Source organism: Streptomyces sp. NPDC059788 (assembly GCF_042732265.1).
Taxonomy (GTDB): domain Bacteria; phylum Actinomycetota; class Actinomycetes; order Streptomycetales; family Streptomycetaceae; genus Streptomyces.
Genome location: NZ_JBHWHY010000004.1, coordinates 1 through 115343 on the forward strand (window position 1 = coordinate 1; position 115343 = coordinate 115343).

94 protein-coding genes (1 of these 94 running past the window's edge) are annotated in these 115343 nt (G+C 72.6%); 46 read left to right on the plus strand and 48 right to left on the minus strand.

Annotation, left to right across the window (positions count from 1 at the left end; translation table 11 throughout):
• Nucleotides 1-30: 30 nt before the first annotated feature.
• Nucleotides 31-1560 (minus strand): helix-turn-helix domain-containing protein, encoded by a 1530-nt coding sequence (locus ACFV57_RS04610; protein ID WP_385225647.1) that lies wholly within the window; start codon nucleotides 1558-1560, stop codon nucleotides 31-33.
• Nucleotides 1561-1680: 120 nt separating this feature from the next.
• Between ACFV57_RS04610 and ACFV57_RS04615 the strand changes: the two genes are divergently transcribed.
• The gene (locus tag ACFV57_RS04615) at nucleotides 1681-2736 is read left to right on the plus strand and encodes a hypothetical protein (protein ID WP_385225649.1); all 1056 of its coding nucleotides are present in this window, start codon (nucleotides 1681-1683) and stop codon (nucleotides 2734-2736) included.
• Between the two features lies 1 nt (nucleotide 2737).
• Nucleotides 2738-3097, plus strand: coding sequence for a GntR family transcriptional regulator (locus ACFV57_RS04620; protein ID WP_385225651.1), 360 nt, complete (start codon nucleotides 2738-2740; stop codon nucleotides 3095-3097).
• A 79-nt stretch (nucleotides 3098-3176) separates the two neighbouring features.
• Here ACFV57_RS04620 and ACFV57_RS04625 read toward each other — a convergent pair whose 3' ends face one another.
• From ACFV57_RS04625 to ACFV57_RS04635, 3 genes are all read right to left on the minus strand, one after another.
• A complete protein-coding gene (locus ACFV57_RS04625) occupies nucleotides 3177-4016 on the minus strand; it encodes an alpha/beta fold hydrolase (protein WP_385225653.1) in 840 nt (279 codons plus the stop codon).
• A complete protein-coding gene (locus ACFV57_RS04630) occupies nucleotides 4013-4444 on the minus strand; it encodes a helix-turn-helix domain-containing protein (protein ID WP_385225655.1) in 432 nt (143 codons plus the stop codon). The genes ACFV57_RS04625 and ACFV57_RS04630 overlap by 4 nt, the downstream gene beginning before the upstream one ends.
• 100 nt (nucleotides 4445-4544) lie before the next feature.
• Nucleotides 4545-4976 carry an ArsR/SmtB family transcription factor gene (locus tag ACFV57_RS04635; RefSeq protein ID WP_385225657.1) on the minus strand — a complete coding sequence of 144 codons (432 nt, stop codon included), beginning with the start codon at nucleotides 4974-4976 and terminating at the stop codon, nucleotides 4545-4547.
• Nucleotides 4977-5252: 276 nt separating this feature from the next.
• On the opposite strand from ACFV57_RS04635, the gene acnA reads away from it, so the two are divergent.
• Entirely contained in the window at nucleotides 5253-7970 is a 2718-nt protein-coding gene (gene acnA / locus ACFV57_RS04640) for an aconitate hydratase AcnA (RefSeq protein ID WP_385226098.1), read from the plus strand.
• 88 nt (nucleotides 7971-8058) lie between these two features.
• Here acnA and ACFV57_RS04645 read toward each other — a convergent pair whose 3' ends face one another.
• From ACFV57_RS04645 to ACFV57_RS04655, 3 genes are all read right to left on the minus strand, one after another.
• Nucleotides 8059-9024 (minus strand): FG-GAP repeat domain-containing protein, encoded by a 966-nt coding sequence (locus tag ACFV57_RS04645; RefSeq protein ID WP_385225659.1) that lies wholly within the window; start codon nucleotides 9022-9024, stop codon nucleotides 8059-8061.
• A gap of 133 nt (nucleotides 9025-9157) precedes the next feature.
• Nucleotides 9158-10099: an FG-GAP repeat domain-containing protein gene (locus ACFV57_RS04650; RefSeq protein WP_385225661.1), complete on the minus strand. Its 942-nt coding sequence runs from the start codon at nucleotides 10097-10099 to the stop codon at nucleotides 9158-9160.
• Between the two features lie 116 nt (nucleotides 10100-10215).
• A complete protein-coding gene (locus tag ACFV57_RS04655; protein WP_385225663.1) occupies nucleotides 10216-13641 on the minus strand; it encodes a GH92 family glycosyl hydrolase in 3426 nt (1141 codons plus the stop codon).
• 420 nt (nucleotides 13642-14061) lie between these two features.
• Between ACFV57_RS04655 and ngcE the strand changes: the two genes are divergently transcribed.
• The 9 genes from ngcE (at nucleotide 14062) to ACFV57_RS04700 (ending at nucleotide 27439) form a co-directional block, all read left to right on the plus strand.
• Complete coding sequence (gene ngcE, locus ACFV57_RS04660; RefSeq protein WP_385225665.1) at nucleotides 14062-15504, plus strand: N-acetylglucosamine/diacetylchitobiose ABC transporter substrate-binding protein; 1443 nt, start codon at nucleotides 14062-14064, stop codon at nucleotides 15502-15504.
• Between the two features lie 70 nt (nucleotides 15505-15574).
• Nucleotides 15575-16498, plus strand: a complete 924-nt coding sequence (locus tag ACFV57_RS04665) for a carbohydrate ABC transporter permease (protein WP_385225667.1) — start codon at nucleotides 15575-15577, stop codon at nucleotides 16496-16498.
• A complete protein-coding gene (locus ACFV57_RS04670) occupies nucleotides 16498-17397 on the plus strand; it encodes a carbohydrate ABC transporter permease (protein ID WP_385225669.1) in 900 nt (299 codons plus the stop codon). Before ACFV57_RS04665 ends, ACFV57_RS04670 begins: the two co-directional genes overlap by 1 nt.
• A gap of 273 nt (nucleotides 17398-17670) precedes the next feature.
• On the plus strand, nucleotides 17671-18945 hold the full coding sequence (locus ACFV57_RS04675) for an ROK family protein (RefSeq protein ID WP_385225671.1): 1275 nt from the start codon (nucleotides 17671-17673) through the stop codon (nucleotides 18943-18945).
• 187 nt (nucleotides 18946-19132) lie between these two features.
• Entirely contained in the window at nucleotides 19133-20242 is a 1110-nt protein-coding gene (locus ACFV57_RS04680) for a substrate-binding domain-containing protein (protein WP_385225673.1), read from the plus strand.
• A 79-nt stretch (nucleotides 20243-20321) separates the two neighbouring features.
• Nucleotides 20322-21110, plus strand: a complete 789-nt coding sequence (locus ACFV57_RS04685) for an ATP-binding cassette domain-containing protein (protein ID WP_385225675.1) — start codon at nucleotides 20322-20324, stop codon at nucleotides 21108-21110.
• Entirely contained in the window at nucleotides 21107-22393 is a 1287-nt protein-coding gene (locus tag ACFV57_RS04690) for a sugar ABC transporter permease (RefSeq protein ID WP_385225677.1), read from the plus strand. The genes ACFV57_RS04685 and ACFV57_RS04690 overlap by 4 nt, the downstream gene beginning before the upstream one ends.
• Before the next feature lie 1136 nt (nucleotides 22394-23529).
• Nucleotides 23530-25500 carry a 1-deoxy-D-xylulose-5-phosphate synthase gene (gene dxs, locus ACFV57_RS04695; protein ID WP_385225679.1) on the plus strand — a complete coding sequence of 657 codons (1971 nt, stop codon included), beginning with the start codon at nucleotides 23530-23532 and terminating at the stop codon, nucleotides 25498-25500.
• A gap of 364 nt (nucleotides 25501-25864) precedes the next feature.
• Nucleotides 25865-27439 (plus strand): amino acid permease, encoded by a 1575-nt coding sequence (locus ACFV57_RS04700; protein WP_385225681.1) that lies wholly within the window; start codon nucleotides 25865-25867, stop codon nucleotides 27437-27439.
• 31 nt (nucleotides 27440-27470) lie between these two features.
• Here the strand turns inward: ACFV57_RS04700 and ACFV57_RS04705 are convergent, their stop codons facing one another.
• A complete protein-coding gene (locus ACFV57_RS04705; RefSeq protein WP_385225683.1) occupies nucleotides 27471-27857 on the minus strand; it encodes an NTP pyrophosphohydrolase in 387 nt (128 codons plus the stop codon).
• A 63-nt stretch (nucleotides 27858-27920) separates the two neighbouring features.
• Here ACFV57_RS04705 and ACFV57_RS04710 point away from each other — a divergent pair, with 63 nt between their 5' ends.
• Entirely contained in the window at nucleotides 27921-28451 is a 531-nt protein-coding gene (locus tag ACFV57_RS04710; protein WP_385225685.1) for an NUDIX hydrolase, read from the plus strand.
• Nucleotides 28452-28539: 88 nt separating this feature from the next.
• On the opposite strand, the gene ACFV57_RS04715 is transcribed toward ACFV57_RS04710, so the two are convergent.
• On the minus strand, nucleotides 28540-30666 hold the full coding sequence (locus ACFV57_RS04715) for a 3-hydroxyacyl-CoA dehydrogenase NAD-binding domain-containing protein (protein ID WP_385225687.1): 2127 nt from the start codon (nucleotides 30664-30666) through the stop codon (nucleotides 28540-28542).
• Nucleotides 30663-31883, minus strand: a complete 1221-nt coding sequence (locus ACFV57_RS04720) for a thiolase family protein (RefSeq protein WP_385225689.1) — start codon at nucleotides 31881-31883, stop codon at nucleotides 30663-30665. The genes ACFV57_RS04715 and ACFV57_RS04720 overlap by 4 nt, the downstream gene beginning before the upstream one ends.
• A gap of 531 nt (nucleotides 31884-32414) precedes the next feature.
• Between ACFV57_RS04720 and ACFV57_RS04725 the strand changes: the two genes are divergently transcribed.
• Complete coding sequence (locus ACFV57_RS04725; protein ID WP_385225691.1) at nucleotides 32415-32903, plus strand: PepSY domain-containing protein; 489 nt, start codon at nucleotides 32415-32417, stop codon at nucleotides 32901-32903.
• Nucleotides 32904-32946: 43 nt separating this feature from the next.
• Here ACFV57_RS04725 and ACFV57_RS04730 read toward each other — a convergent pair whose 3' ends face one another.
• The 3 genes from ACFV57_RS04730 to ACFV57_RS04740 form a co-directional block, all read right to left on the minus strand.
• A complete protein-coding gene (locus ACFV57_RS04730) occupies nucleotides 32947-34221 on the minus strand; it encodes an HRDC domain-containing protein (RefSeq protein WP_385225693.1) in 1275 nt (424 codons plus the stop codon).
• An 85-nt stretch (nucleotides 34222-34306) separates the two neighbouring features.
• A complete protein-coding gene (locus ACFV57_RS04735; RefSeq protein WP_003985651.1) occupies nucleotides 34307-34969 on the minus strand; it encodes a response regulator transcription factor in 663 nt (220 codons plus the stop codon).
• A 414-nt stretch (nucleotides 34970-35383) separates the two neighbouring features.
• The gene (locus tag ACFV57_RS04740; RefSeq protein ID WP_385225695.1) at nucleotides 35384-36040 is read right to left on the minus strand and encodes a DUF3000 domain-containing protein; all 657 of its coding nucleotides are present in this window, start codon (nucleotides 36038-36040) and stop codon (nucleotides 35384-35386) included.
• A gap of 102 nt (nucleotides 36041-36142) precedes the next feature.
• Between ACFV57_RS04740 and hemE the strand changes: the two genes are divergently transcribed.
• Nucleotides 36143-37210, plus strand: a complete 1068-nt coding sequence (hemE, locus tag ACFV57_RS04745) for a uroporphyrinogen decarboxylase (RefSeq protein WP_385225697.1) — start codon at nucleotides 36143-36145, stop codon at nucleotides 37208-37210.
• Nucleotides 37211-37255: 45 nt separating this feature from the next.
• Here hemE and ACFV57_RS04750 read toward each other — a convergent pair whose 3' ends face one another.
• Nucleotides 37256-38638: an FAD-dependent oxidoreductase gene (locus ACFV57_RS04750; protein WP_385225699.1), complete on the minus strand. Its 1383-nt coding sequence runs from the start codon at nucleotides 38636-38638 to the stop codon at nucleotides 37256-37258.
• Nucleotides 38639-38706: 68 nt separating this feature from the next.
• Nucleotides 38707-40137 (minus strand): aldehyde dehydrogenase family protein, encoded by a 1431-nt coding sequence (locus ACFV57_RS04755; protein WP_385225701.1) that lies wholly within the window; start codon nucleotides 40135-40137, stop codon nucleotides 38707-38709.
• Nucleotides 40138-40296: 159 nt separating this feature from the next.
• Between ACFV57_RS04755 and ACFV57_RS04760 the strand changes: the two genes are divergently transcribed.
• On the plus strand, nucleotides 40297-40806 hold the full coding sequence (locus tag ACFV57_RS04760; RefSeq protein ID WP_385225703.1) for a hypothetical protein: 510 nt from the start codon (nucleotides 40297-40299) through the stop codon (nucleotides 40804-40806).
• 92 nt (nucleotides 40807-40898) lie between these two features.
• On the opposite strand, the gene ACFV57_RS04765 is transcribed toward ACFV57_RS04760, so the two are convergent.
• Together ACFV57_RS04765 and ACFV57_RS04770 are read right to left on the minus strand one after the other, a co-directional pair.
• Nucleotides 40899-42125: a thiolase family protein gene (locus ACFV57_RS04765; RefSeq protein WP_385225705.1), complete on the minus strand. Its 1227-nt coding sequence runs from the start codon at nucleotides 42123-42125 to the stop codon at nucleotides 40899-40901.
• Between the two features lie 102 nt (nucleotides 42126-42227).
• Nucleotides 42228-43229: a DUF4349 domain-containing protein gene (locus ACFV57_RS04770; RefSeq protein WP_385225707.1), complete on the minus strand. Its 1002-nt coding sequence runs from the start codon at nucleotides 43227-43229 to the stop codon at nucleotides 42228-42230.
• Nucleotides 43230-43357: 128 nt separating this feature from the next.
• Here ACFV57_RS04770 and hemG point away from each other — a divergent pair, with 128 nt between their 5' ends.
• Both hemG and hemQ read left to right on the plus strand, forming a co-directional pair.
• Complete coding sequence (gene hemG / locus ACFV57_RS04775; protein WP_385225709.1) at nucleotides 43358-44824, plus strand: protoporphyrinogen oxidase; 1467 nt, start codon at nucleotides 43358-43360, stop codon at nucleotides 44822-44824.
• Nucleotides 44825-44834: 10 nt separating this feature from the next.
• Nucleotides 44835-45581, plus strand: a complete 747-nt coding sequence (gene hemQ, locus ACFV57_RS04780) for a hydrogen peroxide-dependent heme synthase (RefSeq protein ID WP_385225711.1) — start codon at nucleotides 44835-44837, stop codon at nucleotides 45579-45581.
• Between the two features lie 71 nt (nucleotides 45582-45652).
• On the opposite strand, the gene ACFV57_RS04785 is transcribed toward hemQ, so the two are convergent.
• From ACFV57_RS04785 to ACFV57_RS04810, 6 genes are all read right to left on the minus strand, one after another.
• Entirely contained in the window at nucleotides 45653-47287 is a 1635-nt protein-coding gene (locus tag ACFV57_RS04785) for an alpha/beta hydrolase (RefSeq protein WP_385225713.1), read from the minus strand.
• Nucleotides 47288-47483: 196 nt separating this feature from the next.
• Nucleotides 47484-48524: a DUF1996 domain-containing protein gene (locus ACFV57_RS04790; RefSeq protein ID WP_385225715.1), complete on the minus strand. Its 1041-nt coding sequence runs from the start codon at nucleotides 48522-48524 to the stop codon at nucleotides 47484-47486.
• Nucleotides 48525-48797: 273 nt separating this feature from the next.
• The gene (locus ACFV57_RS04795; protein WP_385225717.1) at nucleotides 48798-49616 is read right to left on the minus strand and encodes a DUF4142 domain-containing protein; all 819 of its coding nucleotides are present in this window, start codon (nucleotides 49614-49616) and stop codon (nucleotides 48798-48800) included.
• 195 nt (nucleotides 49617-49811) lie between these two features.
• Nucleotides 49812-50852, minus strand: coding sequence for a TIGR04222 domain-containing membrane protein (locus ACFV57_RS04800; protein ID WP_385225719.1), 1041 nt, complete (start codon nucleotides 50850-50852; stop codon nucleotides 49812-49814).
• A 5-nt stretch (nucleotides 50853-50857) separates the two neighbouring features.
• Entirely contained in the window at nucleotides 50858-52312 is a 1455-nt protein-coding gene (locus ACFV57_RS04805; protein WP_385225721.1) for a DUF692 domain-containing protein, read from the minus strand.
• Between the two features lie 162 nt (nucleotides 52313-52474).
• A complete protein-coding gene (locus tag ACFV57_RS04810; protein ID WP_385225723.1) occupies nucleotides 52475-53152 on the minus strand; it encodes a LysE family translocator in 678 nt (225 codons plus the stop codon).
• A 163-nt stretch (nucleotides 53153-53315) separates the two neighbouring features.
• On the opposite strand from ACFV57_RS04810, the gene ACFV57_RS04815 reads away from it, so the two are divergent.
• Nucleotides 53316-54023: a nuclease-related domain-containing protein gene (locus tag ACFV57_RS04815; protein WP_385225725.1), complete on the plus strand. Its 708-nt coding sequence runs from the start codon at nucleotides 53316-53318 to the stop codon at nucleotides 54021-54023.
• A 75-nt stretch (nucleotides 54024-54098) separates the two neighbouring features.
• Here ACFV57_RS04815 and ACFV57_RS04820 read toward each other — a convergent pair whose 3' ends face one another.
• Complete coding sequence (locus ACFV57_RS04820) at nucleotides 54099-55061, minus strand: LysR family transcriptional regulator (RefSeq protein WP_385225727.1); 963 nt, start codon at nucleotides 55059-55061, stop codon at nucleotides 54099-54101.
• Between the two features lie 239 nt (nucleotides 55062-55300).
• Here ACFV57_RS04820 and ACFV57_RS04825 point away from each other — a divergent pair, with 239 nt between their 5' ends.
• Complete coding sequence (locus tag ACFV57_RS04825; protein ID WP_385225729.1) at nucleotides 55301-55666, plus strand: darcynin family protein; 366 nt, start codon at nucleotides 55301-55303, stop codon at nucleotides 55664-55666.
• Between the two features lie 112 nt (nucleotides 55667-55778).
• Here the strand turns inward: ACFV57_RS04825 and ACFV57_RS04830 are convergent, their stop codons facing one another.
• Nucleotides 55779-56543 carry a peptidyl-tRNA hydrolase gene (locus ACFV57_RS04830; RefSeq protein ID WP_385225731.1) on the minus strand — a complete coding sequence of 255 codons (765 nt, stop codon included), beginning with the start codon at nucleotides 56541-56543 and terminating at the stop codon, nucleotides 55779-55781.
• A 286-nt stretch (nucleotides 56544-56829) separates the two neighbouring features.
• Between ACFV57_RS04830 and ACFV57_RS04835 the strand changes: the two genes are divergently transcribed.
• The 4 genes from ACFV57_RS04835 to ACFV57_RS04850 all read left to right on the plus strand — a co-directional run bounded on the left by ACFV57_RS04835 (nucleotide 56830) and on the right by ACFV57_RS04850 (nucleotide 59519).
• Entirely contained in the window at nucleotides 56830-57507 is a 678-nt protein-coding gene (locus ACFV57_RS04835) for an AIM24 family protein (protein WP_385225733.1), read from the plus strand.
• A 65-nt stretch (nucleotides 57508-57572) separates the two neighbouring features.
• Entirely contained in the window at nucleotides 57573-58622 is a 1050-nt protein-coding gene (locus ACFV57_RS04840; protein WP_385225735.1) for an ATP-binding cassette domain-containing protein, read from the plus strand.
• On the plus strand, nucleotides 58619-59287 hold the full coding sequence (locus tag ACFV57_RS04845; RefSeq protein WP_385225737.1) for an ABC transporter: 669 nt from the start codon (nucleotides 58619-58621) through the stop codon (nucleotides 59285-59287). Before ACFV57_RS04840 ends, ACFV57_RS04845 begins: the two co-directional genes overlap by 4 nt.
• Before the next feature lie 55 nt (nucleotides 59288-59342).
• On the plus strand, nucleotides 59343-59519 hold the full coding sequence (locus ACFV57_RS04850) for a hypothetical protein (protein WP_385225739.1): 177 nt from the start codon (nucleotides 59343-59345) through the stop codon (nucleotides 59517-59519).
• A 49-nt stretch (nucleotides 59520-59568) separates the two neighbouring features.
• On the opposite strand, the gene ACFV57_RS04855 is transcribed toward ACFV57_RS04850, so the two are convergent.
• Both ACFV57_RS04855 and zapE read right to left on the minus strand, forming a co-directional pair.
• Complete coding sequence (locus ACFV57_RS04855; RefSeq protein WP_385225741.1) at nucleotides 59569-60936, minus strand: alkaline phosphatase PhoX; 1368 nt, start codon at nucleotides 60934-60936, stop codon at nucleotides 59569-59571.
• A 218-nt stretch (nucleotides 60937-61154) separates the two neighbouring features.
• Nucleotides 61155-62279 (minus strand): cell division protein ZapE, encoded by a 1125-nt coding sequence (zapE, locus tag ACFV57_RS04860; RefSeq protein WP_385225742.1) that lies wholly within the window; start codon nucleotides 62277-62279, stop codon nucleotides 61155-61157.
• A 191-nt stretch (nucleotides 62280-62470) separates the two neighbouring features.
• Between zapE and ACFV57_RS04865 the strand changes: the two genes are divergently transcribed.
• Together ACFV57_RS04865 and ACFV57_RS04870 are read left to right on the plus strand one after the other, a co-directional pair.
• Complete coding sequence (locus ACFV57_RS04865; RefSeq protein WP_385225744.1) at nucleotides 62471-63355, plus strand: pyrimidine reductase family protein; 885 nt, start codon at nucleotides 62471-62473, stop codon at nucleotides 63353-63355.
• Nucleotides 63356-63517: 162 nt separating this feature from the next.
• Nucleotides 63518-64045, plus strand: coding sequence for an indole-3-glycerol phosphate synthase (locus tag ACFV57_RS04870; protein WP_385225746.1), 528 nt, complete (start codon nucleotides 63518-63520; stop codon nucleotides 64043-64045).
• Here ACFV57_RS04870 and ACFV57_RS04875 read toward each other — a convergent pair.
• Both ACFV57_RS04875 and ACFV57_RS04880 read right to left on the minus strand, forming a co-directional pair.
• On the minus strand, nucleotides 64011-64781 hold the full coding sequence (locus tag ACFV57_RS04875) for an ABC transporter ATP-binding protein (RefSeq protein ID WP_385225748.1): 771 nt from the start codon (nucleotides 64779-64781) through the stop codon (nucleotides 64011-64013). The genes ACFV57_RS04870 and ACFV57_RS04875 overlap by 35 nt on opposite strands.
• Nucleotides 64782-65121: 340 nt before the next feature.
• Complete coding sequence (locus ACFV57_RS04880; protein WP_385226100.1) at nucleotides 65122-66249, minus strand: ABC transporter permease; 1128 nt, start codon at nucleotides 66247-66249, stop codon at nucleotides 65122-65124.
• Between the two features lie 242 nt (nucleotides 66250-66491).
• Between ACFV57_RS04880 and ACFV57_RS04885 the strand changes: the two genes are divergently transcribed.
• The 4 genes from ACFV57_RS04885 (at nucleotide 66492) to msrB (ending at nucleotide 70314) form a co-directional block, all read left to right on the plus strand.
• The gene (locus tag ACFV57_RS04885) at nucleotides 66492-67718 is read left to right on the plus strand and encodes a sensor histidine kinase (protein WP_385226102.1); all 1227 of its coding nucleotides are present in this window, start codon (nucleotides 66492-66494) and stop codon (nucleotides 67716-67718) included.
• Nucleotides 67715-68386 (plus strand): response regulator, encoded by a 672-nt coding sequence (locus ACFV57_RS04890; RefSeq protein WP_385225750.1) that lies wholly within the window; start codon nucleotides 67715-67717, stop codon nucleotides 68384-68386. Before ACFV57_RS04885 ends, ACFV57_RS04890 begins: the two co-directional genes overlap by 4 nt.
• Before the next feature lie 96 nt (nucleotides 68387-68482).
• A complete protein-coding gene (murC, locus tag ACFV57_RS04895; protein WP_385225752.1) occupies nucleotides 68483-69883 on the plus strand; it encodes a UDP-N-acetylmuramate--L-alanine ligase in 1401 nt (466 codons plus the stop codon).
• Between the two features lie 23 nt (nucleotides 69884-69906).
• Complete coding sequence (msrB, locus tag ACFV57_RS04900; RefSeq protein ID WP_030024422.1) at nucleotides 69907-70314, plus strand: peptide-methionine (R)-S-oxide reductase MsrB; 408 nt, start codon at nucleotides 69907-69909, stop codon at nucleotides 70312-70314.
• Between the two features lie 70 nt (nucleotides 70315-70384).
• Here the strand turns inward: msrB and ACFV57_RS04905 are convergent, their stop codons facing one another.
• Both ACFV57_RS04905 and ACFV57_RS04910 read right to left on the minus strand, forming a co-directional pair.
• Nucleotides 70385-71290 (minus strand): metallophosphoesterase family protein, encoded by a 906-nt coding sequence (locus tag ACFV57_RS04905; RefSeq protein WP_385225754.1) that lies wholly within the window; start codon nucleotides 71288-71290, stop codon nucleotides 70385-70387.
• 82 nt (nucleotides 71291-71372) lie between these two features.
• Nucleotides 71373-72929, minus strand: coding sequence for a PucR family transcriptional regulator (locus tag ACFV57_RS04910; RefSeq protein WP_385225756.1), 1557 nt, complete (start codon nucleotides 72927-72929; stop codon nucleotides 71373-71375).
• Nucleotides 72930-73146: 217 nt separating this feature from the next.
• Here ACFV57_RS04910 and ACFV57_RS04915 point away from each other — a divergent pair, with 217 nt between their 5' ends.
• On the plus strand, nucleotides 73147-73680 hold the full coding sequence (locus tag ACFV57_RS04915; RefSeq protein WP_385225758.1) for a type 1 glutamine amidotransferase domain-containing protein: 534 nt from the start codon (nucleotides 73147-73149) through the stop codon (nucleotides 73678-73680).
• Between the two features lie 21 nt (nucleotides 73681-73701).
• On the opposite strand, the gene treZ is transcribed toward ACFV57_RS04915, so the two are convergent.
• On the minus strand, nucleotides 73702-75579 hold the full coding sequence (gene treZ / locus ACFV57_RS04920; RefSeq protein WP_385225760.1) for a malto-oligosyltrehalose trehalohydrolase: 1878 nt from the start codon (nucleotides 75577-75579) through the stop codon (nucleotides 73702-73704).
• A 49-nt stretch (nucleotides 75580-75628) separates the two neighbouring features.
• Entirely contained in the window at nucleotides 75629-76555 is a 927-nt protein-coding gene (locus tag ACFV57_RS04925) for a GNAT family N-acetyltransferase (RefSeq protein WP_385225762.1), read from the minus strand.
• 261 nt (nucleotides 76556-76816) lie between these two features.
• Here ACFV57_RS04925 and ACFV57_RS04930 point away from each other — a divergent pair, with 261 nt between their 5' ends.
• Nucleotides 76817-77362, plus strand: coding sequence for an FHA domain-containing protein (locus ACFV57_RS04930; protein ID WP_385225764.1), 546 nt, complete (start codon nucleotides 76817-76819; stop codon nucleotides 77360-77362).
• A gap of 112 nt (nucleotides 77363-77474) precedes the next feature.
• Here ACFV57_RS04930 and otr(A) read toward each other — a convergent pair whose 3' ends face one another.
• From otr(A) to glgX, 3 genes are all read right to left on the minus strand, one after another.
• Nucleotides 77475-79433 (minus strand): tetracycline resistance ribosomal protection protein Otr(A), encoded by a 1959-nt coding sequence (gene otr(A) / locus ACFV57_RS04935; protein ID WP_385225766.1) that lies wholly within the window; start codon nucleotides 79431-79433, stop codon nucleotides 77475-77477.
• 234 nt (nucleotides 79434-79667) lie between these two features.
• A complete protein-coding gene (gene treY, locus ACFV57_RS04940; protein ID WP_385225768.1) occupies nucleotides 79668-82145 on the minus strand; it encodes a malto-oligosyltrehalose synthase in 2478 nt (825 codons plus the stop codon).
• Nucleotides 82146-82502: 357 nt separating this feature from the next.
• Nucleotides 82503-84815: a glycogen debranching protein GlgX gene (gene glgX / locus ACFV57_RS04945; protein ID WP_385225770.1), complete on the minus strand. Its 2313-nt coding sequence runs from the start codon at nucleotides 84813-84815 to the stop codon at nucleotides 82503-82505.
• A 289-nt stretch (nucleotides 84816-85104) separates the two neighbouring features.
• On the opposite strand from glgX, the gene ACFV57_RS04950 reads away from it, so the two are divergent.
• From ACFV57_RS04950 to ACFV57_RS04960, 3 genes are all read left to right on the plus strand, one after another.
• On the plus strand, nucleotides 85105-85905 hold the full coding sequence (locus ACFV57_RS04950; RefSeq protein WP_385225772.1) for a Tat pathway signal sequence domain protein: 801 nt from the start codon (nucleotides 85105-85107) through the stop codon (nucleotides 85903-85905).
• A 358-nt stretch (nucleotides 85906-86263) separates the two neighbouring features.
• Nucleotides 86264-87385 carry a copper amine oxidase gene (locus ACFV57_RS04955; RefSeq protein ID WP_385226104.1) on the plus strand — a complete coding sequence of 374 codons (1122 nt, stop codon included), beginning with the start codon at nucleotides 86264-86266 and terminating at the stop codon, nucleotides 87383-87385.
• 102 nt (nucleotides 87386-87487) lie between these two features.
• Nucleotides 87488-88753: an SAV2148 family HEPN domain-containing protein gene (locus tag ACFV57_RS04960; RefSeq protein ID WP_385225774.1), complete on the plus strand. Its 1266-nt coding sequence runs from the start codon at nucleotides 87488-87490 to the stop codon at nucleotides 88751-88753.
• Between the two features lie 20 nt (nucleotides 88754-88773).
• On the opposite strand, the gene ACFV57_RS04965 is transcribed toward ACFV57_RS04960, so the two are convergent.
• The gene (locus ACFV57_RS04965; protein WP_385225776.1) at nucleotides 88774-89625 is read right to left on the minus strand and encodes a helix-turn-helix transcriptional regulator; all 852 of its coding nucleotides are present in this window, start codon (nucleotides 89623-89625) and stop codon (nucleotides 88774-88776) included.
• Nucleotides 89626-89712: 87 nt separating this feature from the next.
• Here ACFV57_RS04965 and ACFV57_RS04970 point away from each other — a divergent pair, with 87 nt between their 5' ends.
• Nucleotides 89713-90510, plus strand: coding sequence for an SDR family NAD(P)-dependent oxidoreductase (locus ACFV57_RS04970; protein WP_385225778.1), 798 nt, complete (start codon nucleotides 89713-89715; stop codon nucleotides 90508-90510).
• A 133-nt stretch (nucleotides 90511-90643) separates the two neighbouring features.
• Here ACFV57_RS04970 and ACFV57_RS04975 read toward each other — a convergent pair whose 3' ends face one another.
• The gene (locus ACFV57_RS04975; protein ID WP_385225780.1) at nucleotides 90644-91072 is read right to left on the minus strand and encodes a DUF4440 domain-containing protein; all 429 of its coding nucleotides are present in this window, start codon (nucleotides 91070-91072) and stop codon (nucleotides 90644-90646) included.
• A gap of 110 nt (nucleotides 91073-91182) precedes the next feature.
• Here ACFV57_RS04975 and ACFV57_RS04980 point away from each other — a divergent pair, with 110 nt between their 5' ends.
• Both ACFV57_RS04980 and ACFV57_RS04985 read left to right on the plus strand, forming a co-directional pair.
• A complete protein-coding gene (locus ACFV57_RS04980; protein ID WP_385225782.1) occupies nucleotides 91183-94545 on the plus strand; it encodes a BTAD domain-containing putative transcriptional regulator in 3363 nt (1120 codons plus the stop codon).
• A 145-nt stretch (nucleotides 94546-94690) separates the two neighbouring features.
• Nucleotides 94691-95473 (plus strand): exonuclease domain-containing protein, encoded by a 783-nt coding sequence (locus ACFV57_RS04985; protein WP_385225784.1) that lies wholly within the window; start codon nucleotides 94691-94693, stop codon nucleotides 95471-95473.
• 81 nt (nucleotides 95474-95554) lie between these two features.
• Here the strand turns inward: ACFV57_RS04985 and ACFV57_RS04990 are convergent, their stop codons facing one another.
• Nucleotides 95555-96445 carry an aminoglycoside phosphotransferase family protein gene (locus ACFV57_RS04990; protein WP_385225786.1) on the minus strand — a complete coding sequence of 297 codons (891 nt, stop codon included), beginning with the start codon at nucleotides 96443-96445 and terminating at the stop codon, nucleotides 95555-95557.
• Between the two features lie 378 nt (nucleotides 96446-96823).
• Between ACFV57_RS04990 and ACFV57_RS04995 the strand changes: the two genes are divergently transcribed.
• The 5 genes from ACFV57_RS04995 to ACFV57_RS05015 all read left to right on the plus strand — a co-directional run bounded on the left by ACFV57_RS04995 (nucleotide 96824) and on the right by ACFV57_RS05015 (nucleotide 103302).
• Nucleotides 96824-97885 (plus strand): carbohydrate ABC transporter permease, encoded by a 1062-nt coding sequence (locus tag ACFV57_RS04995; RefSeq protein ID WP_385225788.1) that lies wholly within the window; start codon nucleotides 96824-96826, stop codon nucleotides 97883-97885.
• Between the two features lie 170 nt (nucleotides 97886-98055).
• On the plus strand, nucleotides 98056-98853 hold the full coding sequence (locus tag ACFV57_RS05000) for a carbohydrate ABC transporter permease (RefSeq protein WP_385226106.1): 798 nt from the start codon (nucleotides 98056-98058) through the stop codon (nucleotides 98851-98853).
• Complete coding sequence (locus ACFV57_RS05005) at nucleotides 98853-100172, plus strand: ABC transporter substrate-binding protein (RefSeq protein ID WP_385225790.1); 1320 nt, start codon at nucleotides 98853-98855, stop codon at nucleotides 100170-100172. The genes ACFV57_RS05000 and ACFV57_RS05005 overlap by 1 nt, the downstream gene beginning before the upstream one ends.
• A gap of 98 nt (nucleotides 100173-100270) precedes the next feature.
• Entirely contained in the window at nucleotides 100271-101518 is a 1248-nt protein-coding gene (locus ACFV57_RS05010) for a macrolide family glycosyltransferase (protein WP_385225792.1), read from the plus strand.
• Between the two features lie 560 nt (nucleotides 101519-102078).
• Complete coding sequence (locus ACFV57_RS05015; RefSeq protein WP_385225794.1) at nucleotides 102079-103302, plus strand: S8 family peptidase; 1224 nt, start codon at nucleotides 102079-102081, stop codon at nucleotides 103300-103302.
• Between the two features lie 109 nt (nucleotides 103303-103411).
• Here the strand turns inward: ACFV57_RS05015 and ACFV57_RS05020 are convergent, their stop codons facing one another.
• Nucleotides 103412-104368 carry an NAD-dependent epimerase/dehydratase family protein gene (locus tag ACFV57_RS05020; RefSeq protein WP_385225796.1) on the minus strand — a complete coding sequence of 319 codons (957 nt, stop codon included), beginning with the start codon at nucleotides 104366-104368 and terminating at the stop codon, nucleotides 103412-103414.
• Nucleotides 104369-104547: 179 nt separating this feature from the next.
• On the opposite strand from ACFV57_RS05020, the gene ACFV57_RS05025 reads away from it, so the two are divergent.
• The 3 genes from ACFV57_RS05025 (at nucleotide 104548) to ACFV57_RS05035 (ending at nucleotide 108505) form a co-directional block, all read left to right on the plus strand.
• Complete coding sequence (locus ACFV57_RS05025; protein WP_385225798.1) at nucleotides 104548-105846, plus strand: ATP-grasp domain-containing protein; 1299 nt, start codon at nucleotides 104548-104550, stop codon at nucleotides 105844-105846.
• Between the two features lie 87 nt (nucleotides 105847-105933).
• Nucleotides 105934-107967 carry a CocE/NonD family hydrolase gene (locus ACFV57_RS05030; RefSeq protein WP_385225800.1) on the plus strand — a complete coding sequence of 678 codons (2034 nt, stop codon included), beginning with the start codon at nucleotides 105934-105936 and terminating at the stop codon, nucleotides 107965-107967.
• Between the two features lie 31 nt (nucleotides 107968-107998).
• Nucleotides 107999-108505, plus strand: coding sequence for a metallophosphoesterase family protein (locus ACFV57_RS05035; RefSeq protein ID WP_385225802.1), 507 nt, complete (start codon nucleotides 107999-108001; stop codon nucleotides 108503-108505).
• A 17-nt stretch (nucleotides 108506-108522) separates the two neighbouring features.
• Here the strand turns inward: ACFV57_RS05035 and ACFV57_RS05040 are convergent, their stop codons facing one another.
• From ACFV57_RS05040 to cysC, 8 genes are all read right to left on the minus strand, one after another.
• A complete protein-coding gene (locus tag ACFV57_RS05040; RefSeq protein ID WP_385225804.1) occupies nucleotides 108523-109281 on the minus strand; it encodes a sirohydrochlorin chelatase in 759 nt (252 codons plus the stop codon).
• A 3-nt stretch (nucleotides 109282-109284) separates the two neighbouring features.
• A complete protein-coding gene (locus ACFV57_RS05045) occupies nucleotides 109285-110283 on the minus strand; it encodes an ABC transporter permease (RefSeq protein WP_385225805.1) in 999 nt (332 codons plus the stop codon).
• On the minus strand, nucleotides 110270-111112 hold the full coding sequence (locus ACFV57_RS05050) for an ABC transporter ATP-binding protein (protein WP_385225807.1): 843 nt from the start codon (nucleotides 111110-111112) through the stop codon (nucleotides 110270-110272). The genes ACFV57_RS05045 and ACFV57_RS05050 overlap by 14 nt, the downstream gene beginning before the upstream one ends.
• A 33-nt stretch (nucleotides 111113-111145) precedes the next feature.
• Nucleotides 111146-112249, minus strand: a complete 1104-nt coding sequence (locus ACFV57_RS05055) for an ABC transporter substrate-binding protein (RefSeq protein ID WP_385225809.1) — start codon at nucleotides 112247-112249, stop codon at nucleotides 111146-111148.
• 101 nt (nucleotides 112250-112350) lie between these two features.
• On the minus strand, nucleotides 112351-112482 hold the full coding sequence (locus ACFV57_RS05060) for a hypothetical protein (protein ID WP_385225811.1): 132 nt from the start codon (nucleotides 112480-112482) through the stop codon (nucleotides 112351-112353).
• 1 nt (nucleotide 112483) lies between these two features.
• The gene (locus tag ACFV57_RS05065) at nucleotides 112484-113833 is read right to left on the minus strand and encodes a sulfate adenylyltransferase subunit 1 (RefSeq protein ID WP_385225813.1); all 1350 of its coding nucleotides are present in this window, start codon (nucleotides 113831-113833) and stop codon (nucleotides 112484-112486) included.
• Between the two features lie 2 nt (nucleotides 113834-113835).
• The gene (gene cysD, locus ACFV57_RS05070) at nucleotides 113836-114798 is read right to left on the minus strand and encodes a sulfate adenylyltransferase subunit CysD (protein WP_385225814.1); all 963 of its coding nucleotides are present in this window, start codon (nucleotides 114796-114798) and stop codon (nucleotides 113836-113838) included.
• A protein-coding gene (gene cysC / locus ACFV57_RS05075; RefSeq protein ID WP_385225815.1) for an adenylyl-sulfate kinase crosses the window boundary here: on the minus strand, nucleotides 114795-115343 show its 3' portion. The gene runs 72 nt beyond the window's last position; only the last 549 of its 621 coding nucleotides appear in the window; its start codon lies beyond the right edge, outside the window — the gene reads right to left on this strand; its stop codon occupies nucleotides 114795-114797. The genes cysD and cysC overlap by 4 nt, the downstream gene beginning before the upstream one ends.

The following is a 115343-nucleotide window of genomic DNA, read 5'->3' on the forward strand; positions in this document are numbered from 1 at the left end:
GCCGCGGCATGACCGCCGACGACGGCCTGCTCAGATGTCCCGGAAGATCTCGATCTGCGCCCCGATCGAGTTCAGCCGCTCCGCCAGGTCCTCGTACCCCCGGTTGATGACATAGACGTTGCGCAGGACGGACGTGCCCTCGGCGGCCATCATCGCGAGGAGGATGACCACGGCGGGGCGCAGGGCCGGGGGGCACATCATTTCGGCGGAGCGCCAGCGGGTGGGGCCGTCGACCAGGACGCGGTGCGGGTCGAGGAGTTTGACCTGGGCGCCGAGGCGGTTGAGGTCGGTCAGGTAGATCGCGCGGTTGTCGTAGACCCAGTCGTGGATCAGGGTCTGGCCCTGGGCGCTCGCGGCGATGGCCGCGAAGAACGGGACGTTGTCGATGTTCAGCCCGGGGAACGGCATCGGGTGGATCTTGTCCAGCGGCGCCTGGAGCTTGGACGGGAAGACCGTGAGGTCGATGAGCCGGGTGCGGCCGTTGTCGGCGGCGTACTCCGCGCTGCGCTCGTGGTTGAGGCCCATCTCCTCCAGGACCGCGAGTTCGATCTCCAGGAACTCGACCGGGACGCGGCGGATCGTCAGCTCCGACTCGGTGACCACGGCGGCGGCGAGCAGGCTCATCGCCTCGACCGGGTCCTCGGACGGCGCGTAGTCCACGTCGCGGTCGATGTGCGCGACGCCGTGCACGGTCAGAGTGGTGGTGCCGACGCCCTCGACCCGTACGCCCAGCTCCTCCAGGAAGAAGCACAGGTCCTGGACCATGTAGTTGGAGGACGCGTTGCGGATGACGGTGACGCCGTCGTGCCGGGCGGCGGCCAGCAGGGCGTTCTCGGTGACGGTGTCCCCGCGCTCGGTCAGCACGATCGCGCGCTTGGGGGCGATGGAGCGGTCCACGTCGGCGTGGTACGTGCCCTCCGTCGCGGTGATCTCCAGGCCGAAGTGGCGCAGCGCCGTCATGTGCGGCGTGATCGTGCGCGTACCGAGGTCGCAGCCGCCCGCGTACGGGATCTTGAAGTGGTCCATCCGGTGCAGCAGCGGACCCAGGAACATGATGACGCTGCGGGTGCGGCGCGCCGCCTCCGTGTCCATGGCGTCCAGGTCCAGTTCGGCCGGCGGCACGATCTCCAGGTCGTTGCCGTCGTTGATCCAGCGGGTGCGGACGCCGACGCTGCCCAGCACCTCCAGAATCCGGTAGACCTCCTCGATACGGGCCACCCTGCGCAGCGTGGTGCGGCCCGCGTTGAGGAGCGTGGCGCACAGCAGGGCCACGCACGCGTTCTTGCTCGTCTTGACGTCGATGCTGCCGGACAGCTGCCTGCCGCCGACGACGCGGAGATGCATGGGTCCCGCGTACCCGAGCGAGACGATTTCACTGTCCAGTGCCTCGCCGATCCGCGCGATCATCTCAAGGCTGATGTTTTGGTTACCGCGTTCGATGCGGTTGACCGCACTCTGGCTCGTACCGAGCGCTTCCGCGAGCTGCGTCTGGGTCCAGCCCCGATGCTGCCGCGCGTCGCGGATGAGCCTGCCGATACGTACGAGGTAGTCGTCTGCCATGAGGAAGACGGTATCTCACATATGAGATCCGCGAGTAATCGAGTGCCTCCTGTCGTGGTTACCGTGCGGTTCCGGTTCACAGCGACTTGTTCTATGGTAATGCGAACAAAGGAGGCGCTCATGAAGTCCGCGCAAGTCGGGTCCGCTGCTGTGACGTCCGGGACGCGTCCCTGGCGGGCGTTGATCGCCGTACTGCCGTTCCTCCTCGCCGTCACGGTGGTCGTCGCGGTCTTCCAGGCGGTACGGGACCGAATGCCCGAGCCGCTGGCCGTGCACTTCACCGGCGGCGGCACCGGCGACGGCTTCGCCACCACCTCCGATTTCCTCACGATGTGCGTGGGTCTACCAGTCGTCCTGGGCGCCCTCATCGGCGCACTGGTGCTGCGCAACGCGGCGGCGGGCGTGCTGCGCTGGGCGATCGGCGGCGGCTACGCGATGGCGGGCCTGTTCGGCAGCCTGAGCGTCTCGACCCTGCTCGTGAATGCGGACGCCGGCGACGCGTCCGCGGTCCGGTTGCCGCTGACGCACCTGGGTGTGGCCCTGGGCGTCGCCGCCCTCGGCGCGGCGGTGGGGTGGCTGTGCGCCGGGCGCGACCGGGTACGGGCGGACAAGGTGGCCGGGCCGTCGCAGTCGGCGCCGCCGCTGGCCCTCGCGGACGGCGAGACCGTCGGCTGGTCGCGGTCCGTCGGCTCGCCCGTACTGGTCGTCCTCGGCCCCGGGCTCCTCGCCGTCGGCGCGGTCTTCGGCTTCGCGGTGCACTGGGCCGGCGCCGTGGCCTTCGCCTTCGCGGGCCTGACCTGCCTGGTGTTCGCGAGCGTACGGGTCACCGCCGACCGCCGCGGCCTGACCGTCGCCTCACCCGTCGTCCCGCGCCCCCGTCTGCGCATCCCCCTCACCCGCATGGAGGAAGCCGGAGTCCAGTACGTCCGGCCGCTGGCGGACTTCGGCGGCTGGGGATACCGCATCGCGGCCGGGCGCAGCGGCATCGTACTGCGCGCCGGCGAGGCACTCGCGCTGCGGCTGACGGACGGCCGCGTGTTCATGGTGACCGTCGACGACGCGGCCACCGCCGCCGCACTCCTGAACGCGCTCGCCGCCCGTACCGCCGACCCCGATTCCGCCACCGGGCCCGGGTCCGGTGGCGGGGCCGCATCCGACTCGGGACAGGGGAGCTGACATGCTCTTCCGCATCGACCACAGCTCCCCGATCCCGCTCGGCGACCAGATCGCCGCCGCCGTCCGCGGCGCCCTCGCCGAAGGCTCCGTACACACCGGCGAACGGCTGCCGGCGGCCCGCGCGGTCGCCGAGTCGCTGGGCGTCAACGTCCATACGGTGCTGCGGGGATACCAGCGCCTGAAGGACGAGGGGCTGATCGAACTCCGCCGCGGCCGCGGTGCCGTGGTGACCGGCGACGCCTCCCAGGCCCGCGTACGCCTCACCGAACGCGTGGGCCAGCTGGTGGCCGAGGCCCGTACCCTCGGCCTCACCGACGATGAAGTCGTGGCCATGGTGCGCACCGGCCTGTCGACGGGGTGAGGGACGGCTTCGGCGACGACTCGCCCCCACCCCTTCGGACCGGGAGCCGACTCCGGCGAGGCCTCGGCCCCACCACCCCTCACCCGCGCAGGAACTCCAGCACGGCCTCCGTCTGCCCGAAGAGCGCGTGCCCGACCCCCGGCAGCAGCCGCACGGTCGCGTCCGGGATGCACGCGCGTGCGCGCCGGACGGTGCCCGCCGAGTCGAAGAAGGCGTCGTCGGTGCCGGCGATCACCAGCACGGGTAGGTCCAGGCCGCGCAGCGCGTCGTCCGAAAACGACGGCAGCCGCTCCGTACGCGGCTTGAACTGGGTGAACGTCAGCACCACCTGGTCGAGGACGGGCTCCGGGAGCGGCGTGCCGCGGCCCGCGAGGCTCTGCGCCGACCGGCGGATTCCCCGGCGTCCGAGCGGGCGCAGGAGCAGCACCTTGAAGAGCGGCCCCACCCGCTGCTTCCCCAGGCCGCCGGGGCACAGCAGGGCCAGGCGGGTGACCCGGTCCGGACGGCGGACGGCGTAGTCGAGCGCCAGCCAGCCGCCGAGGGAGGTGGCGACGACCGCGGCGGCCGTGACACCCAGTCCGTCCAGTACGTCGTCCAGCCACAGCGCGTACGCGTCCGAGGCGAGGGGCGGGCGGGACGGCGCGCTCAGGCCCGGTTCGCCGATGATGTCGACGGCGTACGTACGGAAGTGCCGGGACCAGGCGGCGGCATCGCCCTGCCATACGGTCGTGTTCGCGCCCGAGCCGTGCAGCAGGACCAGGGGCGGCGCGTCCGGCGGACCGGAGGCGACGACGAAGGTCTCACCCTCGCGGGTCGGCACCCGCAGCCGCTCGGCGGGGACGGGCCAGCCGTCCAGTGCCTCCTGGTAGCGCCGCTGTATCTCCTGCTCGCCGGCCGCGGACTTGTAGATCGTGCTCATGAGTCGAGCACCCCCTCCATGTAGTCGAACAGCCGGGCCGTGTCGCCCAGGCTGCCGATGATGATGACCTTCATCCGGGCCCGCCCCGGGTCGTACGCCGTCTCGATCCGCAGGGGCGGCTCGCCCTGGCTGCGGGCGGCGGCCGAGCCGGTCAGGATCGTGGCCAGCCGGTCCGCGGTGCGGGCGTCGACCGCGTCGATCTCGACGATGCTCGACACCTCGCTGTGCCGCGGCCCTTCGGCCGGCTCACCGGAGTCGGAGGACGCCGGGCGGCCCGTGAACGCCTCCAGGTCCTCGTGGGCGATCCGGTACTGCTTGCCGATGCGGACGGCGGGCAGCCGGCCGTCCCGTACGTAGTTGCGGACCGTGCGTACGTGCAGGCCCAGGCGCTCGGCGACTTGTTCCACGGAGTAGAGACGATCGTTCACGAGAAACGAAGATACCCTAACCTTCCCTATCAAGGGAACGATGGGGAAGGTTAGGGAGTCTGAGGGTGTGAGGGTGCGGTCGCCGGGACTGCTGGTTGGTTCAGCCGATCCGGCCTTCCGTTCCGGACAGCAACTGGGCTCCCAGAGGGGTGACGAGGTGTCGGACGGTGCCGCGATGGCGGTAACTGTCGATGAGGCGTGCCTCCCGCAGCGTCGCGGTGTGTTCCGAGACCGACGCCATGGACAGGCTCAGGCAGTGGGCCAGTTGCGCGGTGCGGCTGTGGGGGCGTTCGGCGACCGCGTCGAGCACTTGCGCGCGGGTACGTCCCACAAGCGACGAAAGAGCGCCCCGCGAGGCGGCTTCGCTCACGGGTACACCCGGCGGGATCTGGCGGTTGAGATCCACCGGTACGGGACAGGCCGGCACCGGTGTGTCGTCGGCATTGAGGAGCGGCCGCGGCCGCATGCCGCAGAAGAAGTGCGGCACCTCGTTCCCGAGCTCCGCGCTGCCCACTCCTACCGGTACGGCCATCCAGCACCCCCGTCGCACCAAGGCGGACGCCCAGGTTCGCTGAGGCGGACGCCCGAACGACTCGCTTCGCCGGGACAGCTCATCGGGCCGGGCGCGCATGACCGCGCGGCGCGGATGTATTAGAGTTATCTCGACATCGAGATATCTGCCGGGAGGCGTACCGCTGCCGCGCTAGTAAGGCTTGCCTAACTTAGCCTTACCTTAGCTGATCGGCAAGGATCTGTGACGGCAGGATTGCGGTGGTACGCGCGAATCATGCATGGAATGGAGACTGTCGTGTCGGCGAACAGCTTCGACGCCCGCAGCACGCTGCAGGTGGGCGACGAGTCGTACGAGATCTTCAGGCTGGACAAGGTCGAGGGCTCCGCCCGCCTTCCCTACAGCCTGAAGGTGCTGCTGGAGAACCTGCTCCGCACCGAGGACGGTGCGAACATCACCGCCGACCACATCCGTGCGCTGGGCGGCTGGGACTCCCAGGCGCAGCCGAGCCAGGAGATCCAGTTCACGCCGGCCCGCGTGATCATGCAGGACTTCACCGGTGTGCCGTGTGTGGTGGACCTCGCGACCATGCGCGAGGCCGTCAAGGAGCTCGGCGGCGACGCCGACAAGATCAACCCGCTGGCGCCGGCCGAGCTGGTCATCGACCACTCCGTCATCGCCGACAAGTTCGGCACCGCCAACGCCTTCCAGCAGAACGTGGAGCTGGAGTACGGCCGCAACAAGGAGCGCTACCAGTTCCTGCGCTGGGGCCAGACCGCCTTCGACGAGTTCAAGGTCGTCCCGCCCGGCACCGGCATCGTCCACCAGGTCAACATCGAGCACCTGGCCCGTACGGTCATGACCCGCAACGGCCAGGCGTACCCGGACACCCTCGTCGGTACCGACTCGCACACCACCATGGTCAACGGCCTGGGCGTACTGGGCTGGGGCGTCGGCGGCATCGAGGCCGAGGCCGCGATGCTGGGCCAGCCGGTCTCCATGCTCATCCCGCGCGTCGTCGGCTTCAAGCTGACCGGTGAGCTCAAGCCCGGTACGACGGCGACGGACCTCGTCCTCACCATCACCGAGATGCTGCGCAAGCACGGTGTCGTCGGCAAGTTCGTCGAGTTCTACGGCGAGGGCGTCGCCGCCACCTCGCTCGCCAACCGCGCCACCATCGGCAACATGTCGCCCGAGTTCGGCTCCACCGCCGCGATCTTCCCGATCGACGACGAGACGCTGAACTACCTGAAGCTGACCGGCCGCTCCGAGCAGCAGGTCGCCCTGGTCGAGGCGTACGCCAAGGAGCAGGGCCTGTGGCTGGACCCGGCCGCCGAGCCGGACTTCTCCGAGAAGCTGGAGCTGGACCTCTCCACGGTCGTCCCGTCGATCGCCGGCCCCAAGCGCCCCCAGGACCGCATCATCCTGGCCGAGGCCGCCCAGCAGTTCACGCAGGACGTGCGCAACTACGTCAGCGAGGCGGACCTCGACGAGGCGGGCAAGGAGTCCTTCCCGGCCTCCGACGCCCCCGCGGTCTCCAACGGCACGCCCAGCAAGCCGACCCAGGTCACGGCGGCCGACGGCTCGGTGTACGAGATCGACCACGGCGCCGTCACGGTCGCCGCGATCACCTCCTGCACCAACACCTCGAACCCCTACGTCATGGTCGCCGCCGCGCTGGTGGCCAAGAAGGCGGTCGAGAAGGGCCTGTCCCGCAAGCCGTGGGTCAAGACCACCCTCGCCCCGGGCTCGAAGGTCGTCACCGACTACTTCGACAAGGCGAACCTGACGCCCTACCTGGACAAGCTGGGCTTCAACCTCGTCGGTTACGGCTGCACCACCTGCATCGGCAACTCCGGTCCGCTGGACGAGGAGATCTCGAAGGCGATCAACGAGGCCGACCTCGCGGTCACCTCGGTGCTCTCCGGCAACCGCAACTTCGAGGGCCGGATCAACCCCGACGTCAAGATGAACTACCTGGCGTCCCCGCCGCTGGTCGTCGCGTACGCCATCGCCGGCTCCATGAAGGTGGACATCACCACCGAGGCGCTGGGCACCGACCAGGACGGCAACCCGGTCTACCTCAAGGACATCTGGCCCTCCGAGGCCGAGGTCAACGACGTCGTGGCCAACGCCATCGGCGAGGACATGTTCTCCAAGTCGTACGAGGACGTCTTCGCGGGCGACGCCCAGTGGCAGGCGCTGCCGATCCCGACCGGCAACACCTTCGAGTGGGACCCGCAGTCCACCTACGTCCGCAAGCCCCCGTACTTCGAGGGCATGACGATGGAGACCAGCCCGGTCTCCGACGTCCAGGGCGCCCGCGTCCTGGCCAAGCTGGGCGACTCGGTCACCACCGACCACATCTCCCCGGCCGGTGCGATCAAGGCCGACACCCCCGCCGGCCAGTACCTCACCGAGCACGGCGTCGAGCGTCGCGACTTCAACAGCTACGGCTCGCGCCGCGGCAACCACGAGGTCATGATCCGCGGCACGTTCGCCAACATCCGCCTGCGCAACCAGATCGCGCCGGGCACCGAGGGCGGTTTCACGCGTGACTTCACGCAGGAGGACGGCCCGGTCTCCTTCATCTACGACGCGTCGCAGAACTACCAGGCCGCCGGCGTCCCGCTGGTCATCCTGGCCGGCAAGGAGTACGGCTCCGGCTCGTCCCGCGACTGGGCGGCCAAGGGCACCGCGCTGCTCGGCGTCAAGGCCGTCATCGCCGAGTCCTACGAGCGCATCCACCGCTCGAACCTGATCGGCATGGGCGTGCTGCCGCTCCAGTTCCCGGAGGGCGCCTCGGCGCAGTCGCTGGGCCTGACCGGCGAGGAGACCTTCGACATCACCGGTGTCACCGCCCTGAACGACGGCGGCATCCCGGAGACCGTCAAGGTCAAGGCTGGCGACGTCGAGTTCGACGCCAAGGTGCGCATCGACACCCCCGGTGAGGCGGACTACTACCGCAACGGCGGCATCATGCAGTACGTGCTGCGCTCGCTGATCCGGAAGTAACCGGCGCCCCCGCTCCGCCGAGCGGGTGAAACCGAAGGGCCGCACCCCCGCGCGGGGGTGCGGCCCTTGTCGGTGCCGGGTGGCCGACTCACCACATCAGGCGGTACATGTTGTAGCCCCAGCCGATCTTGACCGGCGGGGCGAACGGGGCGGCGGGGTCGCCGGTGCCCCGGTAGTACCACAGGCCCCCGTCCGTGTGGCGGGCGAGCAGGTCGGCGCGGCCGTCCTCGTTGATGTCGCCGGTGGACAGGAGGTGGTTGTAGATGTTCCACCCGCCGCCGATCTTCGTACGGGGCTTGAACGGCGCCGTGTAGTCGCCCGTGCCCTCGTACAGCCACAGCACGCCCGCGCGGTCCTTGGCGACGATGTCGGCCCGGCCGTCACCGGTCAGGTCGCCCTGGCCCGCGATGTGGGTGTACTGGTCCCAGCCGCGGCCGATCCGGACGCGCGGGGTCACCGACAGGTCCGGGTAGGCCAGGTACGTCCACAGGACGCCGGCCTTGTCGATGGCGATGATGTCGGATTCCTTGGCGCCGCCGAGGTCGCCCGGGGCCAGGACCTTGTCGTAGATGTTCCAACCGCCGCCGACGGTGCGGTAGTCGGTGTCGGCGATACCGACGTCGCGCAGGGACGTCAGCACACCGTCGAAGTCCCAGTAGTACGTGCCGTCCGAGTAGCCGTCCCTGTTGTTGTCGACCTCGGCGGCGGCCTTCTTGTTGTCGAACAGATCGGTGATCTTGTCGGCAGGCCCGAACCCGCCCTTGCCGTCCGGCGAGTACATGTAGACCCAGCCCTGGCGGTCGATCCCGTTCAAGTGGAAGTAGAACGGCGTGTTCACCTGGCCGGGAGTGGTCACGGCCCGCGCCGCCGCTGAGGACCGCTTCTGCGCCTGTTCCTGCTTCTGTTCCTGCGCCTGCGCCACGGCACGTTCCCGCGCGGCCGGAGCGGAGCCGGGCCCGTCCGCCAGGGCCGTGCCGGCGGTGGTTCCCACCAGGACGGCGGCGAGCAGGGCGGCCGCGGCCCGGGGCATGGTGCGGCCGGTACGAATGGACACGGTGTGTCTCCTGTTGCTGTGTTGCTGTCGTGCTGTCGAAAAGCCGGTGCGGCGCGCCTCGTGGAGACGCGCCGCACCATCACCTCACCGGCACTCGGCCGACCGAAGTCCCCGGCTGCCGGTGTCCTACGGGCTAGAACATCCAGCTGTAGATGTTGTAGCCGAAGCCGATCTTCACGCGCGGCGCGAAGGGCGCCGCGGCGTTGCCGGTGCCCTTGTAGAGCCACAGCGTGCCGTCGTTGCCACGGGCGATCAGGTCCGCGCGGCCGTCGAGGTCCACGTCACCGGTGGAGACGAGGGCGTTGTACGTGTTCCAGCCCGCGCCGATCTTCACGCGCGGCGCGAAGGGCGCCTTGTAGTCGCCGGTGCCCTTGTAGAGCCACAGGACGCCGGAGGAGTCCCGGGCCACGATGTCGGCCCGGCCGTCACCGGTCAGGTCGCCCTTGCCGGCGATCTGGGTGTAGGCGTTCCAGCCGCCACCGATCTTGACGCGCGAGGAGACCTGGCCGTTGGGGTAGCCGAGGTAGGTCCACAGCACGCCCTGGGGGTCGCGGGCGATGATGTCGTACGCCTCGGCGCCGCCGATGTCGCCCGGCGACAGCACCTTGTTGTACATGTTCCAGCCGCCGCCGACCGTGCGGTGCTCGGTGTCCGAGTTGAAGTACAGGTTGCCGGCGTTGTCCCACGCCCACATGCCGTCGCTGGCACCGTCGCCGTCGTTGTCGACCGGCGACGCGGCCTTCAGCAGGTCCCAGCCGGACGTGAGGAACGTGCGCTCGTCGAGCCCGCCGCGGCCGTCCAGGACGTACTGGTACAGGAAGCCGGAGGAGCGCTCGATGCCGAAGAGGCCGAACACGGGGGTCTGCGCCTGCGCCCTGGCACGGGCGGACGCGCCGGCCTTCGGCGCCGCCTGCGCGATCTTGCCGATGTCGACGTTCTTCACCGGGGCGGGTACCGGCGCCGGGGCGCCGGCCACCGCGGCTGAGGCACTCGTGCCGACCAGGGCGGCGGCGATCGCCGCGACAGCCAGGCGCGACAGGGCGCGCCCGCGCTTACGGTCGGGAAGTTTGGCCACGTATTTCTCCATTTGCCATGTGATGAGGCGCGACGCACCTACATCAGGTGCGTCGCGTGATCCTCAGGATCTTTGCACAAGGTCTTCACATGTCAACTGGTTTACGGACGGTCTGATCAATCGGACCCGGAAAGTGGCTGTTTCGGGCCGATCAGCTCGAACTCGGCCAGCGTGGCCCGGTTTGACGGAGTCAGCCGGTAGCGGGTGAAGGTGCCGGGTGTTTTCACCGTGAATACCCGGGTTTGCCGGTCCCAGCTGAAGGACTCGCCCGTACGGCGGTCGAGGGTCCGCCACTTCCCGTGGCGGTCCAGCCCCTCCAGCGCCCAGGCGGTGGGGGCGTCGCCCTTCGCCGCCGAGGTGAGGGTGTACGAGGTCACCCGCGCCGCGGACTTGAGCGTGACCGGGACCGCGTCGAAGGACGCCGAGGTGTCCGACGTGTCGTCCAGCAGAGGGCTGTTGTCCGGCGAGGTCAGATCGCCGTCCGGTACGGGCACCCGGTCGTCGTGCGTGATGGACGACGGCGCCGCGTTCTTGCCGGTGCCCCAGGCGGACGGCCGCGGGCCCATCGCGAATTCCAGGGTGCCGCCGCGTGCGAGCAGAGCGTGCGGCAGTGCGGTGGAATTCCAGGCTTTGCCGTTCACCCGCAGGCCCTGCACGTACACATTGCGGGCGCTGTTGCGCGGGGCCTTGACGACGAGATCGCGGCCGTTCTCCAGATGGACCGTCGCCTTGGTGAACAACGGCGATCCGACCGCGTATTCGGGCGAGCCCATCACCAGCGGATAGAACCCGAGCGCGCTGAAGACGTACCACGCGGACATCTCGCCGTTGTCCTCGTCGCCCGGATAGCCCTGGCCGATCTCGCTGCCCAGATAGAGCCGGGAGAGGGCCTCGCGGACCTTCTCCTGCGTCTTCCACGGCTGCCCGGCCGCGTCATAGGCGTACGCGATGTGGTGCGACGGCTGGTTGCTGTGCCCGTACATGCCCATCCGGGTGTCCCGGGCCTCGGTCATCTCGTGGATGACGTTGTTGTACGAGCCGGCGAATTCCCTCGCGGCGGTTTCCGGGGTGGTGAAGTACGCGTCCAGTTTCTTCGCCAGCCCCGCCCGGCCGCCGTAGAGGTTGGCCAGGCCACGGGTGTCCTGGGGCGCGGTGAACGCGAAGGTCCAGGCGTTGGTCTCGGTGTAGTCGTGGCCCCAGACGCGCGGGTCGAAGCGGTCCGGGGGCAGCCGCCAGTTCCCGGCCGCGTCCTTGCCCTGGAAGAAGCCGACCTTGTCGTCGAAGTGCTCGACGTAGTTACGGGCGCGGTTGAGGAAGTACACGGCCTCTTCCTTGTAGCGCGGCCTCCTGGTCTGCTCGTACAGCTTCTGCCCCATGCGGGCGATGCCGTAGTCGTTGAGATATCCCTCCAGCGCCCAGGACATGCCTTCCTTGGTGTCCGTGCTCGTATAACCGCGGAACGGCGAGGTGGCCATGCCCTTGCGGCCGACACCGGGGCTGGGCGGGGCGACGGTGGCGTTCTTCACCGCCGCGTCATAGGCCGCCGCGGCGTCGAACTTCACGCCTTTTCCGTAGGCGTCGGCGAAGGCCACGTCCGAACTGGTGCCGGTCATCAGATCCGCGTAACCGGGGGAGGACCAGCGGGAGATCCAGCCGCCGTCCTTGTACTGCTGGACGAATCCGTCCACCATTTTCCCCGCCTGCCCGGGCGTGAACAGGGAATAGGCGGGCCAGGTCGTGCGATAGGTGTCCCAGAAGCCGTTGTTGACGTACACCTCGCCGTCGACGATCTTCGAGCCGGTGTGCGCCGGGGAGTCCGGGCCGGTCCGCGGCGAGAACGGGCTCGCGTACCGGGCGCGCGCCCCCACCTGCTCATGCCCCGAGTTCGGGTAGAGGTAGAGCCGGTAGAGGTTGGAGTAGAGCGTGACGAGGCGGTCCCGGCTCGCGCCCTCGACCTCGATACGGCCGAGGATGCCGTCCCACTGGGCGCGGGCGCGGTCCCGGACCCGCTCGAAGGAGTCGCCCGCCGGAATCTCGCGCTCCAGATTCGCGCGCGCCTGGTCGACGCCGATCAGGGAGGTCGCGATGCGCAGCGTGACCGTACGGTCGGCGCCGGGCCGCAGCTTCAGGTAGCCCGTGACGTCCGGGCCACCGCCGCCGCTCAGCCTGCCGCCCGCGGTCACCGGCGTGTCGAGCACGCCGTACACGAACAGCCGGGTGGCGCCGACCGACAGGTTGCTCCGCACGTCCGAGAAGCCGGTGACGACGCCCCGCGCGGTGTCGAGGGTGAGCCCGCCGTTGTTGTTGACGTTGTCGAAGATCAGGTTCGCGTCGTCGCCGGGGAAGGTGAAGCGCATCAGCGCCGCGTGGTCCGTCGGGGCGATGTCCGCCTTGAGGCCGTTGTCGAAGGTGACGCCGTAGTGGTGCGGCTTCGCGGTCTCGTTGGCGTGGTGGAAGGGCAGCGCCCGGGCGGTCCGGCCGGCGTCCGGGGTGCCGGCGGCGACGGACGGCATGACCTGGAAGGTCTGCCGGTCGCCCATCCAGGGGCTCGGCTCGTGACTGGCGGCGAAGGCCTGGAGGGTGGGCAGGTTGGCGGCGTTGTTCTTCCGCGCGTACTCGTACAGCCAGTCGGTGGAGCCCGCGTTGGTCACCGGCGTCCAGAAGTTGAAGCCATGCGGCACGGCGGTGGCCGGGAACGTGTTGCCGCGCGAGAAGCTGCCGCTGGAGTGCGTCCCGCGGGTGGTCGCCACGTAGTCGGCGAGGTGGGCGGGCGGCTTGTCCGCGGCCTCGGGGCCGAGGACGATGTCGTCCACCCAGCCGCGGAAGACCGCGGAGGCCTTCGGCGCGGTGGGGGAGTCGTACGCGACGAGAATGCGGTCGACGGTCTTGCCCGCCGCCACCGCGCCGATGCGCGACTGGCGATGGTTCCACTGGTTGACGTACAGCGTCTTGGCGTCGGCCTGGCCGCGCGGGGTCAGCGGGGCGCCGTTCTGGTCGGTGGCGCGCAGCCCGCTGAGGTAGGTGCCGTCGGTGAAGGCGAGGTCGAGCGCGACGTGGGTCGCGGGATAGCCGAGGTCGGTGGCGGCCATCTCGGGGAAGATCTTGTACGACAGCGAAGTGGCGTCCGTGACGGGCACGTTGACGTCGAAGACCTTGTTGTACGAGTAGCCGCGCCCGGCCGCGGTGTGGGTCCCCGCGTACCGCAGCGCCCGCAGCCCGCTGAAGCCGGCGTTCGTCTTCGCGGTGGGGGAGGAGGTCGGGCCGGAGTCGGGGTGGCTGCTCATGCCGGCGCCCGGACCGCTCTCCGGGCCCACCCCGGAGGTCTTGCCGGCGCCGTCCGGGCCGCTTTCCACGGTGTCCCGCCAGTCCGGCAGCGGGTCGCCGGTTTCGAAGGACGAGCTGAACCGCTGTTCTTCCGGGGGCTTTTGGGGCGAAGCCGCGACGGCGGGCGCGTACGCCGTCAGGACGAGCAGGGCCGCGGCCGCGAGTGCGACGGGGCGAGCCGTGCCGGGCAGGGGTCTGTGCCGGTGTCTGAGCCGCACGCGTACCTCTCAACGGAAGCGACAATTCCCTGTCGGTGACATCGTTGTCAGCTGCTTAATGCAGAGATAAGTAAGGTAGGTGGGGCCTTTGTTGTCAAGGGTGACGCCGCGAGCGGCGGCCAGAAGTTTCCGGCACAAGCGACGCATACCGGCGAGGTCTCAACTCGGGAAAGATGACTGCCCGAACTTGCTTACGATCTTGCCGACTTGACCTGAAGTGGACTATACCTGTCGGCGTCCGATCGACTGTGCGAACGACGTCGCGGACCCGGGGGGACCTGCGGAGCAGCACAAGAAATCGGCCCCGCACATCTCTAGCGTGCCCGGTGCACATCCCGTACAACTCAGCTTCATCTGACCCGCGGTGCCGGGGTGGCTCCGGTACACCGCCTGAGTCCTGAAGAAGGCGAGGACTTGCGCATGGGATTCACCTCAGATTTCAGCCGTCGCGACCTGATCAAGCGGGCCGCGGCGCTCGGAATCGTCACCGTACCGGCCATGAGCGCGCTGTCGGCGTGTGCCGGCGGCGGCGACGGTGGCAACGAGAAGGTCGACAAGGGCCAGAAGTCCGCCAAGAACCCGCTGGCGGTCAATGACAGCGCGGCCCTCGACGTCGTCATCTTCGACGGCGGATTCGGCGACAAATACGCCAAGGACGCCCAGGCCGAATACGTCGCCGCCTTCCCGAAGACCAAGGGCAAGGTCAAGCTCGCCTCCACCCAGAAGATACAGTCCACGCTCCAGCCGCGGTTCAACGGCGGCAACCCCCCGGACCTCGTCGACAACTCCGGCGCGGAACAGATGGACTTCGGCACCCTGGTCTCCAAGAACCAGCTCGCCGACCTCACCCCGCTGCTCGACGCCCCGTCGATCGACGACCCGAACAAGAAGGTGCGCGACACCCTGCGTCCCGGCGTCGTCGAGATGGGTCAGTTCGGCGGCAAGGAAACCTGGATCATGTACTACGCGTACACGGTCTACGGTGTCTGGTATTCCAAGACCAACCTGCAGAAGGTCGCCGACGCGGAATATCCCAAGACCTGGGACGAGATGCTCGCCGTGTGCGAGAAGGCGAAGAAGAAGGGCGTCGCCGGGTGGACCTACCCCGGCAAGTACCCGTACTACCTCCCCTTCAGCCTCTACCCCTTCATCGCCAAGATCGGCGGTGCGGAGGTGCTGCGCAGGATAGACAACCTGGAGCCGAACGCCTGGAAGGACCCGGCCGTCAAGGCCGCCTTCGACGCGTACTACGAGCTGTACAAGAAGGGCTACGTCCTCAAGGGCTCGCCGGGCCTGGACCACCTCCAGTCGCAGAAGGCGTGGGCCGAGGGCAAGGCCCTGTTCATACCCAACGGCTCCTGGGTGGAGAACGAGTCGGCCAAGCAGATCGAGAAGAACCCCGACTTCCAGCTCTCGGTCGGCGCGCCGTCCAGCCTCTCCGGGTCCGACAAGATGCCGTTCGGCACGATCTGGGCGTCCGGCGGCGAGCCGTACATCGTGCCCCGGGAGGCCAAGAACGTCCCCGGCGGCATGGAGATGCTGCGCATCATGCTCAGCAAGAAGTCCTCGCAGAACTTCATCAAGCAGGTCTCCTCGCTCACCTCCCTCAACGGCGGTACGGAGGGCCTGACCCTGCCCCCGGGCCTGGACTCGGCGCAGCAGGCGCTGCAGAAGGCCGGCCAGAACATCGTCAACCCGCGGTTGCAGGACTGGTACGTGGCGCTCCAGAAGGAAAAGATCGGCGTCGGCGCGCTGGGCGAGATGATGGCGGGCCGCATGACTCCCGACGAGGCGATCACCAAGATCCAGAAGTACGCGGACGAGACGCGCGAGGACAGCAGCGTCAAGAAGTACAAGCGCTGACCGGTGCGTCGAACGCGTCGCCGGCGGTGGCATTCACGTCATCCGCGGGGAGAGAACGGGATCGGTAGTCATGCAGCACGGTAAATACCGCTTCATAGCGGGGTTCTTGGTCATCCCGCTGGCGATATACGCGATCTTCGTGATATCGCCGTTCGTGCAGGCGATCTATTACTCCTTCACGGACTGGACCGGCCTGAGCTCGGACATGAAAATGGTCGGGTTCGACAACTACACGCGCCTCTTCAAGGACAGCGTCTTCTGGGCCGCGGTGGGAAACAGCGTGACGCTGTTGCTGCTGCTGCCGGTGGTGACGCTCTCGCTCGGGCTCTTCTTCGCCTTCATGCTCAACGTCGGTGGCCGCCGCAGAAAGAAGGCGGTCATCGGCGGTGTGCGCGGCTCGGGCACGTACAAGATTCTCTACTTCTTCCCGCAGGTGCTGTCGATCCCGATCGTCGCCCTGCTCTTCCAGTTCGCGTACAACCCGGAGAGCGGCGCGCTCAACGCGTTCTTCCAGGCGGTCGGACTGGACAACGTACAGCCGGACTGGCTCGGTGATCCGCAGCTCGCGCTCTGGTGCATCATGGGCGCGATGATCTGGGCCAATGTCGGCTTCTACGTCGTGCTCTTCTCGGCCGGCATGAGTTCCATACCGAAGGACTTCTACGAGGCCGCGCTGCTGGACGGCGCCAACCGGTTCAACACGTTCTTCAGAATCACCCTGCCACTGCTCTGGGACACCGTGCAGACCGGCTGGATCTATATGGGCATTCTGGCCCTGGACGTGTCGGCCTTCGCGTTCGTGCAGATCATGAGCGTCGGGCCGGGCGGACCCGACTATTCCACCGAGGTGCTGCCGCTGTACGTCTATCAGAAGACCTTCCGCGACGGTCAGGCCGGTTACGCCACCTCGATCGGCGTCTCCCTGCTGATAGTGACCCTGATCTTCTCGGCCATCGTCATGCGGCTGGGCCGGCGCGAGCGACTGGAGTTCTGATGAGCGTGCAGACCAAGCCCCCGGCCGTGACGGGCCGGGGCGGCGCGGGCGGCAAGGGCGCGGAGGGCGGTGAGGGCCGGGTCCTGAACGTCTTCTCGCACGGAGTCCTGGTCATCTGGGGCCTGTTGGTGACCATGCCGCTGCTGTGGGCGGTGGTCAGCTCCTTCAAGGACGACGGGGAGATCTTCGGCTCGCCCTGGGGGCTGCCGTCGGCGCTGCACTTCGACAACTGGGCCCGTGCCTGGGACAAGGCCAACATGGGCCAGTACTTCTTCAACTCGCTGATCGTGGTCGGCGGGTCGCTGATCGGCACCATGCTGCTGGGGGCGATGGCGGCGTACGTACTGGCCCGGTTCGACTTCCCGGGCAACCGCTTCATCTACTTCCTGTTCGTGGGCGGGATGGGCTTCCCGATCATCCTCGCCCTGGTCCCGCTGTTCTTCGTCATGAAGAACATGGCCCTGCTGGACACCTACCACGGCCTGATCCTGGTCTACATCGGGTACTCCCTGCCCTTCACCGTCTTCTTCCTCAGCGGGTTCTTCAAAACGCTGCCGACGTCGGTGGCGGAGGCCGCGCTCATCGACGGCGCGTCCCACACGCGGACGTTCTTCCAGGTCATGCTGCCGATGGCCAAGCCGGGACTGATCAGCGTCGGCATCTTCAACTTCCTGGGGCAGTGGAACCAGTACCTGCTGCCGACGGTGCTGAACGTCGGCGACCCGGACAAGAAGATGCTGACCCAGGGCCTGGTCGCGCTGGCGGTCAGCCAGGGGTACAAGGGCGACTGGTCCGGCCTGTTCGCGGGCCTGACCATCGCCATGCTGCCGGTGCTCGCCGCGTACATCATCTTCCAGCGGCAGGTGGTGGCGGGCCTGACGGCGGGCGCCCTGAAGTAGCCCCGCACCCCGGCGTACGCGCCCGCTTCCGGCAGGCCGTACGCCCGTACGGCACAGTGGTGGCCCCCGCCGTCCCGCGGGGGCCACCATGGCGCCTGCCGGACGACCGGGTTTTGGCCACAGGCCCGGTGCACCCGGTCGAGGACTTGACGGAACCGGACCCGGGCACGTCAGCTTAGATTCACATGTTGGAGACAAGCCGGGTCCCGTCGGTGTGGCCCGGCCGGCGGCCGGTCGTCGTGCCGGGCGCTACAGGCGGGAGTGGATGAGTCGATGGAGACTCCGGGTTCGCAGTCCTCGCTGCACCGGGCCAATCTGGAGCGGGTCGTACGCGCGGTGCGCATGGCGGGCTCGCTCACCCAGGCGGAGATCGCCCGGAGTACGGGCCTGTCGGCGGCCACGGTCTCCAACATCGTGCGGGAACTGAAGGACGCCGGGACCGTCGAGGTCACGCCGACCTCGGCCGGCGGCCGCCGGGCCCGCAGCGTCTCGCTCTCCGGCGACGCCGGCATCGTCGTGGGCGTCGACTTCGGCCATTCCCACCTGCGGGTCGCGGTCGGCAACCTCGCCCACCAGGTGCTCGCCGAGGAGACCGAGCCGATCGACGTGGACGCCTCCGCCGCGGAGGGCTTCGACCGGGCCGAGCGCCTGGTGAACCGGCTGATCGAGGCGACCGGCGTCGGTCCGGGCAAGGTCATCGGCGTCGGCCTCGGCGTCCCGGGCCCCATCGACGTGGAGTCCGGCACGCTCGGCTCGACCGCCATCCTGCCGGGCTGGGGCGGCACGAATCCGGGCGAGGAGCTGTCCGGCCGGCTCGGCGTCGGCGTGTACGTCGACAACGACGCCAACCTCGGCGCGCTCGGCGAACTGGTCTGGGGCAGCGGACGCGGCGCCGCCGACCTGGCGTACATCAAGGTCGCCAGCGGCGTCGGCGCCGGCCTGGTCATCAGCGGCCAGATCTACCGGGGGCCGGGCGGCACCGCGGGCGAGATCGGGCACATCACGCTCGACGAGTCCGGGCCGGTGTGCCGCTGCGGCAACCGCGGCTGCCTGGAGACCTTCACCGCCGCCCGCTACGTGCTCCCGCTGCTCCAGCCCAGCCACGGCCCCGACCTGACCATGGCGGAGGTGGTCCGGCTGGCCCGGGAGGGCGACCCCGGGTGCCGCCGGGTGATCGCGGACGTGGGGCGGCACATCGGCAGCGGCGTGGCCAACCTGTGCAACCTGCTCAACCCGAGCCGGGTGGTGCTCGGCGGCGACCTCGCGGAGGCCGGGGAGCTGGTGCTCGGGCCGATAAGGGAGTCGGTGTCGCGGTACGCGATCCCCAGCGCCGCGCGGCAGTTGGGGATCGTCCCCGGGACGCTCGGGGGCCGCGCCGAGGTGCTCGGGGCGCTGGCGCTCGTACTGAGCGAGATGGGCGACTCGACGCTGCTGGACGGCACGCTGCCGGCCGAGGGCGCCGGGCAGCCGGGCGGGCGGAACCCCGGTGTACCGGCGGTCGCGGCCGCCCGCCCCGCGGACAGCACCGGCACCTCTGCCATTGCCTGACGTATACGGGGCACACTGCGTATACGGGGCGCACTGCCGTACACGAGGCACGCTGAGTTCACACAGCTAACGCATGGCACCGTTGTCATCTCGTTAAGTATTTACTCCTTGACGGTCTGCGAGCGGCCGAGTTGACTTCCAGCCACCTCGGCCGCAACGACGCGGCCTCGTCAGGGAGGTTTTCACCGTGAACACGCACCTGCGTCGTGCTGCCGTGGCCGCGGCCGCCGTCTCGATGGCCGCCGGACTCGCCGCCTGCGGCTCCGCCAAGGAGGCCGGCGGCGACGGGGACACCAAGAAGGACAAGAAGGGGCCGCTGACCATCGGCCTCCTGCTGCCCGAGAACCAGACCGCGCGCTACGAGCGGTTCGACAAGCCGCTGATCGAGAAGAAGATCCGCGAACTGGCGGGCAAGGACACCGAGATCCTCTACGACAACGCCAAGCAGGACCCCTCCGTCCAGCAGCAGCAGGTCGACACGATGATCACGAAGAAGGTCGACGCGCTGATCCTGGACGCGGTGGACGCCAAGTCCATCGCCGTCTCGGTCAAGAAGGCGAACGACAAGGGCATACCGGTCGTCGCCTACGACCGGCTGGCCGAGGGCCCGATCAAGGCGTACACCTCCGTCGACAACGAGCGGGTCGGCCGTATCCAGGGCGAGTCGCTGCTGAAGGCGCTCGGCGACAACGCCGGCCAGGGCGAGATCGTCATGATGAACGGGTCGATCACCGACCCGAACGCCAAGATGTACAAGGACGGCGCGCACTCCGTACTCGACGGCAAGGTCAAGATCGGCAAGGAGTACGACACCAAGGAGTGGAAGCCGGAGAACGCCAACGAGAACATGAAGGGCGCCATCTCCTCGCTCGGCAAGGACAAGATCGTCGGCGTCTACTCCGCCAACGACGGCATGGCGGGCGGCATCATCACCGCCCTCAAGAGCGCCGGGTTCACCAAGCTGCCGCCGGTCACCGGCCAGGACGCGGAACTCTCCGCCGTCCAGCGCATCCTCCAGGGCGAACAGTTCATGAGCGTCTACAAGCCCTACCAGCCCGAGGCCGACGCCGCCGCGTCGATGGCCGTCGCGCTCGCCCAGGGCAAGAAGCTGGACTCGATCGCCAAGTCCACCGTCGACAGCGCCACCGAGAAGAAGGTGCCGTCCGTCATCGTGACGCCCTTCGCGCTGACCAAGGCTGATATTTCCAAGTATGTCGGCCAAGAAGGCTTCTTCACCAAGGCCGAGATCTGCACCGCCAAGTTCCAGTCCGCCTGCGCCCAGGCCGGCCTGAAGTAAGCCTGCCGTCCGCCCGGCCCCGCCGCCTCGCCGGCCGTGGGCCGGACGGCGCGTCCCCGCCGGTCAGGCGGCGAAGGAGATGATTCACGTGTCCGCTACGCCCGTGCTGGCGTTGCGCGGGATCTCCAAGCGGTTCGGTGCCGTACAGGCGCTCACCGATGTCGAACTGGAGATCCACCCCGGCGAGGTCGTCGCCCTGGTCGGCGACAACGGCGCCGGCAAGTCCACCCTCGTCAAGGCGATCGCCGGCGTCGGTCCCGCCGACGACGGCGTCGTCGAGTGGGAGGGCCGCCCGGTCACCGTCGACCGGCCGCACACCGCCCAGGAACTGGGCATCGCGACCGTCTACCAGGACCTCGCGCTGTGCGACAACCTCGACGTCGTCGGCAACCTCTTCCTCGGCCGCGAGATCGTACGCGTCGGAGTGCTCGACGAGGTCGAGATGGAGCGCCGCGCGCGCGAACTGCTCGCCACGCTCGCCATCCGCATCCCGAGCGTCCGTATCCCCATCGCCTCGCTCTCCGGCGGCCAGCGGCAGACCGTCGCCATCGCCCGCTCGCTGCTCGGCGAACCCAAGGTCGTCATCCTCGACGAGCCCACCGCGGCGCTCGGCGTCGAACAGACCGCGCAGGTCCTCGACCTCGTGGAACGGCTGCGCGAGCGCGGCCTCGGCGTCATCCTCATCAGCCACAACATGGCCGACGTCAAGGCCGTCGCCGACCGGGTGGCGGTGCTGCGGCTGGGCCGCAACAACGGCACGTTCGACGTCCGCAGCACCTCCCAGGAAGAGATCATCTCCGCCATCACCGGCGCCACGGACAACGCCGTGACCCGACGCAAGGCCCGCACCGCGGAGGACCGGAAGTGACCAGCAACCTCTCCAAGGCCGGCGACGAGCCGGTCGACGCAGCACCCGCCGCCGAAGGCGCCGTGACCGCCGTGGACCCGCGGCTGCTCGTACGCCAGCAGGGCTTCAAGGGCTACCTCGACGAGTTCCGGCGCAAGACGCGCAGCGGTGAGCTGGGCTCCCTGCCGGTCGTCGTCGGCCTGATCGTCATCTGCATCGTCTTCCAGCTCCAGGATTCCGCGTTCCTCGGCGCCGAGAACCTCTCGAACCTGTTCGTGACGGCCGCCGGGACGGGGCTGATCGCCGTCGGCATCGTCTTCGTCCTGATCCTCGGCGAGATCGACCTGTCCGTCGGCTCGGTCAGCGGCCTGGCCGCGGCGGTCTTCGCCGTCCTGAACATCAACAACGGCATGCCGGAATGGCCGGCCCTGATCCTGGCCCTGCTCACCGGCACCGTGGCCGGTGCCCTGCACGGCTTCTTCTTCGCCCGCATCGGCGTACCGGCCTTCGTGGTCACCCTGGCCGGACTGCTCGGCTGGAACGGCCTGATGCTCCAGGTGCTCGGCTCGAACGGCACCATCAACCTGGACGACAGCGGCCTCGTCGCCAAGCTCACGAACTACTACTTCACCGATGTGGCCGCCGCGTACGGGCTGGCGACGGTTGCCGTCCTCGCCTTCCTCGGCCTCTCCCTCCTCGACTCCCGGCGCCGCGAGGCCGCGGGCGTCCCGAGCAGGCCGCTGAGCGAGACGATTCTGCGTACGGTGGTCCTGGCCGTTCCCGCCTATGTGGTCGCCTGGCTCCTCAACCAGTACAAGGGCCTGCCGCTCGCCGTGGTCATCTTCCTCGGCGTGGTCGTCGCCCTCGACTTCGTGCTGCGGCGCACGTCGTACGGGCGTCAGGTCTTCGCCCTCGGCGGCAGCGTCGAGGCGGCGCGGCGCGCGGGCATCAACGTCTCGCTCATCCGCGTCTCCGTGTTCTCGCTCGCCGGGACGATGGCCGCCGTCGGCGGCATGTTCCTGGCCTCCCAGATCAACGCCGCGAATCAGTCGTCCGGGGCCGGCAGCCTCCTGATGAACGCGATTGCTGCCGCGGTCATCGGTGGTACGAGCCTGTTCGGCGGGCGCGGCAAGACGTGGTCCGCGCTGCTGGGCGTCCTGGTCATCCAGTCCATCGCCTCCGGCATGGCTCTGCTGGGTATCGCCTCGGCCGTTCAGTTCATGATCACTGGGGCGGTTCTGCTGGCGGCTGTCGTGATCGACTCCGTCTCCCGCAAGACGCAGAAGACTGCCGGTCGGGCGTAGGCGACCTGTGGTCGCGGTTCACCGGCGCAATCCTGGGGGCCCTGGTCTTTGACCTTGGCCCCCTGGGGCGGTGGGGGGCCTTGCCCCCAGGGGGCTTCTGTTCGCGCTTCGCGCGGGGGTTGCGCTGTCGCGCGGGTCGCGTTGGATTCGTTCTGGGGGCGGGGGTGCGCAGGGGGCCAACTCCTCGACACCGTGCACGGCGACGGGGGCGTAGTCGTGAACCCAGATACCCGGCTGCTCTGCGGGGATGGCCCCCTACGCACCCCCTCCGGCCGGTTTGGCGAGCGCGGGACAGCTGGGGGGAAGATCTCGATCACCCTGGTCGGCGCCCCACCATGTGGTGAGGCTCGCGGTGCCGGAGGGCGGGAGGCCTGCCCACCACCCGGGTAGGGGGGCGGGACCCCGGGCTTTCTCACGCCGGGACCCCGGACTTTCCCACACCCCGGGGGAGGGGCAGGGGAACCCCGGCCCCGCACCCTGCCCACCACCCGGTACGGGGACGGGGCCCTGGGCCTCCCCCGTCCGCCACGCTCCGTGCGGCGGATGGGCTGTGCCACCTCATCCCAACGGCCCAGCGCTACGGCAGGAAGTCTGCGGGGGCGCCGCTCACCCGGCTCGTAGCCTCTCCTCCCGGCCGTATCCCGGCGGGTGCGACGTCCACGATCCCCCGATCCCGCGACCATGACGGCTCCCGTGGGGCGGGCTGTATTTGCCACGTCGTACGGATAGTCGCCCACGGCGCGGGGCTCGGGTCCACGCAGGGGTCTCCCCGCAGAGCAGCCGGGTATCTGGGTTCACTACTAACTTCCCCGTTGCCGTGCACGGTGTCGAGGAGTGACCCCTGCGTGGGCCCGAGCCCCCCACCCACCGGACCAAATGCGCACAACGCGCACCCCACAAGACCGCCGCCAGAGGTGGCGACTTTTCGGCCGAAGGTTGCCTTGAGGCGGCGGAGCAACGCGTCAGAAACCGCCATCCGCGTGACATACATCGCACAGCCCGTTCTCCGCCGTCGCAGGCGGAACATTAGACTCGGCTGATCGGCAAGCTCGACCAGCCAGAGCCAGCTACAAACAGGCGAATCCGCGCGAAACCGCACGAATCGCTCGAACCAGCTCGACAGCAAGGAGGCACGGGTGGCGCTGCTGACCCGTATCAAGGGACCGCGCGATCTGGACCGACTAGGACCGGAGCAGCTGGAGCAGCTGGCGGGGGAGATCCGTACCTTCCTCGTCGACGCCGTCTCCAAGACCGGCGGGCACCTCGGCCCCAACCTCGGTGTGGTCGAGCTGACCATCGCCCTGCACAAGGTGTTCGACTCGCCCAGAGACAGGGTTCTCTTCGACACCGGGCACCAGTCCTACGTCCACAAGCTGCTCACCGGCCGGCAGGACTTCTCCGGGCTGCGGAGCAAGGGCGGCCTGTCGGGCTACCCCTCGCGTGCCGAGTCGCCGCACGACGTCATCGAGAACAGCCACGCCTCCACCGTCCTGGGCTGGGCCGACGGTCTGGCCAAGGCCAACCAGGTACTGCGCAAAAACGATCATGTCGTGGCGGTCATCGGTGACGGCGCGCTGACCGGCGGCATGGCCTGGGAGGCGCTGAACAACATCGCCGACGCCCAGGACCGCCCGCTGGTCATCGTCGTCAACGACAACGAGCGGTCGTACGCGCCGACCATCGGCGGCCTGGCGAACCACCTGGCCACCCTGCGCACGACGGACGGCTACGAGCGCTTCCTGGCGCGCGGCAAGGACCTCCTGGAGCGCACGCCGGTCGTCGGCAAGCCGCTGTACGAGACGCTGCACGGCGCGAAGAAGGGCCTGAAGGACTTCATCGCGCCGCAGGGCATGTTCGAGGACCTGGGGCTGAAGTACGTCGGGCCGATCGACGGGCACGACATCGAGGCACTGGAGTCCGCGCTGCAGCGCGCCAAGCGCTTCGGCGGTCCGGTCATCGTGCACTGCCTGACCGAGAAGGGGCGCGGCTACAAGCCCGCCGAGCAGGACGAGGCCGACCGCTTCCACGGTATCGGCGTCATCCACCCGGACACCGGGCTGCCGGTGGCTTCCGGTGGCGCGAGCTGGACGTCCGTCTTCGGTGACGAGATGGTCGAGCTGGGCCGGGAGCGCGAGGACATCGTGGCGATCACGGCCGCGATGCTCCAGCCGGTGGGCCTGCAGAAGTTCGCCAAGGCGTTCCCGGACCGGGTCTACGACGTGGGCATCGCCGAGCAGCACGCGGCGGTCTCGGCGGCCGGTCTGGCGACCGGTGGTCTGCACCCGGTCTTCGCGGTGTACGCGACGTTCCTCAACCGCGCCTTCGACCAGGTGCTGATGGACGTCGCGCTGCACAAGTGCGGTGTCACCTTCGTCCTGGACCGCGCCGGCGTCACGGGCGACGACGGCGCCTCGCACAACGGCATGTGGGACATGTCGCTGCTCCAGGTCGTGCCCGGCCTGCGGATCGCCGCGCCGCGCGACGCCGAGCAGGTGCGTGCCCAGCTGCGCGAGGCCGTCGAGGTCGACGACGCGCCGACGGTGGTGCGCTACTCGAAGGGCAAGGTCGGCCCGGCGGTCGAGGCCGTGGGCCGGGTCGGCGGTATGGACGTGCTGCGCGAGCCCGGTGCGGGTGTCGAGCGGCCGGATGTGCTGCTGGTGTCGGTGGGCGCGCTGGCGCCGATGTGCCTGGAGATCGCCGACCTGCTCGACAAGCAGGGCATCTCGACGACGGTGGTGGACCCGCGCTGGGTCAAGCCGGTCGACGAGGCGCTGCCGGGCCTGGCCGACGGGCACCGCGTCGTGGTCACCGTCGAGGACAACAGCCGTTCGGGCGGTGTCGGCTCGGCCGTCGCGCAGGCGCTGCGGGACGCGGGGGTGGACGTACCGCTGCGTGACTTCGGTATCCCGGAGCGGTTCCTGGACCACGCCTCCCGCAAGGAGATCCTGGCCGAGATCGGGCTGACCGCGCCGGACATCGCCCGTCAGGTGACCGGTCTCGTCTCCAAGATCGACGGCCGGTACGAGGGCACGGACCGGTCCGTCGACGCCGCGGAGTCGGTGGGCGCGGCGGACGACGCCGAGCGGGCCGAGGCCGCCCGCGACTGACGCGGGCGGAGACGGGAGGAGCCGGGGGCTCCGGTTCCTCCCGTGAGGGGCGTGTGGCCGGCTCGTGGACATGCGTGGGGGAATGGCGCAGCCGTCTCACCAGCTGTCCACCGGACGGCCACGCACCGCCCAAGAGGGCACAAACCCGGCGCCCAACCCGGCGTAAACCGCGCCGAACGGTCATACGATGGGTCGGTGGGCCACCCGAACGGGTGCAACCACCGGCCCATCGGCATATCCACCCATCCCTACCATCGGGTGAATCCCCGCCGATCGCAGGCCCGCCGCACCGTACTCGTCCCGACCATTTTGCAGACTCGGTCAGTTCGGGAGTCGCGACGGTCGTCCAGGCGGAGGTTGGCCCATGAGCAGCACACAGCGGGGCGCGGAACACGGACCGGACCACGGTGGCGGCAGGGGGCATGGCGGGGGCGGCGGCCGGGGACGCCGCGGCGGGCTGCTGCGCACCAAGACGGTCGAGGAGTCGATCCGGGACACCGAGGAGCCGGAGCACGCGCTCAAGAAGTCCCTCTCCGCCCTCGACCTGACGGTCTTCGGCGTCGGTGTCGTCATCGGGACCGGCATCTTCGTCCTCACCGGCAAGATCGCCAAGGAGACGGCGGGCCCGGCCGTCGCCCTCTCCTTCGTCGTCGCGGGCCTGGTCTGCGCGCTGGCCGCGCTCTGTTACGCGGAGTTCGCCTCGACCGTGCCGGTGGCCGGCTCGGCGTACACCTTCTCGTACGCCTCCCTCGGCGAACTGCCCGCCTGGATCATCGGCTGGGACCTCGTGCTGGAGCTCGCGCTGGGCTGCGCGGTGGTCGCCGTCGGCTGGTCGGGTTACGTCCGCTCGCTGCTGGACACCGCCGGGGTCCACCTGCCGCAGGGGCTGTCCGGTACGCACGAGGGCGCCTTCGGTTTCGACCTGCTCGCGTGCGTCCTGGTGCTGGTCCTGACCGTGATCCTGGTCGTCGGCATGAAGCTGTCGTCCCGCGTCACCTCGGTGATCGTCGGCATCAAGGTCACCGTCGTCCTGCTCGTCATCATCGCGGGCGCCTTCTTCATCACCGGCGCCAACTACGAGCCGTTCATCCCGCCGAGCCGGGCCACCGACGGCGGCGACGGCCTCGCGGCGCCGCTCTCCCAGATCGTCTTCGGCTTCACCCCGGCCGACTTCGGCGTGATGGGCATCTTCGCGGCCGCCGCGGTGGTCTTCTTCGCCTTCATCGGCTTCGACATCGTCGCCACCGCCGCCGAGGAGACCCGCCTCCCGCAGCGGGACGTGCCGCGCGGCATCCTCGGTTCGCTCGCCATCTGCACGGTGCTGTACGTCGCCGTGTCGATCGTCGTCACCGGGATGCAGAAGTACAGCGAGCTGTCCACGGACGCCCCGCTCGCCGACGCGTTCAAGGCCGTCGGGCACCCGTTCTGGGCCGGTCTGATCAGCTTCGGCGCGGCCGTCGGCCTGACCTCGGTGTGCATGATCCTGCTGCTCGGCCAGAGCCGGGTCTTCTTCGCGATGAGCCGCGACGGCCTGCTGCCGAAGGTCTTCTCGCAGGTCCACCCGCGCTTCGGCACCCCGTACCGCTCGACCGTCGCGCTCGGCGCCGTGGTCGCCGTCGTCGCCGGTTTCACCTCGATCGACGAACTCGCCGAACTGGTCAACATCGGCACGCTGTTCGCGTTCGTCGTGGTCGCGCTCGGCGTGGCCATCCTGCGCCGTTCCCGCCCGGACCTGCCCCGGGCCTTCCGTACGCCGCTGGTGCCGTTCGTCCCGGCGCTGTCGGTGCTCGCCTCGCTGTGGCTGATGCTGAACCTGCCCGCGGAGACCTGGCTGCGGTTCGGGGTGTGGATGCTGCTCGGCTTCGTCGTGTACTTCGCGTACGGGCGCAGCCACAGCCGGATGAACAGCCGGACGGACGGGCGTACGGGACGCGGATGAGGCCCGGGGCAGGCCCAGGCCGGGCGCCGTGTCAGCCGCCGCGCCCGCGCCGGACGGTCCGCGGCCCGGCCACCCGGGCTCCCAACGCCGTCACGCGCGCCCGCAGCCCGCGGTCGGCGGTGACGACCACACAGTCCGGGCCCCGGCCCGCGTCCCGTACGAGCTCCACGATGCGGTCGTCCCCGCTCCCGGGAGCCGCGACGACCGCCACGCCGGGTACGGATGCCACGCCCCGGGCCGCGCCCTCGACGACGAGGAGCAGCTCGACGGGCGGCCCGGCGAGTCCGGGCAGCCCGTCGGCCGCCTGGCCCGCCAGCGCGTCCCGCAGCCGTTCGGCCGCCGCGCGGCGGTCGCGCCACCAGCCGTCGGGCACCGAGCCGATCACGTTGGCCGCGTCCACGGCCACCAGGGTGCTCATGGGACCAGCCTGGCACGCGGAAATTGCCTGTCGCGTGCCGTGGCCACGGCCTACGCTGACCGGATGCCCAAAACCGAAACAGCTTCCACCGGGACCGCGCCGGCTCCGCCACGCCGTTCCGCCCGCGTCCTGCTGCTCGGCACGGACGACAGCCTGTTGCTCTTCCGCGGCTACCTGGACCCCGCCCGTCCGGAGGCCGGGCACTGCTGGTTCACGCCCGGCGGCAGCGTGCGCGAAGGGGAGTCCCTGCGCGCGGCGGCGGCACGGGAGCTGGCGGAGGAGACCGGGCTGCGGGTGGCGCCCGACGTGCTGGGGCCGCCGGTCGCCCGCACCGCCGGATACGCGGAGCTGCCCTGGGCGAGCGGCATGTTCGAGGACGTGTTCTTCCTGCACCGCGCCGCCCCGTACGCGGTCGACACCAGCGGCTTCCAGGAGCACGAGCGCGCCTCCATCACGGAACACCGCTGGTGGCCGGTGGACGAACTGGCGACGACGGCCGAGACCGTCTTTCCGTACGGACTGCCGCCGCTGCTCGCGGACCTGCGCGACGGCCGGACGCCGTCCGCACCCGTACAACTGCCCTGGCATCACTGAGAACACGACGGCACACAAACGGACACAACTGCCCTGGTACCACTGAGAACAGCGGTACCAGGGCAGCCGTCGCGGCGCTCGGCCGGACTCAGGCGGGCACGCTCGCCACACCCGGGGCCAGGAACTTCTTGCCGTTGACGCGCTCGGAGACACCCTCACGGTCCAGGTACGGCGTGATGCCGCCCAGGTGGAAGGGCCAGCCGGCGCCGGTGATCAGGCACAGGTCGATGTCCTGCGCCTCGGCGACCACACCCTCGTCCAGCATCAGGCCGATCTCCTGCGCGACGGCGTCCAGGACGCGGTCGCGGACCTGCTCCTCGGTCAGGACGGAGTCGCCCTGTTCGAGGAGGGCGGCGACCTCCGGGTCCAGCTCCGGCTTGCCGGAGTCGTAGACGTAGAAGCCGCGCTTGCCGGCCTTGACCACGGCGGCCAGGTTCGGCGAGACGGTGAAGCGCTCCGGGAAGGCGCCGTGCAGCGTCTCGGAGACGTGCAGGCCGATCGCCGGGCCGACCAGCTCCAGCAGCACCAGCGGCGACATCGGCAGCCCGAGCGGCTCGACGGCCTTCTCGGCGGTGGCCACCGGGGTGCCCTCGTCGATGACGTTCTGGATCTCGCCCATGAAGCGGGTCAGGATGCGGTTGACCACGAACGCCGGGGCGTCCTTGACCAGCACGGCCGTCTTCTTCAGCGACTTGGCGACGGAGAAGGCGGTGGCCAGCGACGCGTCGTCGGTCCGCTCGGCGCGCACGATCTCCAGCAGCGGCAGGATCGCGACCGGGTTGAAGAAGTGGAAGCCCACGACCCGCTCGGGGTGCTTGAGCTTGGACGCCATCTCGGTGACCGAGAGGGACGAGGTGTTCGTGGCGAGCACGGCGTGCTCCGGCACGACCGCCTCGACCTCGGCGAACACCTGCTGCTTGACGCCCATCTCCTCGAAGACGGCCTCGATGACGAAGTCCGCGTCGCCGAAGGCGGCGGCCTTGTCGAGGTGGCCGCTGACCAGGCCCTTGAGGCGGTTGGCCTTGTCCTGGTTGACGCGGCCCTTCAGGAGCAGCTTGTCGATCTCGTCGTGGACGTACGTCACGCCCTTGTCGATGCGCTCCTGGTCGATGTCGGTGAGCACCACCGGCACCTCCAGGCGGCGCGCGAACAGCAGCGCCAGCTGCGAGGCCATCAGGCCCGCGCCGACCACGCCGACCTTGGTGACCGGGCGCGCGAGCGACTTGTCCGGGGCGCCGGCCGGGCGCTTGGCGCGCTTCTGCACCAGGTTGAACGAGTAGATGCCGGAGCGCAGCTCGCCGCCCATGATCAGGTCGGCGAGGGCCTGGTCCTCGGCGTCGAAGCCCTGGCGCAGGTCGCCGTTCTTGGCGGCGGCGATGATGTCCAGCGCGCGGTAGGCGGCCGGGGCGGCGCCGTGCACCTTGCCGTCCGCGATGCCCTTGCCGCGCTGCACGGCCTGGTCCCAGGCCTCGCCGCGGTCGACCTCGGTGCGTACGACCTCGGTGTCGCCCTTGAGGACCGAGGCGGTCCACAGCAGCGACTGCTCCAGGAAGTCCGCGCCCTCGAAGATCGCGTCGGCGATGCCGAGGTCGAAGACCTGCTGGCCCTTGAGCTGCTTGTTCTGGTTGAGCGAGTTCTCGATGATCACCGAGACCGCGCGGTCGGCACCGATCAGGTTCGGCAGCAGCACGCAGCCGCCCCAGCCGGGCACCAGACCGAGGAAGACCTCGGGCAGCGAGAAGGCGGGCAGCGCCTTGGAGACGGTGCGGTACGAGCAGTGCAGCCCGACCTCGACACCGCCGCCCATCGCGGCGCCGTTGTAGTACGCGAACGTCGGCACGGCCAGGCCGGCCAGGCGCTTGAAGACGTCGTGGCCGCCCTTGCCGATGGCCAGCGCGTCCTCGTGCCGCTTGAGCAGCTCGACGCCCTTGAGGTCGGCGCCGACGGCGAAGATGAACGGCTTGCCGGTGATGCCGACGCCGGTGATCTTCCCGTCCTCGGCCTCCGCCTCGACCTGGTCGATCGCGGCGTCCAGGTTCGCCAGAGACTGCGGGCCGAAGGTGGTCGGCTTGGTGTGGTCCAGGCCGTTGTCCAGCGTGATCAGCGCGAAGACGCCGGCGCCCGGCAGCTCCAGGTGTCGTACGTGCGCCTGCGTGACGACCTCGTCCGGGAACAGCTCGGCCGCGCCCTTCAGCAGCTCGGTAGTGGTGCTCACTTGCCTGCCCCCTCGAAGTGCGGGTTCTCCCAGATGACCGTGCCGCCCATGCCGAAGCCGACGCACATGGTCGTGATGCCGTACCGGACCTGCGGCTGCTCCTCGAACTGCCGCGCCAGCTGCGTCATCAGACGCACGCCGGAGGAGGCGAGGGGGTGGCCGAAGGCGATCGCGCCGCCGTACTGGTTGACGCGCGGGTCGTCGTCCGCGATGCCGTAGTGGTCGAGCAGCGACAGCACCTGCACGGCGAACGCCTCGTTGATCTCGAACAGGCCGATGTCGTCGATCGACAGGCCCGCCTTGGCGAGGGCCTTCTCGGTCGCCGGAACCGGGCCGATGCCCATGACCTCGGGCTCGACGCCCGCGAAGGCGTAGTCCACCAGGCGCATCTTGACCGGCAGGCCCAGCTCGCGGGCCACGTCCTCGGCGGCGATCAGGGAGGCGGTGGCGCCGTCGTTCAGGCCCGCCGCGTTGCCCGCGGTGACGCGGCCGTGGGGGCGGAAAGGTGTCTTGAGGCCCGCGAGGTTTTCGAGGGTGGTGCCCGGTCGCATCGGCTCGTCGGCGGTCGCCAGGCCCCAGCCGGTCTCGCCGGCCTCCGCGTTGGTGCGGCGCACCGAGACCGGCACCAGGTCGGCCTGGATCTTGCCGTCGGCGTACGCCTTGGCGGCCTTCTCCTGGCTGCGTACCGCGTACTCGTCGGCCCGCTGCTTGGTGAGGTGGGGGAGGCGGTCGTGCAGGTTCTCCGCGGTCATGCCCATGAAGAGGGCGGACTGGTCGACCAGCTTCTCCGAGACGAAGCGGGGGTTGGGGTCGACGCCCTCGCCCATGGGGTGGCGGCCCATGTGCTCCACGCCGCCGGCCACGGCGATGTCGTACGCGCCGAAGGAGACGCCGCCGGCGATGCTCGTCACGGCGGTCATGGCGCCGGCGCACATCCGGTCGATGGAGAAGCCCGGGACGGACTGCGGGAGGCCGGCGAGGATGCCGGCGGTACGGCCCAGGGTCAGACCCTGGTCGCCGATCTGGGTCGTGGCGGCGAGGGCGACCTCGTCGACACGGGCCGGGTCGAGATCCGGGTTGCGGCGCAGCAGCTCCCGGATGCACTTGACGACCAGGTCGTCGGCGCGGGTCTCGTGGTAGATGCCCTTCGGGCCCGCCTTGCCGAACGGGGTGCGGACGCCGTCTACGAAGACGACGTCCCTAGCGGTACGAGGCACGTTGGCTCTCCTCCAGGTGCGGGGTGGCACTGCTGCGGGCGCGCCCGTGGGGCGCGTCACGTGTCTCATGCTACTTGCGGGTAACTGGGGTGGACAGTCCCTCCGGGGTAAGCGGTGAAGGTCACAATGTCGACTTCGTCGACGAGGGGTGGATCTTGTGGCGGCCTCCTGGGGGGCGCGTTTTGCGCTTCGGGTCCGGTGGGTGGGGGGTCGGGGCGGCTGTCCCGCCGTGGTGGCCGGGGTTTGCACATGTGGGGGTGGGCACCCGGGGTGGTGTTGCGTCGGCCGGGTGCGCGGGCTTGGGGGGAATGTGGCGTAATCCGGCCTTATGGTGCAGCTGTGGATACGGATAGGAGTGCAGGCATGACCAAGCGTGTTCGAGTCGGCGGAGTTGTGTGTGCTGTCGCGATGGCCGGGGGTCTGTTGGCCGGGTGTGGGGACGATGGCGGGGGAGGGGGTGGCTCGGCCTCGCCCTCGGCGTCGGCCTCGGGGGCTTCGCAGTCGGCGGGGGGTGCGGGGTCGTCCGGTGCGATGACCGAGGACCAGAGGTCGCGCAAGGCGTTGGTCCCGGAGGCCAAGACCTCGTACGAGCAGGCGCTGAAGGCGGCGACGGGAGCCGTGGCGGGGTCCAAGTCGGTTTCGGTCGAGTTGAAGCGTGGGGCCGGCGGGAAGGCCGAGTGGCACGCGAAGGTGGCGGCCTCGGACGGTGCGGAGAGCGCCGTGCGGGTGGACGCGGTGTCCGGGAAGGCGGACAAGCCGCGGTCCGAGGGCGACGACGGCGACGACAGGAAGAAGCTCGCCGACCGGCTCAAGCGGGCCACCGTCACGCCGCAGCAGGCCGCGGCGACGGCGACCGGGAAGAAGAAGGGGACGGTCACCGCCGTGGAGCTGGACAGCAATGACCAGAAGAAGGAGATCTGGTCGGTGGACGTGGTGACCACGGACGACTGGAACAAGACCACGTTCGATGTGGACGCGGCGAGCGGGAAGGTCCTGCGGGAGCACGTCGACCGCGACTGAGCCGGCGGGGGCGGGCCGGGATCGCCGGTCCGCCCCCGGGGGATCAGGCGTCGGGGGTGTTCAGGGCCTCGGTGAGGGCCGGGGTGACCTGTTCGATCTGCCAGGGGCGGGCGCCGTGGCCGGCCAGGACGGCGGCGACCGCCTCTCCGGTGGGTTCGGCGGGCGGCTCCCAGCACAGGCGCCGCACCGTGTCGGGGGTGATCAGGTTCTCCTGCGGGAGGTTGAGCTCCTCGGCCAGGGCGGTCACCGCGGTACGGGCGGCGGAGAGCCGGGCTGCGGCGGCCGGGTCCTTGTCGGCCCAGGAGCGGGGCGGCGGCGGACCGTTCAGCGGCTGGCCGGGCTGCGGCAGCTCGCTGTCCGGCAGGGCGCGGGCGCGGTCCACGGCGGCCTGCCACTGTTCCAGCTGGCGGCGCCCCATGCGGTGGCCGAAGCCGTTGAGCGTGGCGAGCGCGTGGGCGTTGGGGGGCAGGTTCAGTGCCGCCTCGACGATCGCGGCGTCGCCGAGCACCTTGCCCGGGGAGACGTCGCGGCGCTGCGCCACCTGGTCCCGTGCGGTCCACAGCTCCCGTACGACGGCCATCTGCCGGCGGCGGCGCACCTTGTGCATGCCGGACGTGCGGCGCCAGGGGTCCTTGCGGGGCGGTGCCGGGGGAGCGGCGGCGATGGCCGCGAACTCCTGGTGGGCCCATTCGAGCTTGCCCTGGCGTTCCAGCTCTTCTTCCAGGGCGTCGCGCAGGTCCACCAGCAGCTCGACGTCGAGTGCGGCGTAGCGCAGCCAGGGCTCCGGCAGCGGGCGGGTGGACCAGTCCACCGCGGAGTGGCCCTTCTCCAGGGCGTAGCCGAGGACGTTCTCCACCATCGCGCCGAGGCCGACCCGGGCGAAGCCCGCGAGGCGCCCGGCCAGCTCGGTGTCGAAGAGGCGGGACGGGATCATGCCTATGTCGCGCAGGCACGGCAGGTCCTGGGTGGCGGCGTGCAGGACCCACTCGGTGTCGGCGATCGCGTCGCCCAGCGCCGAGAGGTCGGGGCAGCCGACCGGGTCGATCAGGACGCTGCCGGCGCCTTCGCGGCGCAGCTGTACGAGGTAGGCGCGCTGGCCGTAGCGGTAGCCGGAGGCCCGCTCGGCGTCCACCGCCACCGGGCCCGTACCGGCCGCGAAGGCCGCCACGACTTCGGCAAGTTCCTCGGCCGTCGCCGTCACGGCGGGGGTGCCCTCGCGCGGTTCCAGTAGGGGGACCGGCGCCGGGCGGGTCTCCGGAGGGGAGTCTCCGGATGTTCGCAGTGTCGAGTCTTCTGCGGTCTTTTGGGCGTCGGTCACCAGTCAAGAGTATCTGTGTATGCACTGCGCCCGTCGAGGGAACGTTCCCTCGACGGGCGTGACGGCGGTCTGCGGGGGTCGGTGATCAGTGGATGATGCCGGTGCGCAGGGCGACGGCGACCATTCCGGCCCGGTCGCCGGTGCCGAGCTTGCGGGCGATGCGGGCGAGGTGGCTCTTGACGGTCAGCGCCGACAGGCCCATGGAGACGCCGATGGCCTTGTTGGACTGGCCCTCCGCAACCAGTCGCAGCACCTCGACCTCGCGTCCGGACAGTTCGCGGTAGCCGCCCGGGTGGCCGGGGGCGCCCGGGGGGCGTCGGTGCATCCGGGCGGCGTTGGCCCCGATGGGTGCGGCGCCGGGGCGGCCCGGGAGGCCGAGGTTGGTGCGGGTGCCGGTGACGACGTATCCCTTGACGCCGCCGGCGAGGGCGTTGCGTACGGCGCCGATGTCGTCGGCGGCGGAGAGGGCGAGGCCGTTGGGCCACCCCGCGGCCCGGGTCTCGGACAGCAGGGTCAGGCCGGAGCCGTCGGGCAGGTGGACGTCGGCAACGCAGATGTCGCGCGGGCTGCCGACGCGGGGACGGGCCTCCGCGATGGACGATGCCTCGATCACGTCCCGTACCCCGAGCGCCCACAGGTGGCGGGTGACGGTGGAGCGGACGCGAGGGTCGGCCACGACGACCATGGCCGTCGGCTTGTTCGGGCGGTAGGCGACCAGGCTCGAAGGTTGCTCAAGGAGAACTGACACCGGGCCTCCTGGGGGAGTGGCGGGACGAAGGCCGACTTTTGGGGCGAGTCGGATTGCTCCGTCTTTGAAGGGTCACTGACCTCTTCGGCATCAAACCGGCCCGACTTTAGAGTTTGATCTCAACTTAGTTAGGTTCATTTCGGGCAAATCGGTCGCTTGATCGACTTTGGAGTGATCCGGCGGCGGAAGGTTGCCGGGAAACCGTTCGAGCGTCGCGGAGCAGGCCGGAACCTGCCGCCCCGTCAGGTGGCGCGGAGACGGCACGGCCATGCGCCGACGGGTGCGCTGCCGCGCCGGGAAGTGCGTCCGTACGACGCTCGTCACCGCCGTGCGCGGGCGGGCGCGCCGTCACGCCGGAGGGCGGACGGACACGCGCGCTCCCCGGCGCTGCCACGCGCCGGGCGCGTCAGCGGATCAGCGCGCCTGCGGCCCCCGGCGCTGCGGCAGCGGTACGACCCCGCCGCGCGGTGACGGCTCCGGAGCGACCGGCGGCAGCCCCGCCACCTGGCACAGCAGATCGCACCACGCGGTCAGGTGGGCCGCGAGATCCGGCACCCCGCCCTCCCCCTCCTCCGGGGTCCACGAGGCGCGCATCTCGATCTGGGTCGCCGGTGCCCGGTCGGCGAGGCCGCCGAAGTAGTGCGAACTGGCCCGCGTGACCGTGCCGCTGGGCTCCCCGTACCGCACGCCGCGCGCTTCCAGCGCTCCGGTCAGCCAGGACCAGGACACCTCCGGCAGCAGCGGGTCGGAACCCATCTCCGGCTCCAGTTCGGCGCGCGCCAGCGTCACCACCCGGAAGGTGCCCTGCCAGGCGTCGTGTCCGGCCGGATCGTGCAGCAGCACCAGTCTGCCGTCGGCCAGGTCCGTGTCCTCCCCCTCGGGCCCGGTGCCCGGCTCGACGACCGCAGCCTCCAGCGCGTACGCGAATGGCGCGAGGCGCTTGGGCGCGGGCGTCGGCTCGATGTCGATCTCGGGGCGCAGCCGTGTCGTGCGGAGCGCCTCGACCGCCTGACGGAAGGGGATGGGGACGTTGTCCGCGCTGTCCGCGAGGTGTTCGTGAGCCGCAGCCATGCCCGGAAGGTTAGGCGGAAGGAGCCGCTCGGTGAGGGAGGACACCCGGTGCGCGCGTCGCCCATTCGGAGGCGCCCTCGCGCGCGTGCGAAGATTTGGTGTGTGAGCGCCAACGACCGCCCGACGGGCCAGCAGCAGACCGGTACGTACGACTCGGCCTTCCTCAAGGCCTGCCGGCGGGAGCCGGTGCCGCACACGCCGGTGTGGTTCATGCGCCAGGCCGGGCGGTCGCTGCCCGAGTACCGCAAGGTCCGCGAGGGCATCGCGATGCTGGACTCCTGCATGATGCCGGAGCTGGTCACCGAGATCACGCTCCAGCCGGTCCGCCGGCACGGCGTCGACGCGGCGATCTACTTCAGCGACATCGTCGTCCCCCTGAAGGCCATCGGCATCGACCTGGACATCAAGCCGGGCGTCGGCCCGGTCGTCGAGAAGCCGATCCGCACGCGCGCCGACCTGGAGCGGTTGCGCGCACTGGAGCCCGACGACGTCACCTACGTCGCGGAGGCGGTGCGGATGCTGGTGGGCGAGCTGGGCGACACCCCGCTCATCGGCTTCGCCGGCGCGCCCTTCACCCTCGCCAGCTATCTCGTCGAGGGCGGCCCGTCGCGCAACCACGAGCACACCAAGGCGATGATGTACGGCGACCCGCAGCTGTGGGCCGATCTGCTCGACCGCCTGGCCGGCATCACTTCCGCGTTCCTCAAGGTGCAGATCGAGGCGGGCGCGAGCGCCGTACAGCTCTTCGACTCCTGGGTGGGCGCGCTGGCCCCCGCCGACTACCGGCGCTACGTCATGCCGGCCTCCACCAAGGTCTTCGAGGCGGTGTCCGGGTACGGCGTGCCGCGCATCCACTTCGGTGTCGGCACCGGTGAGCTGCTGGGTCTGATGGGCGAGGCGGGCGCGGACGTCGTCGGCGTCGACTGGCGCGTCCCGATGGACGAGGCGGCCCGCCGCGTCGGCCCCGGCAAGGCGCTCCAGGGCAACATCGACCCGGCCGTGCTGTTCGCGCCGCGCGAGGCCGTCGAGACCAAGGCCCGCGAGGTGCTGGACGCGGCCGCCGGCCTGGAGGGTCACGTCTTCAACCTGGGCCACGGTGTGCCGCCGAACACCGACCCGGCCGCGCTGACCGCCCTCGTCGAGTACGTCCACGAGCAGACGGCGCGCTGACCCCGGCGGGCGGGCCGCCGGAGCCCCGGCGGCCCGTCGTCGCGCTCAGCCGCCGGCCGCCCGTACCGCCGCGGCGGCCTTGCGGGCCGCGACCAGGACCGGGTCCCACACGGGGGAGAACGGGGGCGCGTAGCCGAGGTCGAGCGCGGTCATCTCCTCGACCGTCAGCCGTGCGGTGAGCGCCACCGCCGCCACGTCCACGCGCTTGCCCGCGCCCTCCCGGCCGACGATCTGGACGCCGAGGAGGCGGCCGGTGCGCCGTTCGGCCATCATCTTCACGCGCATCGGCCGGGCGCCCGGGTAGTAGCCGGCGCGGCTGGTCGACTCGATCGTGACGGTCACGTACTTCAGGCCGACGGACTTCGCCTGCTCCTCCAGGAGCCCGGTGCGGGCGATCTCCAGGTCGCAGACCTTGGAGACGGCGGTGCCGACGACGCCGGGGAAGGTCGCGTAGTCACCGGCCACGTTCGAGCCGATGACCTGGCCGTGCTTGTTGGCGTGGGTGCCCAGCGCGATGTGCCGGGTCCGGCCCAGGACCAGGTCCAGCACCTCCACGCAGTCCCCGCCGGCCCACACGGCGTCGTGGCCGCGTACCCGCATCGACAGGTCCGTGAGCAGCCCGCCCGCGTCGCCGAGCGGCAGCCCGGCCCGCTCGGCGAGGGTGGTCTCGGGCCGTACGCCCAGGCCCAGCACGATCACGTCGGCCGGGAACTCGCCGTCGTCCTCGGTGGTCACCGCGCAGGCCCGCCCCGAGTCGTCGGTGCGGACGCCGGTGACGACCGCGCCGCGCACCGTCTCGATGCCCATTGCGCACATCGCCTCGTGGACGAGTTCGCCCATGTCGGGGTCGAGCGTGGACATCGGCTGCTCGCCGCGGTCCAGGACCGTGACGTCGTAGCCGCGGGTGACCAGTGCCTCGGCCATCTCGACGCCGATGTAGCCGGCGCCGACGACGACCGCCTTGGTGCCCTCGGCGGACCGCAGGGTGTCCAGCAGGGCCTGCCCGTCGTCCAGGGTCTGCACACCGTGCACGCCGGGCGCGTCGATGCCCGGCAGCGGCGGGCGCAGCGGCCGCGCGCCGGTGGCGATCACCAGCTTGTCGTAGCCGGTCCAGGACTCGGTGCCGCCGCCGTCCAGGTCGCGGGTGCGGACCCGGCCGCGGTCCAGGTCCAGTTCGGTGACCTCGGTCCGCATCCGCAGGTCGATGTCGCGCTCGCGGTGCTGCTCCGGCGTCCGCGCGATCAGGTCGTCCGGGCCGTCGACCGTCCCGCCGACCCAGTAGGGGATGCCGCAGGCGGAGTACGAGGCGAAATGGCCGCGCTCGAACGCGATGATCTCCAGTTCCCCCGGCTTCCTCAGCCGCCGGGCCTGGGACGCGGCGGACATGCCCGTCGCGTCACCGCCGATGACCACCAGTCGCTCCGCCATCGCGGGGTGCTCCCTTCTCGTGTGCCGGTACCGGGCCGTACGACGGTCCGTACGGCGCAGATTACGGGTCAGAGCGGATAGCCGGCCGGGGTGGCGCGGACCGTGGTCCAGCGGGTCTCGGTGAAGGCGTCGAGGTTGGCCGTGCCACCGAAGTGCGAGCCGGTGCCGGAGTCGGCGAAGCCGCCCATCGGGGCGATCGGCTCGTCGTTGACCGTCTGGTCGTTGATGTGCAGCAGGCCGGTGGGAATGCGGTCGGCCAGTTCCAGAGCGCGCGCGGCGTCACGGGTGACGACGCCGAGCGCCAGCCCGTACCCGGTGTCGTTGGCCAGGGCCACGGCCTCGTCGGTGGTGTGGAACCTGCGTACGGGCGCGACCGGGCCGAAGACCTCTTCGGCGTAGGCGGGGGCGCGGTCGTCCACGTCGGCCAGGACGGTGGGCCGGTAGAACAGGTCGCGGTGGCTGCCACCGGCGGCGAGCCGGGCGCCCGCGGCCGTGCTCGCCTCCACCAGCCCGTGGATGCGGTCCCGCTGTCCGCTGTCGATGACCGGCCCCAGCTGGACCTCTTCGCGGTACGGGTCGCCGACGGCGAGCGCGTCCGCCTTGGCGGCCAGCCGCTCCACGTATTCGTCGTACAGCGACGCGTGGACGAGGTGGCGCCCCGCGGACATGCAGATCTGGCCCTGGTGGAAGAAGGACGACCACGCCGCAGCCGACATGGCGGCGTCCAGGTCCGCGTCCTCCAGGACGAGGAAGGCGCTGTTGCCGCCCAGCTCCAGGTGGGCCCGCTTGAGGTGCCGGGCGGCGAGCGCGCCGACGCCGCGGCCCGCGTTCGTGGAGCCCGTGAAGGAGATCACCCGTACGTGGCGGTCGGCGACCAGGGCCTGTCCGGCCTCGGCGCCGCCCGGCAGCACGTGCAGCAGTCCCTCGGGCAGCCCGGCGGCCGCGAAGACCGCCGCCACCGCGTGGCCGCCGCACACCGCGGTGCGCGGGTCGGGCTTGAGGACGACCGCGTTGCCGAGCGCGAGGGCCGGGGCGACGGAGCGCATGGCGAGCACGAGCGGGACGTTGAACGGCGCGATGACGCCGACGACACCGGCCGGTACCCGGGTCGTGTACGAGTGGCGGGGCGCGGCGGAGGGCAGCACCTGGCCGAGCGGCTGGTGGGCGAGCGCGGCGGCCTCGTAGCACTCCTCGGCCGCGGTCCGTATCTCGAACGCGGCCTTGCCGGGCACGCTGCCGGCCTCGCGGACGATCCACTCGGTCAGCTCGGCGGCGTGCCGGGTGATCAGGTCCCCGGCCCGGCGCAGCACCGCGGCGCGCTCCGTGTACGGGGTACGGGCCCAGGCGCGCTGGGCGGCCGCGGCCTCGGCGGCGGCGCTCGCCACGTCGGCGGGGGCGGCCAGGGTGAACGCGGCCAGTGTGTCGCCGGTCGCCGGTTCGACCGCCGTGGTCTCGCCGCCGTGCAGCGTGGGGCGGTGGGCCGGGTCGAGCAGGGGCATCGCGCTACCTCCGGTCGATGAACGGTTGAGGAATGAACCAGTTCGGTTCATCCTCTCGCACCGAGGGGGAAAGCGGACGGCGGGGTTCGCGCCTTGCGGACGCCGTGCCGCCGGAGCAGCCTCACTGAACGACGGCGGGCGGCCGGGAGGGGGCGGACGGTGTCCAAGGAGGACCTGTGGACGCGTTCCGCGGTGACCGTCGCCGCGCTGCTCGGCCTCGCGCTCAAGCTGTTCGTCCCGGACCGGATGGACATGACCGCGGTGGCGCTGCTGGTGCTCGCGCTGGTCCCCTGGATGTCGTCGATCCTCCAGCGGATCGACACGGTCGCCGGCGGCGTCGTCCTGCGCGAGATCAAGAAGACCCAGGCAGGCCAGCAGCAGGAGATGGACCGGATGAAGTTCCTCTTCGAGCACCTCGTGCCGCGCGAGGAACTGCGCCACCTGCAGGCCCTCGCCGACGGGACCCCGCTGCCCTACGACGGGGGCTACACCCGCCCGCTCCTCGACGCCGAACTGCGCCGCCTCATCGGTGTGGGGCTGGTCGAGCGCAGGCCGGGGCGCACGTTCGCGGAGATGGGGGAGACCGGGGACGTCCAGGAGCACTTCGCCGTCACCGACGCGGGACGGGCGTATCTGGAGATCTTGAACGGTTACCGGGCCCGGGAGTGAAGCGGCCACCGGGCCCGGAGCGGTGCGGCTGCCGGGCCCGGGTGCGGGCGGCCGCCGGGCCCGGAGCCGTGCGGCCCGTGCCGCTTCGTCCGCTACTCGCGTTCCAGTACGAGCGCCAGCCCCTGCCCCACCCCGATGCACAGCGCCGCCAGGCCCGTACCGGAGCCGCGCGCGGCGAGCTGGTGGGCCACCGCGCCGGCCAGCCGGGCGCCGGACGCGCCCAGCGGATGCCCGATGGCGATGGCGCCGCCGCGCGGGTTCACCACGTCCGGGTCCAGTTCGGGCCACTGGGCGAGGCACCCCAACGCCTGGGCCGCGAACGCCTCGTTGAGTTCGAAGGCGGCCAGGTCGGCGAGGCCGCGCCCGGCCTTGTCCAGGGCGCGCCGCACGGCCTCCACCGGGCCCAGCCCGAACAGCTGCGGCTCGATGCCGGTCACCGCGCTCGCGCCGATCCGGGCGAGCGGTTCCCGGCCGGTGGCCCGCAGGCCTTCCTCGTCGACGAGGAGGAGGGCCGCGGCGCCGTCGTTGAGGGGGGAGGAGTTGCCCGCCGTGACCGTGCCGTCCTCCCTGCGGAAGGCGGGGCGGAGCTTGGCCAGCGCTTCCGGGGAGGAGGAGGCGCGGATCGACTCGTCCCGGGCCAGGTCCACGTCCGGCAGCGGTACGACCTCCGCGTCGTATGCGCCCTCCTCCCAAGCGCGCGCCGCCTTGCGGTGACTGGCGAGCGCGAAGGCGTCCTGCTGCTCGCGCCCGATGCCGTACTTGTCGGCGATCAGTTCGGCGCCCTCGCCGAGCGCTACCGTCCACTCGGGCGCCATGCGCGGGTTGACCATCCGCCAGCCCAGCGTTGAGGAGAACATCTCCTGGTGCCCGGCGGGGAAGGCCCGCTCGGGCTTCTGGAAGACGTACGGCGCGCGGCTCATCGACTCCACGCCGCCGGCGAGCACGACATGCGCGTCCCCGAGGGCGATGGAACGGGCGGCCTGGATGACGGCTTCCAGGCCGGAGCCGCACAGGCGGTTGACCGTCACGCCCGGTACGGAGACGGGCAGTCCTGCGAGCAGTACGGCCATCCGCGCCACGTTGCGGTTGTCCTCCCCGGCGCCGTTGGCGTCGCCGAAGACGACGTCGTCGATACGGGCCGGGTCGAGGTCCGGGGTGCGCTCCACCAGGGTCCTGACGACGTGGGCGGCGAGGTCGTCGGGGCGGGTGCCCGCGAGGGCGCCGCCGTACTTGCCGACGGGGGTCCGTACGGCGTCGACGATGTAGACGTCCCGCACGCCCCATGCGCCTCGTGCGTCTCGTGCACCCTGGTCGGTCATCAGGCTCTGTCCTCGCTGTCCGCTCGAAGCCGTCGGCTCGAAGCTGTCCGTTTCGAAGATCGGCGCTACCGCCCCAGAGTCTTTGCCCGCCGCGCGCGGCTGTCAACGGCCCCCGGCCTCGTCACCCTCCCGTGCGGCCTCCGCCGGAGCCTCCCGCGGAGGTGCCGAGGTGCCCTCCCCGGACCGCGTACGCCCCGGCATCCGGCTCCGCAGCACCCGCCACAGCGCGTACAGCAGCGCACCGGCCGCCAAGAACGGCAGCGCGGCCCCGACCGCCACCAGCAGCCACCGCACCCCCGCGGTGAAGGCGTCCCAGCCGCCGCTGAGCGCGTCCCCGAAGGAGGTGTCCTCGTCGTCGTCCGCCCCGGCGTCCGGCTCGTGCAGCACCAGCGTCACCGTCGCCATGCCGGTCTGCTCCCGCAATGACTTCAGGCGCGCCTGGAGGGACTCCAGTTCCGACTGGCGGCGGCTGAGTTCGGACTCCAGCGTGACGATGTCGCCGATCGTCGTCGCCTTGTCCATCAGCGCCCGCACCCGCGCCACACTGGCCTGCTGCGACTTGATGCGGCTGCCGGTGTCCACCACCTGATCCGTGACGTCCTTGGCCGAGACCTGGCGCTGCTTGAGCCTGCCCAGCCGGGAGAGCCGGTCCAGCAGGCCGTCGTACGCCTCGGGCGGTACGCGCAGCACGACCCGGGAGCGTTCCCGGCCCTCGCCGTCCCGGTCGGTGGACTCGTCCTCGACGTAGCCGCCGGCGCCCTTGGCCGTCGTACGGGCCTTGGCCAGCGCTCCCGGTACGTCCTCGGCCTCGACGGTGACCGAGGCCGTGCGGATGATCTGCGCCGTCGAGACCGGCGCGGGCTTCGCGGTCCCGCTGCCGGACCCGGACCCGGCCTTGCCGTCGGCCGCCTCCGCGCCGCCCGGCGCCTTCGGCCCGGCCATGCCCTGCTCGCCCCGCGCGGACCCGGTGTCGCCCCGCGGCGCGCTCGCCGCCCCGGAGTCGCTCTTCCCGGCCGCCCCGCACCCGGCGACCGCGAGGGACGCCGCCAGCAGCGCCCCCGTGGCGGCCCGCCGCGCCCCGTACGACCTGCTCGCTGTGCCCATGTTCCGTACCCCCGAAGTGGTGTGCCGATGTTGCCACTTCGACGTGGCGGGGGTGCCGTGGGTTGCCGTCCGTGCATCGCGATGCGGTCACGGTCCGGACTCCGCGCGGACTCTGAGAGAGTGGGGACATGAGCACAGTGCACACCAGTGCGGGCCATGCGCCCGGAAGCCATGTCGTCGTCATCGGTGGGGGCATCTCGGGCCTGGCGGCGGCCCACCGATTGGCCGGCGGCGGCGCGCGGGTGACCGTACTGGAAGCCTCCGACCGGCTCGGCGGCAAGCTGCACGCCGGGGAGATCGCGGGCGTGCCGGTCGACCTCGGCGCCGAATCGATGCTGGCCAGGCGGCCGGAGGCGGTGGACTTGGCGCGTGCCGTGGGCATCGGCGACCGCCTGCAGCCGCCCACGACCGCGACCGCCGCCCTCTGGACGCGCGGCGCGCTGCGGCCGATGCCCAAGGGGCACGTGATGGGCGTGCCGGGCGACCTGGACCTGCTGGCCGCCTCCGGTGTGATCTCTGCCGAGGGCATGGCGCGGATCGCCGAGGACGGGGAACTGGCGCGTACGGAGGTCGGCGCGGACGTCGCGGTCGGCGCGTACGTGGCCGAGCGGCTCGGCCGCGAGGTCGTGGACCGGCTCGTCGAACCGCTGCTCGGCGGCGTGTACGCAGGCGACGCTTACCGCATCTCGATGCGCGCCGCCGTCCCCCAGCTCTTCGAGGCCGCGCGCGCCGAGCGCTCCCTGATCGAGGGCGTACGGGGCATCCAGGCGCGGACGGCGGCGCGGGCCGCGGTGCCCGGCCAGGCGCAGGCGCCGGTCTTCATGGGCATCGACGGCGGCGTGGGCACGCTGCCGGGCGCCGTCGCCGAGGCGGTACGGGCCGCAGGCGGCGACATCCGTACCGGCACCCCCGTAAGGGAACTGCGGCGCACCCCCGACGGCTGGCGCGTCGTCCTGGACGGCGCCGACGGCCCGGCCACGCTGGACGCGGACGCCGTGGTCCTGGCCACACCGGCGCCCGCCGCCGCGCGGCTGCTGTCCGCCGAGGCACCGGCCGCCGCCACCGAGCTGTCCGCCGTCGAATACGCCTCCATGGCCCTGGTGACCATGGCCTTCCGCCGCACGGACGTCGAGGCCGCGCTGACCGGCAGCGGCTTCCTCGTCCCGCCGGTCGACGGGCACAAGATCAAGGCGTCCACCTTCGCGAGCAACAAGTGGGGCTGGATCGCCGACGCCGACCCGGACCTGTTCGTACTGCGGACCTCCGTCGGGCGGTACGGCGACGAGGCCGATCTGGAGCGCGACGACGCCGACCTGGTGGAGCTGTCGCTGCGCGACCTCGGCGAGGCCGTCGGACTGGCCGCCCGGCCGGTCGCGCAGCGGGTCACGCGCTGGACCGGCGGGCTGCCGCAGTACCCGGTCGGGCACCTGGAGCGGGCGGCCCGCATCCGGGCCGAGGCCGGCAAGCTGCCCGGCCTGCGGGTGTGCGGCGCGCTGTACGACGGAGTGGGCATCCCGGCGTGCATCGCGTCCGCGCGCACGGCCGCGGACGACATCCTGGACACCCTGCCGCAAGCCGCCGCACCGGCCGAGTGAGAATGGACCCATGACTGACGCTTCCGCCCCCGCGAATCCCACCGGGGCCGCTCCTGAGAAGACCCCGAACGCCGGCAAGAAGGCGAAGGACCTGAACGAGGTCATCCGCTACACGCTCTGGTCGGTGTTCAAGCTGCGCGACGTGCTCCCCGAGGACCGCACCGGCTACGCCGACGAGGTCGAGACGCTGTTCGCGCAGCTCGCCGCCAAGGACGTCGTCGTACGCGGCACGTACGACGTCTCCGGCCTGCGTGCCGACGCCGACGTGATGATCTGGTGGCACTCGGAGAGCTCCGACGCGCTCCAGGAGGCGTACAACCTCTTCCGCCGCACCGGGCTCGGCCGCGCGCTGGAGCCGGTGTGGTCGAACATGGCCCTGCACCGCCCGGCCGAGTTCAACAAGTCGCACATCCCGGCCTTCCTGGCCGACGAGGTCGCCCGCGACTACGTGAGCGTCTACCCGTTCGTGCGCTCCTACGACTGGTACCTGCTGCCCGACGAGGACCGCCGCCGGATGCTCGCCGACCACGGCAAGATGGCCCGCGGCTTCCCGGACGTGCGCGCCAACACCGTGCCGTCCTTCTCGCTGGGCGACTACGAGTGGATTCTCGCCTTCGAGGCCGACGAGCTGTACCGCATCGTCGACCTCATGCGCCACCTGCGCGGCTCCGAGGCGCGGATGCACGTCCGCGAGGAGGTGCCGTTCTACACCGGGCGCCGCAAGGCGGTCGCCGAGCTGGTCGCCGGACTGGCCTGATACGGCGCGACAGGCCGGGTGCCGTACCCGGCCTGTCGCCTGCCGACCCGCCCGCTGCCGGGCCCGCCGCGCTACTTGGTGCCGCGCTTCTTGGCCGGCATGAGCGGCTTGGGCTCCGCGCGCGGCCCGCAGAACGTGTCGGCGGCCGGGGTCCGCCCGGTCAGCAGATACCGCTCCACGTGCTGGTTGGCGCAGGTGTTCGTGCCGAACGAAACGCCGTGCGTCCCCGCGCCGCGCTCGGTCACCAGCGCCGCGCCGGGCAGCCGGCGCCGCAGCTCCACCGCGCCGGAGCGCGGCGTCGCCCCGTCCCGCTCGGCCGCCAGCAGCAGCACCGGCGGCAGCGCGCCCGGCGCCGTCCGTACGTCCACGGGGCGGTGCGGAGCGCCCGCCTGCGGAAGGAGCGCGTCCGTCACGTCCGCCGCGTAACGCGTCGGCTCCTGGACCGCGCCCCGCGGCGAGTGCCGGGGCCAGAAGGCACACGGCAGGTTCATCCAGGCGTTGTCCCAGGTCTCGAAGGGCGCGACGCGCTCGCTCGCGGTGTTGTCCCGGTCCCAGACCCGCAGGTCACGCGGCCACACCCCGTCGTTGCACTCCACGGCCGTGTAGACCGCGTTGCCGTTCTCGTCCGCCTTCGCGCCGTCCGGCAGCGGCGTGGCCTGCTTGAGCAGCAGCTTCGGGTCGCCCTTGACGTACGTGGCGAGGGCCGCGGCGCGCACCGGCCAGTAAGCGTCGTTGTAGCCCGTCTTGAGGAAGGCCGCCTGCAACTGCGCCGACCCCACCTTGCCGCCCAGGGGCCGCTTGCGCAGCCGTTCCCGTACGGAGTCGTACGTGCGCAGCACCGCCTGCGACGTCCTGCCCAGGTGGTACACCTTGTCGTGCTTGGCCACCCAGCGGCCCCAGTCCTGCCAGCGGCGCTCGAAGCCGATGTTCTGGTCGAGGTTGTTGCGGTACCAGATCTGGCCGGGGTCGGGGTTGACGACGCTGTCGAAGACCATCCGGCGGACGTGGCCCGGGAAGAGCGTCGCGTAGACGGCCCCGAAATAGGTGCCGTAGGAGGCGCCCATGTACGTGAGCTTCTTCTCGCCGAGCCCGGCGCGCAGCATGTCCAGGTCACGGGCGTTGTTGGCGGACGTGAAGTGACGCAGCGCGGGCCCCGCCTTACGGGCGCAGCCCGCCGCGTACGCCTTCGCCTCGGCGGACTTCTTCTGCTTGAACGCCTTCGAGGGGTGCCGCGGGCTCTCGCTCGGGATCTTGGCGAACTCCGCCGGGTCCTGGCAGGACAGCGGCGCCGAGCGCCCCACACCGCGCGGCGCGTAGCCCACGAAGTCGTACGCCCGCGCCGTCTTGCGCCACCGGTCCACCTTCGCGTACAGCGGGAAGTTCATGCTGGACGCCCCGGGGCCGCCCGGATTGAAGACGAGCGCGCCCTGGCGCTCTTTGGGGGAGCCGGTGGCGCGGGCCCGGCTCACGGTGAGGGTGATCTTCTTGTCCTTGGGGCGGGCGTAGTCCAGCGGGACGGTCAGCCGGCCGCACTCCACACCGGCCGGCAGGTGCTCTTCGGGGGCGCAGCGGCCGAAGGCGATGCGGGGCGGCGCGGGCGCCGGGGCCCCGGCGGGGGCGGACCGGGTGGTCCCGTCCGCGGGGACGGCGACGAGGGCGGACAGGACCAGCGACCCTAGGGTGCCGTACAGCGCTACTGCTTTCACAAGCCGTCCCTTCGTGTGGAGGCGCCCGGCGCGCGGACAGCCGGTGCGCATACAAAAGGGATAGTTGAGGCGAGGGTTGAGGTTGTAAAGCACCGCGCTCCGGTGTCGGGAGCTATGCCCCCAACGAGTGGAGCGCGGTGCGGGCGTCACGGCCGTTCGGCTCGTACAGCCATGCGCCGATGCGATTCCGTGTTCCTCACCGGCAGCGGCGGCCGGAGTTGATGCACTCGACCGCGCGGGTCATCAGGCCGCCCGGCATGAAGTTGGCGAAGTCGGCGTGGTCGGTCACCGGCTTGCGCAGCTGCTCGGGGAAGCTGTCGAGGGCGAAGGCGCGCGGCCGGGGCTGCACGTCGTAGGTCAGCCGCATCTGGAGCTGCGGCACGGCCTTCGTGCCGGTGGGGCAGCGGCCCGAGGCGCGGTCGGGGAAGACGAGGTGGGTGCGGTGGTTGGCGCTGTCCTTGTTCGTCCCGTCCCAGCAGCTGGGGAAGTCCAGGAGCCGTACGGCCTGGCTGCCCCCGGGGCACAGCGGGTACTTGTCGGTCAGCCGCCGGTCCTCGAATCCGGTGCAGGTCCACTGCGCCCGCGCGTTGGCGGTGCCGTTGGTGGCCGCCTTCGCGTCGCCGGTGATGGCGCGCAGGCCTTCGGGCATGGCGGCGACCTTGCCCGCCGGGCTGCCGCGGAAGGTCAGGGAGACCGCGCGGGGCGTCAGCACCACGCCCACGTTCCCGTCCGCCGGGTCCTGTCCGTTGCCGCTGCTCGGGCCGTCCCGGCCGCTCAGACGGCGCAGTACGGGCCAGAAGTACGCCGACTTGTCGCCGCGGGCGCAGGTGGTGCCGGCCGCGCGCAGCGAGTCGTCGGTGGAGAAGGCGTCCGTGGAGCGGTTGCCCACGTAGTCGTGGAGGTGGTGGGCGCCGTTGGCGACACCCGGAGTGACGATGAAGTTGTCGGGGTTGTTGTGCCGGTTCTCGTTGCGGCCGCAGCCGCTGGTGAAGGTGCCGGTGGAGGCGTCGCGCCCGTCGCGCGGGGGACGGGGGGCGGGACGTACGGAGCGGATGTCGGCGAAATCGGCGGCGGCCGGGACGCTTTGGCCGGGGCCGGCCGAGCCGCCGGAGCCGTTGGAGGCGGCGGGGGCACCGGAGCCGGTCGGGCCGGCGGGGCCGTCGGGGGCGTCCGCCGGGGTGTCCGAGGAGCCGGTGGCGGAGCCGGTCGCGGAGGCGTTGTCAGTGGGCTGTGTCACGCTGGGTAACGACGGTGAAGGTGACGGATCAGCGGGTGGGGACCCGGACGGGGGAGTGGCGTTGTGAGCCGAGGCATTACCGGTCACGGAGACGAAGGTGCCGGCCGAGCCGAGCACGGCGATCAGGGCGATCAGCACGAGGTGCTTGGTGCCGAGCCGACGCCGGTGCCGCGGGGGCTGCGGGGCGGGCGGCGAGGGCCGCGGTGGCGGCGAAGGGCGGGGTGGCTGCGGGGGGTTGGGGTTCCCGGAGCGCGGGTGGTCGGGCATGGGAGATCACTTCTTCTCGTTCTCTCGGGGATGTTGACGCCGGTCGCCGGGGCTCTCGGCGGATTCCGGGGCTCTGGTGGCGCCGCCGGTGGCGGTGGCGGGTGGCGTCGCGGGCGGAGGCAGCGAATACGTCGCTGACGGGGTCACGGCTGCCGGCGGCGTGGCGGGCGCCGCGTCCAGGGACGGCGGCGGGGCCGACGGGCTCGGCGCGGGGGAGGAGGTGGCGGCGTCCTCGGCGATCGCGTCGAAGTCGACGAAACCGGTGCGCTCCAGCATGGTGATGTGGTCCAGGACGGTGCGGTTGGCGTCGTCGGCCAGGCCGCGGACGAGCGAGTTGCGGGTGGTGGCGCGGACCTGCGCGACCACGGTGAAGACCTTGCCGTGCGCCAGCCGCAGAATGTTCGCGAACTTCCGGTCGTACGCGGCCCCGCGCGCGGCGCCCAGTTCCGCAAGCCACTGCTGCTGCTGGGCGTTGGGCCGGTCGGGCAGCGCGAGACCGAGCTGCGCGGCCACCTCGCGTACGTGCCGGTCGAGCGCGGCGTGGCCCTCGACGAGATGGTCACCCGCCTCCCGTACGGCGGGCACGGTCCCGCGCTGCTGGGCCTCCTGGCCCGCGGGCAGCTCCCACAGCCCCGCCAGGCGTACGCGGTTGACGAAGTCCCGGTCGAGCGCGGACAGCGGGCCGAACGAGGTCGCGACGGTCTGGGTGTTGACGTCCCCGCCCGCGCCCGCCCGGTCGGCGAACGACCAGATCGGAAAGAGCAGCGCGGCGAGTGTCGCGGCGAGCGCGGCGACGACGAGGCCGGTGCCGGTTACGGATCGCATGGTGCCTCCTGGTGCGGCACCGCACGCTAGTGCGCCCTGTGCTGATCCTGTCGCCCGTTCGGGGAAGCCCCGGCAACGCCCGTCCACCGTTGGTACGTTGACCGGTTGCCCGGGGGCGCCAGGCGCATCAGGGGCTCCGGGGGTACGGGACGGCGCGGGCGTCGGCGGTGCCGGGCACCGCCGAAGCCGTGCGGCTCAGCTGCCGCAGCCGCCACCGCCACCGCAGGACGAGGAGGAACTGCTGCAACTCGACCCGGAGCCGCTGCTGCAACTCGACCCGGAACTGCTGCTGCACGACGATCCCCCGCCGCCGCACGACGACCCGCCGCAGCCCGACCCCGACCCGCCGCCGCACGACGAACCGCACCAGGACGTGTGCGAGCCGTCGTCGGGCACGTTCCAACCGCAGGCCGCGTTCGAGGAAGTGGCCGGCGAACTGCCGGAGGACCCGGAGTACGCCCCGGCGGAGGCGCCCACCGCCGAGCGCTGCGCCTCGTCGAGCTGGTCGCGCAGCACGTCGTCCACCAGCAGCGCCGTGCTCCCGAGCGCCACGAGCAGCGCGGCGGACTGGGTCGGTGCGCTCACCAGGTCCGCCTTGTGCACCGTGCGGTACGTCCGTACCGCCGCGGCCCCGGCCGGCGTGACCCGCCGCCCCAGCGCCTTCCGGCACACCAGGCCGGTCACGGTGCCGAGGACCGCCGCGGGCAGGATCTGGACGACGAAGGGCACCCCTTCCCCGCCGATGCCTCCTGTGAGGGTGAGGAGCAGGAAGAGCGCCAGGCCCGCCGCACAGATCCCTGCCTGCCAGGCGGCGAGGAGACGCCAGGGGCGGCCGGCGCGCGGGTGCCGCATCAGGCCGCGCTTCGCCAGCCGGTCGCCGATGGCTTGGACGGCCGGGGCCCGCATGACATGGCGGCGCAGGGTGTCCAGCGAGCCGTCCGGGGTCCGCGCCAGCGAGTCCAGCACGGCCGTCTCGACCGGGTCGTACGCCACCGACTGCCGCACGGACACCACACCGGGACCGCCCAGGGCGAGCCGCCCGTCCTGGTGCATCCCGGCTATCGCGGCGTCCGCCACCCGGGCCGGGCCGCCGGCGAGAAAGGCGATCTCCCAGAGCTCGTACTTGGACGCCCTGCGGTACTTGGGCCGGGGCGTGGACCGGACGATACGGACGGTACGGACGACGAGCAGCAGTGCGGAGGCGGCGACCGCCAGGGTGATGAGAAGAGCGGGCATGTCCTTCACCTCCGGTGGAGAGCGAGTCGTACGGCACGGGCGAGGCGGTGCACCGGACCGCCGGCCGGTGGCTTCGGCCCCGCGCGGTCCCGCCACCACTGCGTCAGCCGACCGCGCGCGTCCGGGTCGGCGGGCCGATTGCCGGCCAGCAGATGGACGGCGAAGTCCATGGCGTCCTGGCGGTAGCCGCTGTGCAGGGGCCGGTGGCGTGCGTAACGGAGGAAGCTGGGCCGGTAGTCCTCGCCGAGGATGTCCGGCAGCTCCGGCGCGATCTTGGCGACGACGGAGGCCCGCTTGGCGGCCAGCGCCCGGCTCTGCACGAGCAGGCGCCGCCGGTCGAAGCCCTCCGGCGCCGGGGTCCCGGCGACCAGCGCGGACAGCAGCGAGGCCTGCGCGACGGCCAGACGCTGGCGGGCTGGGGTGGTGGGACTCGTCCCGCTGCCGCTGCCGCTGCCGCTGCCGCTGCCGGTGCCGCTCCCGCTGCCGCTGCCGGTGCTGGTGGCGGTCGCGGTGGTGGCGGCAGCCGCGAGGGCGGAGCCGCCCTCCGGGGCAGGGGCTGCCGGTGTCACCGGGGCTGCCGGGGCTGTCGCCGGGGTCGCCGCGGTGGACCTGCGGGCCCTGCGCACCGGGGCCGCCGGGGCCTCTTTCAGGACCGTGCGGATCGCGTCGAGTTCGGACGCGAGTTCGCCGGTCTCCGGGAAGTCCTCGTCGCGTTCCAGGAGGACGCCGGGCGGGGCGACGCGGGCGCAGAGTTCGGCGAGCACGTCCAGGACGGGCCGGGTCACCGGGTGGGCGTGGGTGTCGTGCCAGATCCCGTCCCGCTCGATCCCGCCCGCCACGTGCACGTACGCGATGGCCTCGACCGGCAGCTCGTCCAGTGCCGTGGCCGGGTCCTCGTTCCGGTTCACATGATTGGTGTGGAGGTTGGCGACATCGATGAGCAGCCGTACGCCGGTGCGCTCGACCAGTTCGGCGAGGAACTGCCCCTCGGTCAGTTCCTCATCGGGCCAGTTGACCAGCGCCGCGATGTTCTCCACGGCGAGCGGCACGGGCAGCGCGTCCTGCGCGATACGGACGTTCTCGCAGAGCACGTCCAGCGCGTCGCGGGTGCGCGGCACGGGCAGCAGGTGCCCCGCCTCCATCGCGGGCGAGGCGGTCAGCGGGCCCCCGGCCCGTACGAACGCGATGTGCTCGGTGACCAGCGGCGCCCCCAGCGCCTCGGCGCGTTCCGCGAGCGCGGCCAGCCGGCCAGGGTCCGGGCGCTCGGCGCCGCCGAGCCCGAGGGAGACGCCGTGGGGCACCACGGTCGTGCCCCGGTCGCGCAGCGCTTGCAGGGCGGGTGGGAGATGACCGGGACAGATGTTCTCGGCGACGACCTCCACCCAGTCCACGCCGGGCAGCCCCGCTATCCCGTCGGCGATCTCGGGCCGCCAGCCGATGCCCGTGCCGAGATGCTCCATGATTCCCCCTCCCACTCGCTCACCCCAGTGGTGTTGGGTACTCATCGCCACGCCGGTCCGGGACCAATCCCGGGGGACGCGGGTTCAGAGGATGATTTGAGCTTGCGCCGTGCTGTGCCGTGCCGTGTGTGTCCGGCGGCCGGTCCGTGGTGGCCGGGCGGCTCAGCGGGCGGTCTCGACGCCGACCGCGGCACCCAGCGCGAGCAGGACGCCGCCGGTGGCCTGGTCCATGCGCAGGCGCACGCGGGGGCGTTGGAAGAAGGCGCGTGCCCGGTGCACGGCCAGGGCGATGCCGCCGAGCCAGCCGAAGCCCAGCGTGACGTGTACGGCGACCAGCAGCAGTGTGGTGGGCACGACCGGCGCGCCGTGCGGGATGAACTGCGGCAGCAGGGACATGTACACGACCCCGACCTTCGGGTTCAGGACGTTCGTCAGCAGCCCGGTACGGAACGCCTGGAGCGGCGAACACCGGTCGGAACCGGCGTACGCGGGAGCGCTGCCGCTCCCGGCCTCTCCCCGGTCTCCGGAAGCCGGGCGGCCGGCCCGCGAACCGCGGCGGCGGGCACTGCGCAGTGCCTGGAAACCCAGCCACATCAGGTACAGCGCACCGGCGACGCGCAGCGCGTCGTACGCCGACTTCGACGCCGACAGCATGGCGGTCAGCCCGGCCGCTCCGGCCAGTCCCCAGACGAAACAGCCGGTGGCTATGCCGAGGGCGGAGCACAGGGCCGCCCGGCGTCCCGAACCGAGCGACGTCCGCAGTACGACGGCGAAGTCGGGGCCCGGCGAGATGGTCAGCAGGGCGGCCACCACGGTGAAACCAAGGAGAGAGGAGAACACAGGACGCAACCGTACGTCGTCCCCTGGCCACCGCTCGTGCGGGGCCCTCCGTGCACGTCGGCGCCCCTTTGGCGCGCGTCGCGGGGGCGGGGCCGCGGACCGGCCCCGTACCTCTTGCCCGCGAGCCGGGCGCCTGCTCCCATGGCCATCGGGGGTGGTGGGTATGAGCGACTTCCGTCCCGGGCCCGGAGCGGAGGAGGGCAAGCAGGAGACGCCGTACGCGAGCGACCCGGACCGGCTGTTCCTGCCGCCGGACGACGACCTCGCCCCGAACCGCCCGGGGGAGCATCTGCGGGTCCGCCTCGCCGAGGAGCCGCGGTCCAGGGCGGCCCTGTGGGGCGCCCGCCTGCTCGGCCGGCGCCCGCCCCAGGACGACTGGCACCGGCAGCTCCTGGGCGAACAGGCCGTCGGCTCGGCCCTGGACGGGCTGACGGCCGGCGGCTGGTATGTGCTCCACTCCGTCCCGATGCCGCCCGCCGCGGTCATCGGCCACCTGGTGATCGGGCCGGGCGGCGTGCTGTGCGTCGATACCCACAACGTGCGCGGGGCCCGGGTGCGGGTCACGGAGGACGGCGTGAGCATCAGCCGCGGCCACCAGACACGGCCGTACGTCCGCGAGAGCAGGCAGCAGGCCCGGCGCGCCTCCTACGTCCTGACGCGCGGCTGCCGGTTCCGCGTGGAGGTGCGGCCGGTGCTGGCGTTCGTCGGCGCGGCGGATGTGGAGCCGGACCCGGCGCTGCGGGACGTACAGGTGGTTCGGGACGAGCACGATGTGCCGCTGCTCGGACGGCTCGGCGGGGTGCTCGCCCCCGCCCGCGTCGAGCGCGTCTACACGGTCGCCCGCAACCGCCGCACGTGGCTGAGGCTTTGACAGCCCGAGCCCGAGCCCGAGCCCGAGCCCGAGCCCGAGCCCGAGCCCGAACCGGCCCCGAGCCCCGCTGCCACCTCAGGAGGCCGCGTCCCCGGGCGTGCCGAGAGTGCGGCGGACGGCGGAGCGGAGCCAGTGGTGGGCTCCGTCGGCGGCGTGCCGGGGGTGCCAGGCCATGCCGATGGTCACCGCCGGCAGCGGCAGGGGGATGTCGAGGAGGCGCAGGCCGAGGGCGGTGGCGGCATCCGTGAACGGTGAGGGCGCGGCGCCGGGAAGGGGGGTGGGGACGAGGCAGACGGCGTCGCTGCGGGCGGCGAGGGTCATCGCGGCCAGGTGGCTGGGGAGGACGGCGGCGACCCGCCGGTGGAGGCTGTGCTCGGTCAAAGCGGTGTCCAGGGGACCGGTGAACCGGCCGCGACGGCTGACCGCGACATGTTCGGCGGCAGCGAGCCGGGCCGCGGTCAGGGGCTGTTCGGCGAGGGGGTGACCGGGCCGGACGGCCGCCGCCATGCGGAGGGTGACCAGCTCCTCCACCTGGGTTTCGGGGTCGACGTGGTCGATGGCGCCGATCTCCAGGTCGATCCGGCCGTCCCGCAGGGCCGGTCCTGCCTCCAGTTCCTCGGCCCGGAACCGCAGCGAGACGCCCGGCGCCTCGTCCCGCGCCAGTCGCAGCAGCCCGGGGGCCAGCGCCGCGCCGACCAGGTCGGCGGCCTGGATGGTGAAGGTGCTGCGCAGGGTGGCGGGGTCGACGCCGGTACCGGGCGTGAGCAGCGCGCCGAGGCGGCGCACCACGGCGGCGGCTTCGTCGCGCAGGGCCTGGGCGCGGGGAGTGGGGACCATGGTCTGTCCGGCCCGCACCAGGAGGGGGTCCTGGAGGACGCGGCGCAGCCGGGCGAGCGTGCGGCTCATGGCGGCGGGGGAGGTGTGCAGGCGCGCGGCGGCGCGGGTGACGCTCTGCTCGGTCAGCAGGGCGTTCAACGCGACCGCGAGGTGGGCGTCGATGACCGGCTCCGGCGGCTCTGGACTGTTCACCAGCATCATTCCTTTTCAGGCAATAACCCGTTGCTGAGATTCCCATTGTGGCAACGCCACTGTCCTCCGCAGGATGAAGACGTACCGACCCGGTACGGCCCACGAGGCCCGTACGGCCCACGAGTCCGTACGCCGTCGAGCCCGTACGTCCATGAGTGCGTACGTCCATGAGTGCGTACGCCCACGAGGCCGTGCGCCTCACGAGGTCTGTACGACCCCCATCACCTGTCGCCCTGGAGGCACCCGTCATGTCCGCTGAGGAAACCGCACCGCCGGTCACGGCCTTCATGCTCATCAAGACCACGCCCGAATGGCTCGCCATGACTCCTGATGAGCGGGTGAAGGCCTTCGGGACCGAGGTCATGCCCGTGGTCAAGGCCAGGACCACCGGCGTCCGGTCGCGCTTCTACGACACGGAGTTCTACTCCACCCGCGTCACCGACGTCTGGGTCTGGGAGGCCGACGACCACAGCGCCTACCAGCTCCTCATCGACGCGCTGCGCGAAACCCCGTTCTGGGACCGCTGGTTCGAGGTCGTCGACCTCCTCGTCGGCACCGAGAACGGCTATGCCCGCACCTACAACGTCGCCCCCGTCACCACCGTCAGCACCTGATACACCGCAGGCCCCACGCAACCCACACACCCCACACCTTCCGCACCATGCCGATGCCCCCTGACCGAGCGGCCAGGGGGCATCGGGGGTATCGGCCCGTGTGCGCCCCGTCTCAGGCCTCCGCGCCGGCCCCGAGCCGTGCGCGCAGCGCCGGGTGGTCGGAGACGACCGTGCACGAATTCGGGGCGATCTCCGTGAAACCGGCGTCCCGCACCACGGGCAGACCGCTGTGCGTCAGTTCGGTCCACCGGCCGGCCGGCGCGTTCCGTACCGACAGGGGGAAGCCGGCCTCGCGCCAGGCCGTGCGTTCGGCGTCGGTCAGGTCCCACCAGGCCAGGTGCGCGCCGTGTCCGGCCTGGGCCATCGCCTTGCCCGCCGACATGTCCAGTTCGGGGTTGAGCCACAGCACCGGGCCGTCGGGGCCGGGCACGGCGGGCGTCCGCGGGTCGTCCAGGTCGGTCCCGGAGACCTGGAGCCGGGCCAGGTCCTTGGGCCAGCCGTCGAGCGGGACCGGCGGGAAGACCCGGACCTCCGCGCCGTCGCCGTGCACCGTGATGCCGGGGAGCGCCTCGGCGCGCCGCCATTCCGCGCCGCGGGCCCGGCGGACGACCTTGCGGATACGGGCGTCCTGCCAGTCGCGTACGGCCGCCGCCCACTCGCCGTCGCCGGCCGACCGCTCGTCCGAGAGCATCACCAGCACGGCCCGTGCCGCCGTCTCCAAGGCGTCCGTGCGGGCGGGCGGTTCGGCGCGCTCGATCCGTACGACGAGGGGGAGGACGTACTGCGGGGCGGCGTCGCGGTCGGTTTCCGCGGGGCGGGGCGAGGCGGCCGCGGTGTCGGTCGGATCGCCGGGCCCGGTGAGATCGGTGCTGGTCACACGGACAAGTGTGCCAGCCGCCCGATCGCGCCGGCCGGGACCGAGGCCGCGAAGCCCCGGAGCTGCCCACCCGCCCGGCCCCGGACTCGCGACCGCCCGGCCCCGGACCCGCACCCGTCGGGCCACCGCACCCGTCGGGCCACCGCACCCGTCGGGCCACCGCACCCGTCGGGCCACCGCACCCGTCCGGCCACCGCACCCGCCCGGCCACCGCACCCGCCCGGCCACCGCACCCGCCCGGCCACCGCCTTGGCGGAGCGGATCGTTCCGGGTGATTATCCTCCCTATGCACAGCGACCTCTTCGCCTCCGAGAACGTGGTCACTCCGGCCTCCGCGCCCGGTATGACCCTGCAGAACGCCAAGTCGATCAAGTACGCCGTGGACGGCGAGTGCTTCGCCCGCCAGGGCGCGATGGTGGCCTACCGCGGCGACCTGCAGTTCGAGAAACAGGGGCAGGGCGTCGGCAAGTTCCTCAAGCGGGCGGTGACCGGCGAGGGCCTGGCGCTGATGGCCGTGCGCGGGCGCGGCGAGGTCTGGTTCGCCCACGAGGCCGCCAACTGCTTCGTCGTCGAACTCGGCCCCGGCGACGGCATCACGATCAACGGCCGCAACGTGCTGTGCTTCGACCCGTCCCTGTCGTACGAGATCTCCACGGTCAAGGGCGCCGGGATGACCGGCGGCGGCCTGTTCAACTCCGTCTTCACCGGTCACGGCAAGCTGGGGCTGGTGTGTGAGGGCAATCCCATCGTCATCCCCGTGTCGCCGCAGGCGCCGGTGTTCGTCGACACCGACGCCGTGGTCGGCTGGAGCGCGTCGCTGAAGACCTCGCTGCACCGTTCGCAGAGCCTCGGCTCCATGCTGCGCGGCGGTTCCGGGGAGGCCGTGCAACTGCGGCTGGACGGCGAGGGCTTCGTGATCGTACGGCCCAGCGAACTGCGCCCCGAGCGGGCGTCCGGGAACTGACGGCGAGGGCCGGTGGGAGCGGCCCGGGACCGAGGGCGGCGAACGGGGACGGGATGGGGCGGACGATGACGGATGAGACCGGGCGGCGGGGCCCGATGAGGCTGGACGGGGTCGGGCGGCGCTACGGAGTGCGCGGCCCGTGGGTACTGCGGGACGTCCATCTCGACCTGCCGCGGCGCTCCCTGGTACGGATCGAAGGCCGCAACGGCAGCGGCAAGTCCACGCTGCTGCGGCTGGTGGCCGGGATCGACGCCCCCAGCAGAGGCCGTATCACCGGGCGGCCGCGCACCGCGTACGTACCCGAACGCTTCCCGGCCGCCCTCCCGTTCACGGCCGTCGGCTACCTCACCCACCTCGGACGGGTCCACGGCCTGCGCGGCCCCGAGGCGGCCCGCCGCGCCACGGACTGGCTCGAACGTTTCGGCGCCGCCGCACACGCCCGTACGCCGCTCGCCGAGCTGTCCAAGGGCACCAGCCAGAAGGTCGCGGTCACCCAGGCCCTGCTCGCGGGGCCGGAGCTGCTCGTCCTCGACGAGGCGTGGACGGGGCTGGACCCCGCCGCTCGCGACGTCCTCGACCGGGCCGTGGCCGAGCGGGTCGCGGAGGGCGGCACGGTCGTCTTCGTCGACCACGACCCGCGGCGCCTGGCGGGCGCGGCCGACGCGCGGTACCGCGTCACGGGCGACCGCCTGGACCGGGTCCCGGCCGGGGCGGGGACGGAGGCGGACCCCGCAGGGGACGCCGCGCCGCCGACCGGCCCCCAGGTGGTCATCGAGGCGGAGGCGCCCGACGGGACCGGACACCACGGCACCCCGCCCGGCCTCGCCGGACGCACCCCGCCCGGTCTCGCCGGACGCACCCCGCCCGGTCTCGCCGACGGCACCGTGCCCGGCCTCGCCGAGCTGCCGGGCAATCCGCACATCGCCACGAGCCCGGACGGCACGACGGCCCGGCTGACCGTCCCCGCCACCCACTCCGACGCACTGCTGCGCGCCCTGCTCGGCGCGCGCCCGCCCTGGCACATCCGCACGGTCGCCCCGGCACCGCCGACCCCGTCGACGCCCCCGCAACCGTCCGCCGCCGGCCCGACCCCCGACGAAAACCGGTACCCGTGATCCCTCTCCTGCGCTACCAGTGCGACCTGCTCCTGCGGTCGCACCGCTGGCTGCCGCCCGTTCTGCTTCACGCCGCCTTCCTCGCCGTGGGCGTGCAGACCGGCGGGCCGATCCTCGACTCGTACGGTGTCGCCGCGATCGGGCTGCTGCCCCTGGCCGCGTGGCTGTGCCGGATCTGCGTCACCAACGAGCCGCCGGCCGCGCGCTCCTGCACGGCGGCGGCAGCCGGCCCCGGCCGGGCGCACCTGGCCGCCGTGCTGACGGGAACCTTGTCGGCGACGCTCCTCGCCTTCGCCGGTACGGCCTTCGTCACGCTCGTCGCCGACCCGCACGCTTCCGACCACCGGACGGTAGTACCCGTCCTCCCCGCGGCGGTCGCCGGGCTGCTGGCCGCTCTGGTCTGCGTCCTGCTCGGCACCGCCGTCGGGGCGCTCTGCAACTGGCCGGTGCTGCGCCGCCCCGGCTGGTCGATCCTGTCCGGACTCATGGCCGCGCTCCTGCTGCTGGTCGCGGGCGCCTCGCCCGCCAACGCCGCCATCTCCGGCCTGGTCACCGGCTCCGCCCACGGAACAATCACACTGCCCTTGCTGCCCCTGCTCTGCACGGCCCTGATCGCGGCCGCCGCGACAGCCCTGTCCTGCCGCCTCAGCTCCCGTCGCAGCTGACGAGCGGGACGTGCGGGGCGGTACGGGCGTCCGCCCCGCACGTAAGATCGACGGTATGCCGGACGCAGACGAGGACCAGCCGAGCCGCACCGCCGACGGGACGGGCGGCCCACCCTTCGCGGACTGTGTGCACTGCGGGGAGCCCACCGAATACCCCGCCGACCGGCCGGGCGCGCTGCTGTGCCCGCACTGCGAATGGCTGGAGGCCCAGCGCTCGGCCTGTTCCGGCTGAGGCGTGCCGGCAGGGCCGCGGGCCGGGGCCGCCCGGGAGCGGGCCCGGCTCAGTCCTCCCAGGGCCCGGTCACCGCGAACGTGGTCCCCGGCGTGTAGCAGTTGACGTACATCGTGCGGTTGTCGGGCGAGAAGGTGACCCCCGCGAACTCGCCCCACTCGGGCTTCTCCGGCGTGCCGATGTTCTGCCGGCCGCGGGCCACCGGGTAGACCGTGCCGCGCCGGGTGAGGCCGAAGACGTGCTGGGCGCCGTCGCCGTCCTCGCACACCATGAGGCCGCCGCCGGGGGCCAGGCAGATGTTGTCGGGGGACTCGCCGGGCAGCTGTACGTCGGTGTCCGGGCCGAAGACGACGACGAGGGTGAGGCGGCGCGCGGCCGGGTCGTACCGCCATATCTGGCCGTAGTGGTCGGCGGCCGAACCGTCCTTGCTGCGCGCGAAGCTGGAGACGAAGTAGACGCAGGAGCCGCCCCAGTAGCAGCCCTCCAGCTTCTGAGCGTGGGTGATGCCGCGCGGCCCGAAGTCCTGGAAGCGGATGGGGGTGTGCCGCGCGAGCGGGTCGGGGACGTCCACCCACTCGACGTGGTCGAAACCGGTGCCGGTCTCCTGGACGCTGGAGAGGTCCTTGACGTCCGGTACGCGCAGCGCCTGGAGCCGGCCGCCGGCCCGCAGGGAGCCCCGGCCGCCCAGCGGTTCGGCGGGCCGGAAGCGGTAGAAGAGGCCGAAGGGCTTGTCGAAGGCGTCCTCGGTCTCGTAGACCGTGCCGCTCTTCGGGTCGATGGCGACCGCCTCGTGCTGGAAGCGGCCCATGGCGGTCAGCGGGACGGCGCCGGTGCGGCGCGGGTCGTACGGGTCGACCTCGAAGACGAAGCCGTGGTCCTTGGTGTAGCCGTCCTCGCCCGCCCGCAGTTCGGTCTCCTCGCAGGTGAGCCAGGTGTGCCAGGGGGTGGGCCCGCCGGCGCAGTTGGTGGAGGTGCCGGCGATGGCGACGCGTTCGGAGAGCACGCGCTGGTGCCGGTCCAGCTCCAGTGCCGTACAGCCGCCTTCGCCCGCCGGGTCGTAGGTGAGGCCTTCGACGGTGGGTACGGGCACCCGCGACTTGTGCCGGTTCTCGTGGTTGCGTACGAGGTGGACGCGGCCGTGGCGGCCGGGGAAGGCCGCCATGCCGTCGTGGTTGCCCGGTATTCGGCCCTCGCCGGAGGGCAGCGGGGCGCCTTCGCGGGACAGCACCCGGTACCGGAAACCTTTGGGCAGGTCCAGCAGGCCGGCCGGGTCCGGTATGAGCGGGCCGTAGCCGCGCCGGCCCGCGCTCCGTGCGGTGGCGGTACCGGCGAAGATCTCGGGAATGCTGCCGGCGAAGGCGATCGACGCGCCCAGCGCGCCGGTTCTTGCCAGGACCTGACGACGTGTCGCGGACATGGGCAACTCCCTGCTGGCGGACAGGTGATGTGATCCCGCATGTGTGTACCACGCACGTCGGCCGCCGGGAACCGGCCGCGCACGGGTACGGAATCCGCCGTGCGGGCCGGGAGCCACGCCGCGACCGGGGCCGGCCGCGCCGTCCGGGAACCGGGCCCGCGCCGCGCCTACGCCACGTCTGCCCGGGGCCCGGCCCAGACTGGTCCGGAAGACCCGGCCTACGCCTCCGTCAGCGGCTTGGCGTCCCGGGCCAGCGCCGTGAGGCGGGAGATGGCGCGGAAGTACTTCTTCCGGTAGCCGCCCTTGAGCATGTCCTCACTGAACAGCGCGTCGAACGGCTTGCCGGCGGCCACCACCGGTACCTCGCGGTCGTAGAGCCGGTCCGCCAGGACGACCAGGCGCAGCGCGGTGGACTGGTCCGGCACCGCCTGTACGTCGGTCAGGCAGACGGCGGTGATGCCGTCGCACATCGCGCCGTAGCGGCTGGGGTGCACCTTGGAGAGGTGGTCCAGCAGCGCCGGGAAGTCGTCGAGCGAGGCGCCGGGCGTGCGGTGGGCGACACGGGTGACGGTCGCGTCGTCGAACGGCGGCGGGGCGTCGGGCAGACCGCGGTGGCGGTAGTCCTCGCCGTCGATGCGCAGCGGCCGGAAGTGGGCGCTCAGGCCCTGGATCTCGCGCAGGAAGTCCGCCGCGGCGAAGCGGCCCTCACCGAGCTTGCCGGGCAGCGTGTTGGAGGTGGCGGCGAGGGCGACGCCCGCCTCGACGAGCCTGCTCAGCAGGCTGGAGACGAGGACGGTGTCGCCGGGGTCGTCCAGTTCGAACTCGTCGATGCACAGCAGGCGGTGGCCGCTGAGCGTCTGCACGGTCTGCTGGAAACCGAGCGCGCCGACCAGGTTCGTCAGCTCCACGAACGTACCGAACGCCTTGAGCGAGGGGTCGGCGGGTGTGGCGTGCCAGAGGGAGGCCAGCAGGTGCGTCTTGCCGACGCCGTAACCGCCGTCGAGATAGACGCCGCGGGGGCCGGAGGGGGCCGTCGTCTTCTTGGCGCTCCGGCCGAACCAGCGCCGCTTGCCGCCGGACGGCCCGGTGCCGCCGCCGATCCCCGCGGCGAAGCTGCTCAGGACGTCGACGGCCGCGGCCTGGCTGGGCTGGTTCGGGTCCGGGATGTACGTCTCGAAGCGCGCGCTTTGGAACCGCGGCGGCGGGACCATCTCCGCCACCAGACGGTCGGCCGGGACGTGCGGCGCGCGCTCGGTGAGCGCGGCGGGGGCCGCCTTGTCCCCGTCGGCCGGGGGTCCGGCTATGGGGGAGGACGGTTCTGACGAGGGCTGGGAAGACGACACAGCCGTCCAGCCTAGCCGCTGTGCGGGAGGACTCGGCCGGGTGAGCGAGGCATGTCACACTGCCGCGTATGCGACGCCTGTTTCCCATTCCCGCCCCGCACGTACGGTCCGGTGATTTCCCGGGCACTTCGGATGCTTCGGATGACGAGAATTCCGCCGCGGTGGCGTCCGCCCTCGGAACGGAACCGGGAGTGATTGCCGGAACCGCGACGGGAACCGACACCGAAGCGGTTTCCGGCGCCCCCGGTTCCGGTACGGCCGGTGCCGCCGATTCCCGTACGGCGGATGCCGGTGTTTCCCGTACGACAGGTTCGGACGATTCCGGTACGGCCGCCCCCGCCGATTTCACCGACCGCCGGTGGAGCCTGGACGAACTGGCCGACTTCTACGCGTATCCCCGGACCGGCGAGGGCGCGGGCTGGCTGCGGGCGAACATGGTCTCCTCGCTGGACGGCGCGGCCCACCACGAGGGCCGCTCGCAGCCGTTGTCGAGCGACGCGGACATGCGGATCTTCGGGGTGCTGCGCGGGCTCGCGGACGCGGTGGTCGTCGGCGCCGAGACCGTGCGCAAGGAGGGCTACCGCCCGGCCCGCGCCCGTGAGGCGTTCGCCGCGCGCCGGGCCGCGGCCGGGCAGCACCCGGCCCCCGCCGTCGCGGTGGTCACCGCCAGCCTGGACCTGGATTTCTCGCAGCCGCTGTTCACCGAGCCGCTGGTGCCCACGGTCGTCGTGACCGGCGCGGGGGCCGACGAGGACCGGGTGCGCACCGCCCGCAAGGCCGGTGCGGAGATCGTCTTCGCGGGTGAGGGCGGTGCCGTGGACCCGTCGCGGGTGGTCGGCGCGCTCGCCGCGCGTGGCCTGACCCGGCTGCTGACGGAGGGCGGGCCGCGGCTCCTGGGTCAGTTCGCCGGAAGCGGGGCACTCGACGAGTTGTGCCTCTCGCTGGCACCGCTGGTGGTCGCCGGTGACGCCTCGCGCATCATGAACGCGCCGGTGACGACCGTTCCGGAAAGATTCGTACTCGCGTCCGTACTGGAGGAGGCCGGTTTCCTGTTCACCCGTTACCGTCGGTCCTGAACAAAAGGCGGAATTATTCGTTCCGCTTAGCTCCCGCTGGGCACACTAAAGGCCAACAGGCCCCGTGTGGCGACGGGGCAGGATGGTTTCTGTCGGTCCGCTCCCGGGAGCGGACCGCGAGAGATGAGAAGAAGGGCGCCCGCCGTGTTCACGAGTGTATTGATGATCGAGAAGCCCCTGACGCCCGCCGACGTGGAGTTCGTCACCACGCTGCACGGCGACGACCAGGTCTCCTTCGTCGTCCTCATGCAGCCGCGCGGCAACCAGGACCGCTTGCTCAGGGCCATCGACGACGTCGCCCTGGGCGAGTTCGAGGACGCCGTACGGGAGGGCGACGAGCCGGAGGGGGACCGGGCGGAACCGCCCGCCGAGCGCGCCCTGAGCTACACCCTCGGCGCCCTGCGGAGTGCGGGCGCCGAGGCCATCGGGCAGGTCGTCGAGGACCACCCCCTGGACCTGCTGCGGTCGGTCGTCGACGAGACCGGCGCCGACGAGGTGATCGTGCTGACCGCACCGCACTTCGTCGAGGAGTTCTTCCACCGGGACTGGGCCTCCCGGGCCCGGCACAAGGTCGGCGTGCCCGTGCTCAAGCTGTTCTCGCACGCCGCCGACGACCCGGCCCAGGACGTGGCGCAGAATCCGGCCAAGGGCCCGGCTACCGGCCCCGGAGGGGACTCCGCCGCGAACTGAGCCGCCCGTCCAGTACCTCCGCGACCGCGTCCACCGACTCCAGGTGGGCGCGGTCGTGCGTCACGAGGACGGTGGCGGTGGCGCGCTGGTGCGTGAGCGTGATGAGCAGGTCCAGGACCGCGGCGCCGCGCTCGTGGTCCAGCGCGCTGGTCGGCTCGTCGACCAGCAGGACGGCCGGCTCGTTCATCAGCGCGCGGGCGATGTTGATCCGCTGCCGCTGGCCGCCCGAGAGCTGGTGCGGGCGGCGCGCCGCCTGGTCGGCCAGGCCGACCGCGTCGAGCAGTTCCAGCGCCCGCGGCCGGGCCGCGCGCGGCGAGCGGCCGTCCAGGTGCGCCATCACCTGCAACTGCTCGGCGGCGGTCAGGGACGGCAGCAGATTGGGCTGCTGGAAGACCGTGCCGATCCGGGTACGGCGCAGCGCGGTCAGTTCGGCCCGGCTCATTCCGGTGGTGTCCGTCCCGTCGATCACCACCCGGCCGCTGTCCGGGGTGATCAGGGTCGCGGCCACCGCGAGCAGGCTGGACTTGCCGGAGCCCGAGGGCCCGACCACGGCGGCCACGGTCCCCGGCGGCACGTCCAGGCTCACGTCGTCGAGGGCGGTCAGACGGTCGGCGCCGTCCGGGTAGGTGAGGGTGACGCCGGTGAGGGCGAGGCCTGCGGGCGGCAGGGTTCCGGTTCCGCGGCCCGTGCGGGACCGCGGGTCGGTCTGTGCGTGGAGGTGGGAGTTCGCATTCATGGGAACCGTCGCTGGGTAGGGGATCGGGGTGGAGTTCGTGCGGTGAATGGGGCGCGGTACGAGTCCGGCTTTTCGGGCTTTCGGAATGGGCCGGGGAGTCGTCTGGGGCCGGCACCGTAATTCCCGGAACCGGAATGGGCGGGTCGTCCCCGGGGGGCGTACCGGCGGTTCGTACTGCTCAGCCCATCGCGGAATTGCTCCTGGAATAGTCCGCGCGTGCCGAACCGGATCTGCGGGGCCGGAAGGAAGCGGTCTCACAAAAAGCGTCAGGGGCGGGGAAAGGCGGGGCAGCGGGCGGCTCGGCCGCGAAAGCAGCCGTTCCGGCCGGAAAGCCCCGGGCTCAGCGCGCGCTCCCCAGCGCGGTCAGCGGATCGACGGCGGTGATGCGGCGGATGGACAGCGCGGCACCGACGGCCCCCAGCGCGATCATGACCAGGGCCGGGACCAGGACGGTGGCCGGGTCCAGGACGAACGGCACGGCGCCGCCGACGGCCGCGCCGACCGCCGCCGCGAGCGCGGTGCCCGCCCCCGTACCGATCACCAGCAGCACCACGGCCTGGCCGAGCGCGTCGCGCAGCAGGTAGCGGGTGGGGGCGCCGAGCGCCTTGAGCACGGCGACGTCGCCGCTGCGCTGGATCGTCCAGACCGTGAAGAACGCGCCGATGACCAGCGCCGAGATGGCGAACAGGAAGCCGCGCATCAGCTGGAGCGAGCCGTTCTCCGCGGTGTACGAGCCGATGGCGCGCAGCGCTTCGCCGGTCGTGACCGTACGGGTGCCCAGCCGCCGGTCGGCGGTGGACAGGCCGGCGTCCGACGAGGTGGTGAGGGCGATCACCGTGGCCGTGTCCGCGCCGCCGCCGGAGGCCCGGGAACCACCGTTTCCAGCGCCCGTTCCGCCCGACACCGCCGCCCAGTCGGCCAGCGACGTCCAGACCACCGGCGTGTGGCTGTACATCGCCTCGCCCGACACCGCCGTGGCCGTCAGCGTCCGCCCGTTCAGCGTGAACCTGCCGCCGGCCCGCACGCCCAGCTCGTCCGCGGCCTTCGCGGACAGCACCGCCGAGCCGTCCGCGATCCGCCCGGCCCCGGGCGCCAGGTCCGAGCCGGGCCGCACCCCGAAGGCGGACAGCGCGGCGGTCCGCTGCTCCGCGCCGCCGCCCGCCGCGGCCTTGACCGTGCCGATCCCCAGCGGCTCCGCCGACCGGACGCCCGGCACGTCGGCCCAGGCCTCCCAGGTGCGCCGCTCGACGTGCGAGTCGGTGAAGGAGACGTCGTCACCGCCGCCGGCCGGGGCGGCGAAGGCGAGGCGGTCGGCGGGCAGCGAGGTGATTGCCGAGGTGTTCTCCCGGCCCAGCCCCGCCGTCAGGCCGGACAACAGCCCCACCAGCACCGTGATCAGCACGATGACGGTGCCCATCAGGGCGAAGCGGCCCTTGGCGAATCTCAGGTCTCTCCAGGCGACGAACACGGGGTCCCGGCCGTCCTTTCCGTCGGCGCCGGGCCCGTCGCCCGGCGGCTGGTCCCCACCGTCGCCGGGGGAGGGGGTGCCGGGCATCGCGCCCCGGAGTGGTTCGCCCGGATCGAAAGGCGGGGGCCGCCCTCCACCTTTTGATTGATGCCGGTACGGGCCCGGAGGCCTAGCCTGGAAGGGCCGTGACTCCGCACTCCCTCACCCCCGCCCTGCGGGTGCTGCGCGCCTGCCTGCACCTGATGGTGGCCGCGCTGCTGGCGCTCGCCGCCGTACGGGCCGTGGCCGACCACAGCGCGAACGCGCCGGCCGTCGTCGGCGCCGCCGTCCTGCTGCTCGCCGTGTACGCCGTCGGCCCCACGCTGCCGCCGGTCCGCACCTCCACCGCCGCCGCGGCGCTCTGGCTCGCCGCCGTCATGGCGGTATGGGCCGTCCTGCTCGCCCTCACGCCCCTCGGCGTCTGGCTCGCCTTCCCGCTCTTCTTCGTCCAGCTCCACCTGCTGCCGCTGCGCTGGGCGCTGCCCGCGGTCCTGGTCACCACGCTCGTCGCGGTGGGCGGCTTCGGCTGGCACACCCGCACGCTGACCGTCGGCACGGTCGTCGGCCCCGCGCTGGGCGCGGCCGTCGCCGTCGCCGTGGTCCTCGGCTACCAGGCCCTGTACCGGGAGAGCGAACAGCGCCGCCGCCTCATCGAGGAGCTGACCGCCGCCCGCAGCGACCTGGCGGCCGCCGAGCACGCCGCCGGGGTGCTCGCCGAGCGCGAGCGGCTCGCCCGCGAGATCCACGACACCCTCGCGCAGGGGCTCTCCAGCATCCAGCTGCTGCTGCGGGCCGCGGAACGCGCCGCGCCCAGGCGGCCGGACACCGCCGCCGCACTCGGCCACGTCCAGCAGGCCCGGCAGGCCGCCGTCGACAACCTCGCCGAGGCCCGCCGTTTCGTACGGGCACTGAGCCCGCCCGACCTGGAGGCCGGATCGCTGCCCGCCGCCCTGGAGCGGCTGTGTGCCACCACCGCCCGCTCCGCCGGCCTCGCCGTGCACTGCCAGGTCTCCGGAGCGCCCGTCGAGCTGCCCACCCCGCACGAGGTCGCGCTGCTCCGTATCGCGCAGTCCGCGCTGGCCAACGCCGTCCAGCACGCGCGCGCCGGGCGGGCCGAGCTGACCCTCTCCTACATGGACACCGAGGTCGCCCTCGACGTGGTCGACGACGGCGCCGGCTTCGCGCCCGACGACGTACCGGCCCCCGGCTCCGGGGCCGCCGCGGGCACCGGCTTCGGGCTGGCCGCGATGCGCGCCCGCGCCCGCGCGCTGCACGGCACACTGGCCGTGGAGTCCGCCCCCGGTGAAGGAACGGCGGTCGCCGTCACCCTGCCGTACCCGGAACCGGCCGCCGACGGCGAAGGCCCCTCCCACGCTCCCGACAGCGCCCCGCACAACCCCGACAGCCCCCCGGAACAGGCCACCGCGTGACACACCGCCCCGAGACCGCCCCCGGCCCCCGGCCCGCGCCCGCCGCCATCGGTCTCCTCCTCGCCGACGACCACCCCGTCGTACGGGCCGGACTGCGCGCCGTCCTGGAGACCGAACCGGACTTCGAGGTCGTCGCGGACGTCCCCACCGCCGAGGAGGCCGTCGAACGGGCCGCCCGCCCGGACGTCGACGTCGTCCTGATGGACCTCCAGTTCGGCGGCCGGATGCTCGGCTCGCAGGCCACCGCCGCCATCACGGCCCGCGAAGGCGCCCCGCGCGTGCTCGTGCTGACCACGTACGACACCGACGCGGACATCCTCGCCGCCATCGAGGCCGGTGCCACCGGCTACCTCCTCAAGGACGCGCCGCCCGAGGAGCTGGCCGCCGCCGTGCGCACCGCGGCGGCCGGCAAGTCCGCCCTCGCGCCGACCATCGCCCTGCGCCTGATGGACCGCATGCGCGCGCCCGCCGCGGCCCTCTCGCGCCGCGAGACCGAGGTCCTCCAGCTCGTCGCGGACGGCCTGTCCAACGCCGGGATCAGCAAACAGCTCTTCCTCAGCCAGGCCACCGTCAAGTCCCACCTGGTGCACATCTACGCGAAGCTGGGCGTCGACTCCCGCACCTCGGCGGTGGCCGCGGCCACCGCACGCGGCCTGATCCGCCGCTGACGCGGTCCCCGGGCCCACCCGGCACCGGCTGTCGGTGCCGGGTGCGAGAATCGTGCTCGTACGGACCGTGAAGATCGACGAGCAGGAGACTGACGCATGGCATCGGCCCCGGGCATCCCCGACGCGATGGACCGACCGCACTTCATCGGCATCGGCGGCGCCGGGATGTCCGGCATTGCGAAGATCCTCGCGCAGCGCGGCGCCCGGGTCGCGGGCAGCGACGCCAAGGAGTCGGCGACCGTCCGCGCCCTGCGCGACTCCGGCGCCACGGTCCACATCGGCCACGCCGCCGCCCACCTGGCCGAGGACGCCACCAGCGTCGTCGTCTCCTCCGCGATCCGCGCCGACAACCCGGAGCTGGCCGCCGCCCACGAGCGCGGCATCCCCGTCGTGCACCGCTCCGACGCGCTCGCCTCCCTCATGGACGGCCTGCGCCCGATCGCCGTGGCCGGCACGCACGGCAAGACGACCACCACCTCCATGCTGGCCGTCTCCCTCGCCTCCCTGGGCCTGTCCCCGTCGTACGCGATCGGCGGCGACCTGGACGCCCCCGGCTCCAACGCCGAGCACGGCAGCGGCGAGATCTTCGTCGCCGAGGCGGACGAGAGCGACCGCAGCTTCCACAAGTACGCGCCCGAGGTCGCCATCGTCCTCAACGTGGAGCTGGACCACCACGCCAACTACGCCTCGATGGAGGAGATCTACGAGTCCTTCGAGACGTTCGCCGCCCGCATCCGCCCCGGCGGCACCCTCGTCGTCTCGGCCGACCACCCCGGCGCCCGCGAGCTGACCTCCCGTCTCGCCGGCCGCCTCGACATCGAGATCGTCACCTACGGCGAGGCCGAGGACGCCGACGTACGGGTCCTCAAGATCAACCAGCGCGGCCTGACCAGCGAGGTCACCGTCACCCTCACCAGTGGCAAGATCCTCACCTTCACCGTCTCCGTGCCCGGCCGGCACTACGCCCTGAACGCGGTCGCGGCCCTCGCCGCCGGCTCCGCCCTCGGCCTGCCGCCGCACAACCTCGCCTCCGCGCTCGGCACGTACACCGGCGTCAAGCGCCGCCTCCAGCTCCAGGGCGAGGCGGCCGGCGTCCAGGTCATCGACTCCTACGCGCACCACCCCACCGAGATGACCGCCGACCTGGAGGCCATCCGCGGCGCCGCCACCGGCTCCCGCGTCCTGGTCGTCTTCCAGCCGCACCTCTTCTCCCGCACCCAGGAGCTGGGCAAGGAGATGGGCGAGGCGCTCGCCCTCGCCGACGCCTCGGTGGTGCTCGACATCTACCCGGCCCGCGAGGACCCGATCCCCGGCATCACCAGCGCCGTGATCATCGACGCGGCGCGGGCCACCGGCGCCCGGGTCACCGAGTCCGACAAGGACGCCGCCCCCGGGGTCGTCGCAGGAATGGCCGAGCCGGGCGACCTTGTTCTCACCATGGGCGCGGGCGACGTGACGGAACTGGGCCCGCAGATCCTCGCGCGCCTGCAGAGCTGAGCTGAGAGGAAGAAGAGGGACTCATGCCGTACGAGATCGACAAGCCCGACGAGCAGTGGCGCGCCGAGCTGACCCCGCAGGAGTACCAGGTCCTGCGCCAGGGCGGCACGGAGCCCGCCTTCGTCGGCGAGTACACCGACACGAAGACGGCGGGCGTCTACTCCTGCCGTGCCTGCGGCGCCGAGCTGTTCCGCTCCGAGACCAAGTTCGAGAGCCACTGCGGCTGGCCGTCCTTCTACGACCCCAAGGACAGCGACGCCGTGGAGCTCCTCCAGGACCGCTCGCACGGCATGGTCCGCACGGAGGTCCGCTGCGCCCGCTGCGGCTCCCACCTCGGCCATGTCTTCGAGGGCGAGGGCTACCCGACACCGACCGACCAGCGGTACTGCATCAACTCCATCTCGGTGCGGCTGGCACCGGACGGGAGCTGACGGGAGCTGTTCCCGGGGCCGCCGGGTCCGGCGTCGAGCCGGCCCGGCGGCCGCACACCGCTCGGCCCCGTCAGAACTGCGGGGCCCGCGCCGCCGCAGGCAGGATCTGTACCTGCTGCCCCGGCTCCGCCTTGCGGCGGCGCCATTCGCGCGGGTAGCCCAGCGACACCTCCACATGCGGGACGCCGTCCACCTCGATGGTGCGCGGGATGTGCAGATGGCCGTAGACGACGCTGGTGGCGCGGAAGCGGCGGGGCCAGTCGGCGGTGGCCTCGGTGCCGCACCACAGGGCGAACTCCGGGTGCCACAGCGGCTCGGTGGGCTCGCGGACGATCGGCCAGTGGTTGACCAGCACCGTCGGCAGGTCCTCGGGGATCTCGGCGAGCCGGGCCTCGGTGGCCGCCACCCGGGCGCGGCACCAGGCCTCCCTGGTCGGATACGGGTCCGGGTGCAGGAAGAACTCGTCGGTGCAGACCACCCCGGCCTCCTCGGCGACCTTCAGCGCCGCTTCCTTGGTGTAGGTGCCGGGCGGGCGGAAGGTGTAGTCGTACAGCGCGAAGAGCGGGGCGATCACGGCCGGGCCGCCCTCGCCCTCCCAGACGGGGTAGGGGTCCTCGGGCGTCAGGACGCCCAGCTCCCGGCAGATCTCCACCAGGTGTTCGTAGCGCCGGACCCCGCGCAGCTGCACGGGGTCGTTGGACGGGGTCCACAGTTCGTGGTTGCCGGGCACCCAGATCACCTTGGCGAAACGGCGGCTGAGCACGGTCAGCGCCCAGCGGATGTCCTCGACGTACTCACCGATGTCCCCGGCGACCAGCAGCCAGTCGGCGTCCGAGGCGGGACGCAGCCGCTCGACGATGGCGCGGTTCTCCTCATAGCGGATGTGCAGGTCACTGATGGCCATCAGCTTCCCGGGCGCGGCTTTCCCCCGGTCGGCCTCGGCGGTGCGGTCTCCTTCGGAGCATGGGATCTGCATGACCTGACGGTAGGACAGGATGCGTCGCCGGGGACACGCAGGGGGGTGGGCTGTTGGACACATCCGGAAGTGACGGCGGTCGTCAAGGGCGTCCGGCGCCGCCGGGCGGGGCGTCGCCGCCGCGCCGGATGCGGGTGGCCAGCCACAGGTCGAAGCGGTCGTCGGGGTCGTCGAGCCGACGGCCTGTCAGGTCCATCGCCTTGTCGAGGCGGTTGCGTACGGTGTGCCGGTGCACGCCCAGGCGGCGGCTGGTGGCGTCCCACGCGCCGCCGGTCTCCAGCCAGGCCGCGAGCGTCGTCAGCAACTCCTCCCCGTGGTCGGCGAGGTCGAGCGGGCCGAGTACGGCGTCGGAGTAGCCGTGCAGCGTACGGCGGTCGCCGAGGTCCAGCAGCAGCCGGCTCGCCGCGCTCTGCCGGGCCTCCTCGGGCACCCCGCTCGCCCGGCTGACGCCGAGCAGCCCCGCCGCCTGCCGCAGCGATACCCGCACCGCGTCCGGCGGGGCGAGCGGGCCGATGCCCGCGGGACAGCGCGGCGCGAACCGGCCGAGCACGTCCCGCACATCCAGGCCCGCGCCCACCACCGCCTCGACGAGCCCGCTCTCCGCGACCCGGATCAGGCCGCCGGGGACCGCCAGTGCCAGGTCGGCGGCGATGTCGTGCGGGCCGCTGTCCGCCGGGGCAGCGGCCGGGGGCTCGACGACGACGCCGCGCACCCGGTCGTCGTGCAGACCGGCGGCGGCCAGGATGTCCTGGGCCCGGCCCGCAGGGCCCTCCTCGTCGGACAGCAGTTCCGCGAGCAGCGCCGACCTGCGGCGCCGCTCCGGCTCGTCCATCAGGTGGCGGCGCTCCAGCTCCAGGGAGAGAAGCGAGACCAGGCCGGGGATCACGGCGCGGGCCGCCGCGTCCGGGAAGCCGGTGAGCAGCAGCAGGCCGCGCAGCCGCCGGGCGCCGAGTGGCTGCACTTCCATCTGACGGCCGCCCGCCGTGCTGGACGCGCTGCCGCGCAGCCCGCGCGCGGCGACCCGTTCGACGAGGTCCCGGGCCGCGGCCGGTGGCGGGGTCCGGCGGCCGCCGCCCGTGGCGAGCAGCCGCCCGAGCGGATCGAGCACCGCCGCGCCGACCTCGGTGGCGGCGGTCCACTCCTCCAGCATCGGCTGCAGCCCGCTGTCCGTCGCCGCCGCGGTCAGCCGCCGCTGCGTCGCGAACGCCCGGTGCAGGACCGCGCGCTGCTCGTCGGCGCGCGCGTCGAACACCGTCTTGGTGACCGCGATGAACGGCACCTCGTCGGGCACGGTGAGCAGCGGCAGGCCCGCTTCGCGCGCGGCCTCGACGAGCGGTGCGGGGGCTTCCTGGTACGGGAGCCCGCGGCCCAGCCCGAGCGCCAGGCAGGCCGCCCCGCCCTCGGTCACGTCGCGGACGTACGCCCGGCAGGCCGCCGGCTCCATGGGCAGCACCAGGCCGATCGTCATCAGCAGCTCGCCGCCCTGCAGCCACTTGCCCGGGTGCAGCAGGTCGGAGACGGTCGCGGCCTCGACGGTGCGGTCCAGCAGCCCGGCCGGGACGTCGTAGGTCACCGACAGGTTCAGCTCGGGGCGGGCAAGGAGGTCGGCGATACGCAGGGGCATGGACACAGTGTCCATCAGGTGAACCGTCGATGGACGGTCGGTCCAGAAAATCACGCGGCCCTGTTTGCGGGGCGGCGCATCCCGGTACCCGCTTCTCCAGGATGAATCACCTCCCGTTTGGCACGTTTTTGCCCGGTTGTGACCGGGGATGCGAAAAGAAGACCGCACAGGGAACACCCCTTCGTACGCAGGACGCGTACACACGCAAGACGAACGCAAAGGATGAGCGGCCATGCAGGTGGCGTTTCTCGTAGCACCCGAAGGCATCGAGCAGGTCGAGCTGACCGAACCGTGGCAGGCGGTGATCGACGCGGGCGGCACGCCGAAGCTGGTCTCCACCGAGTCCGGCCGCGTCCAGGCGTTCCACCACCTGGACAAGGCGGACACCTTCCCCGTCGACCGGACCGTGGACCAGGCGCAGGTCGGCGACTTCGACGGGCTGGTGCTGCCCGGCGGCGTCGCCAACCCGGACGCGCTGCGGCTGGACGAGAAGGCCGTGGCCTTCGTCCGCGGCTTCTTCGACGCGGGCAGGCCGGTGGCGGCGATCTGCCACGCGCCGTGGACGCTGATCGAGGCGGACGTGGTGCGCGACCGTACGCTGACGTCCTGGCCGAGCCTGCGGACGGACATCGAGAACGCCGGCGGCACCTGGGTGGACGAACAGGTCAAGGTCTGCACCGGCGGCCCGAACACGCTGATCACCAGCCGCAAGCCGGACGACCTGAAGGCGTTCTGCGACGCGTTCGTCGCGGAGTTCTCGCGCTGATCCCCACGGCGGGGGCGACGGTCACCGCGCCTCCGGTTCCAGCAGCACCACGGCCGACTCGGGCGGCAGTCGCAGGACGCCGCCCGGGCCGGCCGCGATGACGTCCGGGGCGCCCAGGGCGTCCGGCCACGCCGCGAGCACCCGGGCCCGCGCGCTCCCGCCCGGGATCTCGGCCGTACCGCCCCCGCCGAGCCGCACCACCACCCGCACCGGGCCGCGCCGCAGGGACAGCCAGCGGCCCTCCTCGTCGTACGCGACCTGGGTGCGCGTCATATCGGGATCGGTGAGCGCCGGGTGGGCGGCGCGCAGCGCGAGCAGGGTGCGGTACCAGGCGAGCAGCGCCGCGTGCGGTTCGCGCTCCGGCTCCGACCAGTCCAGGCAGGAACGGTCCCGCGTGGCCGGGTCCTGCGGGTCCGGGATGTCCGCCTCCCGCCAGCCGTGCCCGGCGAACTCACGGCGGCGTCCGTTCCGTACCGCCTCGGCCAGCTCCGGGTCGGTGTGGTCGGTGAAGTACTGCCACGGCGTACGGGCCGCCCACTCCTCGCCCATGAACAGCATCGGCGTGAACGGGGAACACAGCACCAGCGCGGCCCCGCAGGCGACCAGGCCGGGGGAGAGGCCGGCCGCCTGCCGGTCGCCGAGCGCCCGGTTGCCGATCTGGTCGTGTGTCTGGGCGTAGGCCAGCAGGCGGTGGGCGGCGGTCGCGCGCCGGTCCAGCGGGCTGCCGTGCCGTCGGCCGCGGAAGCTGGAGTACGTACCGTCGTGGAAGAAGCCGCCGGTCAGCGTCTTGGCCAGCGCGGCCAGGGGCGCGCGGGCGAAGTCGGCGTAATAGCCCTGGGACTCGCCGGTCAGCGCGGTGTGCAGGCTGTGGTGGAAGTCGTCGTTCCACTGCGCGTGCAGGCCGTGGCCGCCGCCCGCGCGCGGGGCGAGGGTGCGCGGGTCGTTGAGGTCGGACTCGGCGATCAGGAAGAGCGGGCGCCGCAGGTGTGTGGCGAGGGCGTCGGCGGCGGCGGACAGGTCGGCCAGGAAATGCCGGGCTCTGGTGTCGATCAGAGCGTGCACGGCGTCCAGGCGCAGACCGTCGATGCGGTAGTCGCGCAGCCAGGCGAGCGCGCTCTCTACGAAGTACGCGCGCACCTCGTCCGACCCGGGCGCGTCGAGGTTGACCGCGGAACCCCACGGCGTGTGGTGGGTCTCGGTGAAGTACGGCCCGAAGGCGGGCAGATGATTGCCCGACGGACCCAGATGGTTGTGCACGACGTCGAGGACGACGCCCAGCCCGTGCCCGTGCGCGGCGTCCACCAGGCGCTTGAGCCCGTCCGGCCCCCCGTACGGCTCGTGTACGGCCCAGGGAGCGACGCCGTCGTACCCCCAGCCGTGCGTCCCGGGGAACGGGCACACCGGCATCAGCGCCAGATGGGTGATGCCCAGACCCGCGAGGTGGGGCAGGCGCTCGACGGCGGCGTCGAAGGTGCCCGCGTCGGTGAACGTGCCCGTGTGCAGCTCGTACAGGACAGCGCCCGGCAGGGGACGGCCGGGCCAGTCGTGCCGCCAGGCGAACCGGGCGTGCTCGACGACCGCGCTCGGTCCGTCCGGCCCTTCGGGCAGCCGGACCGAGCGCGGGTCGGGCAGGAGCGGGCCGCCGTCGAGACGGAAGCCGTAGCGGTCACCGTGGCGGGCCGGTGCGTCGGCCCGCCACCAGCCCGCGCGGCCGGGGTCGCGCTCCATGGGGACGTGCTCGGCGGGCACCCGCCCCGTGGGAGCCGACCCCGTCGCCGCGGCATGCCCCGTCGTCAGGGCGTACCCCTCGCCCGCCGCGCCGTCCGCGGCACGGCCGCGGGGCGTGACGAACTGGAGCGCGACCTGTCCGGCGTTCGGTGCCCACACCTCGAAGAGCACGGCTGTCCTCCTTCGTCCGGCCGGCGGACGCGGCACGCTCCGCCCGTCCTCACACGAAGAATGCACGCTCCTGCGTCATCGGGTAGCCCGCCTTGGCGAAAGCCGCCGCCATCGGGACGTTCGGCTGGTCCGTTTCGCCGAGGATCTTCCGCGCGCCGTGCGCCGCGAGGTGCCGGGTGCAGTCCACGAGCAGGTCGTAGCCGTACCCCCGGCCACGGTGCTCCGGCACGACGCCGAGGAAGCCGATGACGGGCGCCCGGAGGTTACGGGCCGGGACGTGCACCCCGACGGCCTCGCCTCCCCGGCCGGGGTCCGCCGTCCAGGCGACCCGCCACCAGTCGCGCGGCGAGGGGCACCAGTTGAAGAAGTCCAGCTCCTCCTGGGCGGCCTGCTCCACGCCGCCCTCGGCGATCGCCCGCCGGGCGTGGGCGTCCAGCGAGCCGGTCTCGACGCGCCGCAGAATGTCCAGGAACACCCCGTCGTCGGGCTCCGGCAGGAACACCAGCCGTCCGGGCGGTTCCGGCAGCCCGCACTCGGGCGTCCACGTGTAGCGGAAGCGTTCGACGAGCGGTTCGAGCCCGGCCGCGGCAGCCGCGTCCATACGGGCACGGGCGGCGTCCCGTACCGCCTCCTGGTCCCGCCATCCGGGCGGCAGTTGCAGGACGTACTCGGCGCGCAGGGGCGCGGTGCGCAGCAGGCGGACCGCCGCCTCCGACTCGCCCGGTGCGAAGTCGAACCAGTCCAGGGCTACGGGGCGGGTGTCGTCCGGCGCGGCCCACCAGGCGGCGCGGGCCACCACGACGCCGTCGCGCAGCGCCACCCATGTCCACTCCGGGCGGTAGTCGCCGCCCTCGGCGAAGGTCTCGTAGCGGCGGCCGAAGGGGAGGTGGCCGACGAGGCCGGCGGTGGGGTCGTCCAGTGTGTCGAACAGGTGCGCGTCGCTCTCGGTGAGCGCGCGGATGACCAACTCGGTCATGGGAACCTCTCGGAAGGCGGCGGATGCGCTCCCGGCGGGCCGGACTCAGCCCAAAAACGCCCGGCGGACGGGGCGGGAGCGCGGGAACGGGTACTTCGGCACGGCGCCCACCTCCTCTTCCTCATCCGGGGCTGCGGCAGATCGTAGCCCGACGGTGCACCCGACGCCACTGTTTTCCCAGCTGGTCCCGCCGCCACCGGGCGGGCCCGACGCCCGTTCGCCCGGCTGGACACCGGCGCGCGGGCACCGGACAATCACCGCATGACATCGCTGGAGTTCCCGGCCCGACCGGCACGCCCGTCGGAAGCCGACCGGGAGCGCGCCCTGGAACTGCTGCGCGAGGGCGCGGCCCAGGGCCGGCTGTCCCAGGACACCTTCCTGCGGCGGCTGGAACTGGTGCTCAGCGCCCGCCAGCACGCCGAACTCGCCGCCGCCACCGCCGACCTGGCCTCCCGGAGCCGGGTCGAGGGCGCCGTGCTGCGCGCGGTGGGCAAGGTGTCGGAGTTCAACATCACGGTCCGCCGGGCATGGCGCCGGGAGCGCCTGCCGAAGCTGCTTCTGCCCACGCCGGGCCCGTTCCCCCTCCTCATAGGCCGCGCCCCCGGCTCCGGCCTGCGCCTCAACCACGACACGGTCTCGCGCGCCCACGCCGAACTGCGCAGCGCGAACGGCGACTGGCTCCTGCGCGACCTCGGCTCCACGAACGGCACCTGCGTCAACGGCCGCCGGGTGGTGGGCGAGGTGCTGGTGCGTCCCGGCGACCATGTCGCGTTCGGCAGCGTGGGGTACGTCCTCACCGGCGGGTGAGCGGGGGATACGTCCTCACCGGCGGGCAGGGGGCGGAGCACCGGGTCCGGCGCCCCGCCCCCCCGCACGCAGGCACCGGGTCAGTGACACCGCCCGTCGTCCCCCGTCCCGGTCATGACGGGACCGGGGCGTACGCAGCCCCCTCCGGCACCGGCCGGTCGCCCGACGGCCCCGACGGCTGGGACCACCACGTCCCCTCGCCCCGGGTGAGGCCCGGCAGGCGCTGCTCGAACTCGGGCACCCGGCGGGCCGGGAGGGTGCCGGTCACGAGCCAGGCGTCCGCCGCCGCCGAGGTGTCCTCGAACTCGGCGCCCAGCGCCGCCAGCTGCGCGGTCACCGAGGCGATCGTGTCGAGCGGCACCTCCGCCTCGAAGGCGTGGCACGGCTCGTACACCCGCGTGCCGGCCCGGCGCAGGGCACGCGCCAGGACGACGGGCGTGACGCCGCGGAAGTCACCGGCCGTGCTGAGCGGCCCCACGAAACCGGAGCGGGTCAGCACGACCCGGCAGTCCGTGACCGCCAGGCCCCGCGGCCCGGAGCGCAGCGACGCGTACACCGTGTCCTCGACGGCCTGGTGGAAACCGTGCGGCAGCGCGCCGAGTTCGGTCTCGTACGCGAACCGCGGGCCGGAGCCCCGGGGGCCGGGCTCGACGCGCAGGCCCACCGTCGCCCACCAGCCGACATGGGCGCGCCCCTCGATCTCCTCGTACGCCTCGCCGGTGCCCAGGAGGCGTTCGACGCATACCACCCGGCTCGGCTCGAAGTCGGCCGCGATGCCGTGGTCCTGGAGGAGCGTCGCCGCGATGATCTCCTTCTGGACCTCTCCGTAGAGCAGGACCGAGGTGGCGCCCGAGGCGGCGGGCCGGGCATGGATGAGCGGGTCCTGCTCCGCCAGGCCCAGCAGCGCGGCGCGCAGCCGGGCGGCTTCCGCCGGGCGCCGGGCGCGCACCACGGTCTCCAGGGTGGGGCGGGAGAAGAGCGCCTCTTCCTGGGGGCGGCCGGGCGCTTCCGGGGCCGGGCAGGGGCCGGGCGCCTCGCCGCCCAGCCGGTCACCGACGCGGATGCCGGGCAGGCCGCGCAGCACCGCGATGTTGCCCGCGGTGAGCGGCCCCCGGTCGCCCGGCGGCCGGCCCACGACCTCCAGGGCGGTGATCCGCCCCTCGACGTGACCGGCCGTCCCGTCCGGCTCCCGCCGGTGCAGCGTGACCGGCCGACGCGGCCGCAACTCGCCCTCGTAGAGCCGCAGGTAGGCGCTCTTGCCGCCGCCGGGCTCGCGCCGGACGGCGAAGACCGTGCCGCGCGGCGGTGCGTCGGCGGCGCCGGGCCCCGGCGGGATCAGCCACGTCATGCCGTCGATGAGCGCGCCGACGCCCTGCCCGCCGATCGCCGAACCGAAGTACAGCGGGTGCACCGTGCCGTCGGCGGTCCGGGCGGCCAGTGCGGCCCGCAGCTCGTCCGGGGTGGGCGGCGGGCCGTCCACGGCGCGGGCGAGGACGCCCTCGTCGGCGTCGGCGAGGAGTTCGGTCAGCCGGGCCCGTACGGCGGGGGTCTCCGGGCGGAGCGGGGCCGTCCGCGCGTCCGGGGTGCCCGCGTCGTGCACGGCGGCCATCGGGACGGCGTACGGCGTCAGCCCGCGGCGGATGTCTGCCACGAGCGCGTCGGTCCGCGCGCCCGCCCGGTCGATCTTGTTGACGAACAGGAGGGTGGGCAGCCGCAGCCGTCGCAGCGTCTTCATCAGGACACGCGTACGCGCCTGTACGCCCTCGACGGCGGACAGGAGCAGCACGGCGCCGTCCAGTACGCCCAGGGCACGCTCGACCTCGGCGATGAAGTCGGAGTGCCCGGGGGTGTCGATCAGGTTGACCTGGACGTCACCGGCGGTGAAGGAGGCGACGGCGGACCGGATGGTGATGCCGCGCGCCCGCTCGATGGCGCCGGTGTCCGTACGGGTGTCCCCGGCGTCCACGCTGCCGAGGCGGTCGATGGTGCCGGTCGCGTACAGCAGCCGCTCGGTCAGGCTGGTCTTACCTGCGTCGACGTGCGCCAGAATGCCGATGTTCAGGGTGTGCATGGGTGGTCGATACCTCGGGAACTGTCGTCCGGTTAGGGCGCTGGGTCGTTCCGAGGTTTCGGCGCATTCCGTTGCTCCTGCCTGGGGCATGGGGCGTACGGAAGGGTCCGTACGCGTGGGGTGCGAGTCGTACGCGCCGATGGTGACCGGGAGGCGGGAGCGGCGCAACTCCATTTCTCCGGGGCGGGACGCTCCGGCCGGGGCGCTCCGGCCGGGCGCCGGACGTCCGCCCCCTCAGCCCTCCGTGACGAGCAGCGCCACCGGGTACCGCGCCAGCAGCTTGCGCAGGCACACCACCGGGCCCGGTACCTGCCGGCCGGTCAACAGCTCGCGCCAGCCCGTCCCCGTACCCGCACCCGTGCCCGGCAGGGAGAGTTCCGTGTCGCGCCAGCCGCCGTCCTCGGCCAGTCGGAGCGAGAGCCGGGTGGCCACCGTTACCGCCTGCCCGGTCCGTCCGGCCCGTGCGAAGGCCAGGCAGTGGCCGGCCGCCGTGCCTTCGGCGTGCAGCGGTGTGTACGTGCCTTCGGCGCCGAACCAGTCGGGGTGGGACCGCCGCAGCCGCAGGGCCGACGCGGTCAGCAGCAGCTTCTCCGCGGACAGGTCCTGCGGCGCCGTGCCGCCGTCGTCCAGCTCGGTGAGCAGGTCGGCGCGCAGCCGGGGCGGGCGGCGGTTGTCGGGGTCGACCAGGGCGTTGAACTCGGTCTCGGTGCCCTGGTACAGGTCGGGCACGCCCGGCATCGTCAGGTGCAGCAGGGCCGCGCTCAGCACGTTCGCGCGGATGTACGGCGCGAGTTCCGCGGCCAGTTCGGTGAGCGAGGACGCCGCGGGCCCGCACGGGCCCCCGCGCAGGAAGTCGCCGACCGCCTCCTCGTAGCCGGCGTCCTGATCCGTCCAGGACGTGTGCAGTCCCGCCTCGCGTACGGACTTGAGCACCGACGGGATCAGCCGTTCGGTGGACGGCTTGCCGAGGCCGAAGGCGGTCTGCCAGGCCACCCACGCCAGGTGCTGGTCCGGCGGCTGCGGGCCCTCGCCGCCCGCCGGGCCCGCGGACACCCGGCGCAGCAGTTCCCGCCACCGGTCCGGGCATTCGGTCAGGACGGCGATCCGCGCGCGGACATCGGCGCTGCGCTTGGTGTCGTGGGTGGAGAGCGCCGTCGCGGTCAGCGGCCAGTCCCGCTGGATGCGGGCGCAGTACGCGTGGAAGGTGTCCACGCCCACCGTCGGCGCCCCGGGATCGGCGCCGACCTCGCAGGCCGACAGCAGCGGTACGTAGCGGTAGAAGGCGGTGTCCTCCACGGACTTGGCGCGCAGCGCGGAGGAGGTCTGGGCGAACCGCGCGGCGAAGTCCGCGCAGTCCGGGCCGTTGCCGAGCAGGCCCAGCGCCAGGTCGCGCACCAGGTCCACCGCCAGCGCCTCCTGCGGCGCGCGGAAGACGGTACGGGCCCGCGCGGCGGCCTCGGCCAGCATCGCCGCGTCCTGTTCGCCGCGCCGCGGGTCGCGCGCCCCGGCGCCGTCGGTGGCGTACGGGCGGTACAGGGGCAGCCGGACCAGGAGTTCGCGGACGGCGGTGCGCAGGGCCCAGGGCGCGTGGTCGCCCTGGTGCGACGCCCGGTCGCTGATCCGCCCGGCGGTGCGCACCAGCCGGTCGACCTCCGCGGCGAGATCGTGGGTGACGACCTCGTAGGCGGCGCGGCGCACCGTTTCCTCCCAGTCGCCGCCCGCGTCCGCGAGCGGGGCGACGAAGTCCCGGTAGACGCTGAACAGGCGGCCGGAGCCGAGCGGGCAGACGAACAGGCCGTCGATGTGCCGCAGCGCGTCGTACCCGGTGGTGCCCGCGCACGCCCAGCCGCGCGGCAGCCGCTCCCGGCCGGTCAGGATCTTCTCGACGACCGTCCAGCGGCCACCGGTGGCGGCCTGCAGCCGGGCGAGGTACTCGCCGGGAGCGGCCAGGCCGTCCGGGTGGTCGACGCGCAGCCCGTCGACGACGCCCTCGCGCAGCAGCCGCAGGAGGGTGCTGTGCGTCGCCTCGAACACCTCCGGCTCCTCGACCCGCACCCCGATCAGCTCCGAAATGGTGAAGAACCGGCGGTAGTTGATCTCGCTGCGGGCCAGCCGCCACCAGGAGAGCCGGTACCACTGCGCGTCCAGCAGGCGCGGCAGCGGCAGGTGTTCCGTACCGGGCCGGATGGGGAAGGCGTGGTCGTGGTAGCGCAGCACGTCGCCGTCGGTCCGGATGTTCCCCAGTTCGTCGCCCAGGCGCCCGCCGAGCACCGGCAGCAGCAGCCGCCCGCCGTGCCCGCCGTCCCAGTCGATGTCGAACCAGCGCGCGTACGGGGACGCGGGGCCGTCCCGCAGCACCGCCCACAGGGGGGCGTTGAGCGACTCCGGCGCGGGCACGGCCATGTGGTTGGGCACCGTGTCCACCACCAGCCGCAGCCCGTGCGCCGCGGCCGTGGCCGCCAGGGCCCGCAGGCCCTCCTCGCCGCCCAGCTCGGCCCGTACCCGCGTGTGGTCCACCACGTCGTAGCCGTGCGTGGAGCCGGGCACCGCCGCCAGGACGGGGGAGAGGTGGAGGTGCGAGACGCCCAGCGCGGCGAGGTACGGCACGGCCTTCTCGGCCGCGGCGAAGGGCAGGTCCGGCTGGAGCTGGAGCCGGTACGTGGCGGTGGGGGGCGCAGTGGCGGAGGGTGGCGCACTGGAATCGGCCGTCATGGGAACACCCGTACCCGCCGGACGGCTTGTTGCTTCATCCGGCCGGGCACGCCCTGACGCCGGAACACTTCGTCCGTACCAACCGTGCGGGCCGGGGCGGCGGGCCGGCCGGCGGCGGCCGGTGACCTCCGTACTCGGCGCCCACCGCGCGGAGCGGCCCGGTCCGGCCGGGCCGCTCCATGAGACGACCACCCGGAGTACGCCGTACGGCTACCCGAGCCGGTCGTACGGAACCGGCGGGAACCACCGCAATGGCGGAGCCCGGCCCACCGCGTACGGAGTACCCGGACCGGTCGTCGCCGGGAACCCGATGACCGCGGGGCCCGGCCGGGGGCGGGCCGGCGCCCCCGGGGCGCGCTAAGCAGGCCGCTGGAGCACCAGCATGCTGCGGCCGGGCAGGGTGAGGCGGTCGCCGGCCTGGGCCTTGGTGCCGCCGCCGTCGGCGACGGCCTCCGGGTGGGCGGTGTCCACGACCGCCTGCCACTGGCGGCCGTGGTCGACCGGCACGGTGAACTCCCGGTCGTCCTCGTGTGCGTTGAACATCAGCAGGAAGGAGTCGTCGGTGATCCGCTCGCCGCGGGGGCCCGGCTCGGTGATCGCGCTGCCGTTGAGGAAGACCGTCAGCGATTTGGCGTGCGCCGCCTGCCAGTCCCGCTGCCGCATCTCCTCGCCCTCCGCGGTGAACCAGGCGATGTCGGACAGCTCGTCGTGGGTGCCCTCCATGGGGCGGCCGTGGAAGAAGCGCCGCCGCCGGAAGACGGGGTGGTCGCGCCGCAGCCACACCATCTGCCGGACGAAGGCGAGCAGGTCCCGGTCCTCGTCGCGGATGACCGCCGGTTCCCGGTCCTCCGGGTCGGAGCCCGCCGCGGCCGGTTCCCGGCCGGCCCCGCTGGTGGGGGACCCGGTGGGGTCCTCGGCCGTCTCTCCGGTGCGGGCCTCGGCAGGTTCCTCGGCCATCTCTCCTGCGGCCTCCGTGCCGGGCTCGCCCGCCGCGCCCGCCCCGGTCCCGCCGGTGTCCCCGGACCCCGGCCACCGCACCCACGCCAGCTCGTTGTCCTGGCAGTACGCGTTGTTGTTGCCGCCCTGGGTGCGCCCGAACTCGTCGCCGTGGCTGAGCATCGGCACGCCCTGCGACAGCATCAGCGTGGCGATGAAGTTGCGCATCTGGCGGGCCCGGAGCTCCCGTACCCCGGGGTCGTCCGTCGGGCCCTCGGCGCCGCAGTTCCAGGACCGGTTGAAGCTCTCGCCGTCCTGGTTGTCCTCGCCGTTGGCCTCGTTGTGCTTGTTGTCGTAGCTGACCAGGTCGCGCAGGGTGAAGCCGTCGTGGCAGGTGACGAAGTTGACGGAGGCCAGCGGGCGGCGTCCGTCGCCCTGGTAGAGGTCGGAGGACCCGGTCAGCCGGGAGCCGAATTCGGCCAGGGCACGCGGCTCGCCGCGCCACATGTCCCGTACGGTGTCGCGGAACTTTCCGTTCCACTCGGTCCACAGCGGCGGGAAGTTCCCCACCTGGTAGCCGCCCTCGCCCAGGTCCCACGGTTCGGCGATCAGCTTCACCTGGCTGACCACCGGGTCCTGCTGCACCAGGTCGAAGAACGAGGACAGCCGGTCCACCTCGTGGAACTGGCGGGCCAGCGTCGCCGCCAGGTCGAAGCGGAACCCGTCCACCCGCATCTCCAGCACCCAGTAGCGCAGCGAGTCCATGATGAGCTGGAGGACGTGCGGGCTGCGCATCAGCAGGGAGTTTCCGGTGCCGGTGGTGTCCGTGTAATAGCGGGGATCGTCGGCGAGCCGGTAGTACGAGGCGTTGTCCAGGCCGCGGAAGGACAGGGTCGGGCCGAGGTGGTTGCCCTCCGCCGTGTGGTTGTAGACGACGTCGAGGATGACCTCGATGCCCGCCTCGTGCAGCGCCCGTACGGCCGACTTGAACTCCAGCACCTGCTGCCCGCGGTCGCCCCAGGAGGCGTACGCGTTGTGCGGGGCGAAGAAGCCGATGGTGTTGTAGCCCCAGTAGTTCGCCATCCCGGCGTCGACCAGCCGGTGGTCGTGCACGAACTGGTGGACCGGCATCAGCTCCAGGGCCGTGACGCCCAGCCCGGTCAGGTGCTCGATGACCGCGGGGTGCGCCAGCGCCGCGTAGCTGCCGCGCAGGTCGTCGGGCAGCTCGGGGTGGAGCATGGTCAGGCCCTTGACGTGCGCCTCGTAGAGCACCGTCTCGTGGTAGTCGGTGCGGGGCGGCCGGTCGTCGCCCCAGTCGAAGTACGGGTTGACCACGACCGACGTCATCGTGTGCGGCGCCGAGTCGAGGTCGTTGCGGCTGTCCGGCCTGCCGAAGTGGTACCCGTACACCGCCTCGTCCCAGTCGATGCTGCCGCTGACGGCCTTCGCGTACGGGTCCAGCAGCAGCTTGGCGGAGTTGTGCCGGTCACCGCGCTCCGGCTCGTACGGGCCGTGCACCCGGAAGCCGTACCGCTGCCCCGGCATGATCCCGGGGAGGTAGGCGTGCCGCACGAACGCGTCGGTCTCCCGCAGTTCGACGGCGGTCTCCGAGCCGTCGTCGTGCAGCAGCGACAGCTCGATGCGTTCCGCTGTCTCGGAGTACACCGCGAAGTTGGTGCCCGCACCGTCGTACGTGGCACCCAGGGGGTACGTCTGTCCCGGCCAGACCTGCATACGTCGACTCTTCCACTTCCTCGATGGGCGCCGCGGCGCTTTGGGGTGCCGCGGCGGTCGTGCGTCGCCGTGTTCGCTTGCTGCGTTCGCTGTGGTGCGCGGTGCTGCGTGTGGTGCGTGTGGTGCGTGTGGTGCTGCGATCGTCTCCTGTTTCAACGTGCCCATTACGGCTGGTTTTTCGCGTGATCTGCGCCGAAAGGCGGGCAACCCACGGCGAAGTCTGATCGTCGTACAGGGCGACCGATGTGTGCCGAGCACCATGAGGCAGCAGGGGGGAACAGTGCGCAACATGATGCACCGCCACCTGGGCAAGCTGGTGGCGGGCGCGGCCGTGGCGCTGGCGGGTACCGCCGCGATGGCCGCGATGACCCTGCCGGGGGAAGCGGGGGCGGCTGGCGGGGGGAGCCGGGCCGCGGCGGACGAGGGGCCGCAGGCGCAAACGGGCCAGGCGCAGCAGATACGGCCGGGCGTGGTGGAGCGCGCCCCCGCGCAGGAGCGCGAGGGCGTCGGCCGGGACCCGCTCACGGACGACGAGGTCGCCCGCGCCCAGGAACTCGCCGCGCCCCGTACGTTCCGCGGCGCGACCGAGAACGTCCGGGGCAAGGCGGGACCGGAGCGGCTGACCACCGATCTGGCCGAGCTGGGCCCGGACGAGACCGGCCGCGCCGACCCGCCGCGCCGGGCGAACGTGTCGTTCTACGACTACCGGTCCGACGCGTACGTGACCAAGACCGTCAACCTCACGACCGGAAAGGTGGAGAAGACGGACAGCAGGCACGGGGTGCAGCCGCCGCCCAACCGGGCCGAGAGCGAGACGGCCGCCGGCCTGCTGATCGCCGCGCCGGAGGGGGCCGGGCTGCGGGCGGACTACGAACACGCCACCGGCAGGAAGCTGACCGGGCCCGGCCAGCTGACCGTCGCGGGCTTCGTCTACCGGGGGACGGCGGAGGGACCGGCTCCGGAACGGCTGCGCGCCTGCGGGCAGCACCGCTGCGTCCGCCTCTTCACGAAGGTGCGCAACGGCCAGTGGATCGACACCCGCAGCTATGTGGTCGATCTGAGCGCGCGCACGGTCGGGCGGCTGGACTGAACCGCCGGGACGGGCGGGCCCGCCCGCGCACCCGGCCGCACCCGCGCACGCCGCACCACCCACGTACCGCGCAGCTTCCGTATCACTGTCGTACAGGAGCGTTTCCATGCACGAAAGACCCTTCCGCCGCGCCCGCGTCGACCACGGCCGTACCCGTGTCCCTGTCCGTACCCACGTCCGTACCCACCGTGCCCGTGTCCGCCGCGCCGCACTGCTCGCCGCGCCGCTGCTGCTCGGTACGGCGGCTCTGATGACCGGGCCGGCCGCCCAGGCCGCGCCCCCGCCCGCGCCCACCGCCGCAGGGTGCAGTACCCCGTACAGCATCACGCAGACCCTCGAAGGCGGCACCACTTGGCGCATGTGCTGGCACTACGAGACGAACGCCGGGCTGGTCCTGGACAACGTCTCCTACCAGCCCAGGAGCGAGCCCCGCCCGATCCAGGTGCTGACCACCGCGAAACTGGCGCAGATCCACGTCCCGTACGACGACGGGGGCAACGAGTACGACGACCTGACCGGGCAGAGCTTCGCCCAGGGGCTGCAGACGCTGGACCCGGGCGAGTGTCCCGGCGGCACCATCAAATCGGTCAAGGTGCCGGACGCCTGGGATCCGGAACACGCGAACGTCAACGGCCTGTGCGTCACCACCCGCGCCCGCGGCCACGCCTACCGGCTGGGCCGCTACCCGGGCGAGACCACCAAGATCCAGCAGATCCAGGGCAAGGATCTGCTCGTCTACACGGTCAACAAGACCGGGTGGTACGAATACATCGTCGAGTGGCGCTTCTCGGCGGACGGCACGATGAACATGCAGGTCGGCGCCACCGGCACGCTGTCGCCCGTCGACTACGACGCGGGCGACGGCCGCGGCTGGCCGATCGGCAAGGGCGCCAAGAGCTACGCCACCAGCCACAGCCACAACGTCTTCTGGCGCCTGAACTTCGGCCTGGACGGCTCGTCGGCCAACCGGATCGAGCAGTTCGACTCGACGACCACCCCGCAGAGCGGCGGACAGACCCCGCGGACGAAGACGACCCGCACGCCGGTCACCAAGGAACTGGCGGGGGACGCCGGACCGATGCGGTGGTGGCGGGTGGTCAGCAACGTCGGCAAGAACAAGGACGGTCATCCGCGGTCGTACGAGATCGTCCCCGGTCGTTCCAGCAAGTACCCCGGACGGGCCTTCACCCGGCACGACGTGTACTTCACCGAGTACAACAAGTGCGAGCAGTTCGCCAGCAACAACCTGATGAACTGCGGATCGGGCGCGGGCAGCAGTGTGGACAGGTGGGTCAACGGACAACAGCTCCGCCACCCCATCGCGTGGGTCAACATCGGCTACCACCACATCGCCCGTGACGAGGACCAGGAGCCCATGCCCGTCCACTGGCAGGGCTTCCAGCTCGCCCCGCGGGACGTCACCGCTATGAATCCGCTCACTCCGCCCGAGCTTTCCGGGCACAACGGTCACGTCGAATAAGGGGAGTTGGCAGGGGACTCGATCCATCCTGCTGCACCGCCTCCCGGACCCGCAGTAGTCTGCCTTGATCGTTGGCACGGGGGTTCGGAAGGCGGTGCGCAGGTGAGCTCGGGCGGGCTGGAGTTGCCCCCTGGTGACGACGGCCAAGACGGCCAGGACAGTCATGAGGGACACGAGGGCGGCTCCGTCGACGCCCCGCCCGGGGCGGTGTCCCTGGCCCGGCCGATGGAGATCGGCGCGGAGCTGGACTGGGGCGCCGAGGCCTGGAGCGAGGTGCGCACGCGCGCCCGGCGGGCCGGGCGCGCCTACATCTGGCTGAACCTCGTCGAACAGCGGCTGCGCGCCGTCGTGGCGGCCGTGCTGTGCCCCGTCTACGAGCCGGTGCACGGCGACGAGTGGGTCATCGCCGCCGCCGGCCCCACCGGACAGGAGTGGGTCCAGCGGGCCGTCGCGGTCCGCGAGGTCAGCCGCCGCAAGGGCTATCTGCTCGACCCGGCGGACGACAACATCCTCAGCTTCCTGACCCTCCCGCAGCTGCGCGAGCTGATGGTGCAGCACTGGCCCTGCTTCGAGCCCTACTTCGACGACCGGCGGGAGGTGGAGCTGGCCCTCGACGAACTGGAGGTGGCCCGCAACATCGTCTCCCGCAACCGCGCCCTGACCGGCACCGTCCTCGCCCAGGCGGAGAGGGCCTCGGCCCGGCTGCTGGACATACTCGGCTCCGGTATCGGCACCCGTACCGCGGGACGGCTGCCCATCGACGCCGTGGAGGACCTGGTCGGCGACCGGTACGCGGACGTCGTCGGCGTCCACACCGACCGGGTGCGCCTCCAGCGGCAGCTGCCCGCCGAGGACCTCTTCGGCGGCGCCCGCCGCCTGGACGCCATCGGCATCGGCCTCAACCTCCTCGTGCAGAACTACTCCGGCCGCCGCATGGTCCGCCTCGCGGAGTCCGGCTGCCGCGTCCGGCTGCTCTTCCTCAACCCGGCCAGCAGCGCGGTCCGCCGCCGCGAACGGGAACTGGGACTCAAGAAGGGCGAGATGAGCCGGTCCATCGAGATGAACATCCTGCACATGCGGCGGGTACGGGCCCGGCTGCGCGACCCCGGCGCCTTCGAGATCCAGGTCTTCGACGAGACGCCGCGCTTCACCGCCTACCTGGTGGACGGGGACGGCCCGGACGGCGTGGCCGTCGTCCAGACGTACCTGCGGCGCAGCCGGGGCATGGAGTCACCGGTCCTCGTCCTGCGCGGCGGCGGCCGCGAGGTGCTGCGCCAGGAGGCGGACCGGGACGACGACCACGGCCTTTTCGAGACGTACCGGGAGGAGTTCGAGAACGTGTGGGCGGATTCGCGGCCGGTGTCCTGAGAGGGGCGCCGGGCCCGGTCTCAGCCGGGTACGTCCACGCGCCGCGCGCCGGTCGCTGACAGCAGCCGTAGCGCCTCCTCCTCGGGGGAGCCGGGCTCGACCGTGTAGACGACCACTTGCTGGTCCCGGTCGGTGATGTCGAGAAGGTCGCAGTTGACGGTGATGGGGCCGATCAGCGGGTGGTTGACGGTCTTGCGCAGGGTCGGCTCGGCGCGTACCTCGTGGGCGGCCCACAGCCGGGCGAATTCCGCACTGCCCGAGAGGAGGTCGTCCACCAGCCCGGTCACCTCGGGGTCGTCGGGATAGCGGGCGGCGGCGGCGCGCAGGCGCCGGGCCGCGGCGCGGGCGAACGCCTCCGCGTCGAACGGGTCGTACAGCAGCCGCTCCCGCGTCCGCGGCGCGAGGAAGGCACGGCGCACGAGGTTGCGCTCGCTCCGCGGCACGGCGGAAAAATCCTCCAGGAGGGCGGCGGCCAGCTCGTTCCAGGCGATCACCTCGTACGTCGCGGAGAGCACGATCGCCGCCGTGTGCGGCAGCCGCCGCAGCAGGTCGAGGATGCTCTGCCGCACCTCGCGCGAGGGACCGGACGGCGGGCCGGGCGGGGCGCCCGCGAGATGGTGCAGGTGCTCGCGCTCGGCGTCCGGCAGGCGCAGGGCCCGGGCCAGGCCGGCGAGTACCTCGCGCGACGGGCGAGGGCCACGGGCCTGCTCCAGCCGCGTGTAGTACTCGGTCGAGATGAACGCCAGCTGCGCCACCTCCTCGCGGCGCAGCCCCGGGGTACGGCGGCGCGGCCCGGCGGGCAGGCCCACGGCGGCGGGGGTGAGGCGCTCGCGCCTGCTGCGCAGGAAGCCGGCCAGCTCTCGTCTGTCCATCCCTCCAGTGTGCGTGGGCGCCGCGGGCCCGAGCCAGGTACCGCTGGTGCCTGGCTCGGCCGCGCGGCCGGACGCAGGCTTGCCGCCATGAACAACGCACAGACCACCACCCCCTCCCGCCCCGCCGCGGGCCTGCTGGCCGGCAAGGCCGCCGTCGTCACGGGTGCCGGGCGGGGCATCGGCGCCGCCGCGGCGCGGCTGTTCGCCCGGGAGGGCGCCCGCGTGCTGCTCGCGGCGCGTACGGAGGACCAGCTCAAGGCGGTGACCGACGAGATACGGGCGGCCGGCGGCACCGCCGGGTACGCGGTGTGCGACCTGGCCGACGGGGAGAGCGTCCGGGCGGCCGTCGCCCGCGCCGTCGACCTGTACGGCCGGCTCGACATCGCCTTCAACAACGGCGCGACCAGCACGCCGCCGGGCCCCATGGACCAGATGCCCGAGGCGGACTTCGACCACCTCTGCGCCGTGAACCTCAAAGGCCCATGGCTGGCCATGTCCGCCGAGGTCGCCGCCATCCGGGCCACCGCGGGAACGGGGGCCATCGTCAACAACTCGTCCGTCGGCAGCCTGGCGGGCAACCCCGAGCTGCCCGCCTACGGCGCGACGAAGCGGGCGCTCAACAGCCTCACCGAATCGGCCGCCATCACCTACGGCCCGGAGCGCATCCGCGTCAACGCCATCGCTCCCGGCACCACCATGACCGAGATGATGCGCGCGTGGAGCGACCGCTCACCCGGCGTCGTCGACCGGCTCAACGCGCACACCCCGCTGCGCCGTGCGGCCAGCCCGGACGAGATCGCCCAGGCCGCCGCCTGGCTCCTGAGCGACCGCGCCTCCTATGTGACCGGGGCGGTGCTCCCGGTCGACGGTGGTATGCAGGCATGAGCGGGAGCGGCGCCCGCTGTCCCGTACGGAAGCACCTGGCGAGGCGGGGCGTGGGCTGCGCCGGCATCGGGCGAGGCGGGGTGTGGGCCGCGCCGGCACCTGGCGAGCCGGGTGCGGGCCGTGCCGGGCGGCGTCAGCCCGCGGCCGTCTCCGGTCCGGCGGGTTCCGCCACGACGGTTCCCTGGTGGTAGGCGACCTGCCACCCGCCCGCCGCGTCCCGCTGCCAGACGGTGGCGCGCCGCGTCGTCCGGCCGTCCAGGACCAGGGTGTACGTCAGCAGGTACACGTCGGCGGCCAGCTCGCGGCAGTGGAAGCCGGATGTCTCCCATTCCTCGGCCACCGGGTCGCGGAATCGTTCCTCCAGGACGTCGAGGACATACGCCCGGCCGTAGCACCGGCCGGACGCGCCCACCTCCCAGAAGTCCGGCACCGTCATCCGCTCGAAGTCGGCCCGGGTGGTGCCGAACTCGGGGCGGTGGAAGAGCGGCTCACGGGCGGTGAGGGCTTCGAGGACGTGCGCGAGGCGGGCTTCCGTCGGGGGGCGGGGTTCGGTGTCGTCCATGGCACAGGCGTAGCAGACACGGCAGCCGCAGCCGCAGTCACGTCCGCGGCCGGAGTCGAAGGTGCGCTGGTGGCGGCGGGTGCCGACGGGTGGCCCGGTACCGTTGCGCCATGCGATTCGGCGTACTCGGGCCGGTGGAAGTGCGGGCGGCGGACGGACGGTCCGTACGGGTACCTGAACTGAAGGTGCGTGCCCTGCTGGCCGCGCTGCTCGCGCACCGGGGTCGGCCCGTCGCCTCCGGCCGGCTCATCGACGGCCTGTGGGAGGCGCGGCTCCCCGCCAACCCCACCGGCGCCCTCCAGGCCAAGGTCTCCCAACTGCGCCGCGCACTGGAGAACGCCGGGCCGGGCGGTCGGTCGATGGTCGCCGCCCGCCCGCCGGGCTATCAGCTGGACGCCGCCGACGACGCGGTGGACGCGGACCGCTTCACCGCCCTGACGGCCCGCGCGCACGACGTCGCGGACCCGGAGGAGCGGGCCGCGCTGCTCACCGAGGCACTCGGGCTGTGGCGCGGCCCGGCCTTCGCCGGATTCGAGGACGCGCCCTTCGCGCGGGCCGCGGCCGGCCGGCTGGAGGAGCAGCGGCTGACCGCCCTGGAGGAACGGGCCGCGGCCCGGCTGGAACTGGGCGACCACGGCCCGCTGGCCGGCGAACTGGCGGAGCTGGTGGCCCGCCACCCGCTGCGGGAACGGTTGTGCGCGCTGCACCTGCGGGCCCTGTACGGCGCGGGACGGCAGAGCGAGGCCCTGGCCGCGTACGGCGCGCTGCGCGAACGGCTGGCGGAGGAACTGGGCATCGACCCTTCGCCGGAGCTGGCCGCCCTCCAGCAGGCGATATTGCGGCAGGATCGGGGGTTGTCGAGACCCCGTATTCGTACGGAGGCCGTTCCACGTACCCATACGGAGCCGACGCCTCGTACCCGTACGGAGTCTGCGCTTCGCACCCGTACGGCGTCCGTTCCGCGCGGCCCGTCGACGCCGTCCGACGCTCCCGCCCGTACGAACCTGCCCGCCGCCCTCACCGAACTGGTCGGCCGCGGCACGGCGGTACGCCGGGTCCGTGCGCTTCTGGAAGCGGACCGGCTGGTGACGCTCACCGGGCCGGGCGGGGTGGGCAAGACCCGGCTGGCCCTGGCGGCCGCGCACGGCTTCACCGGTGACGACGGCCATTTTCCGGACGGCGTCCTGCTGGTGGAGCTGGCCGCGCTGGGCCGCCCGGCCACCGCGGAGAGGGACCGTGCGGCGGTGTGCACGGTCGCCGAGGCGGTCCTCGCGGTGCTGGGCGTACGGGAAGGCGCGGCGTCCGGGTCCGCCGGTGAGCGCCTGGCCGGTGCGGTGCGCGGCAAGCGGCTGCTGCTGGTGCTGGACAACTGCGAACACGTCGTCGACGCGGTCGCCGAGGTCGCGGCGGACCTGCTCGCGGCCGCTCCCGGGCTGCGGGTGCTGGCCACGAGCCAGGAGCTGCTGGGGCTGGCCGGGGAGCGGGTGTGGCCGGTGCCGCCCCTGGAACAGCCCGACGCCGTCGAACTGTTCGTGGCGCGCGCCGCGGCCACGGCTCCCGGGTTCGCGCTGGACGAGCACAACGCGACGGCCGTCGCGGACGTCTGCCGCCGACTCGACGGCATCCCGCTCGCGCTGGAACTCGCCGCGACGCGTGTACGGGCCCTGGGCGTACGGGAGCTGAGCGCCCGGCTGGACGACCGGTTCCGGCTGCTGGGCGCTGGGCGGCGGGGCGCGCCGCCGCGCCAGCAGACACTGCGCGCGATGATCGACTGGAGCTGGGAGCTGCTGACCGCCGCCGAGCAGGTGGTCCTGCGACGGCTCGCCGTGCACGCCGACGGCTGCACGCTCCGGGCGGCCGAGGAGGTGTGCGCGGGCGACGGCGTACGGTCCGGGGAGGTGGCGGCCCTGCTGGCGCGGCTGGTGGACCGTTCCCTGGTAGCCGTCGCCGAGGGCCCGTACGGTCCGCGGTACCGCCTGCTGGAGTCGGTGGCCGCGTACTGCCTCGAACGGCTCCACGAGGCGGGGGAGCGGGAGGCGGTGCGGCGGCGGCACAGCGTCCACCACACGTCGCTGGCCGAGCGCGCCGAGCCGTTCCTGTACGGGGCGGGGCAGCGCGAGTGGCTGGCGCGGCTCGACGCGGAGACCGCGAACCTGCGCGCGGCACTGGACTCCGCGGTCCAGGAGGGCGCGGCGGAGCGCGCGCTGCGGCTGGTCAACGCCCTTGCGTGGTACTGGTTCCTGCGCGGCCGGCTCGGCGAGGCTGGGCGCGCGCTGGCCATGGCGCTGGACGCCGGGGCAGGAGGCGTTCCCGTGCCTGACGCGCTGCGGCTGCGGGCCATGGTCTGGCAGGTCGGCATGGCCTCGCTGGCAGGCAGCGACACCGACCCGGTGGCGCGCGCCGACGCCGTACTGAAGCAGTACGGCACGACGGACACCTCGTCCTCCACACCGGGGCTTGCCACCGCCGACCCGGCGGGGCACGCCTGGGCCCGGTGGTTCCTGACGTTCGCGCAGGTCGGCCTGGGCGATCCGGCGGTCGCCCACGAGCGGCTGGCCCGCGCGCTGGCAGACTTCCGGGCACTCGGCGACCGGTGGGGCACGGCGGCCGTGCTGGCCGGTCGCGCCCAGGCACAGTACGTGGCCTCCGACGCCGTACCCGACCGGGCCGCACGCCGTCGCGACGCCGAGGAGAGCGCCGCGCTCTTCCGGGACCTGGGCGACCGGTGGGGCCAGTTGCAGGCGGCCGAGGTGCTCGGGACGCTGGCCGAGATCGGCGGCGACTACGAGAGCGCCGCCCGGCTGCACCGGGACGGGCTGCGCGGAGCCGAGGAACTGGGCCTGTGGATACAGGCGTCCTACCGGCACTCCGGTCTCGGCCGCATCGCCCTGCTGACCGGCGACCTGGAAGCGGCGCGCGAGCACCACGAGCGGGGGCTGCGGCTGGCCGCCGAGCAGTCGCACCGGCGCGGTGAGATGTTCGCCGAGACCGGGCTGGGCATCGGCGCCCGGCGCGCGGGCCGTCTCGACGACGCCGAACGGCACCACGCGCGCTGGCTGGAGTGGTGCCGCAGCCGCGACGGCGATCCCGGTACGGCCCTGATCCTGGCCGAGCTGGGCTTCACCGCCGAACTGCGGGGCGACGCGGCGACGGCCCGCCGTCTCCACCTGGACGGCTACGAGGCGGCGCGCGCCACCGGCGATCCGCGCGCGGTGGCGCTCGCCCTGGAAGGCCTGGCCGGAGCGGAGGCCGCCGCCGGCCGCTTCGCCCGCGCCGCACACCTGCTCGGCTGCGCGACGGCGATCCGCGCGTCCGGCGGCACGCCCCTGCCGCCCGCCGAACGCCGGGACGTGGACCGGATCACGGCGCGGGCGCGCGAAGGCCTGGGGGACGACGCGTTCGCCACGGCTCTCGGAGCCGGCGGCGCCATGACCGCTGCGGTGCTGGTGGGGGCGGTGGCCGAGGCCGGTTGAGGTGGCTCGGCGGGGAGGCCTGGGCGGTGGGCCGGGGCATCGGCGCGAGGCGGGGCCGGCGAAGGGCGGGCGGGGGACGGGGCGTTGTCAGTGTCGCGTGGGAGAGTAGGGGAACACGGGGGAAGCAACACCGAAGGAGGCCGTCATGGGCTGGCATCAGGAGCTGCTCGTCAGCTTCGACTTGGAGACGACCGGCACGGACGTCGAGCAGGACCGCATCATCACCGCCGCGCTGATAAGGCTGGAGGCGGACGGCGGGGAGGCCCTGCGGCAGACGTGGCTGCTCGACCCCGGCGTGCCCGTCCCCGAGGAGGCGGCGGCCATACACGGCATGACGACCGCGCATGTCCGGGCGCACGGCCGGCCCGCCGCGGCCGGTATCGAGCAGATCACCGCGGCGCTCGCCGCCGCGCTGGAAGCGGGCCTCCCGCTCGTGGTGATGAACGCGCGGTACGACCTCTCCCTCCTCGACCGCGAGTGCCGCAGGTACGGCCTGCCGACGCTCGCCGGGCGGCTCGGCCGGCAGCCCGGCCCGGTCGTCGACCCGCTGGTGCTGGACAAGCACGTGGACCGCTACCGCAAGGGCAAGCGGACCCTCCAGGCCCTCTGCCGGCATTACGGCGTACCGCTGGATGCCGCGCACGAGGCGGGCGCCGACGCGGTGGCGGCCGCCGGGGTGGCGCGGCGGATCGGCGAGCGGTATCCGACGGTGGCCGGGACGGAGCTCGCCGCGCTGCACGCGCTCCAGGAGAAGGCGGCAGCCGAGCAGGCCGCCTCGTTCCAGCAGTATCTGCGCCGCTCCGGTGACCCGGCGGCGATAGTCGAGGCGGCCTGGCCGCTCATTCCGTATCAGCGGACGCGGGAGCCCCGAGAGGACCCGGCGCCGGAGCTGCCGGGACAGACACCGGCCGCGCGCGGCACCGCGTAGGACCGCGCGCAGGCGTCCGGAGCCCCGCGCGGGAGTGCGCGGGACAGCGCGCGGCAGCGTCCCGGGCCGCGCGCGGCGGCGTCAGAAGGGGTACCAGCGCACGGTGGTGTCGCCCTCGCGCAGGGAGGCGATGCGGCGGCGGAATTCCTTGAGGGCGGCGGGGTTGCCGGGGGCGTGCTGCGACACCCAGGCGCAGCTGGCCGTCTCCCGGGAGCCGCGCAGCACCGCACAGCCCTCCCAGTCGCGTACGTCCCAGCCGTAGATCCGTACGAACGTGTCGTACGCCGCGGCGGACAGGCCGTAGCGGTCGCGGCTGAGCGCCATCACGACGAGATCGTGTTCCCGCAGATCGGAGGAGAACGTTTCGAGGTCGACGAGCACCGGGCCGTCGGGGCCCACATGGACATTACGGGTCAGCGCGTCACCGTGGACGGGGCCGCGCGGCAGATGCGGTTCCAGCGCGGTGGCGGCAGCGGCGAACGCGTCGCGGCGGCCCCGCAGATACTCGGCGTCCCGCGCCGAGACCGCGTCGCCGGCCAGCCGCAGCCAGCGCTCCACGCCGCCCAGCAGCTCACGCCGCGGCAGGGCGAACGGCGGTTCGGGCAGGGCGTGCACCAGACGCAGCAAGGCGGCCAGGTCGGCCGGTTCGGCGGGGCGTACGGGGTCGGGCAGCCGCTCCCAGACCGTGACCGGGTGCCCGTTCACCAGACGGGCCGTCGGCTCAGCCGCGCGCACGGCCGGCACGCCCTGATCCGCCAGCCAGACGGCGACGCCCAGTTCCCGCTCGGCGCGCTCCAGCAGTTCGGCGCTGCGCCCGACCCGTACGACCGGGCCGTTGCCGCCGGTGGCGAAGACCGCGTTCTCGCCGAGCGACAGCAGCCGGGCGTCGGCGGCCGCGTCGGGCAGGCCGGCCGCGGCCAGGACGTCCCGGGCGTGCGCCTCCGTGAACGGAGTGGTGCTCGGTGCGGTCATGGGGGCGCCTCCTGCGGTGCGTGATCGGCACCAGTCTCGCAGGTCCCCGCGGCGCCGGGACGGGGAGATCCGGACGGAGCCGGGGCCGGTGGGGCGGTTGGGGCCGACGGGACTCCCGCGCGGCCCGGTGGGGTTCGGGCACGGTCCGGCCGGGTCCCGGGCGGCGGGGTGCTTGACTGCGCCGACCGCCGTCACGACGATGACGGCGGCCGCCTGCCCGTTCCGCCCGGGGACGCGCGGCCCGTTCGTGGTGGTCGCAGCCGTCCTGGGTGGAAACGTTCGCGGTCGGCGGTGCCGTCCGGGGTGCACAGATGCGGGGGAGTCGCGTTGGGTCGAGGTGGTCCCGGACGGGGGCGAGGGCGCCCGAAGACGAAGGCGATGGAAGGCACGAGAAAAACGGAAGAGACGGATGGCACGGGCGGCGCGAGAGGCGTAAAAGGGGCAGAGGGGGCGGAAGAGGGCAGGAGGAGGTGGGCGGGACTGTCCCGCCCGCCCGGAAGGCCGCGGCCCCCGGCGGCGCCGCGCGGTGCCGGACCGGTGCCTGCCGGGCCCCGGCCGGTGTTCGGCCGCGGCCACGGGACATGGTTCCTGGTGCTGCCCGCACTGGTGCCGATCCTGGTGCTGAGCGTGGGGCCGCTGCTGTACGGCATCGGGCTGGCGTTCACCGACGCCCAGTCGGGCCGTACGCAGGCCACCCGGTGGACCGGCCTGCTCAACTTCTCCGACCTGCTCCGGGACACCCTCTTCTGGGACTCGTTCCGGGTCGGTCTGGTGTGGGCGCTCGGCGTCACGGTCCCGCAGTTCTTCCTCGCCCTCGGGCTGGCGCTGCTGCTCAGCCAGGACCTGCGGCTGCGCTGGCCGGCCCGCGCGCTGGCGATCATTCCGTGGGCGATGCCCGAGGTCGTCGTGGGAATCATGTGGCGGCTGGTCTACCACCCGGACGCGGGTGTCCTGAACGAGACGCTGCGCAGCCTCGGACTCGGCCCGGACGAGGGCCGGGACTGGCTGAGCGGCACGGCCACCGCCCTGCTCGCCGTGATCGTCGTCGGTGTCTGGGCGGGCATGCCGCAGACCACCGTCACCCTCCTCGCCGGACTCCAGAACGTCCCGCGTGAACTGCACGAGGCCGCCGCGATGGACGGCGCCGGTGCCTGGCGCCGGTTCCGTACGGTCACCTGGCCCGCGATCAAACCGGTCGCCCTGGCCGTCTCCGCGCTCAACTTCATCTGGAACTTCAACTCCTTCGCGCTGGTCTTCGTGCTGACCGACGGCGGTCCCGGCGGCCGTACCCGGCTGCCGATGCTGTTCGCGTACGAGGAGGCGTTCCGGTACGGGCAGTTCGGATACGCCGCCGCGATGGGGCTGGCGATGGTCGCCGTCATCGCGATCCTGCTGGCCGTCTACCTCTCCCGGCGACTGCGGGGGGAGGAGGACCAGTGACCCACGACTCCCCGTCCGCCAAAGGCCGCCCGGCCACCGGCCGCGCCACCGCCCAAGACGCCACCGCCCAAGACGCCACCGCCCAGGACGCCCCCCAGGGCACCGCCCGTACCCCCCGCCCGCCGGTCCGCCCGGCCACCCGCCGCACCGTCGGCCGGGCCGGCCAGTACCTGGCCCTGCTCTGCTACCTGGTCTTCCTCGCGTTCCCCTTCCTCTGGCTGGTCTCCACCGCCTTCAAGCCGCCGCGCGAACTGGGCAGCATCCACCCCACCTGGATTCCCCGGGCGCCGACGCTGGACAACTTCCGTTCGGCCTTCGACGAGCAGCCGCTGCTCCAGGCCGCCGCCAACAGCCTGCTCGCCGCCGCGGTCTCGGCGCTGGTCGCGGTGGTCCTGGCGACGCCGCTGGCGTACGTCCTCGCGCGCCGCCGCACCCGCCTCGCGCGGGCGGCGACCGGCTGGGTCGTGGTCAGCCAGGCGTTCCCGCTGGTCCTGCTGATCATCCCGCTGTTCCTGGTCCTGAAGAGCCTGCACCTGATCGACTCCCGGACCGGGCTGGCCCTGGTGTACGTGGTGTGGTCGCTGCCGTTCGCGCTGTGGATGCTGACCGGTTACGTACGGGCCGTGCCGCGGGAGCTGGAGGAGGCGGCGGCGGTGGACGGCGCGGGCCGGCTGCGCATCCTGGTCTCGGTCACCGGGCCGCTGCTGGCCCCCGGCCTCGTCGCCACGGGCCTGTTCGCCTTCATCACCGCATGGAACGAGTTCTTCTTCGCGCTCGTCCTGCTCAAGTCGCCGGAGAAGCAGACCATGCCGGTCGTCCTGACCCACTTCCTCGGGGCCGAGGGCGTCGCCGACCTCGGCCCGCTCGCCGCGGCGGCCCTGCTCGCCACGCTGCCCAGCCTGGTGCTCTTCGCCGTCATCCAGCGCCGTATCACCGGCGGCATGCTGGCCGGGGCGGTGAAGAGCTGATGACCGCTGCCCGCGGCGGCCCCCGGCGCCGTACCCTGCTCGCCGCCGCGGCGGCAGTGCCCGCCGCCGCCCTGCTGCCCGGCTGCTCGGACGGCGGCGCCCGGCGGGAGGACGGCGGGCGCCGCGGTGTGCTCCGCTTCCAGTCGCTGGCCTGGCAGAAGGAGTCCGTGGACGCCAACAGGCAGCTGGTCGCGGAGTGGAACCGACAGCATCCGGACATTCGGGTCCAGTACGTCCAAGGGGCCTGGCCCACCGTCCACGACCAGCTGCTCACCTCCTTCGAGGGCGGCGAGGCGCCCGACATCATCCACGACGCCGCCGACGACCTCGCGGACTTCGCGTACGGCGGCTATCTCGCCGACCTGACCGGCCTGATCCCGCGGCGCCTCAAGGACGACATCCCGGGGCGCAGCTGGGAGTCGGGGACGTTCGGCGGCCGGGTGTACGGCGTCCCCTTCCTCCAGGAGCCGCGCGTCCTGATCGCCGACCAGGTCAAGCTGCGGCGGTCCGGGGTGCGGGTGCCGACCGCGCGGGAGCCGTGGACGTGGGAGGAGTTCGGCGAGGTGGCGAAGGAGCTGACGGGCGGCGGCGAATACGGCGTCGCCTGGCCGCTGAAGGAACCGGTCTCCGTCACGCTCAACCTCGCCCTGTCCACCGGTGGCCGGATCTTCCGGCGGCGCCCGGACGGCAGGGTGGAGGTACGGTTCGACGCCGCCGACCAGGTGGTGCCGCGCGCCGTCCACGACCAGGTCAATGTCGCCCGCAGCGCGGCCCGTACGACCCTCGGCATGGGCGGCGCCGACACGCTCCCCGGCTTCTTCGCCGGCCGGTACGCGATCCTGCCGCTCGGCTTCTCCTACCGGCAGCAGATCGCGCAGCAGGCGCCGAAGGACTTCGAGTGGACGGTGCTGCCCGCGCCCCGGGGCGCCGGCGGCGCGGACCAGGGCGTCAGCCCGCAGACGCTGTCCATCGCGCAGGACTGCCCGCGCAAGGAGGAGGCGATGGCCTTCGTCGACTTCCTGCTGCGGCCGCCCAACATGGTGCGGCTGGCCCTGGGGGACTGGATGCTGCCGACGGGACAGGAGGCGCTGAAAGCCCCGGAACTGCACGCGGACCGGCACGGCTGGGCGACGGGCACGGCGCTGGCCGGCACGTTGCGGTCCGCGCCCGCGCAGTCGGTGCGTGGCTACCCGGAGTGGAAGGACAAGATCGCGACGCCGGGCTTCCAGGAGTACTACAGCGGCGCCATCGGCATGGACGGGCTGCGCAAGCGCCTCGTCCACGACGGGAATCTGGTGCTGGCCCGCTACCAGCGCTGAGGGGCGCGGGCGGGTGGGCGAGCAGCGCGCCCGGCTCCCCGCTCTCGGCGTCCCCACGCGAATCAGCTGTACGAGACGTATCGTCTATTGTCCGGACCATGAACGCCTCCGTACCCGCACCCGCCCACCGGCCCGCCCACATCGCGATGTTCAGCATCGCCGCCCATGGGCACGTCAATCCGAGCCTGGAGGTCTTACGGGAACTCGTCGCCCGCGGCCACCGCGTCACCTACGCCATTCCCCCGGCCTTCGCCGACCTCGTCGCCACGACGGGCGCCGAGCCCAGGCCGTGGAACTCGACGCTGCCCACCGGTGATGAGCCGGAGGGCTGGGCCACCGAGCTGATCGACCACCTCGTACCGTTCCTCGACGACGCCGTCCAGGCGCTGCCGCAGCTCGCCGAGTTGTACGAGGGCGACGAGCCGGACCTCGTGCTGCACGACAGCACGTCCTACCCGGCGCCGGTCCTCGCCCACCGCTGGGGCGTCCCGGCGATCCAGCTGGCCCCGCACGCGGTGGCCTGGCAGGGGAGCGACGCCGAGGTGGTCGAGCCGATGCGCGCCCAGTTGCTCGCCTCCGAGCGCGGCCGGGCGTACTACGCGCGCTTCGGGGCCTGGCTCGACGAGCACGGCATGTCCGGCATCACCGACCCGGACCGGTTCGCGGCCGAGCCCGCCCGTGGTATCGCCCTGATCCCGCGCGCCATGCAGCCGAACGCCGACCGCGTGGACGCCACCCGGTTCACCTTCGTCGGCGCCTGCCAGGGCGACCGTGCCCATCAGGGTGGCTGGCGCCGGCCGGACGGCCTCGCCGCGGACACCAAGGTGCTGCTGGTCTCCCTCGGCTCCGCCTTCACCAGGGAGCCCGGCTTCTACCGCGAGTGTGTCGAGGCGTTCGGCGATCTGCCGGGCTGGTATGTGGTGCTGCAGATCGGCAAGCATGTGGAGGTGTCCGAAATAGGCGAGGTGCCGGACAACTTCGAGGTGCACCACTGGGTGCCGCAGCTCGCCGTGCTGCGGCAGGCGGACGCCTTCATCACCCACGCGGGGATGGGCGGCAGCCAGGAGGGGCTGGCCAGCGGGGTGCCGATGGTGTGCGTACCGCAGGCCGTGGACCAGTTCATGAACGCCGACTCCCTCCAGCGGCTCGGTGTCGCCCGGCACGTCCCCAAGGAGGAGGCCACGGCGCGCGTCCTGCGCGAGGCCGTGCTGGCCCTGGTGGACGACCCGGAGGTCGGCGCCGCCTCGGAACGGATTCGGCGGGAAGTGGCGGGGGAAGGCGGTGCGAAACGCGCCGCGGACCTCGTCGAGGCCGAACTGGCCCGGTCCGTGCGGGGCGTTCTGTAACGGAATATCGGCGCATTCCCAATAAGGGGGGCGAGAACTGTGCGGAATCGCCGCCGGTTCGTCGCCCGGTGTGCCGGAGGAAATGCGGTGCGTATATAGGGAGTTCGTCCGGGGGTGGGGCCGCGGGGGGGGCGCCACCCCCGCCGGTTGTCCGGCCGGCGATTGGGGCGCATGCGGGCCGGGGATTGTTGACGTGTGAAGAAGTTGGTGGTGGAGTCGGTTTTCGGCTTCTTCCCAACGGTGGCCGGTCGTCCCGCCTTTCGGAACGGGCCCTCCGTACCACGGGTAACCATGTGGCCCGCATCGTGTCCCACCTGCGCCATGTTGCGGGAACGTAAACGGAGTTGACCCGTCGCCGGCCGACCGTGGTGCGTTTTTGACCCCTTCTGCGACCCTTTGCAATTACGCAAGGTTGTTGCCTATCTCACAACGCCCGGTCGGCCTTGAATTGGCCCCGTCAATCCGACAGGGTTTCGAACCAGCCCGGCGGAGATCTTCTTGTCCGTCCGGGCTGTTGCGCAACGCTTTCCCCCCACACCCCGAACGAGGAGAACCCTCGAATGGCTCACGCTCACAAGCGTTCCAGCAAGAAGCGGCTCGTCACCGCGATAACCGCCGTGGTCGCCGCGACCGGTATCGCCACGGTCACCGCGGTCACCGCGGGCGCGGCCCCCGCCGAGGGCAAGGTCTACGGCGCCGAGGCCAAGGGCGCCGTCAGCGGCAGCTACATCGTCATGCTGAAGAACTCGGTCCGCAGCGCCGGGGTCCAGGCCACGCAGAACAAGGACCTGGCCGGCAAGTACGGCGGCCAGGTCAAGCGCAGCTACTCCGCCGCGCTGAACGGCTTCGCCGCCACCGGCCTCAGCGCCGACGAGGCCCGCCGCCTGGCCGCGGACCCGGCCGTCGACAAGGTCGTGCAGAACAAGAAGTTCCACATCGACGCCACCCAGGACAACCCGCCGTCGTGGGGCCTGGACCGCATCGACCAGACCGACACCCAGGGCGACAAGAAGTACACCTACCCGGACAGCGCGGGTGAGGGCGTCACCGCGTACGTCATCGACACCGGTGTCCGCACCTCGCACAAGGACTTCGAGGGCCGCGCGTCCTCCGGCTTCGACGCGGTCGACGGCGACAACGACGCCACCGACGGCAACGGCCACGGCACCCACGTCGCCGGCACCATCGGCGGCAAGGCGCACGGCGTCGCCAAGAAGGCCAAGATCGTGGCCGTCCGCGTGCTGGACGACCAGGGCTCCGGCTCGACCGAGCAGGTCGTCGCCGGCATCGACTGGGTGACCAAGAACCACAAGGGCCCGTCGGTGGCGAACATGTCGCTGGGCGGCGGCGCCGACGAGGCGCTGGACGCGGCGGTCCAGAAGGCGGTCGCCTCCGGCGTCACCTTCGCCGTGGCGGCGGGCAACGAGTCCACCGACGCGGGCCAGGGCTCCCCGGCGCGGGTGAAGGAGGCCATCACGGTCGCCTCCAGCACCAACACCGACGAGCAGTCCGACTTCTCCAACTTCGGCAGCTCCGTGGACCTCTACGCGCCGGGTTCGGACATCACCTCGGACTGGAACGACAGCGACGAGGGCACCAAGACCATCTCCGGTACGTCCATGGCCACCCCGCACGTCGCGGGCGCCGCCGCGGTCTACCTGGGCGCCCACAAGGACGCCAAGCCGGACGCGGTCGCCAAGGGCCTGACCGACGCCGCCACGCCCGACAAGATCAAGAACGCGAGCGAGGGCACGCCCAACAAGCTGCTGAAGGTCGGCGAGTAACCCCACCGCCCGTTCGGCTCCGGCCGCCGGCCGTCGCGCTCGCCCCCACGGGGCGCGACGGCCGGCGTCGTGCTGTGCGGCCGTCCGGGCGGCGGCGGCCGACGCGGCATCAGAGCCGCGTGCGGAACCACCCGACAGTACGCGCCAGGCCGTCCCGCAGCGCCACTTCGGGCTCCCACTGCAGCTTCCCGCGGGCGATCGTGATGTCGGGGCAGCGGACCGCGGGGTCGTCCGGGGGCCGTTCGACGAACCTGACCTGGGAGGGGGAGCCGGTCAGTTCGACGATCAGCCGGGCGAGTTCGAGCATGGTGATCTCGACCGGGCTGCCCAGATTCACCGGTACCCGCAAGTCGGAGGCGGCCGCCGCGAGGACGCCCCGTACGGTGTCGTCCACGTGGCACAGGGAGCGGGTCTGGAGCCCGTCCCCGGTGACGGTGACCGGCTCCCCGGCCAGCGCCTGCCGGACGAAGGTCGGCACCGCGCGGCCGTCGTGGCTCCGCATCCGCGGCCCGTAGGTGTTGAACAGCCGCACGATGCCCGTGTCGGTGCCGTGGGTGCCCGCCTCGGCGGTGGTCATCGCCTCGCCGAAGCGCTTCGCCTCGTCGTACATGCTCCGGGGCCCGACCGGGTTGACGTGGCCCCAGCAGGTCTCGCTCTGCGGGTGCTGCTGCGGGTGGCCGTAGACCCCGGCGGCCGACGCGAGGACGAACCGCGCCCCGTGCGTCCGTGCCACCGCGAGCGCGTTGCGGGTGCCGAGGCCCCCGGTGTCCAGCGTGTGCAGGGGCAGCCGCAGGTAGTCGGCGGGGGCGGCGGGGGAGGCGAAGTGCAGGACGAGGTCCACGTCGCGCCGGACCTCGAACGGCTCGGTGACATCGGCCTCCACGAACCTGAACCCGGGCATCCCGCGCAGCGGGGCGATGTTCTGCGGCGTTCCGGTGCTCAGGTCGTCGACGCAGGTGACGGACGTGCCCTGCGCCAGCAGCGCGGTGCACAGGTGGGAACCGACGAAACCCGCGCCGCCGGTCACCACGGCGTGTTTCCAGTTCCGGGACAGGGCGGCGTTCATGGGACTCCCTCGGTCAGGGGCTTGCCCGGAACCGGGTGCCTCGCCTGCGCCAGGAAAAACGTCACGTTAAGTGACGCTGCGACCGCCTCTGGTATCACTTATGCTCACAAATGCCTCTGTCGCGGGACCCTGCCGCGGTTACCCACGGCCCGCCGGACGGAACGCCCTAGGAGGGCCCGGTGAGCGTCAAGAACATCTTCGTACTCGGCCTGGAGGCGGCCAACCTGCCCGCGTTGCACGACGTGCCCGACGCGGACCGGTACCGCTTCCACCGGCTGCTCACCCTCGGGGAACTCCAGTGCGGCGAGGTGTCCGTGCCCCGCCTCCTGGACAAGGCGCAGCACGTACTGGACTCCTTCGACGGCCGTGTCGACGCGATCGTCGGCTACTGGGACTTCCCGGTGAGCACCCTCGTACCGATCCTGAGCGAGCGCTACGGCACGCGCAGCCCCGGTCTGGAGTCGGTCGTCAAGTGCGAGCACAAGTACTGGAGCCGCCTGGAGCAGGAGAAGGCCGTCGACAGCCATCCGCGCTTCGGCCGCGTCGACCTCCACACGGGCACCCCGCGCCCGCCCGACGGCGTCGGCTTCCCCATGTGGCTCAAGCCCGCCCTCGCGTACTCCTCGGAACTGGCCTTCGGGGTCGCGGACGAGGACCAGTTCCAGGTGGCCGTCGCCGAGATCCGCCGGGGCATCCGCCGCGTCGGCGAACCCTTCCAGTACATCCTGGACCGCCTCGACCTGCCGCCGGAGATGGACGGCGTCGGCGGACAGGTGTGCCTGGCGGAGGAGACGCTGTCCGGCATCCAGGTCGCGGTCGAGGGCTACGTCCACGACGGCGAGGTGACGGTCTACGGCGTACTGGACTCCATCGACTACCCCGGCTGCTCGTCCTTCCTGCGCCACCAGTACCCCTCGACGCTCCCCCGCCCCGTGCTGCACCGGCTGCGCGACGTCTCCGCCCGCGTCATGCGGCAGATCGGGATGCAGGAGGCGACCTTCAGCATCGAGTACTTCTACGATCCGCACACCGACGCGGTCAACGTGCTGGAGGTCAACCCCCGGCACTCCCAGTCGCACGCCGAACTGTTCCAGTACGTGGACGGCGCGCCCAACCACCACGCCATGCTGCGCCTCGCCCTGGGCGAGGACCCGGCCATGCCGTACCGCGAGGGCCGCTACCGGACGGCCGCCAAGTGGTACTACCGGTGGTTCACCGACGGCGTCGCGTGCCGGATGCCCTCCCAGGAGGAGATCGAGCGCATCGAGGCCCGGCTCCCCGGCACGCGCATCCACGTGAAGCCCCGGCCGGGCCAGCACCTGTCGGACATGGACGAGCAGGACAGCTACAGCTTCGAACTGGCCCATGTCTTCACCGGGGGCGACAGTGAGGAGGAACTGCGCGAGAAGTACGACCACTGTGTGGCGGCCCTGCACCTGGCCTGTGAGCGGGCCGAGCCCGCCGGCCGGGACGGCTGAGCCGGGAGCGGCGGACCGCCCGGCCCGACTGCCCCCGGCGCGCCGGTCCGCAGCTCATCCGCACGAACAGCAAGGAGAAGGGCGCCCATGCGTTTCGTCAGCAATCTGCCCTGCGCGACGACGGCGGAGGACCACGTCACCATCCCCGTCTCCGACGGCACCCGCCTGTCGGCCCGCATCTGGCGCCCCACGGCGTCCCACGAGGAACCGGTGCCGGCGGTGCTGGAGTACATCCCGTACCGCAAGGGGGACCTGACCGCCGTACGCGACTCCCTGCACCACCCCTACATCGCCGGCCACGGCTACGCCTGCGTCCGCGTCGACCTGCGCGGCACCGGCGAATCGGAGGGCGTCCTCAAGGACGAGTACCTCGAACAGGAGCAGGCGGACGCGGAGGACGTCCTCGCCTGGCTGGCCGAACAGCCCTGGTGCGACGGCACCACCGGCATGATGGGCCTCTCCTGGGGCGCCTTCGCCGCCCTCCAGGCCGCCGCCCGGCAGCCCCCGAGCCTGCGCGCCATCGTCATCGCGTCCTTCACCGACGACCGGTACGCCGACGACATGCACTACATCGGCGGCGCGCTGCTGTCCGACAACCTGGCCGAGGCGGGCACCATGTTCGCCTACGGCACCTGCCCGCCCGACCCGGCCGTGGTGGGCGGCCGCTGGCGCGGGATGTGGCACGAACGGCTGGAGAACACCGAGCCGTGGGCCTTGCAGTGGCTGCGCCACCAGCGCCGCGACGACTACTGGCGGCACGCCTCGGTCTGCGAGGACTACAGCTCCGTACGCTGCCCGGTCCTCGCCTCCAGCGGCTGGGCCGACGGCTACTCCAACGCCGTGACGCGGCTGCTGGCCGGCCTCGACGTACCGCGCAAGGGCCTGATCGGCCCCTGGTCGCACAAGTTCCCCCATCTGGGCGAACCCGGCCCCGCCATCGGCTACCTCCAGGAAGTCGTGCGCTGGTGGGACCACTGGCTCAAAGGCATCGACAACGGCGTCATGGACGGGCCCATGCTCAGCGCCTGGATGCAGGACAGCGTGCCGCCGTCCACGTCCTACGAGACCCGGCCCGGCCGCTGGGTCGGCGAGCCCGACTGGCCCTCGCCGCGCATCCGCTCCGTCTCCCGCCCGCTCTTCCGGCACCGCATCGGCGCCGACGGCGAGGAGTGCGGTGACCGGGGCTGCGGCGTGCTGACCGTGCAGTCGCCGCTGTCCGTCGGCCAGTTCGCCGGCAAGTGGGCCTCCTACAACGCGCCCCCTGACCTGCCGTACGACCAGCGCGAGGAGGACGGCGGGTCGCTGGTCTTCGACAGCGACCGGCTCACCGACCGCGTGGAGATCCTCGGCTCGCCCACCGTCGAACTGGACCTGTCGGTCAGCGAGCCGGTCGCCATGGTCGCCGCCCGCCTCACCGACGTGGCCCCCGACGGCCGGGCCACCCGCGTCACCTACGGAGTGCTCAACCTCGCCCACCACGAGCGGATCGGCGAGCCGCAGCCCCTGGAGCCCGGTCAGCGCTACCGGGCCACCATCCAGCTCAACGGCGTCGCCCAGGCCTTCCCGCCCGGCCACCGCATCCGGCTGTCGCTGTCCACCTCGTACTGGCCGCTGGTCTGGCCGTCGCCCCGGCCCGCCATGCTCAGCGTGCACGAGGGGACCAGCACCCTGACCCTGCCGGTACGGCCCGGCGGGGAGCCGGACCGGCTGCCCCCGCGCCCGTTCGGCGAGCCGGAGGGGACCCGGCCGCTCACCGTCACCCGGCTGACGCCGCCGGAGGAGCGCTGGGAGGTCAAGCGCGACCTGGTCGGCTACCACTCCGAGCTGGAGATCATCAAGGACCGGGGGCTGATGCGCCTGGAGGAGACCGGCATGGAGGTCGGCCGGCGCGCCTACGAGCGGTACGGGACCGTCGCCGACGACTTCACCTCCGCCGAGGGTGAGACCTGCTGGACCATGCGCTTCCGGCGCGGCGACTGGGACGTACGGGTGGTCACCCACCAGAAACTGCGTTGCAGCGAGAAGGAGTTCTTCGTCGACGCCACCCTGGACGGCTACGAGAACGGCCGCCGCGTCTTCTCCCGCACCTGGAACGAGACGCTGCCGCGCGACTGTCTGTGAGAACCGTCGGTAAGCGGGATACGGTCACCCCGTGCGTCTGCTGCTGATGTCCGACACCCACCTGCCCAAACGCGCCAAGTCCCTGCCGCCGGAGCTGCTGGAGCAGGTGGCGCGAGCCGACGTGGTCGTGCACGCCGGCGACTGGGTGGACACCGCCACCCTGGACCTGCTGGAGGAACGCTCCCGCCGCCTCCTCGGCGTGTACGGCAACAACGACGGCCCGGACCTGCGCGCCCGGCTCCCGGAAGTGGCGTACGCCGAACTCGGCGGCCTGCGCTGGGGCGTGGTCCACGAGACCGGCGGGAAGCAGGGCCGCGAACGCCGCTGCGCCGAGCGCTACCCCGACCTCGACGTCCTCGTCTTCGGCCACAGTCATATCCCGTGGGACACCAGCACGGAGGACGGCCGCCTGCGCCTGCTCAACCCCGGCTCACCGACCGACCGCAGACGCCAGCCGTACTGCACGTACATGACGGCGACCGCCGCGTCGGCCCGTCTCACCGACGTACGACTGCACCGGCTGCCGCCGCGCGGCTGACGGACGGCCCGGCCCCGTCACGCGACGAGCGCCGCCCTCTCCCGGCGCAGCGCCTCGTCGTACCGCCGGGCCAGCAGGCGGGCCAGTTCGGGGGCCGGGCCCAGGACCTCGGCGAGCACGTCGGCGCCCGCCTCCTCGGCGCCGTGCGCGATGCGGTCGGGGAGGAAGCCGGGGGCGATGACGTACGGGGCCACGGCCACCCGTTCGGCGCCGTCGGCGCGCAGCGCCCGTACGGCGTCGGCCGTGCGGGGCAGGGAGGCGGAGGCGAACGCAGGCCGCACGGCGTACCAACCGGTGGTACGCCGCCACTCCCGCGCGATTTCAGCGATCACTGCGATCGCCTCCGGGTCGGAGGAGCCCGCCGAGGCCAGTACGACCCCGGTCGAGCGCCGGTCGCCGGGCCGCAGCCCGGCCTCGTACAGCCGCCGTTCCAGCGCGGCGGTCAGCAGCGGGGACGGGCCGAGCACGTCGGCCCGGTGGACGGTGAGGCGGGGCAGCCGGGCGGCGGCCTCCCGCAGCACCGCCGGGACGTCCGCCTTGGCGTGGAAGGCGCGGGTCAGCAGCAGCGGCAGCGCCACCACGTCCCGTACGCCGTCCGCCGCCAGCCGCTCCAGCGCCCGGGGCACGCCCGGCGCGTTGAAATCGAGGAACGCGACCTCGACGCGCAGCGCGGGCCGCAGCGCCCGCACCCGTGCGCAGAGCGCGGTGACGGCGGCCGCGTGCCGTGGGTCGCGGCTGCCGTGGGCGATGACGAGGAGGGCGGGGCGTCGGTCCATGGGTCAGCTCTTCACCAGGAGTCCGCGGCTGCGCAGCACCCGCCGCTCGATCGGCGCGAAGATCAGCAGCTCGATGCCGATGCCGACGACCAGGATCAGCAGGATCGCGGACAGCACCCAGGACATGTCCTGGAGCTCGCGGCCCTGTTCGAGGAGCTGGCCGAGGCCGGTGCCCAGGTCGGCGGCGTTGACGATGAGTTCGGCGGCCATCAGGGAGCGCCAGGAGAACGCCCAGCCCTGCTTGAGGCCGGCGAGGTAGCCGGGCAGCGCGGCGGGCAGCAGGACGTGCCGTACGCCGGTCAGGCCGCGGGCGCCGATGGTGCGGCCAGCCCGCAGGTAGAGCGGCGAGATCTGGTCGACGCCGGCGACCAGGCCGTTGGCGATCGAGGGGACCGCGCCGAGCAGCACCACCGCGTAGATCGTGGCGTCGCTCAGCCCGAACCAGATGATGGCGGCGGGCACCCAGGCCACCGAGGGCAGCGACTGCAGGCCGCTGAGGATGGGGCCGATCGCGGCCCGTACCGGCTTGACGCGTGCGACCAGCAGGCCCAGCGGCGTACCGATCGCCACCGAGGCCAGGAAGCCGAGCGCACCGCGCGACACGCTCGTCCACACGTAGTCCAGCAGGGTCCCTTCGAGCCACTTGTCCTGGAGCGAGCGGGCGACGTCGACCGGGCTGGGCAGCAGGTAGTGGTCCTTGAGCTCGAAGTGGTAGGCGAGCTGCCACAGGCCCAGGACGAGGACGACGGCGATGACCGGCGGCACGGCCTTGGCGGCCAGCGCGCGCAGCCAGGGCTGGCGGTCGGTGACGGTGGTGTCGAGGGCGTCGAGGCCGGCCTCCAGACCGGCGAGGTCGGCGGCGCCGTCGGGCTTGGCGGCTTCGGGGGCCGCCTTCCCGGCTTCGGGGGCCGCCTTCGCCGCGGGTGCCGGTGGCGCGTCGGCCGTGGCCTCGTCGGTGGTGCCGGCGGCCTCGGCAGCCGTCCCGGTCTCAGTGCTGGCCATGGCGGCGGATCTCCCCACGGAGCTGTTCGGTGATCTCTACGGAAAGGTCGGCGACCGCCGCGTCCTCGATGCGCCGCGGATGCGGGATGTCCACGCTCCACTCGCGGGCGATCCGGCCGGGCCGGGAGGACAGCAGCACCACCCGCTCGGCGAGCCGTACCGCCTCCCGGACGTTGTGGGTGACGAACAGGACGGACAGGCCGCCGCTGCCGGAGGCGCTGTCGTTGGACTCCTGCCAGATGCGGGTCAGCTCGTCGTGCAGGACGTCGCGCGTGATGGCGTCGAGTGCGGCGAACGGCTCGTCCATCAGGAGGAGCCGGCTGTCCTGGGCGAGGGCGCGGGCCATCGCGACCCGCTGCCGCATACCGCCGGACAGCTCGTGCACCCGCTTGCCGTACGCGCCCTTGAGCCGGACGAGTTCCAGCAGCCGTTCGGCCTCGCCCCGGCGCTCCGCGCGCGGCACCCCGCGCAGCCGCAGCGCCAGTTCGATGTTGCGGCCCGCGGTCAGCCACGGGAACAGCGCGTGCTCCTGGAACATCAGGGCGGGCCGGCCGCCGGGCGTCCCGATGCTGCCCGCCGAGGGCTCGTCGAGCCCGGCGACGAGGTTGAGCAGCGTGGACTTGCCGCAGCCCGACGCCCCCAGCAGGCACACGAACTCGCCCGGCGCGACATCGATGCTGATGTCGTCCAGCACGTGCTGCTGCGCGCCGGGGCGGCCGAACGACTTCGAGACATGGTCGATGCGAGCGGCGTACGGAGCGGACGTGGACCCCGCGTCCGCCGTGTCGGACTGCGGCCCGCCCGGCTTGCTGAGCGTGGTGGTCGTCATCGGTGTCACCTCCTGGGATGCGGTGCGGCGGGACTATTCGCTGCCGAGTCCGGCGTCGTCGACCGCCGGCTTGCCCTCGGCCTTGAGCACCTTGTTGAGCAGCGTGAGGTCGTAGATGCCCTTCAGCGCGGGCTTCTTCAGCAGGCCGGCCCGGACCGCGTGGTCCGCCTCCAGCTGGAGGGTGGCGGCCAGCGGGTCGTCGGTGACGTCGGTGTTGCGGAACGCCGGGTCGATGACGGACGGCGGCAGCGCCTTGCCGGACGCCGTGGCCAGCTTGTCGTTGAGCGCCCGTTCGGCCTCGGCCGGGTGGGTCCTGATGTAGGTGTTGGTCTTCACCGAACCGCGCAGCACCGCCTCGACGGCCTTCGGGTGCTCCTTGAGGAACTTCTGCGAGACGATCACGTTCGTGATGACGAACTTGCCGTCCTTCCACAGCTTCTTCTCGTCCAGCAGCACCTTGCCGCCCTCGGCGACCAGCTTGGAGGCGGTCGGCTCGGGCACCCACGCGGCGTCGATGCTGCCCTGCCGGAAGGCGACGGGGGTGACCTTGTTCTCGGTGCGCTGGACGGTCACGTCGCCCTTGCCGGTGGTGGCGTCGACCTTGTAGCCCTTCTCGGCCAGGTAGTTGAGCAGCGCCACGTCCTGGGTGTTGCCGAGCTGCGGGGTGGCGATGGTCCTGCCCTTGAGGTCGTCCAGGCTCTTGATCTTCTTGGGGTTGACGACGAGCGAGACGCCGCCGGACGCCGACCCCGAGATGATCTTCAGGCTCTTGCCCTTGGAGGTGGTCCAGCCGTTGATGGCGGGGGACGGGCCGATCCAGCCGATGTCGATGGCGCCGGAGTTCAGCGCCTCGATCTCCGCCGGGCCCGCGTTGAACACCGACGGCGCGAACTTCGTGCCGCCCAGCTCCTTCTGGAAGAAGCCCTTCTGGTCGCCGACCAGCGCGGTGGCGTGCGTGGTGTTGGCGAAGTAGCCGACCTTGACCTGGTCCAGGCCGTCGGTCCTGGGACCCTTGGCCTGGACCGCTCCCTGGTCGTCCTGCTTGGCGCGGGAGCCGTACCCGCAGGCGCCCAGCGCGCCGGTCAGCAGGGGGACGACGGCGAGGGCCGCCAGGAGGCGGTGGCGTACGGCAGGCACGGGAGGGGTCCTCTCAGAGGGCCGGGCGGCGAGCGCCTACGGCGGGCCCGGCGGTGCGGTGGATCTTCGGAAGGGGGGCGTGGGGGGTACGCGTCGGTCCGTCATCGGCCCACACATCGCCCGACGCCGCCCTGGCCGCTGCCCAGGGCCCCGCTGCCGATCCGGCCGCCTTCTTTGGCGAAGGTCGCGAAGACGTCCCCGTACAGGGACGTGGGCAGATCCCGTAGCGTCATCTCAGAAGTCCCATTCCGCGTCGTCGCCCGCAACCGCCGCCGTGGCCTCGGCCGCCTCGGCGAACGCGGACCCGGCCATGCCCGCGGTCAGCGTGGTGCCGTCGGCGGGGTCGATGAGCAGGAACGATCCGGTGCGCCGGGAGTCGGCGTAGGCGTCCAGCGCGAGCGGCTGGGCGGTGCGCAGCACGACCCGGCCGATGTCGTTGGCGGACAGCTCACCGGGGGCCGGGTGCTGGGAGAGGTCGTCCAGCGTCAGCCGCGACGGGATGTCCTTGACGATCGCCTTGACCGTACGGGTGGTGTGCTTGAGCAGCACCCGCTGGCCGGCCTTCAGCGGCTGGTCGGCGACGTGGCAGACGGTCGCCTCGACGTCCTGCGTGACGGCGGGCGCGGTGGCGGCCGGGGCGATCAGATCGCCGCGCGAGATGTCCAGGTCGTCGGCGAGCCGGACGGTCACCGACTGCGGCGCCCAGGCCACGTCCACCGCCTGGCCCAGTACGTCCAGCGCCTCGACGGTGCTCGTACGGCCCGACGGCAGCACGGTCACGGCGTCGCCGACGCGCAGCACGCCGGAGGCGATCTGGCCCGCGTAGCCGCGGTAGTCGGGCAGTTCGGGGGTCTGCGGACGGATGACGTACTGCACGGGGAAGCGGGTCGGGTCCTCGGAGGGGTCGGCCACGACCGGGACGGTCTCCAGGTGCTCCAGCACGGTCGGGCCGCCGTACCAGTCCATGTTCGTCGACGGGCGCACGACGTTGTCGCCGGCCAGCGCCGAGATCGGGATCGCGGTGATCTCCGGTACGCCGAGCGAGGCGGCGTACGTGGTGAACTCCGCGGCGATCGCCGCGAAGACCGGCTCGGCGTAGTCCACCAGGTCCATCTTGTTGACGGCCAGGACGACGTGCGGGACGCGCAGCAGCGCGGCGACGGCGGCGTGCCGGCGCGTCTGCTCGACGACGCCGTTGCGGGCGTCGACGAGCACCACGGCCAGCTCGGCGGTGGAGGCGCCGGTGACCATGTTGCGGGTGTACTGCACATGTCCCGGGGTGTCGGCGAGGATGAAGCGGCGCCGGGGCGTGGCGAAGTAACGGTAGGCGACATCGATGGTGATGCCCTGCTCCCGCTCGGCCCGCAGCCCGTCCGTCAGCAGCGCCAGGTCCGGCGCCTCCTGGCCGCGGCCCAGCGAGGCCCGCTCGACCGCTTCGAGCTGGTCGGCCAGCACCGACTTCGAATCGTGCAGCAGCCGCCCGACCAGGGTGGACTTGCCGTCGTCCACCGAGCCGGCGGTGGCGAAGCGCAGCAGTGAGGTGGCCGTGGCGGCCACGTCGACGGGGTCGACAATCGTGCTCATGGTTAGAAATACCCCTCGCGCTTGCGGTCCTCCATGGCGGCCTCGGACAGCTTGTCGTCGGCCCGGGTGGCGCCCCGCTCGGTCAGCCGGGAGGCGGCGATCTCCGCGATGACGGCCTCGATGGTGGCCGCGTCGGAGTCGACGGCGCCGGTGCAGGACATGTCGCCGACGGTGCGGTAGCGCACCCGTCGCGTCTCGACGGTCTCGCCGTCCTTGGGGCCGCCCCACTCGCCGGGCGCCAGCCACATGCCGCTGCGGGCGAAGACCTCGCGCTCGTGCGCGTAGTAGATGGCGGGCAGTTCGATCTTCTCGCGGGCGATGTACTGCCACACGTCCAGCTCGGTCCAGTTCGACAGCGGGAAGACGCGCACGTGCTCGCCGGGGGAGTGGCGGCCGTTGTAGAGCTGCCACAGCTCGGGACGCTGGCGGCGCGGGTCCCAGCCGCCGAACTCGTCGCGCAGCGAGAACACCCGCTCCTTGGCGCGCGCCTTCTCCTCGTCCCGGCGCCCGCCGCCGAACACCGCGTCGAAGCGGTTCGACTCGATGGCGTGCAGCAGCGGCACGGTCTGGAGGGGGTTGCGGGTGCCGTCGGGGCGCTCGCGCAGCTCGCCGCGGTCGATGAAGTCCTGTACGGAGGCGACGTGCAGCCGCAGCCCGTGCCGGGCCACCGTGCGGTCGCGGTAGTCGAGCACCTCGGGGAAGTTGTGGCCGGTGTCCACGTGCAGCAGCGCGAAGGGCACCGGCGCGGGCGCGAACGCCTTCAGCGCCAGGTGCAGCATGAGGATCGAGTCCTTGCCGCCGGAGAAGAGGATCACCGGCCGCTCGAACTCGCCCGCCACCTCGCGGAAGATGTGCACCGCCTCGGACTCCAGTGCGTCCAGGTGGCTGAGCGCGTAGGGGTTGTCGGCGTCCCCGGCCTCGCCGGTGTTCCCGGCGCCCTGGCTCACGGCAGCGGCGGTCGTCATACCAGTCCCCTCTCGGTGAGCAGCGCGTACAGCGCCGCCGCGGACTCCTGCACGGTCTGGGTGTGCGACGCGATGCGCAGATCGGGCGACTCGGGCTGCTCGTACGGGTCGTCGACGCCGGTCAGCCCGGAGATCTCGCCCGCCGCCTGCTTGGCGTACAGCCCCTTCACGTCCCGCTCGGAGCACACCTCGACGGGCGTGGCCACATGGACCTCCAGGTACGGCGTGCCCTCGCGCTGGTGGCGCTTGCGCACCGCCTCCCGGGAGTCCGCGTACGGCGCGATCACCGGCACCAGTGCCTTGACGCCGTTGCTCGCCAGCAGCTCCGCGACGAAGCCGATCCGCTGCACGTTGGTGTGCCGGTCCTCCCGGCCGAAGCCGAGCCCCGCCGAGAGGAACTCGCGGATCTCGTCGCCGTCCAGCACCTCGACGCGGTGGCCCTCGCCCCGCAGCCGCTCGGCCAGCGCGTACGCGATCGTGGTCTTGCCCGCGCTGGGCAGTCCGGTCAGCCACACCGTGGCGCCCGTCATCTTTCGCTCCCGAAG

Coding starts and splice junctions, on each gene's coding strand:
- ACFV57_RS04955 (WP_385226104.1), top strand. CDS start 86,264: ATGTGCTGGCACTACGAGACGAACGCCGGGCTGGTCCTGGACAACGTC.
- ngcE (WP_385225665.1), top strand. CDS start 14,062: ATGGGATTCACCTCAGATTTCAGCCGTCGCGACCTGATCAAGCGGGCC.
- ACFV57_RS05030 (WP_385225800.1), top strand. CDS start 105,934: ATGCGTTTCGTCAGCAATCTGCCCTGCGCGACGACGGCGGAGGACCAC.
- ACFV57_RS04770 (WP_385225707.1), bottom strand. CDS start 43,229: ATGGGCACAGCGAGCAGGTCGTACGGGGCGCGGCGGGCCGCCACGGGG.
- murC (WP_385225752.1), top strand. CDS start 68,483: ATGGCATCGGCCCCGGGCATCCCCGACGCGATGGACCGACCGCACTTC.
- ACFV57_RS04985 (WP_385225784.1), top strand. CDS start 94,691: ATGGGCTGGCATCAGGAGCTGCTCGTCAGCTTCGACTTGGAGACGACC.
- ACFV57_RS04750 (WP_385225699.1), bottom strand. CDS start 38,638: ATGGCGGAGCGACTGGTGGTCATCGGCGGTGACGCGACGGGCATGTCC.
- treY (WP_385225768.1), bottom strand. CDS start 82,145: ATGACGGCCGATTCCAGTGCGCCACCCTCCGCCACTGCGCCCCCCACC.
- ACFV57_RS05015 (WP_385225794.1), top strand. CDS start 102,079: ATGGCTCACGCTCACAAGCGTTCCAGCAAGAAGCGGCTCGTCACCGCG.
- ACFV57_RS04725 (WP_385225691.1), top strand. CDS start 32,415: ATGACCGAGGACCAGAGGTCGCGCAAGGCGTTGGTCCCGGAGGCCAAG.
- ACFV57_RS04710 (WP_385225685.1), top strand. CDS start 27,921: ATGCCCAAAACCGAAACAGCTTCCACCGGGACCGCGCCGGCTCCGCCA.
- ACFV57_RS04870 (WP_385225746.1), top strand. CDS start 63,518: ATGATCGAGAAGCCCCTGACGCCCGCCGACGTGGAGTTCGTCACCACG.
- ACFV57_RS05010 (WP_385225792.1), top strand. CDS start 100,271: ATGAACGCCTCCGTACCCGCACCCGCCCACCGGCCCGCCCACATCGCG.
- ACFV57_RS04805 (WP_385225721.1), bottom strand. CDS start 52,312: ATGGAGCATCTCGGCACGGGCATCGGCTGGCGGCCCGAGATCGCCGAC.
- ACFV57_RS04610 (WP_385225647.1), bottom strand. CDS start 1,560: ATGGCAGACGACTACCTCGTACGTATCGGCAGGCTCATCCGCGACGCG.
- ACFV57_RS04885 (WP_385226102.1), top strand. CDS start 66,492: ATGGTGGCCGCGCTGCTGGCGCTCGCCGCCGTACGGGCCGTGGCCGAC.
- ACFV57_RS04670 (WP_385225669.1), top strand. CDS start 16,498: ATGAGCGTGCAGACCAAGCCCCCGGCCGTGACGGGCCGGGGCGGCGCG.
- ACFV57_RS04615 (WP_385225649.1), top strand. CDS start 1,681: ATGAAGTCCGCGCAAGTCGGGTCCGCTGCTGTGACGTCCGGGACGCGT.
- msrB (WP_030024422.1), top strand. CDS start 69,907: ATGCCGTACGAGATCGACAAGCCCGACGAGCAGTGGCGCGCCGAGCTG.
- ACFV57_RS04705 (WP_385225683.1), bottom strand. CDS start 27,857: ATGAGCACCCTGGTGGCCGTGGACGCGGCCAACGTGATCGGCTCGGTG.
- ACFV57_RS05065 (WP_385225813.1), bottom strand. CDS start 113,833: ATGAGCACGATTGTCGACCCCGTCGACGTGGCCGCCACGGCCACCTCA.
- ACFV57_RS04765 (WP_385225705.1), bottom strand. CDS start 42,125: ATGACCGACCAGGGTGCACGAGACGCACGAGGCGCATGGGGCGTGCGG.
- ACFV57_RS04855 (WP_385225741.1), bottom strand. CDS start 60,936: ATGTCCGCGACACGTCGTCAGGTCCTGGCAAGAACCGGCGCGCTGGGC.
- ACFV57_RS04970 (WP_385225778.1), top strand. CDS start 89,713: ATGAACAACGCACAGACCACCACCCCCTCCCGCCCCGCCGCGGGCCTG.
- ACFV57_RS05045 (WP_385225805.1), bottom strand. CDS start 110,283: ATGGCCAGCACTGAGACCGGGACGGCTGCCGAGGCCGCCGGCACCACC.
- ACFV57_RS04675 (WP_385225671.1), top strand. CDS start 17,671: ATGGAGACTCCGGGTTCGCAGTCCTCGCTGCACCGGGCCAATCTGGAG.
- ACFV57_RS04795 (WP_385225717.1), bottom strand. CDS start 49,616: ATGCGATCCGTAACCGGCACCGGCCTCGTCGTCGCCGCGCTCGCCGCG.
- hemQ (WP_385225711.1), top strand. CDS start 44,835: ATGACTGACGCTTCCGCCCCCGCGAATCCCACCGGGGCCGCTCCTGAG.
- ACFV57_RS04815 (WP_385225725.1), top strand. CDS start 53,316: ATGAGCGACTTCCGTCCCGGGCCCGGAGCGGAGGAGGGCAAGCAGGAG.
- ACFV57_RS04975 (WP_385225780.1), bottom strand. CDS start 91,072: ATGGACGACACCGAACCCCGCCCCCCGACGGAAGCCCGCCTCGCGCAC.
- ACFV57_RS05050 (WP_385225807.1), bottom strand. CDS start 111,112: ATGACGACCACCACGCTCAGCAAGCCGGGCGGGCCGCAGTCCGACACG.
- ACFV57_RS04665 (WP_385225667.1), top strand. CDS start 15,575: ATGCAGCACGGTAAATACCGCTTCATAGCGGGGTTCTTGGTCATCCCG.
- ACFV57_RS04915 (WP_385225758.1), top strand. CDS start 73,147: ATGCAGGTGGCGTTTCTCGTAGCACCCGAAGGCATCGAGCAGGTCGAG.
- ACFV57_RS04950 (WP_385225772.1), top strand. CDS start 85,105: ATGATGCACCGCCACCTGGGCAAGCTGGTGGCGGGCGCGGCCGTGGCG.
- ACFV57_RS04685 (WP_385225675.1), top strand. CDS start 20,322: ATGATTCACGTGTCCGCTACGCCCGTGCTGGCGTTGCGCGGGATCTCC.
- ACFV57_RS04825 (WP_385225729.1), top strand. CDS start 55,301: ATGTCCGCTGAGGAAACCGCACCGCCGGTCACGGCCTTCATGCTCATC.
- ACFV57_RS04850 (WP_385225739.1), top strand. CDS start 59,343: ATGCCGGACGCAGACGAGGACCAGCCGAGCCGCACCGCCGACGGGACG.
- ACFV57_RS05020 (WP_385225796.1), bottom strand. CDS start 104,368: ATGAACGCCGCCCTGTCCCGGAACTGGAAACACGCCGTGGTGACCGGC.
- ACFV57_RS04905 (WP_385225754.1), bottom strand. CDS start 71,290: ATGCAGATCCCATGCTCCGAAGGAGACCGCACCGCCGAGGCCGACCGG.
- ACFV57_RS04835 (WP_385225733.1), top strand. CDS start 56,830: ATGCACAGCGACCTCTTCGCCTCCGAGAACGTGGTCACTCCGGCCTCC.
- ACFV57_RS05040 (WP_385225804.1), bottom strand. CDS start 109,281: ATGGACCGACGCCCCGCCCTCCTCGTCATCGCCCACGGCAGCCGCGAC.
- hemG (WP_385225709.1), top strand. CDS start 43,358: ATGAGCACAGTGCACACCAGTGCGGGCCATGCGCCCGGAAGCCATGTC.
- ACFV57_RS04910 (WP_385225756.1), bottom strand. CDS start 72,929: ATGGACACTGTGTCCATGCCCCTGCGTATCGCCGACCTCCTTGCCCGC.
- ACFV57_RS04755 (WP_385225701.1), bottom strand. CDS start 40,137: ATGCCCCTGCTCGACCCGGCCCACCGCCCCACGCTGCACGGCGGCGAG.
- ACFV57_RS04840 (WP_385225735.1), top strand. CDS start 57,573: ATGACGGATGAGACCGGGCGGCGGGGCCCGATGAGGCTGGACGGGGTC.
- ACFV57_RS04875 (WP_385225748.1), bottom strand. CDS start 64,781: ATGAATGCGAACTCCCACCTCCACGCACAGACCGACCCGCGGTCCCGC.
- ACFV57_RS04625 (WP_385225653.1), bottom strand. CDS start 4,016: ATGAGCACGATCTACAAGTCCGCGGCCGGCGAGCAGGAGATACAGCGG.
- ACFV57_RS04635 (WP_385225657.1), bottom strand. CDS start 4,976: ATGGCCGTACCGGTAGGAGTGGGCAGCGCGGAGCTCGGGAACGAGGTG.
- ACFV57_RS04995 (WP_385225788.1), top strand. CDS start 96,824: ATGGAAGGCACGAGAAAAACGGAAGAGACGGATGGCACGGGCGGCGCG.
- ACFV57_RS04700 (WP_385225681.1), top strand. CDS start 25,865: ATGAGCAGCACACAGCGGGGCGCGGAACACGGACCGGACCACGGTGGC.
- ACFV57_RS04740 (WP_385225695.1), bottom strand. CDS start 36,040: ATGGCTGCGGCTCACGAACACCTCGCGGACAGCGCGGACAACGTCCCC.
- glgX (WP_385225770.1), bottom strand. CDS start 84,815: ATGCAGGTCTGGCCGGGACAGACGTACCCCCTGGGTGCCACGTACGAC.
- cysD (WP_385225814.1), bottom strand. CDS start 114,798: ATGACGACCGCCGCTGCCGTGAGCCAGGGCGCCGGGAACACCGGCGAG.
- ACFV57_RS04990 (WP_385225786.1), bottom strand. CDS start 96,445: ATGACCGCACCGAGCACCACTCCGTTCACGGAGGCGCACGCCCGGGAC.
- ACFV57_RS04930 (WP_385225764.1), top strand. CDS start 76,817: ATGACATCGCTGGAGTTCCCGGCCCGACCGGCACGCCCGTCGGAAGCC.
- ACFV57_RS05005 (WP_385225790.1), top strand. CDS start 98,853: ATGACCGCTGCCCGCGGCGGCCCCCGGCGCCGTACCCTGCTCGCCGCC.
- ACFV57_RS04800 (WP_385225719.1), bottom strand. CDS start 50,852: ATGCCCGCTCTTCTCATCACCCTGGCGGTCGCCGCCTCCGCACTGCTG.
- ACFV57_RS04980 (WP_385225782.1), top strand. CDS start 91,183: ATGCGATTCGGCGTACTCGGGCCGGTGGAAGTGCGGGCGGCGGACGGA.
- ACFV57_RS04925 (WP_385225762.1), bottom strand. CDS start 76,555: ATGACCGAGTTGGTCATCCGCGCGCTCACCGAGAGCGACGCGCACCTG.
- ACFV57_RS04820 (WP_385225727.1), bottom strand. CDS start 55,061: ATGATGCTGGTGAACAGTCCAGAGCCGCCGGAGCCGGTCATCGACGCC.
- ACFV57_RS04620 (WP_385225651.1), top strand. CDS start 2,738: ATGCTCTTCCGCATCGACCACAGCTCCCCGATCCCGCTCGGCGACCAG.
- ACFV57_RS04965 (WP_385225776.1), bottom strand. CDS start 89,625: ATGGACAGACGAGAGCTGGCCGGCTTCCTGCGCAGCAGGCGCGAGCGC.
- ACFV57_RS05060 (WP_385225811.1), bottom strand. CDS start 112,482: ATGACGCTACGGGATCTGCCCACGTCCCTGTACGGGGACGTCTTCGCG.